This window comes from Lacrimispora sp., from assembly GCF_046972725.1.
Classification (GTDB): domain Bacteria; phylum Bacillota; class Clostridia; order Lachnospirales; family Lachnospiraceae; genus Lacrimispora.
Map to the genome: position 1 here is coordinate 1 of NZ_JBKVXF010000004.1, position 115,343 is coordinate 115,343.

General features: G+C 40.9%; 91 protein-coding genes, 3 pseudogenes and 1 other annotated feature (1 of these 95 running past the window's edge). Of the genes and pseudogenes, 80 read left to right on the forward strand and 14 right to left on the reverse strand.

Annotated features, from left to right (window positions below; genetic code table 11):
- The first annotated feature begins 169 nt into the window (after nucleotides 1-169).
- Nucleotides 170-673 (forward strand): low molecular weight protein-tyrosine-phosphatase, encoded by a 504-nt coding sequence (locus ACLTWA_RS14080; RefSeq protein WP_412328542.1) that lies wholly within the window; start codon nucleotides 170-172, stop codon nucleotides 671-673.
- A gap of 9 nt (nucleotides 674-682) precedes the next feature.
- Here the strand turns inward: ACLTWA_RS14080 and ACLTWA_RS14085 are convergent, their stop codons facing one another.
- The gene (locus tag ACLTWA_RS14085; protein WP_412328543.1) at nucleotides 683-1,810 is read right to left on the reverse strand and encodes an HD-GYP domain-containing protein; all 1,128 of its coding nucleotides are present in this window, start codon (nucleotides 1,808-1,810) and stop codon (nucleotides 683-685) included.
- A gap of 460 nt (nucleotides 1,811-2,270) precedes the next feature.
- Here ACLTWA_RS14085 and spoIIID point away from each other — a divergent pair, with 460 nt between their 5' ends.
- The 12 genes and pseudogenes from spoIIID to ACLTWA_RS14145 all read left to right on the forward strand — a co-directional run.
- A complete protein-coding gene (gene spoIIID / locus ACLTWA_RS14090; RefSeq protein WP_412328544.1) occupies nucleotides 2,271-2,546 on the forward strand; it encodes a sporulation transcriptional regulator SpoIIID in 276 nt (91 codons plus the stop codon).
- A gap of 520 nt (nucleotides 2,547-3,066) precedes the next feature.
- Nucleotides 3,067-4,515, forward strand: a complete 1,449-nt coding sequence (locus tag ACLTWA_RS14095; protein WP_412328545.1) for an aminotransferase class I/II-fold pyridoxal phosphate-dependent enzyme — start codon at nucleotides 3,067-3,069, stop codon at nucleotides 4,513-4,515.
- Nucleotides 4,516-4,545: 30 nt separating this feature from the next.
- Nucleotides 4,546-5,403, forward strand: a complete 858-nt coding sequence (speE, locus tag ACLTWA_RS14100; RefSeq protein ID WP_412328546.1) for a polyamine aminopropyltransferase — start codon at nucleotides 4,546-4,548, stop codon at nucleotides 5,401-5,403.
- Nucleotides 5,400-6,674, forward strand: a complete 1,275-nt coding sequence (locus ACLTWA_RS14105) for a saccharopine dehydrogenase family protein (RefSeq protein WP_412328547.1) — start codon at nucleotides 5,400-5,402, stop codon at nucleotides 6,672-6,674. The genes speE and ACLTWA_RS14105 overlap by 4 nt, the downstream gene beginning before the upstream one ends.
- 3 nt (nucleotides 6,675-6,677) lie before the next feature.
- Nucleotides 6,678-7,799: a carboxynorspermidine decarboxylase gene (gene nspC, locus ACLTWA_RS14110; protein WP_412328548.1), complete on the forward strand. Its 1,122-nt coding sequence runs from the start codon at nucleotides 6,678-6,680 to the stop codon at nucleotides 7,797-7,799.
- Between the two features lie 24 nt (nucleotides 7,800-7,823).
- Nucleotides 7,824-8,981, forward strand: a complete 1,158-nt coding sequence (gene aguA / locus ACLTWA_RS14115; RefSeq protein WP_412328820.1) for an agmatine deiminase — start codon at nucleotides 7,824-7,826, stop codon at nucleotides 8,979-8,981.
- Nucleotides 8,926-9,807 carry an N-carbamoylputrescine amidase gene (aguB, locus tag ACLTWA_RS14120; RefSeq protein ID WP_412328549.1) on the forward strand — a complete coding sequence of 294 codons (882 nt, stop codon included), beginning with the start codon at nucleotides 8,926-8,928 and terminating at the stop codon, nucleotides 9,805-9,807. Before aguA ends, aguB begins: the two co-directional genes overlap by 56 nt.
- An 86-nt stretch (nucleotides 9,808-9,893) precedes the next feature.
- A complete protein-coding gene (locus tag ACLTWA_RS14125; protein ID WP_412328550.1) occupies nucleotides 9,894-10,754 on the forward strand; it encodes a GyrI-like domain-containing protein in 861 nt (286 codons plus the stop codon).
- Nucleotides 10,755-10,819: 65 nt separating this feature from the next.
- Entirely contained in the window at nucleotides 10,820-11,251 is a 432-nt protein-coding gene (locus ACLTWA_RS14130) for a protease complex subunit PrcB family protein (RefSeq protein ID WP_412328551.1), read from the forward strand.
- Between the two features lie 133 nt (nucleotides 11,252-11,384).
- A complete protein-coding gene (gene cysE / locus ACLTWA_RS14135) occupies nucleotides 11,385-12,059 on the forward strand; it encodes a serine O-acetyltransferase (protein WP_412328552.1) in 675 nt (224 codons plus the stop codon).
- Nucleotides 12,060-12,151: 92 nt separating this feature from the next.
- Nucleotides 12,152-13,723 carry a DUF3794 and LysM peptidoglycan-binding domain-containing protein gene (locus ACLTWA_RS14140; protein WP_412328553.1) on the forward strand — a complete coding sequence of 524 codons (1,572 nt, stop codon included), beginning with the start codon at nucleotides 12,152-12,154 and terminating at the stop codon, nucleotides 13,721-13,723.
- A gap of 284 nt (nucleotides 13,724-14,007) precedes the next feature.
- Nucleotides 14,008-14,238: pseudogene (locus tag ACLTWA_RS14145) on the forward strand (GIY-YIG nuclease family protein); the annotation flags it as partial.
- 21 nt (nucleotides 14,239-14,259) lie between these two features.
- Here the strand turns inward: ACLTWA_RS14145 and trhA are convergent.
- On the reverse strand, nucleotides 14,260-14,907 hold the full coding sequence (gene trhA / locus ACLTWA_RS14150) for a PAQR family membrane homeostasis protein TrhA (protein ID WP_412328554.1): 648 nt from the start codon (nucleotides 14,905-14,907) through the stop codon (nucleotides 14,260-14,262).
- A gap of 216 nt (nucleotides 14,908-15,123) precedes the next feature.
- On the opposite strand from trhA, the gene ACLTWA_RS14155 reads away from it, so the two are divergent.
- The 12 genes from ACLTWA_RS14155 to ACLTWA_RS14210 all read left to right on the forward strand — a co-directional run bounded on the left by ACLTWA_RS14155 (nucleotide 15,124) and on the right by ACLTWA_RS14210 (nucleotide 29,775).
- Complete coding sequence (locus ACLTWA_RS14155) at nucleotides 15,124-15,813, forward strand: RluA family pseudouridine synthase (protein WP_412328555.1); 690 nt, start codon at nucleotides 15,124-15,126, stop codon at nucleotides 15,811-15,813.
- Between the two features lie 114 nt (nucleotides 15,814-15,927).
- Nucleotides 15,928-17,034 carry an AI-2E family transporter gene (locus ACLTWA_RS14160; RefSeq protein WP_412328556.1) on the forward strand — a complete coding sequence of 369 codons (1,107 nt, stop codon included), beginning with the start codon at nucleotides 15,928-15,930 and terminating at the stop codon, nucleotides 17,032-17,034.
- 5 nt (nucleotides 17,035-17,039) lie between these two features.
- Complete coding sequence (locus tag ACLTWA_RS14165; protein ID WP_412328557.1) at nucleotides 17,040-17,627, forward strand: HD domain-containing protein; 588 nt, start codon at nucleotides 17,040-17,042, stop codon at nucleotides 17,625-17,627.
- The gene (locus ACLTWA_RS14170; RefSeq protein WP_412328558.1) at nucleotides 17,602-18,687 is read left to right on the forward strand and encodes a M20 metallopeptidase family protein; all 1,086 of its coding nucleotides are present in this window, start codon (nucleotides 17,602-17,604) and stop codon (nucleotides 18,685-18,687) included. The genes ACLTWA_RS14165 and ACLTWA_RS14170 overlap by 26 nt, the downstream gene beginning before the upstream one ends.
- A 375-nt stretch (nucleotides 18,688-19,062) precedes the next feature.
- Nucleotides 19,063-20,496 carry a proline--tRNA ligase gene (proS, locus tag ACLTWA_RS14175; protein ID WP_412328559.1) on the forward strand — a complete coding sequence of 478 codons (1,434 nt, stop codon included), beginning with the start codon at nucleotides 19,063-19,065 and terminating at the stop codon, nucleotides 20,494-20,496.
- Between the two features lie 34 nt (nucleotides 20,497-20,530).
- The gene (locus ACLTWA_RS14180) at nucleotides 20,531-21,733 is read left to right on the forward strand and encodes a CCA tRNA nucleotidyltransferase (RefSeq protein ID WP_412328560.1); all 1,203 of its coding nucleotides are present in this window, start codon (nucleotides 20,531-20,533) and stop codon (nucleotides 21,731-21,733) included.
- A 106-nt stretch (nucleotides 21,734-21,839) separates the two neighbouring features.
- Nucleotides 21,840-22,817: a spore coat protein CotS gene (locus tag ACLTWA_RS14185; protein WP_412328561.1), complete on the forward strand. Its 978-nt coding sequence runs from the start codon at nucleotides 21,840-21,842 to the stop codon at nucleotides 22,815-22,817.
- Nucleotides 22,818-22,894: 77 nt separating this feature from the next.
- Nucleotides 22,895-24,631, forward strand: a complete 1,737-nt coding sequence (locus tag ACLTWA_RS14190; RefSeq protein WP_412328562.1) for a phospho-sugar mutase — start codon at nucleotides 22,895-22,897, stop codon at nucleotides 24,629-24,631.
- A 269-nt stretch (nucleotides 24,632-24,900) separates the two neighbouring features.
- The gene (locus ACLTWA_RS14195; RefSeq protein WP_412328563.1) at nucleotides 24,901-26,247 is read left to right on the forward strand and encodes an extracellular solute-binding protein; all 1,347 of its coding nucleotides are present in this window, start codon (nucleotides 24,901-24,903) and stop codon (nucleotides 26,245-26,247) included.
- 95 nt (nucleotides 26,248-26,342) lie between these two features.
- Nucleotides 26,343-27,218, forward strand: coding sequence for a carbohydrate ABC transporter permease (locus ACLTWA_RS14200; protein WP_412328564.1), 876 nt, complete (start codon nucleotides 26,343-26,345; stop codon nucleotides 27,216-27,218).
- A 15-nt stretch (nucleotides 27,219-27,233) separates the two neighbouring features.
- Nucleotides 27,234-28,064, forward strand: coding sequence for a carbohydrate ABC transporter permease (locus ACLTWA_RS14205; protein WP_412328565.1), 831 nt, complete (start codon nucleotides 27,234-27,236; stop codon nucleotides 28,062-28,064).
- The gene (locus ACLTWA_RS14210) at nucleotides 28,033-29,775 is read left to right on the forward strand and encodes a glycoside hydrolase family 43 protein (protein ID WP_412328566.1); all 1,743 of its coding nucleotides are present in this window, start codon (nucleotides 28,033-28,035) and stop codon (nucleotides 29,773-29,775) included. Before ACLTWA_RS14205 ends, ACLTWA_RS14210 begins: the two co-directional genes overlap by 32 nt.
- A gap of 28 nt (nucleotides 29,776-29,803) precedes the next feature.
- On the opposite strand, the gene ACLTWA_RS14215 is transcribed toward ACLTWA_RS14210, so the two are convergent.
- Together ACLTWA_RS14215 and ACLTWA_RS14220 are read right to left on the reverse strand one after the other, a co-directional pair.
- Complete coding sequence (locus tag ACLTWA_RS14215; RefSeq protein ID WP_412328567.1) at nucleotides 29,804-31,447, reverse strand: response regulator transcription factor; 1,644 nt, start codon at nucleotides 31,445-31,447, stop codon at nucleotides 29,804-29,806.
- Nucleotides 31,437-33,251 (reverse strand): sensor histidine kinase, encoded by a 1,815-nt coding sequence (locus ACLTWA_RS14220; RefSeq protein ID WP_412328568.1) that lies wholly within the window; start codon nucleotides 33,249-33,251, stop codon nucleotides 31,437-31,439. The genes ACLTWA_RS14215 and ACLTWA_RS14220 overlap by 11 nt, the downstream gene beginning before the upstream one ends.
- Nucleotides 33,252-33,470: 219 nt before the next feature.
- On the opposite strand from ACLTWA_RS14220, the gene ACLTWA_RS14225 reads away from it, so the two are divergent.
- A complete protein-coding gene (locus tag ACLTWA_RS14225; protein WP_412328569.1) occupies nucleotides 33,471-35,198 on the forward strand; it encodes an RICIN domain-containing protein in 1,728 nt (575 codons plus the stop codon).
- A gap of 270 nt (nucleotides 35,199-35,468) precedes the next feature.
- Here the strand turns inward: ACLTWA_RS14225 and ACLTWA_RS14230 are convergent, their stop codons facing one another.
- Complete coding sequence (locus ACLTWA_RS14230; RefSeq protein WP_412328570.1) at nucleotides 35,469-36,323, reverse strand: putative ABC transporter permease; 855 nt, start codon at nucleotides 36,321-36,323, stop codon at nucleotides 35,469-35,471.
- Between the two features lie 323 nt (nucleotides 36,324-36,646).
- Here ACLTWA_RS14230 and ACLTWA_RS14235 point away from each other — a divergent pair, with 323 nt between their 5' ends.
- The 31 genes from ACLTWA_RS14235 to ACLTWA_RS14385 all read left to right on the forward strand — a co-directional run bounded on the left by ACLTWA_RS14235 (nucleotide 36,647) and on the right by ACLTWA_RS14385 (nucleotide 64,756).
- The gene (locus ACLTWA_RS14235; RefSeq protein ID WP_412328571.1) at nucleotides 36,647-38,203 is read left to right on the forward strand and encodes an ABC-F family ATP-binding cassette domain-containing protein; all 1,557 of its coding nucleotides are present in this window, start codon (nucleotides 36,647-36,649) and stop codon (nucleotides 38,201-38,203) included.
- A gap of 423 nt (nucleotides 38,204-38,626) precedes the next feature.
- A complete protein-coding gene (locus ACLTWA_RS14240) occupies nucleotides 38,627-39,628 on the forward strand; it encodes a rod shape-determining protein (RefSeq protein ID WP_412328572.1) in 1,002 nt (333 codons plus the stop codon).
- Between the two features lie 111 nt (nucleotides 39,629-39,739).
- Nucleotides 39,740-41,962 (forward strand): ATP-dependent RecD-like DNA helicase, encoded by a 2,223-nt coding sequence (locus tag ACLTWA_RS14245; protein ID WP_412328573.1) that lies wholly within the window; start codon nucleotides 39,740-39,742, stop codon nucleotides 41,960-41,962.
- A 70-nt stretch (nucleotides 41,963-42,032) separates the two neighbouring features.
- On the forward strand, nucleotides 42,033-42,743 hold the full coding sequence (locus ACLTWA_RS14250; protein ID WP_412328574.1) for a ComF family protein: 711 nt from the start codon (nucleotides 42,033-42,035) through the stop codon (nucleotides 42,741-42,743).
- 42 nt (nucleotides 42,744-42,785) lie between these two features.
- Nucleotides 42,786-43,277, forward strand: a complete 492-nt coding sequence (locus ACLTWA_RS14255; protein WP_412328575.1) for an N-acetyltransferase family protein — start codon at nucleotides 42,786-42,788, stop codon at nucleotides 43,275-43,277.
- A 25-nt stretch (nucleotides 43,278-43,302) separates the two neighbouring features.
- Nucleotides 43,303-44,484 (forward strand): MerR family transcriptional regulator, encoded by a 1,182-nt coding sequence (locus ACLTWA_RS14260; RefSeq protein ID WP_412328821.1) that lies wholly within the window; start codon nucleotides 43,303-43,305, stop codon nucleotides 44,482-44,484.
- A gap of 82 nt (nucleotides 44,485-44,566) precedes the next feature.
- Nucleotides 44,567-45,457: a glucose-1-phosphate thymidylyltransferase RfbA gene (rfbA, locus tag ACLTWA_RS14265; RefSeq protein WP_412328576.1), complete on the forward strand. Its 891-nt coding sequence runs from the start codon at nucleotides 44,567-44,569 to the stop codon at nucleotides 45,455-45,457.
- A 23-nt stretch (nucleotides 45,458-45,480) separates the two neighbouring features.
- Complete coding sequence (gene rfbB / locus ACLTWA_RS14270; RefSeq protein ID WP_412328577.1) at nucleotides 45,481-46,503, forward strand: dTDP-glucose 4,6-dehydratase; 1,023 nt, start codon at nucleotides 45,481-45,483, stop codon at nucleotides 46,501-46,503.
- 25 nt (nucleotides 46,504-46,528) lie between these two features.
- A complete protein-coding gene (gene rfbD / locus ACLTWA_RS14275) occupies nucleotides 46,529-47,374 on the forward strand; it encodes a dTDP-4-dehydrorhamnose reductase (RefSeq protein WP_412328578.1) in 846 nt (281 codons plus the stop codon).
- 228 nt (nucleotides 47,375-47,602) lie between these two features.
- Nucleotides 47,603-47,752, forward strand: a complete 150-nt coding sequence (rpmG, locus tag ACLTWA_RS14280; RefSeq protein ID WP_013271142.1) for a 50S ribosomal protein L33 — start codon at nucleotides 47,603-47,605, stop codon at nucleotides 47,750-47,752.
- Between the two features lie 24 nt (nucleotides 47,753-47,776).
- Entirely contained in the window at nucleotides 47,777-47,980 is a 204-nt protein-coding gene (gene secE / locus ACLTWA_RS14285) for a preprotein translocase subunit SecE (RefSeq protein WP_412328579.1), read from the forward strand.
- Between the two features lie 23 nt (nucleotides 47,981-48,003).
- On the forward strand, nucleotides 48,004-48,519 hold the full coding sequence (nusG, locus tag ACLTWA_RS14290) for a transcription termination/antitermination protein NusG (protein WP_412328580.1): 516 nt from the start codon (nucleotides 48,004-48,006) through the stop codon (nucleotides 48,517-48,519).
- Nucleotides 48,520-48,603: 84 nt separating this feature from the next.
- Nucleotides 48,604-49,029, forward strand: a complete 426-nt coding sequence (gene rplK, locus ACLTWA_RS14295) for a 50S ribosomal protein L11 (RefSeq protein WP_394524791.1) — start codon at nucleotides 48,604-48,606, stop codon at nucleotides 49,027-49,029.
- Between the two features lie 143 nt (nucleotides 49,030-49,172).
- On the forward strand, nucleotides 49,173-49,868 hold the full coding sequence (gene rplA, locus ACLTWA_RS14300; protein ID WP_412328581.1) for a 50S ribosomal protein L1: 696 nt from the start codon (nucleotides 49,173-49,175) through the stop codon (nucleotides 49,866-49,868).
- A 40-nt stretch (nucleotides 49,869-49,908) separates the two neighbouring features.
- Nucleotides 49,909-50,051, forward strand: a sequence feature (ribosomal protein L10 leader region).
- 59 nt (nucleotides 50,052-50,110) lie between these two features.
- Nucleotides 50,111-50,605 carry a 50S ribosomal protein L10 gene (gene rplJ / locus ACLTWA_RS14305; RefSeq protein ID WP_412328582.1) on the forward strand — a complete coding sequence of 165 codons (495 nt, stop codon included), beginning with the start codon at nucleotides 50,111-50,113 and terminating at the stop codon, nucleotides 50,603-50,605.
- Between the two features lie 124 nt (nucleotides 50,606-50,729).
- A complete protein-coding gene (rplL, locus tag ACLTWA_RS14310) occupies nucleotides 50,730-51,101 on the forward strand; it encodes a 50S ribosomal protein L7/L12 (protein ID WP_026893227.1) in 372 nt (123 codons plus the stop codon).
- Nucleotides 51,102-51,341: 240 nt separating this feature from the next.
- On the forward strand, nucleotides 51,342-51,545 hold the full coding sequence (locus tag ACLTWA_RS14315; RefSeq protein WP_158377501.1) for a cold-shock protein: 204 nt from the start codon (nucleotides 51,342-51,344) through the stop codon (nucleotides 51,543-51,545).
- Nucleotides 51,546-51,824: 279 nt separating this feature from the next.
- Nucleotides 51,825-52,379 (forward strand): polysaccharide deacetylase family protein, encoded by a 555-nt coding sequence (locus ACLTWA_RS14320; protein ID WP_412328583.1) that lies wholly within the window; start codon nucleotides 51,825-51,827, stop codon nucleotides 52,377-52,379.
- Nucleotides 52,380-52,736: 357 nt separating this feature from the next.
- Complete coding sequence (locus ACLTWA_RS14325; RefSeq protein ID WP_412328584.1) at nucleotides 52,737-53,021, forward strand: hypothetical protein; 285 nt, start codon at nucleotides 52,737-52,739, stop codon at nucleotides 53,019-53,021.
- A gap of 262 nt (nucleotides 53,022-53,283) precedes the next feature.
- On the forward strand, nucleotides 53,284-54,144 hold the full coding sequence (locus ACLTWA_RS14330) for a ParA family protein (RefSeq protein ID WP_412328585.1): 861 nt from the start codon (nucleotides 53,284-53,286) through the stop codon (nucleotides 54,142-54,144).
- Between the two features lie 12 nt (nucleotides 54,145-54,156).
- Nucleotides 54,157-55,563, forward strand: coding sequence for a hypothetical protein (locus ACLTWA_RS14335; RefSeq protein ID WP_412328586.1), 1,407 nt, complete (start codon nucleotides 54,157-54,159; stop codon nucleotides 55,561-55,563).
- A gap of 59 nt (nucleotides 55,564-55,622) precedes the next feature.
- Nucleotides 55,623-55,916: an AbrB/MazE/SpoVT family DNA-binding domain-containing protein gene (locus ACLTWA_RS14340; RefSeq protein ID WP_412328587.1), complete on the forward strand. Its 294-nt coding sequence runs from the start codon at nucleotides 55,623-55,625 to the stop codon at nucleotides 55,914-55,916.
- 251 nt (nucleotides 55,917-56,167) lie between these two features.
- The gene (locus tag ACLTWA_RS14345) at nucleotides 56,168-56,467 is read left to right on the forward strand and encodes a hypothetical protein (RefSeq protein WP_412328588.1); all 300 of its coding nucleotides are present in this window, start codon (nucleotides 56,168-56,170) and stop codon (nucleotides 56,465-56,467) included.
- A 437-nt stretch (nucleotides 56,468-56,904) separates the two neighbouring features.
- Nucleotides 56,905-57,366, forward strand: coding sequence for an XF1762 family protein (locus ACLTWA_RS14350; RefSeq protein WP_412328589.1), 462 nt, complete (start codon nucleotides 56,905-56,907; stop codon nucleotides 57,364-57,366).
- Between the two features lie 32 nt (nucleotides 57,367-57,398).
- Entirely contained in the window at nucleotides 57,399-57,722 is a 324-nt protein-coding gene (locus ACLTWA_RS14355) for a hypothetical protein (RefSeq protein ID WP_412328590.1), read from the forward strand.
- A gap of 145 nt (nucleotides 57,723-57,867) precedes the next feature.
- Nucleotides 57,868-58,068, forward strand: coding sequence for a hypothetical protein (locus tag ACLTWA_RS14360; protein ID WP_412328591.1), 201 nt, complete (start codon nucleotides 57,868-57,870; stop codon nucleotides 58,066-58,068).
- A gap of 269 nt (nucleotides 58,069-58,337) precedes the next feature.
- On the forward strand, nucleotides 58,338-58,493 hold the full coding sequence (locus ACLTWA_RS14365) for a ribbon-helix-helix protein, CopG family (RefSeq protein WP_412328592.1): 156 nt from the start codon (nucleotides 58,338-58,340) through the stop codon (nucleotides 58,491-58,493).
- 155 nt (nucleotides 58,494-58,648) lie between these two features.
- Nucleotides 58,649-59,242: a restriction endonuclease gene (locus tag ACLTWA_RS14370; protein WP_412328593.1), complete on the forward strand. Its 594-nt coding sequence runs from the start codon at nucleotides 58,649-58,651 to the stop codon at nucleotides 59,240-59,242.
- Between the two features lie 89 nt (nucleotides 59,243-59,331).
- Nucleotides 59,332-60,453: a DUF4317 domain-containing protein gene (locus ACLTWA_RS14375; protein ID WP_412328594.1), complete on the forward strand. Its 1,122-nt coding sequence runs from the start codon at nucleotides 59,332-59,334 to the stop codon at nucleotides 60,451-60,453.
- Between the two features lie 43 nt (nucleotides 60,454-60,496).
- Nucleotides 60,497-61,960, forward strand: coding sequence for a helix-turn-helix domain-containing protein (locus ACLTWA_RS14380; protein WP_412328595.1), 1,464 nt, complete (start codon nucleotides 60,497-60,499; stop codon nucleotides 61,958-61,960).
- A gap of 294 nt (nucleotides 61,961-62,254) precedes the next feature.
- Entirely contained in the window at nucleotides 62,255-64,756 is a 2,502-nt protein-coding gene (locus ACLTWA_RS14385) for an SIR2 family protein (protein WP_412328596.1), read from the forward strand.
- A 553-nt stretch (nucleotides 64,757-65,309) separates the two neighbouring features.
- Here the strand turns inward: ACLTWA_RS14385 and tnpC are convergent.
- The 9 genes and pseudogenes from tnpC to ACLTWA_RS14430 form a co-directional block, all read right to left on the reverse strand.
- On the reverse strand, nucleotides 65,310-66,659 hold the full coding sequence (gene tnpC, locus ACLTWA_RS14390; protein ID WP_412328597.1) for an IS66 family transposase: 1,350 nt from the start codon (nucleotides 66,657-66,659) through the stop codon (nucleotides 65,310-65,312).
- Between the two features lie 72 nt (nucleotides 66,660-66,731).
- Nucleotides 66,732-66,905 (reverse strand): hypothetical protein, encoded by a 174-nt coding sequence (locus tag ACLTWA_RS14395; RefSeq protein ID WP_412328598.1) that lies wholly within the window; start codon nucleotides 66,903-66,905, stop codon nucleotides 66,732-66,734.
- Nucleotides 66,906-66,999: 94 nt separating this feature from the next.
- Nucleotides 67,000-67,353: pseudogene (gene tnpB, locus ACLTWA_RS14400) on the reverse strand (IS66 family insertion sequence element accessory protein TnpB).
- On the reverse strand, nucleotides 67,347-67,712 hold the full coding sequence (gene tnpA, locus ACLTWA_RS14405; RefSeq protein WP_412327642.1) for an IS66 family insertion sequence element accessory protein TnpA: 366 nt from the start codon (nucleotides 67,710-67,712) through the stop codon (nucleotides 67,347-67,349). Before tnpA ends, tnpB begins: the two are co-directional and overlap by 7 nt.
- 304 nt (nucleotides 67,713-68,016) lie before the next feature.
- The gene (locus ACLTWA_RS14410) at nucleotides 68,017-69,468 is read right to left on the reverse strand and encodes a hypothetical protein (protein ID WP_412328599.1); all 1,452 of its coding nucleotides are present in this window, start codon (nucleotides 69,466-69,468) and stop codon (nucleotides 68,017-68,019) included.
- Nucleotides 69,469-70,605: 1,137 nt separating this feature from the next.
- Nucleotides 70,606-71,760, reverse strand: coding sequence for a hypothetical protein (locus ACLTWA_RS14415; protein ID WP_412328600.1), 1,155 nt, complete (start codon nucleotides 71,758-71,760; stop codon nucleotides 70,606-70,608).
- A 19-nt stretch (nucleotides 71,761-71,779) separates the two neighbouring features.
- A complete protein-coding gene (locus tag ACLTWA_RS14420; protein ID WP_412328601.1) occupies nucleotides 71,780-72,814 on the reverse strand; it encodes a hypothetical protein in 1,035 nt (344 codons plus the stop codon).
- A 197-nt stretch (nucleotides 72,815-73,011) separates the two neighbouring features.
- A protein-coding gene (locus ACLTWA_RS14425; RefSeq protein WP_412326607.1) for an IS3 family transposase occupies nucleotides 73,012-74,135 on the reverse strand; the annotation gives its coding sequence in 2 pieces (ribosomal slippage) (nucleotides 73,012-73,877 and nucleotides 73,877-74,135; 1,125 coding nt in all).
- Between the two features lie 131 nt (nucleotides 74,136-74,266).
- A complete protein-coding gene (locus ACLTWA_RS14430; protein ID WP_412328602.1) occupies nucleotides 74,267-75,046 on the reverse strand; it encodes a hypothetical protein in 780 nt (259 codons plus the stop codon).
- Between the two features lie 148 nt (nucleotides 75,047-75,194).
- On the opposite strand from ACLTWA_RS14430, the gene ACLTWA_RS14435 reads away from it, so the two are divergent.
- From ACLTWA_RS14435 to ACLTWA_RS14545, 23 genes and pseudogenes are all read left to right on the forward strand, one after another.
- Nucleotides 75,195-76,283, forward strand: a complete 1,089-nt coding sequence (locus ACLTWA_RS14435; protein WP_412328603.1) for a hypothetical protein — start codon at nucleotides 75,195-75,197, stop codon at nucleotides 76,281-76,283.
- Nucleotides 76,270-76,857, forward strand: a complete 588-nt coding sequence (locus ACLTWA_RS14440; RefSeq protein ID WP_412328604.1) for a hypothetical protein — start codon at nucleotides 76,270-76,272, stop codon at nucleotides 76,855-76,857. The genes ACLTWA_RS14435 and ACLTWA_RS14440 overlap by 14 nt, the downstream gene beginning before the upstream one ends.
- 9 nt (nucleotides 76,858-76,866) lie before the next feature.
- Nucleotides 76,867-77,223: a hypothetical protein gene (locus ACLTWA_RS14445; protein ID WP_412328605.1), complete on the forward strand. Its 357-nt coding sequence runs from the start codon at nucleotides 76,867-76,869 to the stop codon at nucleotides 77,221-77,223.
- 251 nt (nucleotides 77,224-77,474) lie between these two features.
- The gene (locus tag ACLTWA_RS14450) at nucleotides 77,475-78,953 is read left to right on the forward strand and encodes a recombinase family protein (RefSeq protein WP_412328606.1); all 1,479 of its coding nucleotides are present in this window, start codon (nucleotides 77,475-77,477) and stop codon (nucleotides 78,951-78,953) included.
- 2 nt (nucleotides 78,954-78,955) lie between these two features.
- Nucleotides 78,956-79,750, forward strand: coding sequence for a hypothetical protein (locus ACLTWA_RS14455; RefSeq protein WP_412328607.1), 795 nt, complete (start codon nucleotides 78,956-78,958; stop codon nucleotides 79,748-79,750).
- 1,288 nt (nucleotides 79,751-81,038) lie between these two features.
- Nucleotides 81,039-81,461, forward strand: a complete 423-nt coding sequence (locus tag ACLTWA_RS14460) for a helix-turn-helix domain-containing protein (RefSeq protein WP_412328608.1) — start codon at nucleotides 81,039-81,041, stop codon at nucleotides 81,459-81,461.
- Between the two features lie 11 nt (nucleotides 81,462-81,472).
- Nucleotides 81,473-82,345 (forward strand): Fic/DOC family protein, encoded by an 873-nt coding sequence (locus ACLTWA_RS14465; protein ID WP_412328609.1) that lies wholly within the window; start codon nucleotides 81,473-81,475, stop codon nucleotides 82,343-82,345.
- A gap of 122 nt (nucleotides 82,346-82,467) precedes the next feature.
- Nucleotides 82,468-82,665: pseudogene (locus ACLTWA_RS14470) on the forward strand (peptidoglycan N-acetylglucosamine deacetylase); the annotation flags it as partial.
- 1 nt (nucleotide 82,666) lies between these two features.
- Nucleotides 82,667-82,909 carry a hypothetical protein gene (locus ACLTWA_RS14475; protein WP_412328610.1) on the forward strand — a complete coding sequence of 81 codons (243 nt, stop codon included), beginning with the start codon at nucleotides 82,667-82,669 and terminating at the stop codon, nucleotides 82,907-82,909.
- Nucleotides 82,910-83,116: 207 nt separating this feature from the next.
- The gene (locus ACLTWA_RS14480) at nucleotides 83,117-84,433 is read left to right on the forward strand and encodes a replication-associated recombination protein A (protein WP_412328611.1); all 1,317 of its coding nucleotides are present in this window, start codon (nucleotides 83,117-83,119) and stop codon (nucleotides 84,431-84,433) included.
- A 165-nt stretch (nucleotides 84,434-84,598) separates the two neighbouring features.
- Nucleotides 84,599-86,179: a transcription termination factor Rho gene (gene rho, locus ACLTWA_RS14485; RefSeq protein WP_412328612.1), complete on the forward strand. Its 1,581-nt coding sequence runs from the start codon at nucleotides 84,599-84,601 to the stop codon at nucleotides 86,177-86,179.
- 135 nt (nucleotides 86,180-86,314) lie between these two features.
- Entirely contained in the window at nucleotides 86,315-86,521 is a 207-nt protein-coding gene (rpmE, locus tag ACLTWA_RS14490; protein ID WP_394524814.1) for a 50S ribosomal protein L31, read from the forward strand.
- A 108-nt stretch (nucleotides 86,522-86,629) separates the two neighbouring features.
- Entirely contained in the window at nucleotides 86,630-87,574 is a 945-nt protein-coding gene (locus ACLTWA_RS14495; RefSeq protein WP_412328613.1) for a DUF1385 domain-containing protein, read from the forward strand.
- Nucleotides 87,571-88,434, forward strand: a complete 864-nt coding sequence (gene prmC, locus ACLTWA_RS14500) for a peptide chain release factor N(5)-glutamine methyltransferase (protein WP_412328614.1) — start codon at nucleotides 87,571-87,573, stop codon at nucleotides 88,432-88,434. Before ACLTWA_RS14495 ends, prmC begins: the two co-directional genes overlap by 4 nt.
- Nucleotides 88,435-88,475: 41 nt before the next feature.
- The gene (gene prfA, locus ACLTWA_RS14505; RefSeq protein WP_412328615.1) at nucleotides 88,476-89,549 is read left to right on the forward strand and encodes a peptide chain release factor 1; all 1,074 of its coding nucleotides are present in this window, start codon (nucleotides 88,476-88,478) and stop codon (nucleotides 89,547-89,549) included.
- A gap of 1,383 nt (nucleotides 89,550-90,932) precedes the next feature.
- The gene (locus ACLTWA_RS14510) at nucleotides 90,933-91,922 is read left to right on the forward strand and encodes a hypothetical protein (RefSeq protein ID WP_412328616.1); all 990 of its coding nucleotides are present in this window, start codon (nucleotides 90,933-90,935) and stop codon (nucleotides 91,920-91,922) included.
- Nucleotides 91,897-94,155: a DUF6273 domain-containing protein gene (locus ACLTWA_RS14515; protein ID WP_412328617.1), complete on the forward strand. Its 2,259-nt coding sequence runs from the start codon at nucleotides 91,897-91,899 to the stop codon at nucleotides 94,153-94,155. The genes ACLTWA_RS14510 and ACLTWA_RS14515 overlap by 26 nt, the downstream gene beginning before the upstream one ends.
- Before the next feature lie 203 nt (nucleotides 94,156-94,358).
- Nucleotides 94,359-102,230 carry an InlB B-repeat-containing protein gene (locus ACLTWA_RS14520; RefSeq protein ID WP_412328618.1) on the forward strand — a complete coding sequence of 2,624 codons (7,872 nt, stop codon included), beginning with the start codon at nucleotides 94,359-94,361 and terminating at the stop codon, nucleotides 102,228-102,230.
- An 8-nt stretch (nucleotides 102,231-102,238) separates the two neighbouring features.
- A complete protein-coding gene (locus ACLTWA_RS14525; RefSeq protein ID WP_412328619.1) occupies nucleotides 102,239-106,411 on the forward strand; it encodes a hypothetical protein in 4,173 nt (1,390 codons plus the stop codon).
- 69 nt (nucleotides 106,412-106,480) lie between these two features.
- Nucleotides 106,481-106,924 carry a single-stranded DNA-binding protein gene (locus ACLTWA_RS14530; protein WP_412328620.1) on the forward strand — a complete coding sequence of 148 codons (444 nt, stop codon included), beginning with the start codon at nucleotides 106,481-106,483 and terminating at the stop codon, nucleotides 106,922-106,924.
- An 11-nt stretch (nucleotides 106,925-106,935) separates the two neighbouring features.
- Complete coding sequence (locus ACLTWA_RS14535; protein WP_412328621.1) at nucleotides 106,936-107,127, forward strand: hypothetical protein; 192 nt, start codon at nucleotides 106,936-106,938, stop codon at nucleotides 107,125-107,127.
- Nucleotides 107,128-107,549: 422 nt separating this feature from the next.
- The gene (locus ACLTWA_RS14540; RefSeq protein ID WP_412328622.1) at nucleotides 107,550-108,278 is read left to right on the forward strand and encodes a hypothetical protein; all 729 of its coding nucleotides are present in this window, start codon (nucleotides 107,550-107,552) and stop codon (nucleotides 108,276-108,278) included.
- 93 nt (nucleotides 108,279-108,371) lie between these two features.
- Nucleotides 108,372-115,343 carry the start of a SpaA isopeptide-forming pilin-related protein gene (locus ACLTWA_RS14545; protein WP_412328623.1) on the forward strand. The gene runs 7,107 nt beyond the window's last position, so the window shows 6,972 of its 14,079 coding nt (coding positions 1-6,972); the start codon lies at nucleotides 108,372-108,374; its stop codon lies beyond the right edge, outside the window.

The following is a 115,343-nucleotide window of genomic DNA, read 5'->3' on the forward strand; positions in this document are numbered from 1 at the left end:
AAGAGGAAAGAACGGATGAAGATATATAACAATGTGTGGTTTTGAGGGTATATGCAAAGATGTTTTGCATAAGGTAGGAATTTTGCGTAGATCCAGCGATGGGTTTGCGCTTTTTTATTATATATTTGATAATTTTTATTAGGTAATTAAGAGGAAAGGACTGGATTAGATGAAGTTTGAGTATAAACCAATCGGTATTTTAATGGTTTGTCATGGCAATATATGCAGGTCTCCGATGGCAGAGTTTGTTCTAAAGGATCTCATTGAAAAGAAATGTTTAACGGAACGGTTTTATGTTGCCTCGGCTGCCACCAGTACGGAAGAAATCGGAAATCCGGTACATCATGGAACGAGAAAAAGGCTGAAAGAAGCGGGAATTTCTTGTGAAGGGAAATATGCAGTTCAGCTGAATAGAAGTGATTATTGCAACTATGATTATCTGATTGGCATGGAACAGCGGAATATTGTCAATATGATGCGGATTCTGGGGGGAGACCCGGAGGAGAAGGTAAGACGGCTTTTGGATTTTGGGGCCAACCCCAGGGATATTGCAGACCCATGGTATACCGGGGATTTTGATACTACCTATAATGATGTTCTGGAAGGGTGCAAAGCTTTGCTGGATCATATTTTAGAGCAGAAAAAAGGACTTTTTCCGTATCGTGTGGATTAAGTCCTTTCATTATATATCGGTATCGTCAATAATGGTAATGTTCAGTGCTTCATGAGATAAGTCTACGTCTTTGCCGGCAATGGCAGACGGGGTCAGGAAACGGATGACAGGGCGTAATGTAAATCCTGGGGTATTTTCTTTGACCACGGCGGTACTTCCATCACTTAGTTGAACAATGGTACCTATGGGATATGCAGATACACACTGAAGGAATGCAGCCAGAAGATCCGGATCGAAATGAGAACTGGAACAGCTGGTGAGATAATCAAATATTCTTCTTGGAGGCCAGGCTTTTCGGTATGGCCTGGTGGAGCTTAAAGCATCATATACATCGGCGATGGATAGAATACGTGCATATAGCGGAATCTTTTTTCCGGCGAGGCCGAATGGATATCCGCTTCCGTCGAATTTTTCATGATGAGCCTGGATTCCATGCAGAATCACCTGGGAGAACATGTTGGTTTTTCTTAATTTCTCATAGGACAGGCTGGGATGCTGCTTCATGATCTCATATTCTTCATCATTTAAAGGGCCGGATTTGTTGGTGATTTCCAGGGAGATATCTGTTTTACCGATATCATGAAGGAGGCCGCATAGAGCCAGGTCGTTTAACTCCGTAAGGGAAAGGCCCAGGAATTTCCCCAGCAGTACGCTTAAAATACCTACATACAGGCTATGTGAGTAGGTATAATTGTCGTAGTCCCTGATGTCAATCATCTGAAAGAGGTATTCATCCATATTAAGAATATTCATAACGACTGACTTGGAAACCGCTGCAAGTTCATCATAGGTTTGCATGCTGGACTGTATGGTCACTTTTTTCAGGTTTTGGTCAAAGGCATGTCGGATGCTTGTCAGCATTTTGGCTTTTAATTCAGGTTCTACTAGGTCTACGGGTTCAATGCCTTCTGTAAGCGCTGTATGAATATAAGCCCCTTGAACTCCAATTGTTTTCAGGCGGTTGATGATGTGTTCGCTTAGTTGGTAACCGGATACTGCAAATGGAAGCATTGGATTTGTTCCCGGGATGTTTCGGGCTAATACCATGCCCTCTGTCAATTTCTCAATAGGAAGATAAATCAATTCTTTCACCTCAACAGACGATATGGCTGTCTCTTCTTTATGTATTAAGTACATTCCTTCTTTTCTGTAAAGTTGGGAATATGTAACATTATGTCTTATTAAATTATAGTTGGAATTAATGAATGCGTCAATGAAATTTTACATGACAGCAAGTCAGAATCCGGAATGGAAAGACAGGTATTCTGTAATTGAAAATGATTGTTTTCAAAGCAGGGGGAAATGCTGTGTTGTATGATGATTCCGATTGGTTTTATAAAAAGAAGGTGGTTTTTCTTATGGGCAGGTCAATACATCTGCCCTGGAATTTATTACAGGAAAGCATAATCTTGACAGTGAACGGGAGTAGGATAGGGCGGGCTGTGGGCCAGATGGAGGCATAAAGGGAACGGATAGGGCCAATAAATCCTTTGCCATACTAAAAGATATGATTGGATTTGAAAATAGAAAGGAACCCATTCATACTTGCGGCAAAACCTGCATAAGTATGTAAAAACGTCCTAGCAGGGGGATTTTCTTGAAGGAATATATTGAGGAACGCGCGGTTGCGATTGCCAACTACATCATAGACTATCATGCGACCGTGAGGCAGACAGCGAAGAAATTTGGAATTTCAAAATCTACGGTACATAAGGATGTAACGGACCGCTTAGAGCACATCAATCCGTCCCTGGCAGCCCGGGCCAGGGTGATCCTGGACATTAACAAGTCCGAGCGCCACATCAGGGGCGGCCTTGCCACCAAAGAGAAATATCAGCATCGTTTGCAGATGTGCAGCAACAAAAACCAGTAAGCAAATGGGTGGAGGAACAGCCGCTGTCTGAAGAATGGTAGACGTTCTCAGGCGGGGGCTGTTTTCGTTTCTGAAATGAAGATTTTACAAAAAAACGGTTGACATGAATCTGCAAAATATGTTATTCTTTACCCCAGTATGAAGAGACATTATCGCTTTCATGCAAATATTGACCACTTCTTTATGAAGTTAAGCCCAGACGGACAGGCGGGTCGGCTGCCGAACGTGGGAAACCACATTATTGATTGAGTTAGAAGCTCAAATTTTATAAGTTGATTACTTTATAATCAGTGCAAATGCACATCATCTTGTGAAACGATCAATAATAGCAGGGACAACATATTTGCTATGTAGACTCGAAAACGATAATTGTCATGAAGGATTGAAGGGTTTTGTACCCCATTCCGTTAGGATTCATGAAATTTTCAGGCAGGTGATGTACGGTCACCTGCCTTTTTGGTGTCATCAAACGCCCGCCAGGCGCTGCCCAAGAATGTGACGAAGGAGAGGAAATTGCCGTATGAACAAAGAAGATCAGAAAAGAGCGCCAATCTACGAAGCGCTTGAAGCATTCCGGAAAAAAAGGGTGGTCCCTTTTGATGTGCCTGGGCATAAAAGGGGAAGAGGCAACCCGGAGCTGGCCCAGCTTTTAGGAGAAAAATGTGTAGGGCTTGATGTGAATTCCATGAAGCCTCTTGATAATTTATGTCATCCCGTATCGGTCATTCGGGATGCAGAGGAGCTGGCAGCCGAAGCCTTTGGTGCAGCTGATGCTTTCTTGATGGTGGGAGGGACCACTTCTGCGGTTCAAAGCATGATTTTATCGGCCTGCAAAGCCGGAGATAAGATCATTCTTCCCAGAAATGTGCATAAAAGTGCCATCAACGCTCTGGTTTTATGCGGAGCAGTTCCGGTTTATGTAAATCCTGAAGTGAACAGTATGCTGGGCATTTCCCTGGGAATGGAAATCAGACAGGTGGAGAAAGCCATCAGGGAAAATCCGGATGCAGTGGCGGTATTCGTAAACAATCCTACCTATTACGGCATCTGCTCGGATATCCGTTCCATCGTTAAGCTGGCCCATTCCCACGGGATGATGGTTCTGGCTGATGAAGCCCATGGCACCCACCTTTATTTTGGAAAGGGGCTTCCGGTTTCCGCAATGGCGGCGGGCGCAGATATGGCAGCGGTATCCATGCACAAATCAGGGGGAAGTTTGACTCAGAGTTCCATGCTCCTCTTAAATAAGGGTGTGAACGGAGATTATGTGCGCCAGATCATAAATCTGACTCAGACCACCAGTGCGTCCTACCTTCTATTATCAAGCCTTGATATCTCCAGAAGGAATCTGGCCCTTCGGGGGGAAGAGTCCTTTTTAAAGGTAATGGAGATGGCGGAGTATGCCAGGGGGGAGATCAATTCCATCGGCGGATATTATGCCTATGGAAGAGATTTAATCAACGGAACCAGCATCTTTGATTATGATGTGACCAAACTTTCCGTCTATACCCTGGGAATCGGTCTTGCAGGCATTGAGGTCTATGACCTTCTCCGGGATGAATATGATATTCAGATCGAATTCGGAGATATCTGCAACATTCTGGCCTATATTTCCATCGGAGACCGGATACAGGATATTGAACGCTTGGTAGGTGCTCTTGCCGATATTGAGAGGCTCTATAAAAAAGACCGCTCAGGTATGCTTTCGGGGGAATACATAGCGCCGAAGGTGGTCATATCTCCTCAGAAGGCATTTTACTCCAACAAGGTTTCGGTCTCTGTAAAAGAATCCGCAGGGGAAATCAGCGGGGAATTTGTCATGTGTTATCCGCCGGGAATCCCTATTCTGGCACCGGGTGAGATGATCACAGAGGAAATTGTGGAATACATCATATATGCAAAAGAAAAAGGATGCTCCATGCAGGGAACAGAGGACCCGGCAGTGGAACACTTAATGGTATTAAAATAAAAATTCCAGGCAGAGAGGAGAGTGGGAGAGATGGAGATTTGGTTTTCAGAACTGCACACTTCCAATGTGAAGCTTTCCGTTCGGATAGACAAACAGCTTTTTTCCGGCGAAAGCGAGTATCAGAGAATCGATGTATTTGAGTCCCAGGAGTTCGGAAAATTCGTAGCCCTGGATGGAGATATCGTATTTTCGGAAAAAGATGAATTTATTTATGATGAGATGGTTACCCATGTCCCCATGGCAGTTCATCCCTGTGTCAAAAATGTGCTGATCATCGGCGGTGGAGACGGCGGCGTCGCCAAGGAACTTTTACAGTACCCTTCCATCGAATCCATCGATGTGGTGGAGACGGATAAGCTTTTTGTGGATGTGTGCAGAGACATCTTCCCGGAAGTGGCCTGCGGACTGGACGATGAACGGGTCAGGGTCTTTTATGATGACGGGCTCCGGTTTTTAAGGAACAAAAAGGAAGAGTATGATTTGATCATCAATGATTCTACGGACCCCTTCGGCCATACGGAGGGACTTTTTACCAAGGAGTTTTACGGCAGCTGCTATAAGGCGCTGAAGGGTGACGGGATCATGGTCTACCAGCATGGAAGTCCTTTTTATGATGAGGATGAGATGGCCTGCCGGAGCATGCACCGGAAGGTGTACCGTTCCTTTCCCATCAGCAGGGTCTATCAGGCCCATATTCCCACCTGTCCGTCGGGCTACTGGCTCTTTGGCTTTGCATCAAAAAAATATCATCCCATCAATGACTTTAAACCGGATAACTGGAAAAAGTTAAATATAGAAACCTGGTACTATACGGCCAATCTTCATACAGGTGCATTTATGCTGCCGAAATACGTAGAAGATTTATTGGAAGAGGAGGAAAAAGAATGAGCAGATTACTGGTGATCGGATGCGGAGGCGTTGCCTCTGTGGCAATTCAGAAATGCTGTCAGAACAGCGGGGTATTTACAGAACTTTGTATCGCAAGCCGGACAAAGGAAAAATGTGATGCTTTGAAAAACAAGCTGGAAGGAAAGACAAATACCAAAATTGAAACAGCGAAAGTTGACGCGGACAACGTGGATGAGCTGGTTGACTTAATGAATGCCTATCAGCCGGCAGCCGTATTAAATGTGGCTCTTCCTTATCAGGATTTGACCATTATGGAGGCATGTTTAAAAGCTGGGGTTGATTACATCGATACGGCCAATTACGAGCCTGAGAATACAGATGATCCGGAGTGGAGGGCCATCTATGAGAAACGCTGCAGGGACCTTGGGTTTACCGCATATTTTGATTACTCCTGGCAGTGGGATTATAAGAAGCGCTTTGAAGAAGCAGGGCTTACGGCACTTCTTGGGACAGGATTCGATCCAGGGGTAACCAGCGTATTTACTGCTTACGCCTTAAAGCATTACTTTGATGAAATCCATACCATTGACATTTTGGACTGCAATGGAGGCGACCACGGTTATCCATTTGCCACCAATTTTAATCCGGAAATTAATTTAAGGGAAGTGTCTGCCAACGGTTCCTATTGGGAAGACGGCCGCTGGGTGGAAACAAAGCCTATGGAATTCAAGTCAACATACAATTTCCCGGAAGTTGGGGAAAAGGATATGTACCTGCTTCACCATGAGGAAATCGAATCTCTGGCAAAGAATATACCAGGTGTTAAGCGGATTCGTTTCTTTATGACCTTTGGACAGAGCTATTTGACCCATATGAAGTGCCTGGAGAATGTTGGCATGCTCTCAACCTCCCCGGTTTCCTTTCAAGGGCAGGAAATCGTGCCGATTCAGTTTTTGAAAGCGCTTCTGCCGGACCCTGCTTCCTTAGGCCCCAGAACGGTTGGAAAGACCAACATCGGATGTATCTTTACCGGAATAAAGGATGGAAAGGAAAAGACCATTTACATTTATAATGTATGTGATCATCAGGAGTGCTATAAAGAAGTGGAATCTCAGGCCATTTCTTATACCACAGGAGTACCGGCAATGATCGGTTCCATGATGGTGGTTACCGGGCAGTGGAAGAAACCGGGCGTATTTAACGTAGAGGAGTTCGATCCTGATCCATATATGGACGCACTGAACCAATGGGGTCTTCCGTGGGTGGTCTGTGAAAATCCGGAAACAGTTACTGTCTGGAGACAGGAATAAGCGATGAGAATAGAAGATTTAAAGACCCCATGCTATGTCATTGATGAGGGAAAGCTGGAAGAGAATTTAAAGATTTTAAAGCAGGTGAAGGATAATACCGGATGCAGTATTTTGCTGGCTCAGAAGGCGTTTTCCTGTTATGCGGAATATCCCCTGATCGGCAGATACATTGACGGTACTACCGCCAGCGGACTTTATGAGGCAAGGCTTGGGAAAGAGGAGATGGGGCTTGAAAACCATGTATTTGCCCCGGCCTACAGGGAAGACGATGTGAAAGAGCTGGTAAAGATCTGTGATCATATGGTATTTAATTCCTTCTCCCAGCTGGAAAAATACAAAGACTTTCTGCAGGGGATAGAAGTTGGAATCCGGATCAATCCGGAATGCTCCACTCAGGAGGATCACGCCATCTATGATCCCTGTGCGCCCGGGTCCAGACTGGGAGTGACTGCAGAGCATTTTAAGGAGGAGTGGCTGCCGTATTTATCCGGGCTCCATTTCCACACCTTGTGTGAGCAGAACTCCGATGATTTAAAAAAGACCCTTGATGCGGTAGAGGAAAAATTCGGGGCCTATTTAAAAGAGCTTTCCTGGTTGAACATGGGAGGCGGTCATCATATCACCAGACCGGATTATGATATAGGGCTTTTGGAATCCTGTATCAGACATATACAGGAGACCTATGATCTTCATGTTTATCTGGAGCCTGGGGAAGCGGTTGCTCTGAATGCAGGCTATCTGGTGACAGAGGTCATGGATGTGGTGGAAAATGGGATTCATACCTTAATCCTTGATGCGTCTGCCGCCTGCCATATGCCGGATGTGCTGGAAATGCCTTACCGGCCGCCTTTAAAAGACAGCGGAGAACCGGGGGAGAAGCCTTATACCTACCGGCTTTCTTCCTGCACCTGTCTGGCAGGTGATGTAATCGGAGATTATTCCTTTGACCGGGAAATAAAGCCGGGAGATAAATTGTATTTTATGGATATGGCCATTTATTCCATGGTGAAGAACAATACCTTTAACGGGATGCCTCTTCCGTCCATTGCCGTTATGGATAAGAATGGAGACTGCCGTTTGGTAAAGGAGTTTGGCTACGAGGATTTTAAACACAGGTTATCTTAAAATATCTGCAAAGAGGAATGAATGATGAAACGACTGACAAGCCTACCGGCGATAGACGGATTTTATATGCCCGGGGAATTTGAGCCTCACAGGGGCTGTATCATGATATGGCCCAGACGGCCCGGCTCCTGGCCTTTTGATGCCAGAGAAGCCAGAAAGGCATTTGCACAGATTGCAGAAGCCATTGCAGACAGTGAGCAGGTGGTGATGCTGGCCGGGGAGGATGTTATGGACTCCGCCCGCCGAATGCTTTCTGACCGGATTCAAGTGGTGCAGATGGAGTCTGATGATGCATGGGCAAGAGATGTGGGCCCTACCTTTGTCGTGAATGAGCACGGGCATGTGCGGGGCATTGACTGGCAGTTTAATGCCTGGGGGGGTCTGGTAGACGGACTGTATACGGACTGGGCAAGGGATGACCTTGTTGCAGGAACATTTCTGGAACAGTTTGGATATCCGGCTTACGATGCCAGGCATTTTGTACTGGAGGGAGGGGCCATTCATTCCGATGGGGAAGGAACCCTTCTTGTGACCGAAAGGTGCCTGTTAAGTGCCGGCCGGAATCCGTCTCTTGGCCGTATGGAGATTGAGGAGCAGTTAAAGAATTATCTTGGTGCAGAGAAAATTATCTGGCTGCCATATGGGATATACCAGGATGAGACCAATGAGCACGTGGACAATGTCTGTGCGTTTGTCCGTCCGGGTGAGGTTGTCTTAGCCTGGACCGATGATAAGAATGATCCCCAGTATGAGATGTCCCTGGCAGATCTTACACTTCTGGAGCAGGAGACGGATGCAAAGGGAAGACATTTTACCATTCATAAGCTGCCCATTCCTAAAGTTCCGGTCTGCATCAGAGAAGAGGAGCTTTCCGGTTTCGTCTTTGAACCGGGAGAGGATCAGAGAGAAGCCGGGGAGCGGCTGGCAGCAAGTTATGTGAATTTTTATATTTCAAACGGAGGGGTGATCGTGCCTCAGTTTGGAGATGAGCATGACAAAGCAGCTGTAAGGATTTTAGGAGAATGTTTTCCGGAGCGGAAGATTTATCCCATTTATGCGAGAGATATTATTGTGGGTGGAGGCAACATTCACTGCATCACCCAGCAGATTCCGAAAGGAGAAGCACATGAGAAAGGTAACAGTGGCAGCGGTCCAGATGAAATGCTGCCGGAATGTCAATGAGAATATTGCAAACGCAGAGAGGTTCCTAAGGCAGGCAGCGGGAGAAGGGGCAAATGTAATTCTGCTTCCGGAGCTGTTTGAGCGCCCTTATTTCTGCCAGGAAAGACGGTATGAGTATTATGACTATGCAGAGACAGTAGAAGAAAACCATGCGGTCAGGCATTTTGCACCCATTGCCAGAGAACTTTCGGTTGTTCTTCCCATCAGCTTTTACGAACGGTCAGGCAATACCATGTTTAATTCTGTAGCTGTTTTAGATGCTGATGGAACGAATCTGGGAATTTACCGGAAAACCCATATTCCTGATGATCATTATTATCAGGAGAAGTTTTATTTTACTCCCGGAGATACGGGATTCAAGGTCTTTGAAACTGCATACGGCAAGGTTGGGGTAGGCATCTGCTGGGACCAGTGGTTTCCGGAGACAGCAAGGGCTCTGGCTTTAATGGGGGCAGAGGTGATCTTGTATCCTACGGCTATCGGAAGTGAACCGATTCTGGAATGTGACAGCATGGAGCACTGGAGGAGATGTATGCAGGGGCATGCAGCCTCCAACATTGTCCCTGTTGCGGCTGCAAACCGGATCGGTGAGGAAGTGGTAATGCCCTGTGCGGAAAATGGAAACCAGAGCTCATCCCTCCGGTTCTATGGTTCTTCTTTTCTTACGGACAGCACCGGTGCTCTTGTAAAATCGATGGGAAGAGATGAAGAAGGTATTATTTTGGAAACCTTTGATTTTGATGAGATTTTAAAAGAGCGAAGAAACTGGGGGTTATTCAGGGACCGCAGGCCGGAGAAGTACGGAGTAATTACCGGGAAATCATGAACTGACTTATTTGTGCAGAGATAGTTGCGAGGTTAGAAGCAGTATCTACTATACTTGGCTTATCACATGAGCAGGGGGAGAAACTTTTGGATTGTCTTTCTAAAATGAACGAAGCGCTTCAGTATATTGAAGAAAATCTGACAGGGAACATTCAGTTGGAAGAGGCGGCGAAAAGGGCAGTGTGCTCCAGCTTTAATTTTCAGCGGATGTTTTCTTATATGGCAGATGTATCTCTTGCCGATTACATTCGGAGACGCCGCCTGACTTTGGCGGCTATGGAGCTTTTGACGACCGATGCAAAGGTTATAGACGTGGCGCTGAAGTTTGGTTATGAGTCTCCGGTTTCTTTTGCAAGGGCATTTTACGCTATGCACGGAATGAATCCCAGCGAAGTAAAAAAGCCTGGAGCAAAGATAAAGGCTTACTCCCGCATCTCATTTGAAATAACCATTAAAGGAGTAGATGCAATGAACTATTATGTAAAAGAGTTGAAGCCGTTTCGTCTGATTGGCTATAAGGAGCGGCTGTCCATGGTGGACGGAAAGAATTTTGAACGGATACCAAAGATATGGGATGAGGTTTGTGATGATGGCAGATATGAAAAACTTTTAAACCTTAATGACAACAAAGAGCTTTACTGCCTTGGCGTATGTGCAAACGGCTCCAATCATGAATTTGATTATTATATTGCCACCGGGTCTGAAAGCCCTCTTTTGGAAGGAATGTCAGAGCTTATAGTACCTGCCGCTGCCTACGTGATTTTTGAATGCGTGGGAAAGCTGCCGGAGGGACAGCAGAAGGTTTGGAAACGTATATTTACCGAATGGTTTCCCCAGTCCGGGTATGAGCTGACGGGCGGTCCTCAGATTGAATGGTATTCTGACGATGATCCTTCTTTGGAATCATATAGGAGCCAGATCTGGATTCCGGTCATGAAAAAAGCATAATGTTTTCATAAAAAAGGCACATTCCCCATATAGATTGTAATAATCAATCAGTTGGGGAATGTGCCATGAAAAAACTGTTTAGCAGAAAGCGGCTGGTTTTCTTCGGATTAGCTCTGTTGGGATTAGTTGTATTTACCTTAAGCGGATGCCTTGGAAAAGGAGGCAGCAAAGATAAAGTGCGGGATATGGATTTTAATGTGGTGGCAGAGACAGACATACCGCAGGAACTGAAAGATATCATTGTGCAGAAACAGCAGTCGCCTTTTAAGCTGACCTTCAGTGATGACCAGAATCTTTACATAGTGGTTGGATACGGACAGCAGTCTACGGGCGGATACAGTATTTCCGTCAATGACTTATATCTGACCGATAATTCCATCGTTCTGAAAACAGAACTGATCGGGCCGGAAAAAGGAGAGGTCACAGGCTCGGAAGCTTCCTATCCGCTTATCGTCATTAAGACGGAAATGTCAGAACTTCCAGTTGTGTTCCAGTAACAGGAGATAATAAAACAGCCGCTCTGTATATTGCCTGCAGAGCGGCTATTTTTAAATTCCTCTTTTTTCTTGTGCTGTCATATGATATACTACCTAAAACAGAAGTCAACAGGAGGAAAAGAGGAAAGGTCAAATGATATTAAAGGACATATGGCTTGATGTAAAAGCAGTAAAAGCGCGTGATCCGGCAGCGAGAAACTCCCTGGAAGTGCTTCTTTTGTACCAGGGAGTCCATGCATTGATCTGGCATCGCTTTGCACATTGGTTTTATAAGCACCGGTTATTTTTCATTGCCAGACTCATTTCCCAGCTGGCAAGATTTTTTACTTTGATTGAGATTCATCCCGGTGCAACGCTGGGGCATGGAATCTTGATCGATCACGGCTGTGGAGTGGTGATTGGAGAAACTGCCGTAGTGGGCGACAACTGTACCATTTATCAGGGGGTCACCTTGGGCGGTGTAGGGCTTAATAAGGGTAAGCGCCATCCTACCCTTGGAAGCAATGTGACCGTTGGAGCCGGAGCAAAGATTTTGGGCTCCTTTGAAGTGGGAGATAACTGCACCATTGCTGCCAATGCAGTGCTCTTAAAGCAGCTGGACAACAATGTGACAGCCGTGGGAATTCCTGCCCGTCCGGTTAAGATCGATGGGATCCCCATTCCCAAAGTAGATAAAAATGAGGTTGCCATGGAAAATTTCTGCAAGATGGAAGCCCGGATCAAGGAAATGGAAAAAACCATCGAAGACCTTCAAAAGGAGCTTTTGGCATATAAAAATGACGGTGCAAAAGAGAGTGCCGGAGAATAGAAGTATAGGAAAACTACAAAAAAAGTATATTGAAACATGCACCTGCATAAACTTTCTTAAAGGAATAAAGAAGGTAAGGCAGGTGCTATTTTATGTTGGAGCTGTTGAAGAAAAACATACATATGAATCGTTGGAAAGGAAATGCCACATCTCAGGTAACACTTGATGATGACTTTATTGTACCGGACAGCATGGATGATGTGGATCAGATTATTTTAAGTTCCGGCGAAGTTACTATTGATTCTGTGAAAAACCAGGCGGAGCGGGTAGTGGTGCGGGGAAAACTTGATTTTACCATTCTCTATCGGGGCGCAGAAGGCGGGCTTTGGACCCTTTCCGGAAACATCAATTTTGAAGAACCTATTAATGTGCCGGGGTTAGAAGAACATGATTATGTCCAGCTGATGTGGGAGCTTGAGGATCTGAATGCAGGAGTCATCAATTCCAGAAAGTTAAGTGTCAAGGCGCTTGTTACGCTTCAGGTGAAGGTGGAGACTGCCTATGACGTAGACGCTGCCGTGGAAGTGGACACTGGACTTGGAACCACGGATTCTCCTCAGGTTGAAATCCTTCGCCGTAATGTGGACGTGGCTTCCATTGCGCTTCGCCATAAGGATACGTTCCGTATCAAGGAAAATCTGGCTCTTTCGGGTAATAAGCCCAACATCGACCATATTTTATGGACTGAGATGAAGCTGAGGGGGGTTACCACAAGGCCATTGGATAATAAGATGATGCTGGATGGCGAACTGATGGTTTTTGTAATCTATCAGGGAGAAGGAGAAGGTGCCCCCATTCAGTGGATCGAAGAGAGCATCCCGTTTAACGGAGAGTTAGATGTATCGGATGTGACCGATGATATGGTTCCGTCTGTTACGGTGCATCTGATCCATAAAGACATTGAAGCAAAGCCGGATGCCGACGGAGAGATGCGGGAAATGGATATGGATGCCGTTCTGGAACTGGATATGAAGCTCTATAAGGAAGATAACATGGAGCTGTTAAGCGATTTATATTCCACCAACCGGGAACTGACCTTGCAGACCGGGGAGGCGTGTTTTGATAAGATTCTGACAAAGAATATGAGCAAATGCAAAATCGTGGAAAAGGTAACGCTTCAAAATGCAGACCGGATTCTACAGATTTGCCATAGCGAGGGAACGGTTAAAATCGATGATACAGAGGTCAGGGAAGACGGACTTCATGTGGAAGGTGTTTTAGAGGTACGAATGCTTTACTTAACCTCTGATGATGCCCAGCCCATTCAGTCAGCAGTGGAAGATATTCCGTTCCACTATCTTATCGAGGCTCCGGGAATCAATGCGGATACCATCTGCCAGTTAAATCCTGGTCTGGAGCAGTTAAGTGCAGTTATGATGGGAGGCGGAGTGGTAGAAGTAAAAGCTACCATATCCCTTGATTTGCTGGCGCTGCAGCCAATCTGTGAACAGATCATCATCAGTGCGGCAGATGCTCCCATGGATTTAAATAACTTACAGAAGCTGCCCGGAATCGTTGGCTACATTGTTCAGCCGGGAGATTCTCTTTGGAAAATTGCCAAAAAATTCCACACCACCATTGACACCATTATGACAGCCAATGGCTTAACGGAAAAATCAGTAAAACCAGGTGACCGCCTGATTTTAGTAAAAGAATTGTCATAAAATGGGATGCCAGGCAGATATTATTTGTTCTGTCTGGCATACCTGCGCTTAAAGATGAATGATATTAAGAAAAAAGGGCAATATAAAGATTGCTATTCACATATCGGTTTGTCCTGTTATATAATATACTATAGCTCAGCTATGGTATTCTACAATCGATGGCGCCAAAACGCATCCAGCTGGTGCTTAAGATAGATAACAGGTTATCCTGGGCGGTAGTGACGTGATTGCAAGGCGTTATTACCGTTTACATAGTAGCATGGATTGAAACTGCGGAGAAAAAGATGAATTATACTTATATATTACAGTGTGCGGATCATACGCTCTACTGTGGATGGACAAACCATCTGGAAAAACGTTTAAAAGCTCATAACGATGGAAAAGGAGCAAAGTATACAAAGGCACGGCGGCCTGTCCTTTTGGTCTATTATGAAGAATTTCCAACAAAGGAAGAGGCTATGCGCAGAGAGGCCGCCATAAAAAAGCTATCCAGAAAGGACAAGCTTAAGCTTCTTGGGGGAGAAAATGATCTCTCGTTATGCAATAAAGCAGTACATCAGCATATAGTGGCAGAAGCTTCCGCCCATGACAAAGAGGTGGAAGAGTTCGTGGTTGCCGAAATTTTTTAGTTTTGGGCTGAATAGGGGCAGCTTTAAGGCATAGATGATACCGCCTGTAGTATATATGATTCCTCCTGCCAAAAGCCAGCCAAAGCCAGCAGCAGGAAGTGCCTGAATGATCTTGCTGAAGGCCAGAACACAAATCCACCCCATAGCAATGTAGATACAGGAAGAAAACCATCTGGGGCACATGACAAACCATGCTTTTATGAGGATTCCCAAAACAGCGACTCCCCACACAAGAGCAAGTAAACTCCAGCCGGTCTGGTCCCCGAGAACGATCATGCAAATGGGCGTGTAGGTACCGGCTATCAGAATAAAGATCATCATGTGGTCGATCTTCTTTAAAAGTTTATTGATGTTGGGTGAAATATCCAATGTATGGTAAATGGTGCTGGCAGCGTACAAAAGGACCATGCTGGTAATAAATATGGCCAGGGCGGTCATATGAAGTGCTCCGGCAGAAGAGGATTTTATTAAGAGAGGTACGGCAGCGATCAATGCCAGGATCATTGCAATAAAGTGGGTAAGTGCACTGATGGGATCTTTGATTTTTGTGTTCATAAACGGGCTCCTCCTTGACAGTTGATAATAATATGTTATGTAGTATTAAATACTATGTATCCTATATTTATATACTATACACGCTCAAATAAAAATTTGCAATATATTTTTTGAAATTCAAAGGATATAAAATGGTGTTTGCCACAGCCGGTTTCATCCCATATAATTAGCGTAATAAAGGGATAGGTATACAAGAGAAAGAGGAATAAGAAAATCATGAACATAAACATATTATATGAAGATGAAGAAATACTGGTAGCAGAAAAACCGGTGGGAATGGAATCCCAGTCTGCCAAATCCTTTGAGCCGGATATGGTCAGTGAAATCAAGAAACATATCAACAGCAAATCCCCAAAATCCGGGGAGCCATATGTGGGAGTTATCCACAGGCTGGATAAACCGGTCGGTGGAATTATGGTTTATGCAAAAACAAAAAACTCCGCAGAGTCTTTAAGTAAGCAGGTTTCCGGGCATCAGATGAATAAGATCTACTATGCCGTAGTATGTGGAAAACCTGTGGAAAACTTTGGGACCTACGTGGATTATTTGTGGAAGGACAGCAAAAATAATTATTCCAAAATTGTGGAAAAGGGGATAAAAGGTGCAAAACCCGCAGAACTTGATTTCCGGATCGTGGATAAGGTGCAGCAGGATGGAGAGGAATACTCTTTGCTGGAAATTAAGCTGAAAACCGGACGCCATCATCAGATACGGGTCCAGATGGCCGGACATGGAACGCCCTTGTGGGGAGATCAAAAGTATAACCCCTGTTTTCAACAAAAAAAGCAGCGGGTAAATGTTGCGTTGTTTGCCTCCGGTCTTTCCTTTGTCCATCCGGTCACAAAAAAGAAGATGACCTTTACAGTAAAACCAAAAGGGCAGATGTTTGAACTTTTTTCTATATAAAATGGTAAAGTAAAGAAGGAATTTTTTGTTAAATGGGAACCTGCATACTTTTTATCCGGAACGCTCATAATAGGGAATGTACAAAAGAAGTACAAAACAGAAACAGGTGAGTCCATGGAGAAACCGAGCAGGAAACTGAAGAAAACATTATTGATTTTGGGAGTTACGGGGGCAGTATACTTGAGTTTTCGATATCTGCTGCCCCTGGTGATTCCCTTTTTGATTGCATACGTATTTGCTTTGTCTCTCCGCCCGTCAGCCCTTTGGATCGAAAGAAAGACCCGTTTCACGGTGAAGAAAAAGGTGATTTCTGTTCCTCTGGCTGTGATCGGCGGTGTAGAAATTATTCTTTTGATGGTTGTATTTGGAATCGCATTGTATTTCGGCGGACGAAAGCTGACCATGGAAGCCACACTGCTGTTCCAGAACCTGCCCCGGATCATGAGGGATTTAGAAAACTGGCTGATGGAAAACTGCACCTTTGCGGAAGAGTTTTTAAAGCTGCCTGACGGGTATATGCTTAAGGTGGTTAAAGAGATCCTTTCCGGAGGAGAAGCAGCGATTAAGAGCAGGGCCATGTCATTTTTAATGCTGAATTCCATGAGTATCATCAAATGGCTGGTACAGGTGACCGTTCTGACCGTTATTTTATTTATTGCTACTATATTAACTCTTCAGGAAATGGATGACATCCGTACCAGACGTGACAATTCCATGTTTTGTTATGAATATGCCATGCTTGGGAACCGGCTGATGACAGTAGGAAGTGCCTGGTTAAAAACCCAGGGAACCATTATGCTGTTTACCATGGGAATATGTTCGGCCGGACTGTTTTTTATGGGCAATCCCTATTTTATATTGCTGGGGATAGGAATCGGACTACTCGATGCACTTCCGATCTTTGGAACAGGAACGGTTCTGATTCCATGGGCGATTGCGGCGATGGTCAATAAAAACTGGGTCTACGGCATTGGTCTGATTATTATCTATATCATCTGCTACTTTTTGAGAGAAATAATGGAAGCAAAAATTATGGGAGGTAAGGTAGGACTTACTCCTTTAGAAACACTTGTTTCCATGTTCGTAGGTCTCCAGCTTTTTGGGCTTTTGGGATTTATCCTGGGTCCTATCGGCTTATTGATAATAGAAGATATTGTGGAGCTGTACGGTGGAACGTGCTATAATGGAAAAAAGGATACCCAAAAGGAAGAAAGGGGATAAGCACGTTGAATCCAAAAGAGTTAATTGAATTTTTAAAGATATTAGAAAAATTAAAATGCAATACCCGGCACAACTGGACGACAAGCAAAAGACAGGAAAGCGTGGCAGAACACAGCTGGAGACTGGCGGTTCTGGCCATGCTCATGGAGCCGGATTTTTCTGATCTGGATATGAACAAAGTGATACGTATGTGTCTCATTCATGACTGGGGCGAGGCGGTGACCGGAGATATTCCGGCTTTTGTAAAGACGGATAACGATGAAGCGGTAGAAGAGGAAGCAATCCGTTCTCTTTTAGAGAGGCTGCCGCAGTCTCTGAAAGCGCCGCTCTCGTCCCTGTTTGAAGAGATGTCTCTGTTACAGTCAAAAGAGGCCAGGCTTGTAAAGTCTTTGGACAAGATCGAAACTCTCATTCAGCATAACGAAGCAGGTACAGATACCTGGCTTCCTCTGGAATACGAATTAAACATGACCTATGGGAATGAGATATGCGAAAGCTTTCCTCAGACAAAGAAATTAAGGGATCAGGTGCGGGAAGACAGCAGACAGTTAATCATGGAGGAAAAAGGTGGAAACAGAACTTCGTACATATGAACAGATCCGGCAGCTGCGGAGCCGGCTCCATCAGAATCCGGAACAGTCAGGGTTTGAAACAAAGACGATGGAGATCTTAAAGGAATTTCTTAAGGCCAATACTTCTCTTAAAATCGTAGAACGAAAAGGCTGGTTTTATGCGGTGCATGAAGAAGCGGAGGCCGGAAAGAGGGTGGCTTTCCGGGCGGATATGGACGCGATTTTTGGAGAAGACGGAAAGCTGTTTCATGGCTGCGGACACGATGGGCACAGCGCAGTGCTGGCCGGACTTTGTCTGGAACTTGAGGGAAAGCGGCTTGGAAAACAGGTGTATTTTATCTTTCAGCCGGCGGAAGAGACCGGACAGGGAGGAGAAATGTGCAGCAGCCTTTTGACGGAAAAAAAGATTGATGAAGTCTATGCATTTCATAATCTTCCCGGCTACCCTCTGGGAACTGTGGTTCTTAAAAAAGGAACCTTTGCCTGTGCCTCAAAGGGAGTAGTTCTTACTTTTAAAGGAAGGCAGAGCCACGCCGCATATCCGGAGCAGGGAATAAATCCTGCATGGATTCTTGGGGAACTGATTGTAAAGATCCCGGAGTTACTGGCTTCTCCTGATTTTTCCGGTATGGTTCTGGCAACCATCATTGAGGTAAAGGCGGGAGACCAGTCCTTTGGCGTTTCCCCGGGAGACGGGAGGATTTCTCTTACCCTCCGGGCGGAAAAGCTGGAAGATTTAAACCGGTTTGAGGCTTCCCTTATATCTTTTGCAAAGAAAAGAGCTTCGGAGCAGTCTGTCGGGTTATCGGTATCTTTTACAGACGAATTCCCGGATACAGTCAATAAATCGGAGGTGATGGAACGGTGCAAAACCTGTCTTAGGGATCAGAATGTTCCATTCCTGGAGATATCCGGGCCCCTTCGCTGGTCTGAGGATTTTGGCTGGTATCTAAAGAAAGCAGACGGAATGTTCTTCGGCGTGGGAGCTGGAGAAGGTTGTCCGGGACTTCACACCAGAGATTATGAATTCCCCGATGAAGTGATAAGGACAGCTCTGGCTGCTATGAAAGCATTTCTGTAAAGAAAAGCCAGGCCCTCCTCTTGACAAACATTTGTAAATAACGTAAAATCAACCATACAATCTTTCCGTCAACAGAAAGAAGCAAGACGTTGAAGAGGACTAATAAGTGATGATGTATTCCAGAGAGAAGGCCCTATGCTGGAAGGCCTTTATACCCCTCATGACCCAACCTCCCTCGGAGTCCCGCAGCAAACTGCGGCGCAGATCCTGCGTTACCGGATTAAAAAGTGAGCCGTGGATATCCATTGGCTAAATTGGGTGGCACCGCCGAGCTGTTCGGTCCCTTTTCGGAGGGGACGGATGGCTCTTCTTTATGTTATCGGCGTCAGAGTCTGATAAGTGAGACTCTTATTATATGAAAAAAGGAGAATTGTCATGGCAAAGGACAAGAAATTAGTAGAAGCAATCACATCCATGGAGGTGGACTTCGCCCAGTGGTATACGGATGTAGTAAAAAAGGCAGAATTGATTGATTATTCCAGCGTTAAGGGCTGTATGGTCATCAAACCGGCAGGCTATGCCATCTGGGAAAATATTCAGAGTGAGCTGGACAGAAGATTTAAGGAAACAGGCGTTGAAAATGTGTATATGCCCATGTTCATTCCCGAAAGTCTTCTGGAGAGAGAAAAGGATCATGTAGAAGGGTTTGCACCGGAAGTTGCCTGGGTAACTCATGGAGGACTGGAACCGCTTCAGGAGCGGCTTTGCGTAAGACCTACTTCCGAGACCTTGTTCTGCGATTTCTATTCTAAGGAGATCCAGTCCTATCGTGACTTGCCTAAGCTATATAACCAGTGGTGTTCTGTGGTGCGCTGGGAAAAGACAACAAGACCATTTTTACGTTCCAGAGAATTCTTATGGCAGGAAGGCCATACTGCTCATGCCACCGCAGAGGAAGCCCAGGCGAGAACCGAGCAGATGCTCAATCTGTATGCAGATTTCTGTGAAGAAGTCCTTGCAATGCCTGTAATCAGAGGCAAGAAGACGGATAAGGAAAAATTTGCAGGTGCAGAGGCAACCTACACCATTGAGGCTCTGATGCATGACGGAAAAGCACTTCAGTCAGGAACCAGCCATAACTTTGGTGATGGATTTGCAAAGGCATTTGAAATCCAGTATTCTGATAAGGAGAATAAACTCCAGTATGTTCATCAGACCTCCTGGGGAATGACCACAAGATTAATTGGCGCCATTATTATGGTCCATGGAGATGATAACGGTCTGGTGCTTCCTCCAAGGATCGCGCCTACCCAGGTCATCATCGTTCCGGTCCAGCAGCAGAAGGAGGGGGTTCTTGAGAAAGCCTTTGAGCTTAAGACCGTTCTCTCCAATTTCCGGGTGAAGGTTGATGATAGTGACAAGAGCCCGGGCTGGAAGTTCAGTGAATCCGAGATGAGAGGAATTCCGGTCCGTGTGGAGATTGGACCGAGAGACCTTGCGGAGAATCAGGCAGTTTTAGTTCGCCGTGATACCCATGAAAAAATTACGGTTTCTTTAGACATACTGGCTGAAAAGGTGGAGCAGCTTCTTTCCGATATTCAGAAAGATATGTTTGAAAGAGCCAGATTACACCGGGATGAACATACCTATGAGGCAGTGGATATGGACACCTTTATAAAGACCGTGGAAGAAAAGCCGGGCTTTGTAAAGGCCATGTGGTGCGGCTGCCAGGAGTGTGAGGATAAGATCAAGGAGTTGACGGGAGCGACTTCCCGCTGTATGCCATTTAAACAGGAAAAGCTGGCAGATACCTGTATCTGCTGCGGAAAGCCTGCAGCAAAGATGGTCTACTGGGGCAGAGCTTATTAAAGATCAGACAGAACAGTCAAAAGGAGAAACAGTGATGAAGATACAGGTTCCGGAAGCAGCAGGAAGAATCATAGAACAACTCAATACTCATGGATTTGAAGCGTATGTGGTGGGCGGTTGTGTGAGGGACAGTCTGCTTTTCCGGACACCGGAGGACTGGGATATCACGACCTCTGCAAAGCCGGAGCAGGTAAAGGAAATTTTCTCCCGGACGGTGGATACGGGAATCCAGCATGGTACGGTTACTGTGCTTATGGATGGAGGAACTTATGAAGTGACGACCTACCGCATCGACGGGGAATACGAAGATGGGCGCCATCCAAAATCCGTAGAATTTACGGGGAATCTGACAGAAGATTTAAAACGCCGGGATTTTACCATCAATGCCATGGCCTACAGTGACAGAGAAGGGCTTGTGGATGCCTTTCATGGAAGGCAGGATCTGGAAGAGAAAATCATCCGCTGCGTGGGCAATGCAAAAGACCGGTTCATGGAAGATGCCCTGCGGATTCTCCGTGCCATCCGGTTCTCTGCCCAGCTTGGCTTTGAGATTGAAGAGGAGACAAAAATGGCCATTAGAGGCATTGCTCCCAACATGGCGAAAGTCAGCAAAGAGCGGATACAGGTGGAGCTTAATAAGCTTCTTCTTTCCGATCATCCCCAACGAATAAGGGCGGTGTATGATAACGGCATTGCTCCCTATATCTCAGAACATTTTCATGCAGCCGGCAGGAGAATGGGAGAGACCGGCACGTTAAAACTTCTTCCGGCACAAAAGCACATGCGCTGGTCCGGTTTTTTACGGTATGAAAAGCCGGAAGAGGCTGTTTTGATCCTTCGTGATTTAAAGATGGATAATGAGACCATCAGCCATGTAAAGACGCTTGTGACCCTGTGGAAACAGGAGATACCTGCAGATAAACCGGTGATCCGAAAGGTTATGAGCGGACTTTCCCCTGAACTTTTTAAAGATCTTTTATGTTTTAAAAAGGTATTCTGCCGGGAGTCCTGTCAGGAGACGCTAAAGCAGGTGGAGCGGTATGCGGAAGAAATCATAAAAGACGGAGACTGCATCCGGTTAAAGGATATGGCAGTATCCGGCCGGGAGCTGATAGAGGCAGGCAGAAAGCCGGGTCCTGGGATCGGGGCAGTTCTAGATGTTTTATTTGAAGAGGTTTTAAAAAATCCGGAGTGCAATAAAAGAGAGTATCTGATGAATCTGGCTGAAAAGTTATAAAAAGCGGGCCTTTGGCCCCTATAACTTTCAACCAGATTTTGCATATTTTTTCCTGCCCTTTCATACCCTAGAAGTAGCTGATGAGCTAAGAGTTGGAGGGGTGGTTGTGAACGAGAAATACACAGAGGTGCTTTCGCAGTATGAGCTTGAAGTTCTTAATGTAAAGCGCGGCCGGGGCGCCTGGTTGTGTGAGACAAATCAGGGTCTGAAACTGCTTCGGGAATATAAAGGAACTTTAAAGCGCCTGGAATTTGAAGATCAGGTATTTTCACAGATGGAAGAAGCCGGCCATATAAACGTGGATCGTTATGTCAGAAATAAAGAAGGAGAACTCCTCTCTGTCGCTGAGGACGGAATCCGTTGGATCGTAAAGAACTGGTATGCGGACAGGGAATGTAATTTAAAGGACAGCAAAGAGGTTCTCTGCGCCATTGAACGGATTGCTTATTTACATAAGATTCTCCGGGGCGTTGAATTTAAGGAGGAATGGAATTTAGGCTCTATTCTGGTGCAGCAGCCGGCAGAAGAGATGGAACGACACAACAAGGAACTGGTGCGCGCCCGTTCATTTATCCGCAATAAAAGAAAAAAATCTGAATTTGAACTCTGTGTAATGGGTAATTATGATACATTTTATGAACAGGCTATGGAGGCCTGTAAGGGAATGTCCAGCTTTTTAGAGACTCGTGAAAGCAAGGAAGAGTATCTCTGTCATGGAGATTTAAACCAGCACCATATTCTCATGTGCTCTCATGATGTGGCGATTGTGGAATTCAACCGTATGCATAAGGGCATGCAGATGGAGGATTTATATCATTTTATGCGTAAAGCCATGGAAAAGCATGATTGGAACTTAAAGCTTGGCATGGCAATGCTTGAAACCTATTCCAAGGTAATCTCTCTTTCGGATGCAGACAGAACCTGCCTTTACTATCTGTTTTTATATCCGGAGAAGTACTGGAAGCAGATTAATTTTTATTATAATGCCAATAAAGCATGGATTCCTTCCCGAAACATTGAAAAATTAAAGGATTTAGAGATCCAGGAGTCCGTCCGAAACACCTTTCTATCGAGAATAAAATAATGGAAATGCGCTTTTCTTTTGTTCTGTTTTGCTTTATAATAGCCATAACAGAAATGGAGAGAAAGGAGTAATTGGGGATGAAAGATTACAGGAGCATTTATGATGAATGGCTTTTGAATCCATATTTTGATGAAGAGACAAAGAAGGAACTTCGGGGGATTGCAGAGGATGACCAGGAAATAAAAGAGCGTTTTTATAAGGACCTGGAGTTTGGGACCGCCGGTTTAAGAGGCATCATCGGAGCCGGCATCAACCGGATGAATATCTATGTAGTAAGAAGAGCCACACAAGGGCTTGCAAATTATATTATAAAACAGGGCGGCGCTATGAAAGGCGTGGCCATTGCATATGACTCCAGGCACATGTCTCCGGAGTTCGCAGAGGAAGCTGCACTGACATTAGCTGCCAATGGCATCAAGGCATATAAATTCGAATCTCTGCGACCGACACCGGAGCTTTCTTTTGCCGTTAGGGAATTAGGCTGTATTGCAGGAATCAACATAACGGCCAGCCATAATCCTCCGGAATATAACGGATATAAAGTATACTGGGAGGATGGCGCCCAGTTTACCCCTCCTCATGACAAGGGAGTGACAAAGGAAGTTTTGGATATCACCGATCTTTCTGCAGTAAAGACCATGACCAGAGAAGAGGCACTGGCAGCAGGCAGGTATGAGATCATCGGAGCCGAGGTGGACGATAAATACATCGCCCATGTGAAGGCCCAGGTGGTGAACCAGGAAGCCATTGACCGCATGCAGGATGATATCAGGGTTGTCTATACACCTCTTCATGGTACGGGCAATCTTCCCGTAAGAAGAGCGCTTAAGGAAATCGGTTTTACTCATGTTTATGTAGTCCCGGAGCAGGAACTGCCGGATGGAGACTTTCCAACGGTCAGTTACCCCAATCCGGAAGCGGAAGAAGCCTTTGCCTTGGGCCTTGCTCTTGCAAAGGAACAGAATGCAGATCTGGTTCTGGCAACAGACCCGGATGCAGACCGCCTTGGAGTCTATGTAAAGGATGATAAATCCGGAGAATATATCCCCTTAACCGGTAATATGTCCGGCTCTCTTTTGTGCGAATACGTACTAAGCCAGAAAAAGGAGCGGGGAGCCATTCCGGCAGATGGACAGGTTATTAAGTCCATCGTAACCACCAATCTTGTGGATGCGGTAGCAAAGTCCTATGGTGCCGAACTGATTGAGGTGCTTACAGGATTTAAGTATATCGGCCAGCAGATTTTAAAGGAAGAGACTACCGGATACGGAACCTATCTCTTTGGTCTGGAAGAAAGCTACGGCTGTCTCATTGGAACTTATGCCCGTGATAAAGATGCCGTTTCGGCTTCCGTTGCATTATGTGAAGCCGCTGCTTATTATAAGACCAAAGGCATGACCTTATGGGATGCCATGATCGCCATGTATGAGAAATACGGTTATTATAAAGATGCAGTCATATCCATCGGGTTAAAAGGAATCGAAGGTCAGGCAAAGATCAAAGCGGTGATGGAAACCATGAGAAATCATACGCCAAAGACTGTTGGCGCATACCAGGTTCTTTCTGCCAGAGATTATAAGCTTGATATCATAAAAGATATGGTCACCGGAGAAACGAAACCTACAGGGCTTCCGCAGTCTGATGTGCTTTATTACGATTTATCTGACGATGCCTGGCTGTGCGTAAGACCGTCAGGAACAGAACCAAAGATTAAATTTTACTATGGCATCAAGGGTTCTTCTCTGGAGGAAGCAGATGAAATATCTGCTAAGCTGGGAGAGGCTGTGAAGGCTATGGTGGATCAGATATTATAGTATTAAAAATAGGGGCTGTCGTACGAATTAGTGCGACAGCCCCTTTGTCATGCAAAAGGTGAAAGTAATCATCTGCAGAAATTCGTTTTGCTCTCATAATTGCTAGTCTCCGTAATGGAGTAAAATCCAATCTTAAATTATTCATTTTCCAAAGAAGTAAAAAAAACATAAAAAATGTAAGTCTTATTCTATTTGAAACAATGAGATGGCAGGTTACAATAAGACTATGAGCAAATTGCTGTTAATAGCTTAATAAAGGAGAGAAAAAAATGAAAAAAAATTTGCTAAAAGTACTAAGTACATTGTTAGCAACAACCTTAGTCCTGGGGGCATTGGGCGGATGCGGAGGCAAAGCGGCAAGTAATGAAAATACAAGTGTGAATAAACAAGAGAAAAATGCAGCATCAACAGGTGTGAAAGAAGATGGAAAGCAAGTGACAATTACACTTTGGTCACAATTTTCAGATCCGAATTCCACAGATGGGAACTACGCAGCATTCTATCATGCACTAGAATCAATTAAAACGGATATGCCAGACATAAATGTTGTTCACGAAGGAACAGAGTCAGAATCTTATAAGGTAAAATTAAAAACGGCGATGGCAGGTAACGAGTTACCGGATGTATTCTTTAACTGGGGATCAGGAACGATGAAGCCCTTTGTAGATGCAGGATTAGTACTTTCTCTTGACGAGTATATGACAGACGACATCAAGAGCAGAATTCTTGGGGGAACACTTGATAACTTTACTTTTGATGGAAAAGTATATGGTTATCCGTACAGTGTAGCAGTTGCTTCTTTATATATCAATACGGAACTGTTTGAGCAGAATCATGTGAAAGTACCAGAAACCTACGATGAATTTCTTAACGCAGTCGATGCATTCAAGTCAGCAGGGGTCACACCAATCTCACTTGGTGAAAAGGATTTATGGCCGGGGCTTATGATATTTGGTATTCATGCAATTCGCATGGCAGGTGCAGATGCATTTAATGCAGCATTGACGGGAGAAGCATCCTATGATACTCCAGAGCTTGTAAAAGCAGCCAAACTTGTACAGGAATTGTCTGTGCGCGGTGGATTTGGCGAAAGTGCATTGGGAACTTCAGAGGATGATGCAGTTGCAGCATTCAAGCAGGGGAAGGCAGCTATGATGTTTATGGGAAGCTGGCTGAACGGAGATTGCGAAGCAGAAGATGCAGCAGTGAAAGGGAAAATCGATGTTATCAAATTTCCTGTCATTGAAGGCGGAAAGGGAAATTCGGAAGAATTCCATGGAGGTTCTGGTGAGACCTTTCTGGTGAGCAGTAATACAGAGCACCCAGTAGAGGCAGCAGCAGTCGCACAGTATATTTGTGAGAAGATGTCTAAGGATCAATATTTAGCAGGTTCCGGTATGCCAGCATGGGAGGCTGATATGGGAGAGGCAGCAGTAAACCGCTTATCTTCAGAGATCGCAAATCTTACAAAGGATGCAACGGGATATGTATACTGGCTAGATTCCGTAACTGGGGGATCCAAAGCAGATACTTTAATGGATGAAATTTCTAAATTAATTGCTAATACAGAAACGCCAGAGGAATTTTGTAAAAATTTACAGAAAATGAATGAGTAATTGTATAAACATAGGCTTAAGGGATGCATCAACGGAATGGTTGGTGCATCACAACCTGGCTATCATCAATTCAACTGGTAATAGGAGAAAATTTTATGGATAGAATATTAAAAAATAAAAAAGCGTATTGTATATTCGTAATACCGGCATTTTTGATTTATTTTATTATGGCATTTGTTCCTATCATCATATCTGGTTATTATAGTACGTTGAATTGGGATGGAATAGGAGAAAAGGTATTTGTAGGAATTCAGAATTACATGAAAATGATACAAGAACCGAATTTTTTGATTTCGGTTCTAAATTCTCTGATCTTGGCAGTTGCATCTGTGGTAGGACAGCTGATTCCGGCTTTGTTTTTTGCAATTGTTCTTTCAAGAAATTTAAAAGGAGAGGGCATCTACAAAACAATTTTCTTTATTCCGGTATTGCTGTCTACCGTAGTAATCGGACAGTTGTTCCTGAAAATATATAATGCAGATTATGGTGCTTTAAATGCGCTTTTACAGATGTTTGGAATCCAGCCACAAGACTGGCTTGGTAATACCAAAATTTCGCTTATAGCAGCATTTTTCCCAATTATATGGCAATATATTGGTTATCATATGCTGATTTTATATACGGGAATCAAGGGAGTCCCCTCAGATATCTATGAAGCGGCACAAATTGATGGAGCCAATGAGCAGCAAATCGCATTTAGAATTACAATACCTCTTATTTTGAATACCATAAAAGTAAGTGTAACATTTGCAGTTATCGGTTCCTTGAAATTATTTGACTTGATTTGGGTATTAACAAAAGGGGGACCGCTTCATTCGACGGAAGTACCAAGCACATTGATGTATACAACAATATTTACAAGAATGGAATATGGGAGTGGCTGTGCAATAGCAATCTTTATTGTGCTTGAGTGTTTCTTGTTCTACTTCTTGATCGAGAAGTTCTTTTCAGCCGTTAATATTTCATACTAAATGAAGGGGGAGCCGATGAAAAAGATTAAAAAATATAAATGCATTTTACATATATTTTTAATTGCATTTGCAATGATACAGCTATATCCGTTAGTCTTTCTATTTTTCTTTTCGTTAAAAGATAACAAAGAAATCTATGGTGGAAATATTATGGGATTTCCGGAAAAATACCATTGGTCAAACTATGCAAACGCTTTATTTCATGCAAATGTGGGCCGGTATCTTTTAAACAGTATTTTTGTAACTGTTATTGTAATCATTGTCTCTGGCATACTTGCATGTATGGTATCCTATGCGATTGCACGTATGACATTAAAAATTAACTATTTTATCAAAACCTTTTTCTCTCTTGGTCTGATGATTCCGCTTCATGCTGTGCTGCTTCCAGTATTCATCATGCTGAAAAAGTTAAAGATGCTCGATTCTTATCAGGCATTGATTGTTCCATACATCGCTTTTGCGATGCCAATGGCAATTTTCTTTATGATCGGATTTTTTCAAACGATTCCAAAGGAAATGGAAGAATCGGCTTATCTCGATGGATGTGGAATCTATCAAACATTTTTCAGGATAATGCTGCCGCTTGTTAAGCCTGCAATTTCAACAATATCAATCTTTACATTTCTTTCTACATGGAATGAAATGATGTTTGCAATTACGTTCACCAATTCTGATAAATATCGTACGCTGACTGTTGGTATTATGCAAATGGTTGGAAAGTATACGACTGATTGGGGAACAATGGGGGCTGGACTTGTTATTGCAACGGCACCGACTATAGTCTTTTATCTGATTTTTAGCAAGCAGATACAGAGTGGAATGGTATCTGGTGCTGTTAAAGGTTAAAGGTTATGATCTGGCAGAGAAGCGGATTGGGAACATCCGCTTTGGCTTTAAGAAAAGGGGGATACATAGAATGAAGATTAAAAATCCGATTTTAAAAGGATTTAATCCGGACCCAAGCATCATACGGGTAGAAGACACTTACTATATTGCAACCTCCACCTTTGAGTGGTGGCCGGGGGTTCAGATTCATAAATCAAATAATCTGATACAATGGGAGCTGATTACGCACCCACTAAATGAGAAGCGTCTTTTAGATATGACTGGTAATCCGGATTCAGGGGGAATCTGGGCACCGGATCTGTCATGGAATAATGGAAAGTTCTATCTTGTCTACACGGATGTGAAGGTGACTGACGGTTCGTTTAAGGATTGTACCAATTATCTGATTACCGCTGAGGATATTATGGGGCCTTGGAGTGATCCGATTGTACTGAATACGGCAGGATTTGATGCTTCCTTATTCCATGATACCGATGGAAAAAAATATCTGGTCAACCAGTATTGGGATCCGAGGAGCTTTCATCATCCGTTCTATGGGATAATGTGTACGGAGTATTCGGAAGAAAAGCAGGCTTTGGTTGGAAAGCCATGGGTAATCTACCGGGGAACTGTAGAAAAATTTACAGAAGGACCGCATTTGTACAAAATAAATGGCTTTTATTATCTTTTCGTGGCACAGGGAGGTACGGTATACGCACATCAGGAACGTGTTGCCCGGGCAGTTTCCCTGAAGGGAGAGGAGTTTGAGACACAGCCAGGAGAAGCCTTTTTAACGACAGTCAATGCACCATTGCATCCGATCCAGAAGGCGGGGCACGGTTCACTTGTTTGTACACCGGAAGGAGAATGGTATTTTGCACATCTGATGGGGCGGCCGATACATCACAGCTATGAATCTTTGGTAGACCCGAGAGGCTGGTGTCCGTTAGGCCGGGAGACAGCAATTCAGAAAGTTATTTGGGATGATGGCGGCTGGCCGCACATTGTAGGAGGCCAGAATGGACTCGTTGAAGTAGATCCACCAAAAAATGTAGTAGAACCGGAAGAATTACAGAATGTGCAACAAAAGGATAATTTTGATGATCCGGTGTTGAATATTAATTTTCAAAATCTAAGGATACCATTACAAGAAGATGTCGTATCATTAAAAGACAGGCCCGGACATCTGCGGCTGTATGGGCATCAGTCACTGGCCTCTGCCTTTAAGCAGGCACATATTGCAAGGAGATGGCAGGATTTTTACTTTGACGCAGAGGTGAAAATGGCATACGAACCATGCAGCATCCAGCAGTTTGCAGGGCTGACCTGTTACTACAATACACAGAACTGGTCGTGTATTCAAATGACATGGAATGAACAGTACGGACGAGTGATAGATGTCGTCTGTACTGATCTTGGCAAGACCATAAGTGTCTTTCAGGAGCACCCGATACCAGTTAAAGACGATATAGAATATGTATATTTCAAGGTAGAAGTCCGTGAGATTTCCTATCAGTATTTCTATTCATTTGATGGAAATAACTGGAATGCAGTTCCATATCAGTTTGATTCAACTAAATTGTCGGATGAGTACATTAAGGCAGTATATGATGCCGCGTTTACAGGAGCGTTTGTGGGTATGATGAGCGTAGATGGACTGGGAACCAAGCTTCCGGCAGATTTTGATTATTTCAGTTATACGGCGCTAGACTTTTCAACTGATAAAATTTGATATTCTTATAATTAAAAAAGTTCTCTTTTTATATCCCCTTTTTATAATCTCGCACTGATTTACCAGTGTACTTCTTAAAACAACTGCTAAAGTAGTAGGCATCTGGTATGCCTACTGCTTCTGCTATCTGATAAACCTTTAAGTCTGTCTGGTCAATAAGCTGCAATGCATGTTCCATTCGCAGACGGTTTAAATATTTAGAAAAGGTAAATCCCAATTCCTGTTTAAAAACACGGCTTAAGTAGCTGGTATTCATATAAAATTTTTCTGCAATACTGTTTAGGGAAAGCTCCGGGTTTGCCATTTCCTTCTGGACATACTGCAAGACCTCCCAGAGAATCGTCTTACACTTGTTGGATCGATAGGTCGTAATTGCAGCTGACAGCTTATTTAGGTATACGCAGGTTCGATGACAGAGGTTTTCACTTATTGTCTCCGACAGAATCGACTGGAAAGAATCTTTTTCATGTTCAAATAGGTTATGGACTGGTATGCCTGCCTCATTTACTGCATTTATACCGGCAGATAACAAAGTAAGTGAGAGTAGACGCGTATGATCAATGTCTGCCAGGCCTGCATTTGTATCATAATAAAGACTGTGCAGCAAGTCATTCAGCTGATCATTAAGCCCTGCCTTTATGAAGAATTTCACATCATCTACATAGTCTGGCAGGAATGAGATAGTGGTAGTGACCACAGGACCCGTTGATTTGTAGACAGCAGCGGAATGACTGAGTGCGTAATGATTGAATTTTAAATCCTCAAGGCTTTCCTGGCAGGAGCGTGTCATTTGATGAATGTCATTGTAAGCATTCCCGATGCCAAAATATAAGTCAAGCCCTGACAACTGATGGATCGTCTGCTGAAGTTGTTCACAGATTGTATTGAGGATGACTTTTTCCGAATAAGAAAATAAAATCATGTGATGGTTATGATTAACTGTAACCTCTATATCTGAATAAGCCGATAAAAAGTTCTTTAAAAATTCCAGATATTTCATATCCTGTACAAGATGTTCTTCTTCTGTATAATCAAGCAAAGTGGAGGAGAGGATTTCGATTCGTGCAATCTGAATAAAGTTCGGAATGGGCCTTGGATAATAGTAGTAGGAGAGCTGTTTTTTTGAAACCGAGTTGCTGTTGTCCAAAAGCTCTAATAAAAATTTATCACGCAAAATGGAATGATTTTCTTTAAGGATACTTTTGAGGGAATCGAACTCGAGCAATTGGTCGCGTTCTTCCTGAATTTGCTTTTGCAGTTCTTCAAGGACAATTATTAAGTCGTTGTGGTTGATCGGCTTTAATAAAAAGTTTGAAATACCGATACGGATGCTTTTTTGCGCGTAATTGAATTCCCGGTAGGCAGTCAGAATGACAATTTTTATATAGGGAGATTTCTTTAGAACAAGCTTACTGAGTTCAAGTCCGTCCATATAAGGCATCTGGATGTCAGTAAATAAAATATCCGGAATATCCTCCTCGATTAATTCAAGCGCTTCCAGCGCAGAAGAGGCTTCGCCAATGATTTGTATTGGCATGCTTATTTGGTTCATGATGTCAATCAGATGTTTGCGGGCAAGCTTTTCATCCTCTACAACCATAATTTTTAGTGTATTAATATTTTTGTTAGAAGCTGAATCGTTTAAATTATTTGTCACATTGTTATGATTCATTCTCTGTTAAATCCTCCGTTGCACTCAGTGGTAGTGAAAATATAATTTCTGTTCCCTGATTGGGGGCGCTGATAATTTTGTAAACAGTATCACTTTCATAAAAAATCTGCAGACGTTCTACGGTCTTTCTCAGACCAAAGCTTTTTTTGTTGTTATCGATATTGGATTTGAGAACAGATTGAAGTTTTGTTTCATTCATACCGATGCCATCATCAAAAATGTGGAGCATCAGGTGCTCCGCTTTAATATATGCTCTTATCCTTATAATTCCATAGCCGCCAGTCGGCAGTATCCCATGGTAAAGAGAATTTTCTACAAGCGGCTGTATGACAAGCTTGGGAATCTGTAGTGATAGTGCATTCTCTTCAACCTCATAGATATCCTCAAAGATATCTTGAAAACGCATCTTCTGAAGCTTTAAATAATTCTGGACAATATGAATCTCGGTCTTGAGCGGAATAAACTCGCTTCCCTTACTGAGACTTTCCCGGTAATATTCAGAAAGCGAAATAATGAGGTCATATGCCGTATTATTTTGATTTGATTTTATCAGATAGGCAATGCCATTTAAGCTGTTGTATAAAAAATGCGGTTTGATTTGTTCTTGCATGATATTCAGCTCAAATTTGCGTAGTAGCTTTTGTTCTTTGATTTTGGCTTCAAGCAGAGAATGTATCTGAGAGATCATTTCGTTATAGGATTGTTGGAGGCTTCCGATTTCATCATTATATTTTGTAAGATGGACAGGTTTTAATTTCCCCTGTTCGGTACGCTTCATTGCAAGGTTGAGATTGTAAACAGGTTTTGTAATAAAGTGTTTTGTTGTAAATGCAATCAAAAGAAAAGCGATCATGCAGGACAACATGGTAAAGAAAAAAATAAGCAGGAATGGTATGTATTCTTTGAAGTAGCTTGTATAGCGTGTTGCGCTGAAATAGTACCAGTCGAGGGAAGCGTTGTAGTGTTTAAGTATCAGATATCGTTTTCCGTCAAGCAAAAGTGACTGGTAAGCTGGTATCTCACCAGGCAAAGCCGTAGAAAAGTGTGAGCGCAGTATGTCATCAGAAAAATTCAGAATCATATAATTCGATGACATGACACAGATATCAGAGTAATTTTCTTTTGTGCTTTTGGAAAATGTGAAGAGAGAGGATAACGGGATATTAATAATCATATAACCGACTGGTTTTGCACTTTCCGTATTATTAATAAGGCGTATCATTGACAGATATCGTTCTCCGTCTGAAAAATCAAGGCAATTATCGGCATTAACTGTATAGAGAGGAGAACCATGCAGAGACTTTACCTTTTCATACCAGTTCGTTTCACACGGATAAGTCATATTCATCTTCGGGAGATTATAGCGGGCGGCAGCTTCATAATGTCCGTTTTCGCTAATGAAGAAGATAGAAGTCGCAAGCGGCATGGACTCGAGTGCAAGATAAAGTGTGGTGCGCAGCTGCTTGTTCATAAGGGCACTATAATCCGTTTGGCTGCCTTCACTCGTATAGTTCTGTATAACGGAATTTCCCATTGTATATCCGGATATCTTAGATATCGAATGTAAGGAGGTATCTACATTCTGGTAAATAGCATCCAGATTCTGCATTGCAAGAGCAGTAATTGTGTTTTGGGCTGTGTAGTTATAAAAAATATGAAGAATAATAATATTACAGAGCATAAAAAAACTAATGATAAAAATATAGAGAATATTGAACTTGGAAGCAAGATTGCGATTGCCGAATGAATCCTTAAAATGTCTGATATAAAGGTCTGGTTTTCGTAATAAAGATTTTTTCTTCATAGACATGTCCTCCGCACTTCTGAAGAAATTGAAGTTATCTCATTAATAATATACATCTTAAATCCAGCCAATACAAGAATTTTTGATATTTTTACTTATAGTTTATTAGGAGAAAGTGTTTTAAAGTAAAAAAAACATAAAAAGTGTGCATGATTTTTCATTTGTTTTGTGATAAAGATAAATTATGATAGAAGCAGAAAATAAAAGGAGGATGAGAAAATGAAAAAGCAAAGAAATAAGTTATTGAAACATCTATGGAGCTTTTTGCTGGTTTTTGCAATGGTTATGTCTGTGGGAAATGCAAATATTTATGCAGAAACATCTTCGGGAACCAAAGCAACGGATAAGTATTACAATGTGAATCAGGGCTATGGGGATGAACCCTGGATTGTATGCAGACCGGATAACAATTATCCAGGCAGAAATCAGTGTCTTTCACCAAGACTTGTAGAGGGGGCTGACGGTGCGCTATACTGTACTTTTGAATGGGGGGAAAGAGGTGCATCCGGCGAATACGTATTTCCAATCTATAAAAGTATAAATAAAGGAAGGACTTGGGAAAAGATCAGCGAGATCAATAACGATGACAGCATTCATCCGGATCTGTGGCTCAATGCACAGACAGGAGAGGCCGAAACAGAAAATGCCGACGGTGCAAAGCTATATCAGTGGCAGTTGCATAACTGCCCCCAGCTTTTCGTGTTACCTGAGAAAATGGGAGATATCCCGAGGGGAGCACTAATCTGTGCTGGTAATGCCGTAACCATTGAAAAGGATGCAGCAAAGGTATCGGATGCAGGAGACGGTGGATTATGGAAAACCTCACTTGATATGTATTACAGTGTGGACGGAGGCGTTACCTGGTCCTATCTTAGTACAATTGCTGAGGGGGGAAGGAATATTATGGGATATGACCCGATTTGGGAGCCATTCCTTCTGTGGCATGAGAATCAGCTCATATGTTATTTTTCAGATGAAAGGGTATATAATTATAGAAATAATCAGAAGCTTGTCCACTGTACGACGACGGATGGCATTCACTGGAGTGAAACCGTTGATGATGTTGCATTTGCCGGAAATAATAAACGTCCGGGTATGCCAATAGTGACAAAGCTTGAAAATGGAAAGTGGATGATGGTTTACGAAGGGGTTGGCATAAGCCGTCCATTTACTTCCTTCTTCAAGATTTCTGACGACCCGCTGAAGTGGAATCCAAGTGAAACAGGAGAGGTGCTCTGGCGGAGTGGCAGTCCATATGTTACTACACTTTCCGATGGAACAATTGCAGCAGGCACCAGTGCAACCGGTGATATTTTATTAAATACCAAAAAAGATGGAACAGGTACCTGGGTTCCGCGTCATACAGGTGCCCCTGCTGGATATAACCGATGTTTTGTACAGCTTTCCAGCGGCGAACTTCTTGTAGTCGGAAGTACAGCTGCGTTTGGAAATGGACAGAAGGATTCCTATGTTTATGTAAAATCATTGGATATAAATACAGATTTAAAGGTTGATGAGCTGGAAGAAATGACATTTATACAAAATGAGACAGATGGTAAAGTAGCAGGTGTTTGGCAGAGTTCTCTGAACGCAGGTGCAAATGTAGTCTTATGGGATAATACAAATGCAGCAGACCAGTTATGGCTCCTGAACCGGCAGACTGACGGAACCTATTATATCAAAAATGGGAATTCAGGGAAGTTTATGACACAGCAGATAAATGAGGAGGGAAGCAATTTAATTCAGGAGGACTTTGATAAAAGTAATTCGATGCAGAGTTGGAGTATAGAGGAAGATGACGGTAAATTTCTTATTAAAAATAATGCTACAAATATGTATATCAGCCGAAATCCCAATTCAGATGAGGTAAAACTTATTCTGACGGGAACGTTATCGGGAGATAACTCAAAGTGGATATTTACCAATAGTGTGGGTTTGGCAAATTAATTTATACAAAAATGAGGTCGGTAGTTTATATGTTACTCCAGCATCCTAAAGCTTATGGAGAAAATAGGTTTGCAGGGCTGGCATACCATCAAAGTTTTCCACCCTTTTTAAAGGGGCTGTCGCACTAAGTAATTAGTGCCCAGCTCCTTTTTCATGCTCAGTGCATTTATCAACTGAAACTGCCACTTAATATCGACTACATAATCCCAGATAATGATTCGGTGCGTCTGCTAAGTCAAATTGTAGAGGAGATGGATATTTCGGATTTATTCAGGATTTTTTATGCTTTCTAGAATATTCCTTCAATTCCTTTAGCGCATCTCCAAAAACCCGGGAAGAAGCGGTAGGATTCCGGCGAAGGATTCCTTTTCGGTAAAAGCCTAAGTATTTGCTTAGCTTCTCCTTGTTCTCTGTCAGTGACTGCAGCCGCTCCATAAGTGCGGATTCTTTTAAAGCGCTGGTGGTTTCCGCTTTTAAGTTGGTGATCTTAACCAGAGTCTCGGTCTTAAACTCGGATACTTTTTGTGTGGTCTCTGCTTTTAGCAGAGCCATCTGTACCTGAACCTCTTCCAGCTCCGCTTTGATCTTTGTCATGGATTCCAGTATCCGTCCAAGGTCCAGGGCCTCTTTTACGGAACGGATGGTGTCGATGATGAAGATGACTGAAATGATCAGGACCAGTGTGATGCAGGCAGTACTGTTTAATGGAAGAACCAGCCACTCCATAGGGCGGTGGACCACTTCAGTCAGAAGAATGGTTAAAAGCCCCCATGCAAGGGAGGTTCCAAGACATACATATCCGTTGATATTAAAAGGGTTATTGGAATAATCCCAGTATTTCATTTTAAACAGCCGTTCCATGACATAGCCTGTGACATATTCCAACACAGAAGCTCCTGCCATACCGAACAGAAACACCAAAAGCAGATTGCCTTTAACCGGAAGGGAGAGCCACAGCATGGCAATGGCCCCGCTTCCGTACAGAGGAAGAAGGGGGAGTCTTAAAAATCCACGGTTTACAAAGTGAAGGCTTCTTACGGAAACATAGGTTGATTCAATTATCCAGCCAATAAAACAATAGATGAAAAAAAACAGCAGCCATTGATACCAAGTGTAAACGTACATAAGCGAAACCTCTTTCTTTCATAATTCATCTTGGATTTATCATATACGGTTTTGTCCTAATTTGCAACTCAAAAAGACTGCGAAAACAGAAAGACCGAAAGGAACCGTGGTTCATACTTTCTATAGAGTTATTCCCCCCGAAAGAAACAATCAAACCATCTGACTCCAAATAAAAAAATGCTTTGCAGAAAATAGCTTTTTACTTGCCTTAATTGCTTCTGTCATGTAGAATTATGATGTTTCATGGAATTACAGGTGCAGGGCGGTTAAAGCCGCGGTGCGCAAGATAATTGATTGCAGTTACCAAGAATAAGGAGTTTTTTATGAGCATATTAAACGTAGAGCATCTGACCCATGGATTTGGTGACAGGGCTATTTTTCAGGATGTTTCCTTCCGCCTCTTAAAGGGAGAACACATTGGTTTGATTGGAGCCAATGGGGAAGGCAAATCAACATTTATGAATATTATAACCGGAAAGCTGCAGCCGGACGAAGGAAAGGTGGAATGGGCGAAAAGTGTGCGGGTTGGCTATCTGGACCAGCATACGGTTTTAGAAAAAGGGATGACCATCCGGGAGGTGCTTAAAAATGCTTTTGCCTTTTTATTCCAGATGGAAGAGCAGATGAATGAAATCTGTGACAAGATGGGAGATGCAGACGAGGAAACTATGACGTCCATGATGGAGGAGCTTGGAACCATTCAGGATCTTTTGATGGCACATGACTTTTACGTCATTGATTCCAAGGTGGAAGAAGTGGCAAGAGCTTTAGGGCTGACAGATATGGGACTGGATAAGGATGTGACAGAATTAAGCGGCGGCCAGAGAACCAAGGTGCTTCTTGGTAAGCTTTTGTTAGAAAAGCCGGATATCCTTCTTCTTGACGAGCCGACCAACTACCTGGATGTGGTGCATATTGAATGGCTGAAACGCTATCTTCAGGAATATGAGAATGCATTTATCCTGATTTCCCATGATATTCCGTTTTTAAACAGCGTGGTCAATATCATTTACCATATGGAAAACCAGAATCTGGACCGGTATGTGGGAGATTATGAAAAGTTCCAGGAGGTATATGCGGTCAAACGCTCCCAGCTGGAAGCTGCTTATAAGCGCCAGCAGCAGGAGATTGCAGAACTGGAGGATTTTGTGGCCCGCAACAAAGCCCGGGTATCTACCCGGAATATGGCCATGTCCAGACAGAAGAAGCTGGATAAGATGGAAGTCATCGAGCTGGCAAAGGATAAGCCGAAGCCGGAATTTCATTTCGTGGAGGCCAGGACAGCCGGAAAGATGATCTTTGAAACAAAGGATATGGTGATCGGTTATGAGGAACCTTTGTCAAGGCCGTTGAATTTAAACATGGAGCGGGGAGAAAAAGTGGTTTTAGTAGGTGCAAACGGCATCGGAAAGACGACTCTGTTAAAAAGCATACTGGGACTTGTTCCGTCTATAAGCGGGAGTGTGGAATTGGGAGATTACCTGTCCATCGGTTATTTTGAACAGGAGATGGCGCCCGGCAACACGACCACCTGTATTGAAGAAATATGGAAAGAGTTCCCTTCCTACACGCAGTACCAGGTCCGTTCGGCTCTGGCAAAATGCGGTCTGACCACCAAGCACATCGAAAGCCAGGTCCGTGTTCTCAGCGGCGGGGAACAGGCAAAGGTGAGATTATGTAAACTTCAAAACAGGGAAACCAATGTACTTTTACTGGATGAGCCGACCAACCATCTGGATGTGGAAGCGAAAGAAGAGTTAAAAAGAGCCTTAAAAGAATATAAGGGCAGTATTCTTTTGATCTGTCACGAACCGGATTTTTACGAAGGGCTGGCAACCAGAGTCATAGACTGCAGGGATTGGGCGTTGAGACTGTCCTGATAAATAGAAAAAACATAAAAACAGAGCCCGGGAACCATTATGGTGGACCGGACTCTTCTTTTTACACGTTCAATTAGAAATGTAAGTATATATGTTCATTTCGTTATTTTAGGGGGGCCGGACGGTTTTACCCGTCCGGTATGAGTATGAAAAAGCTTTGTGATTTCAAGTAAGTTACTTGAAACAAAAGGCCCGTCATCCTTTCGGATAACGTATTATCAGTATACTAATAAATTGTGACAAAAATGTGTACGGCAGATTAAAAAATAATAAAGATAATAAAAATAAAAAAACCCCTTTAAAAACATAGGGTTATTGTATATAATAGGATAGAAACTGCGACCTAATTTGCGAATTAAACATAAATTTGACGATAAAAGAAGCTTTGGGAACAGGATACAGCAATCAGGAGGAAGAATGATTATGATGTCCAATGATATAGGAATTGACTTGGGTACAGCCAGCATACTGGTATATATTAAAGGCAAGGGAGTGGTGCTAAAAGAACCATCTGTCGTTGCCATTGACCGTGATACGAATAAAATCAAAGCCATTGGTGAAGAGGCAAGACTTATGATCGGAAGAACTCCGGGAAATATTGTTGCAGTCAGACCTTTGCGTCAGGGCGTCATCTCCGATTACACTGTCACAGAAAAAATGCTGAAGTATTTTATTAATAAAGCGGTAGGGAAAAAGACATTAAGAAAGCCAAGAATCAGTGTCTGTATCCCAAGCGGTGCCACAGAAGTAGAAAAAAAGGCGGTTGAGGATGCGACTTACCAGGCAGGGGCAAGGGAAGTAACGATCATTGAAGAACCGGTTGCGGCTGCAATCGGAGCCGGAATTGATATTTCAAAAGCCTGCGGGAACATGATCGTTGACATCGGCGGCGGAACTTCCGATATTGCGGTAATTTCTCTTGGAGGAACCGTAGTGAGCACCTCCATTAAGGTAGCCGGAGATGATTTCGATGAAGCACTTGTCCGTTATATGCGTAAAAAGCACAACCTTTTAATTGGAGAAAGGACTGCGGAAGAAATCAAGATCAACATTGGTGCAGCATACCGCAGGCCGGAAGTTCTGACTATGGAAGTCCGCGGACGGAATCTGGTTACCGGTCTTCCAAAGACGATTGTAGTTACTTCTGACGAGACTCTTGACGCATTAAAAGAACCGGCCATGCAGATCGTGGATGCCGTTCATAACGTGTTGGAGCGTACTCCACCGGAACTGGCAGCCGATATTTTTGACCGTGGAATCGTACTTACAGGTGGCGGTGCCCTCTTAAGCGGTCTTGATGCCCTGATCGAAGAAAAGACAGGCATTACGACGATGATCGCCGAAGACCCTCTTACGGCAGTAGCGATTGGGACCGGTAAGTTCATCGAGTTTACTCATGGCGGAGATAGTAAAAGAGAATTTTAATAATTATGTAGGAACAGTCCATCTGACTGCTTGAAAGACGGCCCTGCCGGTATCTTAAGATTCCGGCAGGGATTGTTTTGGAGCAGTCTGTCTGTATTTGTGGGAGGAACCATGGCAACAGTCTGCGGATTTGTAGAAAGAATTAAATACAGGAACGAAGACAACGGCTATACGGTCTTAAGCCTTGTGAATGAAGGGGAAGAGTACACCCTTGTTGGAAATTTTCATTACATAAGCGAGGGCGAACGGATCGAGGCTGTGGGAGCCATGACCGAGCATCCGGTTTACGGGGAACAGATGACGGTGGAAAGCTACGAGATCAAGGCACCGGAGGATACAGCGGCCATGGAACGTTATCTTGGGTCCGGGGCCATCAAAGGGGTCGGCGCAGCTCTTGCTTCCAGGATTGTCCGGCGTTTTAAGGCCGATACCTTCCGGATTATGGAAGAGGAGCCGGAACGGCTTTCCGAAGTAAAGGGAGTCAGCGAGAAGATGGCCATGTCCATCTCCCAGCAGATAGAACAGAAAAAAGAGATGCGGCAGGCCATGATGTTTCTGCAGGAGTATGGAATATCCATGAATCTGGCGGTTAAGATCTATCAGGAATACGGTCCCAGGCTTTACGGTGTGATCAAGGAAAATCCTTACCAGATGGCCGATGATATTCCCGGTGTGGGATTTAAGATGGCCGATGAGATTGCCAGAAAAGTGGGGATTTTCACGGATTCTGATTTCCGGATCAAATGTGGGGTTTTGTATACCCTTTTACAGGCGACAGGAAATGGACATACCTATCTGCCGGAAGAAGATCTGCTTTGCCAGTCTTCAGAGCTGTTAAAGGTGGACCGCCAGTTTATTGAAAAGCATCTGATGGACATGCAGCTGGATAAACGTCTTGTCATTCGGGAAACCGAAGGAAAGCGTGTGGTCTATGCGTCCCAGTATTATTATATGGAACTGAACACAGCGAAGATGCTCCATGATCTGAATATCCGGGGGAGCATGCCGGAGGAAGAGATCCGCAGCAAACTGTTAAAGATCCAGAAAGAGGAGCAGATCGAGCTGGATGAAAAGCAGGTAAAAGCTGTGGTAGAGGCGGTGAACAGCGGACTTCTCATCGTTACGGGAGGGCCTGGTACCGGAAAGACAACTACCATTAATACCATTATCCGCTTTTTTGAGAGCGAGGAGATGGAGATATTGCTGGCAGCTCCTACAGGCAGAGCGGCAAAGCGTATGACAGAAGCCACCGGTTATGAGGCAAGGACCATTCACCGCCTGCTGGAACTGACCGGAGTTCCTGACGAACGGTCTGCTGCCATGCATTTTGAAAGAAATGAAGAGAATCCGCTGGATGCGGATGCAGTCATTATCGACGAGACTTCCATGGTAGACATTCATTTGATGCAGTCACTTTTAAAAGCCATTAATCCAGGCACCAGATTGATTCTGGTGGGGGATGTAAACCAGCTTCCCAGTGTGGGGCCCGGTAACGTCCTTCGTGATATGATCGAGTCTCAGTGCTTTAACGTGGTTATGCTGACTAAGATTTTCCGTCAGGCGACCCAGAGTGATATTGTGGTCAATGCCCATAAGATCAATGGAGGAGAATTGATTCCCCTCGGCAAAAAGAGCAATGACTTCCTATTTATTAAGAGGGAAGATCCCAACGCCATTATCAATGCCATGATCACGCTGATCCACGACAAGCTTCCCGGCTATGTTCATGCAGACCCCTATGACATACAGGTTTTGACCCCTATGAGAAAGGGTGCCATTGGAGTGGAGCGGCTGAATGCCATCTTGCAGGAATACTTAAATCCGCCGTCGGAGGAGAAACTCCAGAAGGAAACCTCCGGAGTCATATACCGGGTGGGGGATAAGGTCATGCAGATCAGGAATAACTACAATATCGAGTGGGAGGTCCGCAACAGTTACGGAATACCCATAGACAAGGGCACTGGCATTTATAATGGAGATATTGGAGTTATCCGGGAAATCAACAACTTTGCAGAACTGGTCACCGTGGAGTTTGACGAAGGCCGTCTGGTGGAGTACAGCTTTAAGCAGCTGGAGGAGCTGGAGCTTGCCTATGCCATTACCATCCACAAATCCCAGGGAAGTGAATATCCGGCGGTTGTCATTCCCGTATATTCAGGCCCCCGGATGCTCATGACCAGGAATCTGATTTACACTGCGGTCACAAGGGCAAGATCCTGTGTCTGTCTGGTGGGAGCTCCTGAGGTCTTTCAGGAAATGGTAAATAACGAAACAGAACAGCGCAGATATTCCGGCTTAAAAGACAGGATCTGTGAGATCAACCAGCTTTCATAAATATTCTACAGGCGGGAAGTCCTCTTCCTGCCTGTCTGACCATTCTTACATTCAAGGAGAATCCTTTCTGATGAATCTTTCCTTTTTCATAGATTTACTCTTTCCCAGACGCTGCCCCGTTTGTGACGGCATCGTCATGCCAAAGGGCAGGCTGATCTGCCAGGAGTGTATTCGTAAATTATCGGTGGTAAAAGGGCCGGTCTGTAAAAAGTGCGGCAAAGAAGTCATGGCACCAGAGATCGAATACTGCTTTGACTGTGTAAAGCATAAGCGGACCTTTGAATATGGGCTTGCTCTTTTTAACTATGGGGAAACGGCAAGAAAATCCATGGCAAAAATCAAATATAAGAACAAAAGGGAATACCTGGATTTTTACGGAGAAGCGGTGGCCGTCCGTTACGAAGGTCTGATTCGCAGAATGGATGCCCAGGTATTGGTTCCTGTGCCTGTGCATCCAACAAGGAAAAAAGAACGTGGGTTTAATCAGGCGGAGCTTTTAGCCTGCCGGATCGGGGAATATCTCTCCATTCCGGTTTCCTCCGGGCTTCTTGTCCGTAATAAGAAAACCATGCCCCAAAAGGGCTTAGACCCGTCAGGGAGACTAAAAAATCTGGAGCAGGCATTTGCAGCAGGCGAAGTGCCGGAAGGTGTGGAAGGAGTAATACTGGTGGACGATATTTATACCACCGGGAGCACTGTGGAAGCCTGTACCAGAGTCTTAAAAAAGGCCGGGATAAAGAGAATTTATTTCCTTACAATTTTCATTGGACGAGGCCAATAGAATGATGTATGATAAGATTAATTACACCCAGGAGGAATGCATATGATTATCAGAACCGCAGAAGAAAAAGATATGCCCCAATTACTTGATATCTATAATTATGAGGTAGAACATGGATTTGCTACCTTTGATCTGACCCCTAAAAGTATGGAAGAACGGATGGTGTGGTTTCGTGAGCATAACGTGGAGAACCACCCGTTGATCGTAGCAGAAGCAGACGGTAAAGCCGTAGGTTATGCAAGCCTTTCTTCCTACCGCCCCAAGGAAGCCTATAAGACCACTGTGGAGCTGTCCGTCTATGTGGACAGGGAGTACCGCCGCAAAGGCATTGCCGGAAAACTGACATCCCGCATTATAGAGATTGCAAGGGAACGGGACGATATACATACCGTTATATCTGTGATCACAGGAGGAAATGAAGCCAGCTGCCTTCTCCATGAGCATCTGGGGTTTGTACACTGTGGGACGATGAAAGAAATGGGCATGAAATTTGGTAAAATGCTTGATATTGTCAATTACCAGTTGATGGTATAGAAAGGAAGGAATTGTTATGAGCCAGATGGGCGGGTTTTATACCTCAGGCCAGTTCGCCAAAAAAGCCAATGTTTCCATTCGGACTGTCCGGTATTATGACAAGCAGGGGCTGTTAAAGCCAGCAGGGATGAGCGAAGGCGGATACCGCCTGTATACAGATTCCGATTTTGCCAAGCTCCAGAAGATTCTTTCTTTAAAATATCTGGGCTTTTCTTTGGATGAAATCCGTTCCATTACCATTAATGACGATGACAATGATTATGTAGAAGCGTCCCTCCGTCTTCAGCTGAATTTGATCCGCAAGCGGATCGAGCATTTAAAGCTGGTGGAGCAGACCCTGACAGAGACTTCCAGACTTGTTACGGACAACCAGGCCGTAGACTGGAATAAGATCCTTCATCTGATTCATATTACCAACATGGAAAAGTCCCTTGTGGAGCAGTATAAGGATGCGGCCAATATAAACATCCGAATTGGATTACATAAAAAATATACCAAAAATCCTTTGGGCTGGTTCCAATGGCTCTACGGTTTGATGGAGCCTCTCAATGGGAAAAACATTCTGGAGCTTGGCTGCGGCAACGGAGAGCTTTGGCTTGCCAATCAAAAAAGGATTCCCCGGAATGCCCATATCTGCCTTTCTGATGTATCCAAAGGCATGATCCGGGACGTGGAGGAGAATTTGAAAAATATTCCCGGTGATTTTTCCTTTGAGGTATTTGACTGCCGCCAGATTCCCAAGCCGCAAGACAGCTATGACCTTGTGATTGCCAACCATGTTCTGTTTTATGTATCCAATCTTGATGCGGCTTTCAGTCAGGTGGAACAGGTCTTAAAGCCGGGTGGGGTATTTTGCTGCAGTACCTACGGCCGCGACCATATGAAGGAGATCAGCCAGCTGGTTAAGGAATTTGATTCCAGGATCGCATTATCGGAAGTGAATCTCTATGATGTTTTTGGACTTGATCATGGAGAGGAGCTTTTAAAGTGCCGTTTTCGCCTGGTGGAAAAGAAAGAATATGACGATCATCTGGAAGTCAGTGATGCCGGAGCACTGATGGAATACATTTTATCCTGTCATGGCAATCAACAGGAGTACTTAAGCGACCGCTATGAGGAGTTCCGTGAATTTCTGGAGAAAAAGATGGAAAAGAAGGGATATATCCATATTACAAAGCAGGCAGGTGCATTTCGTTGCATAAAATAAAGAAATATTGGAAAAACACTTGACCGTGACCTTACGTCACCCTGTATGATGGTATCATGAATTGATATGGAGGAATAGCAAAATGAAGGGAATTATTCTTGCCGGAGGCTCCGGCACAAGACTTTACCCGCTTACCATGGTAACTTCAAAACAGTTACTGCCGATTTATGACAAACCAATGATTTATTATCCCCTGTCCGTACTTATGAATGCAGGCATACGGGATATTCTTATCATCTCCACACCCGATGATACTCCAAGATTTGAAGCACTTTTAGGAAATGGTGTCCAGTTTGGAATTCAGCTATCTTACGCGGTGCAGCCGTCCCCGGACGGTCTGGCTCAGGCATTTATTATCGGAGAGGAATTCATCGGTGACGACAGCGTTGCCATGATCCTTGGTGATAATATTTTCGCAGGCCATGGACTGAACAAGCGCCTGTTGAATGCTGCCAACAAAAAGGACGGAGCGACTGTATTCGGCTATTACGTAGATGATCCGGAACGCTTTGGCATCGTGGAATTTGATTCTGACGGCAAAGCGGTTTCGATTGAAGAAAAGCCCGAAAATCCAAAAAGCAATTACTGTGTGACAGGTCTTTATTTCTATGATAATAAGGTCGTGGAATATGCGAAGAATTTAAAACCGTCGGCCAGAGGAGAACTGGAGATCACGGATTTAAACCGTATTTACTTAGAAGAAGGAAAGCTTGATGTGGAACTTTTGGGCCAGGGCTTTACATGGCTTGATACAGGAACCCATGAGTCCCTTGTGGATGCCACCAACTTTGTCCGCACCATGGAGACCCATCAGCATAGAAAAATTGCCTGCTTAGAGGAGATCGCATATTTAAATCACTGGATCACAAAAGATCAGCTTATGAAGAGCATTGAGCCTTTAAAGAAGAACCAGTACGGACAGTATCTGATGGATGTCCTTGCCGGTAAATACATTGACAAACTGCACGGTTAATTCATATCAGGAGGAACACAACCATGAAAATTATCGTTACCGGAGGCGCCGGATTCATCGGCGGAAATTTTGTACACCATATGGTAAATAAATACCCGGAGTATCAGATCATCAATCTGGATCTTTTGACTTATGCGGGAAACCTTGAGACACTAAAGCCTGTAGAGGATAAGCCAAACTATAAATTCGTAAAAGGTGACATTGCAGACAGAACCTTTATTTTTGATTTATTTGAAAAGGAAAAGCCGGATATGGTAGTAAACTTTGCGGCAGAAAGCCACGTAGACCGTTCCATTACCGACCCGGAATCCTTTGTAAGAACCAATGTTATGGGAACGACAACGCTGCTTGATGCCTGCCGGACCTATGGTATTAAGCGGTATCATCAGGTTTCTACCGATGAGGTTTACGGAGACCTTCCTTTAGACCGCCCGGACTTATTCTTTACCGAAGAGACCCCTCTTCATACTTCAAGCCCCTATTCCTCTTCGAAAGCAAGCGCAGACCTTTTTGTCCTGGCTTATCAGAGAACGTTTGGGCTCCCTGTGACCATTTCCAGATGTTCCAATAACTATGGTCCTTATCATTTTCCAGAGAAGCTGATTCCGTTGATCATCAGCCGTGCGCTGGCAGATGAGGAATTGCCTGTGTACGGAACCGGGGAGAATGTAAGAGACTGGCTTCATGTTTCCGATCACTGTGAGGCCATTGATTTAATCATTCACAAAGGAAAAGAAGGAGAAGTCTATAATGTAGGCGGGCACAATGAGCGCACCAATTTAGAGGTTGTGAAGACAATTTTAAAAGCGCTTAATAAGCCGGAAAGTTTAATCAAATACGTGACAGACCGTCCGGGCCATGACAGACGTTACGCCATTGATCCGGCAAAGCTTGAGAACGAACTTGGCTGGAAGCCGAAATATAACTTTGAAACCGGAATCCGCCAGACCATTCAGTGGTATCTGGATAATGAAGACTGGTGGAAGCATATTATAAACGGAGAGTATCAGAACTATTTTGACAGCATGTACGGAAAACGCTTATAAATTTCATCTGTAAAGTGAGGCAGCTATGAAAGTATTTGTTACTGGCGTAAAGGGCCAGCTTGGATTCGATATAATGAACGAACTGAAGAAACGGGGACATGAAGCCATCGGTGTGGACATTGAAGAAATGGACATTACGGATGAGGAAAGTGTGAACCGTGTCATCAAAGCAGCAGCGCCTGATGCCGTGATTCACTGCGCCGCTTATACGGCTGTTGATGCGGCAGAAGACAATGAAGAACTGTGCCGGAAGGTCAATGCTGCCGGCACCGGATACATTGCAAGGGTATGCCGGGAGCTGGATATCAAGCTGATGTACATCAGCACAGATTACGTATTTAACGGTCAGGGAACAAGACCCTGGGAACCGGATGATAAAAGGGAACCGCTGAATGTTTACGGTCAGACCAAATACGAGGGAGAACTGGCCATCGAAGAGATCCTGGAAAAGTATTTTATCGTACGCATTGCATGGGTATTCGGTGTGAACGGCAAAAACTTTATTAAAACCATGCTGAACCTTGGCAAGACCCGCGATAAGCTTACGGTAGTTGCCGACCAGATCGGTTCTCCTACCTATACGTATGATCTTGCGCGCCTTCTTGTGGATATGATCGAGACCGAGAAATACGGCCGCTACCATGCAACCAACGAGGGATTGTGCAGCTGGTATGAGTTTGCTTGCGAAATCTTTAAGCAGGCAGGAATGAATGTTACGGTTGAGCCTGTAAGCTCCGATCAGTTTCCGGTCAAGGCAAAACGGCCCATGAACAGCCGCATGAGCAAGGATAAGCTTGATGAAAACGGCTTTGTCCGCCTGCCCTCCTGGCAGGATGCACTGGCAAGATATCTGACAAAGATCGAGTACTAGAATATTCACGGGAAACTTTTTACTTGCTTTTTAAAGTTTCCCGTGTTATAATGTCAAACGTTATAATTTCACGGTTTTTCTAAAAAAAGATTGACGAATCCTGCCCCATATGTTATAGTGATTGGGCGAATGGAAGAGCTTAGGTCTTTTTTTTATGCTCAAAAATGTTTACAGCGGAAAAAAAGGGACTGAAACACAACAACGAAAATTTAAGTGGAGGTGGAAGTCGTGCGCACAAAAATCACACTGGCATGTACTGAATGCAAACAGCGTAATTACAACATGACCAAGGATAAGAAGACTCATCCGGACAGAATGGAAACCAAAAAGTATTGCAGATTCTGTAAGAGCCATACAATGCACAAGGAAACAAAGTAATCAGCTTGTAAAGGATGTGAAATTATGGGAGATACAGTGAACAACGAGGGTACTCAGAAGAAGAACTTTTTTAAAGGTCTGAAAGCTGAGTTTTACAAAATCGTTTGGCCTGACAAAGATACCGTAACGAAACAGACGATCGCTGTTGTATCAGCATCGATTGCTTTAGGACTGATTATTGCGATTATTGATCTGATCATCAAGTTTGGTCTCAGTTTTATCTTATAATTCGTAAGGGTTAAGGTGAGTTTATGTCAGAAGCACATTGGTATGTAGTCCATACCTATTCAGGTTATGAGAACAAAGTAAAAGTCGATATTGAGAAAACAATCGAAAACAGAAACTTGCAGGATCAGATTCTGGAAGTATCGGTTCCGCTTGAAGCTGTCATTGAAATTAAGAATGGCGTTGAAAAAAAGGCCGATAAAAAAATGTTTCCCGGCTACGTACTGATTCACATGGTCATGAATGATGACACATGGTATGTGGTACGTAATACCCGAGGAGTGACAGGCTTTGTAGGTCCTGGATCAAAACCGGTTCCTCTGACAGAAGAAGAGATGGAGAAACTTGGGTTCAAGAACGAAGAGTTCATTGTTGGCTTTGAAGTGGGAGATACCGTTGTGGTAACTTCCGGTGCATGGAAAGATACTGTTGGTGCCATCAAGTCCATCAACGAAGGTAAGAAGACCATCACCATTAACGTTGAGATGTTCGGCCGGGAGACTCCGGTGGAATTAAACTTCAGCGAGATAAAGAAGATGTAACAAGTAAAAGCGGCTTATACAGGTGTATAGGCTCGTGGGAGGGAAATCCCCGACAATACCACATTATTTAGGAGGTGCCTAATTATGGCAAAGAAAGTAACAGGATATATCAAATTGCAGATTCCAGCAGGGAAGGCTACACCAGCTCCTCCTGTAGGTCCGGCTCTTGGACAGCATGGTGTAAACATTGTACAGTTTACAAAGGAATTCAACGCGAGAACAGCTGATCAGGGTGATTTAATCATTCCGGTTGTTATCACTGTTTATGCTGACAGAAGCTTCAGCTTCATAACCAAGACTCCGCCAGCTGCTGTATTGTTAAAGAAAGCTTGTAAGCTTAAATCCGGATCTGCAACTCCGAATAAGACAAAAGTAGCTACGATTTCCAAAGCCGAATTACAGAAGATTGCTGAACTTAAGATGCCAGATTTAAATGCTGCATCTGTTGAGACAGCTATGAGCATGATCGCTGGTACCGCAAGAAGTATGGGTATCACCGTTGAGGAATAATTTTCTTGGCAAAGTCAGGCGCAGTGCCGGATGAGTTTGGAAAATCATCTTTTGGGCAAACAGAACTGCCTTTTTTGCAGTCGGCGAAGTTTTAAAACGTGGGAGGGAAAATCCCCGACAATACCACTAGGAGGTTATTTAGAATGAAAAGAGGAAAAAGATACGCAGAGGCAGCTAAGACAGTAGATCGTACTGTTCTCTACGATGCACCAGTAGCAATCTCTTTGGTTAAGAAGAATGCAAGTGCTAAATTTAATGAGACCATTGAAGCTCATATCAGAACCGGTTGTGACGGACGTCACGCAGACCAGCAGATCCGTGGTGCCGTTGTACTTCCGCACGGTACAGGAAAAACTGTTCGCATCTTAGTTTTCGCCAAGGGACCTAAAGCTGACGAAGCTACGGCCGCAGGTGCAGACTTTGTTGGAGCTGAGGAACTGATTCCGAAGATCCAGAACGAAGGCTGGCTGGATTTTGATGTAGTTGTTGCTACTCCAGACATGATGGGTGTTGTTGGTCGTTTGGGCCGTGTCCTGGGACCGAAGGGCTTAATGCCAAACCCAAAAGCTGGTACCGTTACGATGGATGTAACCAAAGCAATCAACGATATCAAAGCTGGTAAGGTTGAGTACAGACTTGATAAAACAAATATTATCCACGTGCCAGTTGGAAAAGCTTCTTTCACAGAAGAACAGTTAGCGGACAACTTCCAGACGCTTGTTGATGCGATCATTAAAGCAAAACCAAGTTCTCTTAAGGGTGCTTACTTAAAGAGCGTAACCCTGGCATCCACTATGGGTCCTGGTGTAAAGCTTAATGTAGCAAAGTTAATGAACTAATTTTGCTTTGTGGTTGACATCGATTATAAATAATGATATACTAATTCAGTATTGACTGCCGAAGACAGCAGGTGCCGCAAGGCATAAGGTGTAAACGCCTGCCGAGGAACATACAAAAATCATTTTATTAAATGAATTGTAGACCTCTCTGTCCGTGTGGCGGAGAGGTTTTTCTTTGCGGTTTATACGAGCGGGCCCTGCGGACAACCGTATGGCTTAGACTAAACAGGAGGTAAACCATAATGGCAAAAGTTGAATTAAAACAGCCAATCGTAAGCGAGATCAAGGAATTACTGGATGGCGCTGAGACCGCAGTCGTTGTTGACTACCGTGGAATCACCGTTGCTCAGGATACAGAGCTTCGTAAGAAATTAAGAGAGGCTGGAGTTTCTTACAAAGTTTATAAGAACACCATGATCCGTTTTGCAGCTCAGGGAACTGTTTTTGAAGCACTGGGCCCAAATCTGGAAGGACCTACAGCAATTGCTGTATCTAAGACAGATGCAACAGCTCCTGCAAGAATTCTTGCTGAGTTCGCTAAGACAGCTCCCGCATTAGAGCTTAAGGGCGGTGTTGTTGAAGGCATTTATTATGATGCAAAGGGTATGGAGAAAATCGCAAGCATTCCTTCCAGAGAGATCCTTCTTGGAAAGTTACTTGGAAGCATTCAGTCTCCTATCACCAATTTTGCCCGTGTTCTCAAGCAGATCGCAGATGGACAGGGTGCAGAAGCATAATTTTCTTAATGAAAGCAAGCGAAGCATTGCTTACATTTAGAAAATTAGCTGTTCGATGAGCTAATAGCGAATCGGACTTCCTTTAAAAAGAAAACAAACATATCAAATACGGAGGTATATTATAATGGCAAAGTTAACAACAGCTGAATTTATCGAAGCTATCAAAGAATTATCTGTATTAGAATTAAACGAATTAGTAAAGGCATGTGAAGAAGAATTTGGTGTATCTGCAGCAGCAGGCGTAGTAGTTGCAGCAGCAGGCGGCGCAGCAGAAGCTGAAGAGAAGACTGAGTTCGACGTAGAATTAACAGAAGTTGGTCCTAACAAGGTTAAAGTTATCAAAGTTGTACGTGAAGCTACCGGCTTAGGCTTAAAGGAAGCAAAAGACGTAGTTGATGGTGCTCCTAAAGTATTAAAGGCTGGTGCATCTAAGGAAGAAGCAGAGCAGATCAAGACTTCTTTAGAAGCAGAAGGCGCAAAAGTTACTTTAAAATAATTAGGTTCCAGGCATATGAAAAACAGAGTTTTAAGCTCTGTTTTTCATATGATAAAATGCCAGAATGGTCTTGACAATTTTGCAAATTCGGGTTAGAATGAACATGTATTATCGAATGGAGTTATGATTTCACATATTTTTGTAAGTCATTATTTTCGGATGATGATTTACAAAAATATGTGATTTTTTGTTTCAGACGATATAACAATTAATTTTTTATATTTATAGGAGGTACACGTTATGAACAACGGTACAGTAAAATGGTTTAATGGTGCTAAGGGTTATGGTTTCATCGTGAATGACGCTACAGGTGAGGAAGTATTTGTTCATTTCTCCGGTATTGTTTCTGATGGTTACAAGACTTTAGAAGAAGGTCAGAAAGTAACTTACGAAACAACAGAAGGAAACCGTGGTCTGCAGGCAGTTAACGTTTGCATGGCTTAATTCAAAGCTTCCAATTAAACTAAGCTTTAAGGGTTGTTCCCCATCTTGATGGCGGAACAGCCCTTTTTTGTGGTATAGGAAAGTTCGTCCTATACCATAAAAAAACTCCGGGAGGATCGCGCTGCGGTGGTGGTGGGATTCTTTCGCGTACATGAAATACGGGCTGTTAGCAGAACCAAGTGACTGAAACGGGCTGGCAGGTAATGCCATAAGCAGATTTCGGTTTTATTTTCCTGTCTTACCCCATAGATTTAATAATAATGGCAGAGAGCTGGGGTTATGAAAATGAGATGGAAAGTGGTCTGTTTTTTGGCCGTTTTAATACTGGATGTTCTATGTGTAAAGGCAATGTATGATTCTTATTCAGAGACAAAGAATACTTTATTTCTGCCGGCGGATGCGGGAGCAGAAGCAAGAGATGAAGTCAGGGAGCAGTTCTCCGGGAGTAAGCAGATTGCACTTACCTTTGATGATGGGCCGCACTCTGTTTATACACAACGGCTTCTGGATGGACTGCGCAAAAGAGGTGTCCATGCCACATTTTTTCTTCTGGGAGAAAATATTGAGGGGAAAGAAGCAATTGTAAAGCAGATGCAGGCGGATGGCCATTTGATTGGCAGTCATGGGTACAGTCATGTGCAGATGAGCAAAGAATCTATAAAAACTGCATGTGAGCAAATTGAAGAAAGTAATCTGATAATAGAAAAAATTACAGGCATAAAGCCTCAGTATCTGCGGCCGCCATACGGAGCATGGAATGAAGAACTGGAGTGCACTACCAACATGTCTGTAGTGTTATGGGATGTGGATTCGTTGCATACAGATGGAAAATGAATAAAGAGTGAGAGAGACCTAAAAAAGTGTTAGGTCTCTTTTTTTGAGTCCTAACACTTGGGGGATAAAAAACACAGCATCTAACGGGCGTTGGCAACACCTGGAATTCGAATTTGGCAAATTCGATTTAGCTCCTTAATCAGAACTTGAATAGTCATATAATGGCTCTCCTCTTTATTCCAGAGATGATGTGCATATAGGAATTATAAAGATATGTATGAGAAAAGACAATAGGGAACATTCCAGAAATTATATAAAATTTGTTTCAAGGAGTTGTATTTAAAAATAAAAAATACAGATATCTAGGATTTCCTATTTCCGAATCATTTGTAGAAAAAAATGTATTGGAGAAATGATATGGCAAGGAGAGAGAAAAAAGGACGGCCAACATCAATCAGGCTTTTTCCTGAAACTGAAAGATATTTAATGAGATGCCCTGGAAGGAGTCTGACTGATAAATTTGAGTATCTAGTCACTTTTTGCATGAAGAGGGAGGAAATGCTTGCTAAGGTAGAAGAAGACTACCAAAAGCGTTTTGAAGCGTTTGAAGAGGAACTTAAGAGAAAGGAAAAGCTATTATATAAACTTCAGGAAACGATAAAGGATCTTATTGCTGAAATTGAGAAAGAGAAGGGGAGATGAAATTGATGATCAAGGGGGCCAAGACAATAGAGCAGTATAAGTTGATTAAGTATATTCAAGAGCAGTTTATCTGGGAAACGATTAGGTGTGAACTAATTAATAGAAATACGGTAAAGGTAGTAGACTCAAATGGTGACAGTATAAGCTTTAGTTACTTAGATGATAAAATTAGTAGTTCTTAGTATTAAAAAATCAATTATTTAAGGAATAAATTTTAACCTATATTAGTTTCGTAAATTACATATACCAGGAGGATAAGAACATGGCAATTATCGGTAGCATTAACAGTAATAAGGGTGGAGTTGGCAAAACCACAACAACCGTAGTATTAGGCGAGCTTTTGGCTTCTTTAGGTAAGAAGACTCTGATTGTTGATCAGGACCCTCAGGGAAATACTTCTATGCAGTTCCATTTATTTCAAAAGGATAGTCCGGAGGTGGAGAACGGTATTCTCTTCCCTGAAAGTGATGATTATCATATTGCAGAGCTGTATCGATTTAGGTATCGCCAAGGAGAAGAGGTAAAAGCTCTAATAAGAAAAACCTATATTGAAAACCTTTATATACTGCCTAGTAGCCACAGGCATAAACTAACTCAGGATCTGGTGGTCAGTAATACAGGTAATAATAATACGATCTTAAAACGAGCATTAGCCACAGTGTCAGGAGAGTTTGATTATATATTAATTGATAATGCACCAGCAAATAATATCTTGACAGTAAACAGTATTTTTGCAGCAGACTTTATTATTATTCCAATCAAGTGTGAGCAGTACTCCTTTGAGGGATTACAGGAAACTTTAAAAAGTATTATCTATATAAAGGAAGAGCACGACTTGGAGACTCCTCAATTTCTGGGAGCGTTTATTACTCAGGCCAATGTTATTACAAATGCATTTAAGGAAACTAGTAAGACATTCTCAAAAAATATGAATAATATGTTTTTTGATACTGCTATCCGTCAGGATACCAAAATCAATGATATCGAAAGAGAATTTAAACCATTATTGACTTACCCAAATTCAAGAGCGTTGGGTGATTATTGTAATTTATTGTTAGAGATGGGAATTTTAGATACTCAATCTGAAAAAATTTTAAGAGAAAATATGAAGGAAGCAATGTAAGGAGGTTATTATATGCCAGTGCAAAAGTTTAAAGGACTTAGCTTTAGAGGAAGTGATGTAGCCAAGATACAGGAGGTGGTTACAGTATCTGATGAGAGAGGTAAAGCGAATACTGAAAATGATTTACAGGAGATAGTTGGAAAATTAAATGAGAAAAAGAGCAACGTCCCTTTTAATTTTAAAATTATCCCAAGGAAAAAAATTATATTTAATGAAAAGAATGATTACACTCAGGTTGATATAGAAAAACTTGCTGAGGGAATTTTGCATTTTGGATTAATACATAATCTGGAAGGTTACTATGACGAAGATAAAGACTTGTATGTTATTGAGTCCGGAGAGCGAAGAACAAGGGCGATTGATTACTTACTAGATAAATTTAAAAATTATGATAATACAGAGTCACAGGAGTATAAAGATTTTCTAGATAATGTAAAAGGCTTTGAGGCCGGATATCCTATTAATATAAAAAAGAATAAATATGCTGATAATGCTGATTTATCTGAATTGGATAAGATTGACAGTGAAATCAGGCTTATGGATGCTAATGAGGAGGTTCGGCCTAACAATCCACAGGACAAGTATAAGCGTGTAGCGAGGCGAGCTGAGTTAATTGAGAGACGTAATGCACTGCTTCCTTATAAAGACCGTGTAAACGTAAATAAAGAAGTAGGAGCAATGTTAGGAATGACTGAACGTCAGGTCCAAAAGTATAAGGGGATTGATTCTCTTATACCGGAACTAAAGGAGGAATTTTTAAGTAATAATATTACACTGGCGGAAGGGGCTAATTACTCTTCTCTTACGGAAGAAGAGCAACGAAATATATTGAAACTTATACAGGAGGGAAAGAAGGTATCTTTACAAGATATCAAAAAATTAAAGAAAGAAAAAGAAGCTGCTCAAACAGAACTAATCCATAAGGAAACTGAAATTAGTAAATTAAAAGAGGAGAGTGAGAAGCTACAGGAAAAGCATAAAAAAGAGCTGGAAAATATTAAGCAGGAACTTGATAAGGAGAAAGAAAAGATAAAGAGGCAAATTGAAGAAGAAATCCGTAGCAATAATCCTGATCGTGTTAGGGTAAAAGAACTAGAAGGAAAGCTTAAGGAAAAAGATGTTGCTCAACAAGATATAGATAAAAAATTAGATGAAAGTAATAAATTGCTGAAGCAAAAGCAAGATCAGATTGGAAAGTTAGAAACTGAATTAGAGAGTTTAAAAAACAAACCAGTACAGGATCTGGAGCGAATACGTCTTGAAGTAAAATTAACCTCTTCTTTGGAACAAACTGTCAATGCCACAAAAGAATTAAAAACTGCGCTCACCGCTTATAAGAAAGAAGGAAGCGGGGGCATTGATTATAGAGCAGATATAAACAAGATTATTAATGAACTGAATATTTTGGTTAAAGAGTAGATACGCCGGGTAATGGCTCTATTCATGGGCCATTACTCAGAAAGGAGAGTGCCAAATTTATGGATTCTAGTATTGTAAGAAAAATAGATAGACACGGTAGAATAGTATTGCCAAAAGATGTACGTATACATATGGGTGTAGAAGATGAGTCTCTCGTGGAAATTGTTCTTATCGAAGATGGTATTATAATAAAAAATTTTAAACCTGAGTCAGATTTATTAAAAGATATTAACGTATTGGATAGAACCCTTGAAGACTATATGAATGAACATGATGATGAGAAATCCAAGAGAGTGAGAGAACTTTTAGGCCAGGCCATGTTGTTACTAAAAAATATTATCTCAGATAATTAGCAATAAAACTTTAAGCCTAGTCTAAAGCCGTGGTTTAAAGAACTCCGGACAAGACCCATCTGGTTGAAAACCAGATGATCAATGTACGGCCGTGTATTGTAATCGGAATCAGCGAACATGTTGAAGTTAATAGAATCACAGTTAATCCTATAGAAATGTAACATGCCGCCGAGTAATAGATAGGAAAATGCAGTTGCATTATATGATTTGAGGACTGTAACAGGGGGGGCTTATTATTTATGGAGGCATAAATGAAACGAGAAAAAATAGTAAATGAGATAGCTATAGTTAGAAAACAGACAGAAGAAGTGTGCTTTCTAAAAGATGAACTTTTTGATAAAATTCAGGATGCTTTTTGCCTTATGGATGTGCCTTATGCTGGCATTAATGCAGATAATCTTTATGATGCGCTTAGTTGTTATATAGATTATGGTGAGGGAGATATTGATGATATAGCCTTAGCCATTAGTAAACTAAACCCGAATTTAGCGGAGGAAACTGAGCTCAAGATTTCCTCCACATTAATCAGTGCTTTGCGATTGAATTATTAAGTAACACAATCAATGCTTCGGTTTTTTCTCGATTCAGTGTATCAAGAATTACCGTTGAGCCTTTTACATATAAGTCAGCGAAGCGGTAATATTCGCGGACAGATAACAAAAAGGCTGCTGCAATATACTTGGCTGTTTTTGGCGAGTCGCAAGGGCAATCGCACAAAAATCGCGTATTAGAATGGTTTGTATATATTTTTTTAATATTAAACATTTTTCCTACCTCTTTTCATTGTTAATTATCACCATGGTTTCCAGCATGATATCACACAAAAAAAGAGATGTAAATAGTGAAAAAGCAAGTTTATGACAAATGTATACAAAAAAAGCTTCAATTATATATTATGTATTTTGATATACAAAATGCACAAAGAATAGATGCCGAAAGTCTGTGTAAGTATTCGTGAAAGTGCACAATAAAATAAGGAGATGGGAAGATGTTGGAACTGGTTCCGGTGAGTTTGAAAGAAGCAAATGCCTTTGTAGAGCAGTGCCACAGGCACCATAAACCAGTTGTGGGCCATAAATTTTCTGTTGCGGCGGCAGATATGGAAAAAGAAGATGGTTCACAAATTGTAGGCGTTGCCATAGTTGGCCGTCCGGTAAGCCGGTATCTTGACGATGGGTGGACCTTGGAAGTAAACCGCCTTTGTACTGATGGAACACATAATGCTTGTAGTTTTCTCTATGCCGCCGCATGGAGAGCAGCCCGGAACAGGGGGTATAAGAGGTTGGTTACATATATTCTTGATACGGAGACAGGGGCAAGTTTAACGGCGGCAGGTTGGAAATGCATCGGGGAAGCTGGTGGCAAGCGTTGGACTGGGATACGAAAACCGGAAGTTGACTTATACCCAGCGCAGATGAAATTAAGGTTCGAAGTAAGCTTGCAAAATTAGAAATTTCCCGGAATACAGGGGAAAGGAGATATATGCAAAAGTATGAAATTTCAAACTGGGGAAATGAGTACAGTAATCAAAAATATCCGTTACATATTGATAGAGTTGAATTTATTGATTTTCCTTCGGAAAAATGGCCAAATGGAGCAATTCAAATATCATGCATAACAGATGATGGTCATTGGGTGTCTGGTCTTCTTAAGTGTCATATTTCCAAAAAGGGAAGATATGCGGTCTGGGGCAAACACAGAATCTATGAAGGGTATCGTGGAGGTGTTGAACTGATAGGTGTCCCATATGGGGCGCAAGAAGGACTAAAATCACTTGCCGATATGTACGGATCTATAATCACGTAAACTGAAATTTAAAAGAATTATTGTTCCTTGAAAATTCAATATTAGTCAGTAGAAATTATTTTTATTATTCTCAAAATTTAAGCATTGACAGTACGGCAATGCCGTATCATTATAAATACATAATAAAAGAGCGGAGGAAATAAAAATGAAAAGATATGGCAAGGAATACATAATTGATGGTGTGTTGATGGAAATTATTTCAGCATACATGGACAATGAATTAAAAGAACAGGTCCACATTGAATTGGCACCATGCGAACCAGAGGAATTTTTGTCACGGTATATTGAATTGGATCCTGGATTCGAAGAACTGCTGAAAGGAAGATTTAAAATTTCCTTTAATTGATGTTAAATCTATTCGGGAAAAGACTATACTAAGTCAATCCGAATTCTTCGAAAAGTACAATATACCAGTTGGTACTATTCGAGATTGGGAGTAGGAAGGAAGGCAGTGCCCCGATTATGTAATTGAGTTATTAAATTTCGAAGTTGAATACTATTAAAAAAACAAAACTACTGGCTAATATTATGTCGGTAGTTTTTTGTTGCATTAAATCTGGTAAACGAAGATAAAAAAACTTTATGATGTGATACACAGGGAAAGGAGCGTACTAAATGGCAAGACCAAAGAAAGCAGAAGGTGAGAAATACATAAGGCAGGATATAAGCATGGACCCGGAGCAGTTTAAGAAGTTGTTGGATCATTGTCAGAAGGAAGAACGCTCCATTTCCTGGGTGATTCGTAAGGCGTTGAAAGCGTATTTGCAATAGAGTTTCTTCTATAACAATGCGTAACGCTACACAACAAAACGAAGATTGTCCAAGCTCAGAGGTTCTTCCGGGCGAGCCAGAGTTGCTGGTGAGCATAAGATTCAAGGACAGCTTTATTTTGAATAAACAATTAGATAGAATGGAGGTTAATTTGTTTGACCAAAAGGCGTTATTGCAGTAGAGATAAAAAACAAAATTTGAAAGAATTTATATTACAAGTACTTGCTTTAGAAGGATTTTTTATGTTTTATCAGATTTATCTTATAGATGGAAAATATACAATTTTACTTTCGATGTTAATTTTTATTACCATAATTATTTTTATTATTCTTCTTCTGAGTGGATTTCTTATTAAATGGAAAAAGAAACAGTTTTATTTATACAGCGACATAAAAAAAATTGACCATCTTTCCGGAATAGAGTTTGAAGAATATTTAGCTGCTCACTTTAGAAAGAACGGCTATAAAGTTTTCACAACACCTAAAACTAATGATTATGGCGCAGATCTGATTATAAAAAAGAATGGAGAAAAGGTGGTAGTTCAAGCTAAACGCTATAAAGGAAGAATATCAAACAGTGCGGTGCAGGAGGTCATGGGAGCCATTGGCTACTATAATGCAGATCGAGGAATGGTTATAACGAATTCGTTCTTTACAGCCAATGCAACAGAACTTGGTAAAAAATGCAACGTAGAATTGTGGGATAGAAATACACTTATACATAAATTTAAAATCACAGAGAGTAGGTAATGTCGTCGTTATACCTAAATATTGTATGTTGGCACAGCAAACTTAATTTACGATAAGAGTCAGATACAACTTATACAAAGGAGAAAGAAATGAAAAGAAAAGAAGTTAGTGAAATTAAAAAAACTTTTAACCCTACTAATTGTTGCATTAGTCGAATTTGCAGCTGCTATGTAGATTCTGAAAAAAACAAGAGAACAGAGCTTAAAGAAGCTTTTCTGTCCCTTCCGGAAGAAGAGACTTTTAAATATTTCAACATTTTTAAAAGTGCCTTATCTGGCTCTATCGGTAAAAATATGGTGAATATGAAATTTCCACTTTTTACGGAAGAAGAGGGTGGAACCCAGAATTTCTTATTGAAACTTCGGGATAGCCAGTTAAAGGATGACGCACTTATCGAAGCTTTTTACGACAAGGTAATCGGAAGCTACGATTACGGAGAGAATTATTACATCATCCTCATTCACTGTGCTTATGATATTCCCGCAAAATCCTTAGATGGCTTGGAGATGTATGATGCTTCTGATTTTGTATTCGAATTCATTCAGTGCACCATATGTCCTGTAAAATTATCAAAAGCAGGGCTTTGCTATAATTCAGAATTAAATACAATTGAAAACAGATGTAGGGACTGGCTTGTTGAAGCTCCGGATACCGGCTTTGTTTTTCCTGCATTTACTAATCGTAATACAGACATTCATGGTCTACTTTATTATACCAAGAACCCGGAGCAAATACCGGAGCGGTTGATTGATGAGTTATTAGGCTGCAAGATTCCAATGTCTGCCAAGAATCAAAAAGAAACCTTTCAACTGATAGTAAAGGAAACTCTGGGAGAAAATTGCAATTTTGAAATAGTGAAAAAAATTCATGATAGCATAAATGAAATGTTAGAAGAGACTAAGGATGAATCAGTACCCTTTACCCTGGATAAGTACCAGATGAAAAAACTATTGGAGAAAAACGGTGCCAGTCAGGAAAATCTTAAAGATTTTGATCAGCGATTCCAGGAAAGTCAGGTAGATGAGTTTCCTGTTTTTATGGCCTCCAATGTGGCCAATACAAATAGTTTTGAAATTAAGACATCGGACGTAAGCATAAAGGTTGCTCCAGACAAGTCTTATTTGGTAAGGAAGCAGTTTGTAAATGGCCAGTCTTGCATTGTGATTGAGGCTAGTGGACATGTTGAAATTAATGGTATTGCAGTGATATAAATAAGCTTAGAAGGCATTTTGGATAACGGAAGTAGGTGAGAAAATGGCTGAGATACAAGATATTTTAAAGATAGAGGGTGTAGGTGCTAAAGGTGGAGGAATACTGCCTAAATATGTGATGTTAGATCCTGATCTAACTTTGGAAGCAAAATGCATTTATACCTATTTTGCTAGTCTTGCTGGCAATGGAACAACCGTTTTTCCTAGCCGGGATACAATAGTAAAATATCTTGGGATCAATAAGGACACATATTATAAGCACATTAAAATGCTTATCGAGCAAAACTATGTTGTCACAAAACAGGAGAACTCTTCAAATGGCTTTAAGAAAAATGTTTATACTCTTGTTTCAAATCCTAAAAAGTTTGAATCCTCATCTTCATCGCTTACAAATGGTGATGCTACTTTTAGTAGAATACGGTTTGGCGGATTAAAGTCAGCGGGATATGGTTGGATGCCATACATGGTTATGACGGATCAAAGATTAAATATTAAAGCAAAAGGTATATACGCTTATTTTTGTGTATGGACAGGAAGTGGAAATAGTGCATTCCCAAGTAAAGACAACATATTGAAGGACCTTGGTATTAGTCATAATACATATCAACGTTATTATAAGCAGCTCATTGACTACAATTATGTTACAGTCATTCAGAGGCGTGATAGTGGCCGTATGGCTGTAAATGATTATTATTTAAATGATAATCCTAATGTAGATAGTTTACCGAATACCAAAATTTCGGACACGGGAAATGTTGGACCGGATACCAAAATTTCGGACACGGAAATATCACCGAGTACCAAAATTTCGGACACGCTAGATATTGAGGAAAGAAACATTATGGCACAACATATAGAAATTACACCACCGGATACCAAAATTTCGGACACGGGAAGTGGAGCACCGGATACCAAAATTTCGGATACCGAGATTTCGGACATTAACATAAACAGTAATTTAACCATAAACAAAATAATATCATCCTCATCCTCTAATGTTGTTTATGAAATGAACATAGATGAATTGGCAAAGCTAATTAAGACAGTTCATCTGGAAGACCTTTTTGAAGAGGAGGAGGAGAGAAACAAATATTCAGAGATCTATGAAATATTTATTACCACACTGCATGATTTATGCTATATTAGTCATATGCAATATAGTGGGTTAAGTATAAGCAATGTACAAATCATGGATAAATTGAGAACTGTCATTGGTAAGCAGTATTTTTATGATTTTTGCAAAAGAGTTATTAGCGATTATTATTATGCCAAAACAACCAGGGAGATAAAAAGCGTTATCCAGTATATGAGATCGTGTATTTATAATGTCATGCTTTTGGGTGATGGATTAAAGATTGAAACGGACATAAACCGTAAAGAACGTGATATTAGAGGTCTGAGCCATCAAGAAAAGAAAAATGCTTTTCAAAGCTTTCCTCAAAGAGATTTTGATTATGATTCGTTGGTACTTGCTGAAATAAATAAGGGATTTAACTCTGCCAAGTAAACCCCTTATGTAATAAAAAGCTGGACATTATAGTTATTTTGTCCAGAAAGTATCCACTTATAATTTTATACTATTTTTGATAAAATGCAATAGATTTTTTATTAATATAAATTTTTAATTAGAAGAGGTATAGTATTATGGCAAATTCTCACTGAATGTGATAAGATGGAATTGTATATATTTTAAAGTAAGAAAGTATCGTATTTTTAATAAAATAATATTGCATCACATTTGGTAATATACTTTTTAGATATGAGTAGTGGTAATCCCATAAAAAGTGTAGAAGGGGGACGTATGATTGAAAATAGGCGAATAAGAATTTATGATTTTTCAATAGCTGAAGACAAGGAGGTTTGGATTTCAAAATTAAATTCCTTGATGAATATAGGAAATCTAGTTCCAGTAATAGGAGCAGGTTTTACAAAAGAGTTGAGGACCCATAATGGAGTGGTGCCTTCCGTGGATGAATTAAAAAGAGAAATGGTATCTATTATGAGTAGTATTGAAAAAAGTGATGAATCAGAGTTTAAGGAAATACCTTTACCTAATTTGGCTGATGAATTATGGGATTATTTAGACGCTGAGGAAAATTACAAATATAAAGAAAGATTTAGAGACTACATTGATATAAATTTTACTAAGGTATTTGATATCGATCAATCAAGGCGCCATTTTTTAAATTCTCGTTGGAAAACAATTTTTACATTAAATTATGATGATGCAATTGAGAACACACTTGATATTGATGTGGTAGTACCTTATGATAAGTATTCAGTACGGAATGATAAAAATAGTGTTATAAAATTGCATGGTGATGCTAAACGTTATGTTACTACCGGAGATTCAAAATATTGTGTTTTGGGAAAACGACAATATGTTAATTTAATAAAAAGTAGCGATAATAAAGATATACTTAACGTAATGGAAAGTGCATTCTTTTCTAAAAGTATATTATTCATTGGGTGTAGCCTTGATGATGAATTAGATATTCTATATTCGGCAGGAACCCAATTGGAAGTAAAAGCTAAAAGGAATGATCAACACCATATTATATATGTGCTATTTGATGAGCAAAAAGATATAAACACGATAAAATTTAAAGAATATGGAATAACAGATATTATAAAAGTAGATGACAATTCAATTATAGAATTATATGAGTCTATACACTTAATTAGCAAAGAAAACGAGGTTCTTCGTAAAAAAGATTTACTTGGTGAGTTTACAGATATTAGACTTGAATACTTAGACGAACGAAATGATAAAAATCTTGATTATTTATTTTATAACGATAGAGTAGATATTAATAACGGTGTAATTAAATATCCGGGTTTTTTTATCGAACGTCATTGCGGAGAAGAAATAACAAAAAATATATTAGAAAATAAATATACATTAAATATAGTTTCTGGAACTAATTTTAGTGGAAAAACATATGTGTTATTACAAATACTGAAAGCAATTGAAAACAATAAGGTTTATTACTTTCCATCATCTATAGAGTTGGGTGATAATGTAATTATGAGTTTACCAGAGAGAAAAAATGTCATTTATTTAATAGATGATAAAGTAATTGATTTTGAGCAATATAGAGATAGAATAATACCATTATTAGATGTCTTTAAAGAAAATAATATTAAATTAGTATTGGCCGTGAATAAAAGCGATATGGATTTTTATAAATACTATAAAGACAATAAGGATATACCTAATAAAAACGTAAAGTTTTATGAACTTCAAAATAAGTTTAATGAAAAAGAACGATGTTTATTTAATAATAAAATTGGTAATATTAGTTTAGCGCCCTACAAGGAAAATGATACTATATTAGACTATTTATTCCGAGTTGACGATAATACTTTGAAGAATAAACGAAAATCAATTTTACCTAAGGTAAATTTTTTACGTAATGAATGTGAAAAGGAAGTTCGAGCACTTATTATCCTGGCTACTAAAGGTGCCATAAGTTCACAAGTGTCTGTGGATCTAGGAATTGATGACGTTTTATATGATTTAGCTACTGAATTTTCTATATCGATACAGAAGGACTATCTCTCAGAACTTGAAAAAGTTGAGAATAAACATTCTGGTTTTAAATTCATACTAAATTCAAATTACTGGGCAGTAAAGTGCCTTGCTGGTTTTGCAAATAATACTTATAATCATAAAACAATTGTAAAGTCATATTGTAACATAATAAATACATATTCTAATTCCGAAAATTTACAAGTAAGAAATCGGTTAAAAGAATATTACATGTTAGATAAAATTCAATTGCTTTTCTCAAACCATGACACCAAAGGAACAGTTAGGCTTCCATATTTAATTTATGAAGGGCTTCATTCTACTCTAAATTATAATTTTCAATTTCTTCATCAAGAAGCAAAGTGTGAACTGCGTATGGCAAAAAGAGAAAAAACTTGCGAAAAAGTTAGAGAGATTCTTGAATTATCATATAGAAATATTGTTAGAGCACTAGGTTTAGCTGAAGAGGTTAATTCATACAAAATAGAATATACAATAGCTCATATGAAGGTAACAAAGGCGTTAATTCTAATAAATTATATACTTACAGGAGAAATTGAACAGTTTTATGATACCGTTGATGCTTGTTACGATGCATTTGTTATAGGTGAAAGTTTATGCCCACAATTAGAAAAAGAAGAATTAAAGGATGTAAAAAGTTTTATAGAAAATAATTGGGGGGAGAAGCTAAATGAGAGAAAAGATATTGAGAATAAATTTAATGAATTGTATACAAGATACATGAGAAGACCCAGTTGGAGAATTGGGTGAAGGGAGAATCAAATATAGCTAGGAATAAGTGTTGCAGGGGAACTCTTTAAAATGCAATGAATTAAATACACCTCCGTTTAGTTCTATAATCCAGAATGACAAAGAAAACTGATAAGAGGAACTGAGTTCTGTTCGTGGAGGGAAGGTTCAAGTCGGAGTTAGGAGGAGAGAAAACGGAACTGAGTTCTGTTCATGAAACCAGAGGATTTGATCTAAACCAAGAATAGAGGGAACGGAACTGAGTTCCGTTCATAGAACTAAAGTAATCTTGCCAAAACCGGAAAGAGAGATAACTGAACTAAGTTCCATCCTACTCGAATATCCATAATCTTTACGGTAAATGCGCTCAACTTCCTGAGTGGAAGGCGAGAAATCAGAGAAAAAAGTTCTAGTACAAAACAGGCAGTATTGTGAATAAAGACTTAGGGCGAAAAGAATGCCTCCGGAATGCATGGAGACATCCTTTCCGCCCTAAGTGATTCTCTGCTTTTCTTCGTAAGCGCTACATAAAATAGCGTATTGCTTTTTCCGATTTTTCATTTCAATGAAAAAATTATACATTACCATTTTCCAAGCTACAGGATTGCTTCATTGCTTCTGACCATGGCATCAGTTCTTCTAAGATACTATCGGGCTCATTTGTGTAGTCCAGCATCTTGGCCATTACTGTTTCCAGGTAAAGACGGATGTTCAATCCATTCGCTTTTGCTGTTTCTGCAAGTGTATATACTACAGCACTTGCTCTGGCACCTTTTACCGTGTCATGAAACAGGAAGTTCTTTCTTCCCATGACATATGATTTTACTGCTCGTTCCGCTGCATTATTACTAATAGAGCATCTTCCATCCTGAAGATAGTTCTCCATATAAGGGCGTTGGTTTTTGGCATAGGTAATAGCCTTGGCAAGCTTTGATCCGCCAAGGGCATTCATTCCATCAATCCATTTCCAGAATGCGTCAAGAACTGGTCGTTCTCTCTCAAGACGCTGCTTCCGGCGTTCTTCTGGTTCTAAATCTTTCAGAGTTTTTTCAATCTGAAAGAGCTGTTCGCAGTAAGCATACCCGATATATGCTGGTGAGGCTTTGGCACTTGCTCCCTTTACCTTAGGGATTGCTTCGAACATATATCTTCGAAGATGCGCCCAGCATCCGCACCTGATGATATCCGTCAATCGGTTGTATCCGCTGAATCCATCCGTATGAACGAAGCCATGGAAGTCCGCAAGGAACTTTGCTGCATGATAACCGCCTCTTGATGGCTGATATTCATAGATCACAATCCGGTGTTCCTCAAAAGCACCGCTGGTATACAGCCATATATAAGACTTTGATTCCGGAGTCTTATCGTCTTCATGAAGTACCTGACAGGTAGTTTCATCTGCATGTATGACGGACTGCTTAAGAAGATACTCATGAAGCTTGTTATAAACAGGTTCAAGATATACCTGGGCACAGGTATTGAACCAGCTGGCCATCGTACCCCGGTTCAGCTTGACACCAAGCTGTTCCCAGTCTTTTTCCTGACGATAGAATGGCTGACAGTTGATGCATTTCTGGTACATGATAAAAGCAACCGCAGAAGCAGAGGCTCTGCTATGACTGATCAGTGGCGCTGGAACCGGAGCTTTCTCGATCGTTGCTTCCCCATCATCACGACATACCGGACAGGCATAGCTGTGTTGTACATACTGAACACGCTCGACTTTGGCTTGCGTAATTCGGATCTCTTCACGAACCACCTTGGAACCGATATCCTCCATTTTAGTATTACAGTAAGGACAGTTAAGTGCATCACCTTTCAGCTCAATATCAATCGTTGTAACGGGAACATACCTGGCCAGTTCTTCATGGGTTGCACGAGATTTCTTCTTCTCGTGAGAAGCTACGCTGATTGTTTCAGGCACCTGGACTGGTTCGTCAATTAAAAGCGGATCAAACAGACTAAGCTGTCCATCAATACATGGAACATTCGCTGATTACTCACTGGAAATACCGAAAATCTTTCGTTTTAATTCATTGATTGTTTCCGTGAGGTTTGCAATGGTCTGATTCAGTTGTTCCATCTGACGATCTTTCGATTCAAGCTGTTTGAGCAGATGATTGATGAGTTCATTCGTATTAAGATCTTCCGCTTTCCCAGATGTTTCCATGACCATGCACCTCCTAAAATGATGTAATAATTATACTACAAAACGAGTTATAATACCAGCAAATAGGCCAGCTTGCATTCATTTCATCAGATACCTAGAAGGGCTTTTTTATAGTTGATTTGATTGCCTTTGGCTGGCTGATGGACAGGCCTTCCATAAGCCAGCGGAATTCCTGTCTTGTAAGGTTCTGGACATCACAAGAATTACGTGGCCACTGGAAACGGCCGGCATCTAATCGTTTGTAAAGAAGTACAAAACCATCTTTATCAAAGTGCAGTGCCTTCAGCCTGTCACATCTTTTTCAACAGAAGAGAAACAGCGAATTGCTGTAAGGATCCAACTCGAAGGAATCCCGGACAATCGCCATGAGACCATCAATGCTGCGCCTCATATCCGTGTAGCCACAGACCAGGTAAATCTTGGCCACGCCGGAGAGATCACCTAACACAGCTGCTGCAACGCAGAAAGCGTTGCTCTGATCATGGCGGCATCTGCACCATGACTGATTGCCATAACGATACCATGAAATTCAAGACGGATTGCGATGGAATCCGGCGGATTGTTAGGAGTGACTATTTTTGTTTCAGACAATTCATTGTAGTGAACTGGTACAACTTCCTGCTTCGCTACAACCTTTGGAACTGATGCCGGTACAGCAGATGCCTTCCTACGCAGTCTTTTGATGTTGTAATAAAAAGAGCTGGTAGATATGCCATTCTGATGACACCATGCATAATCAGATAAGCCGCTAACGCGGCATTTCTGGATGCAGTCCAGCCAGTATTGATCTTTTTGAGCTTTTGTCATTGATTAAATCCTCCAAGAAATAGTTGGAGTAAAATGATGCAAAAGTTTGATATAAATAGCAGTGAAATGCTACAACCTTTACCGTTCAAGATCAGAACCTAGAGTGATTTACTCCAACTATCCTAATCTTACAGCAAGGAAGAGAAAATGACACTACGGTAGATTATGTAGCGCTTACTTTTCTTCACACCGAAGGAGCGTCAATGCCTTGACACTATCTACAACATAGATATAAGACAAGCGAGGATATGAACCTAGAAAAACGGCCTATAATTAAATAAAAAATGTGGTTCTCATTAATAAATTAGATATAAGGCGTAAAATCTCTTTGTTTACTGATTGAGGCGGCTTCACCAGCAATTTTTTCATTTTCATCTTTCTCTATTTTGCTGATCCACTTTCCTCTTAGCTCTAAGATATTAAAAATTGATTTAAAAGTATTTTTTATATTTTGGTCATCATAAAAAATCATACCTTTAAATATATTAGTTAAATATTCCTTCGATAATTTTTTATATAGCTCTTCTTGAAATATTGTATTATTGCTATACTTATTTTTCTTTTTTTCTAATGCTAGTCGTTTATAATATAATTGATCTGTTACTCGGGAAATTTCTATACAATACCCTATTTCTTTTAAAATATAATTTAATCGGTCTAAAATGGAAGCAATATTTGAATTTGAAGCATTTATGAAATTTATTGATAAATCATTTCTATCAAATTTAAATTTATTACTAGTTAAACACTTACAACCGATATTTTGCATAAACCATTCTAAGCTCACTTCAAAATATAAACCATCTTGAAAATTTATATTTTTGATTTCAAATGTTATATTATTACCATTTAATTTTATTATTTTTATATCAGGATCAATATTGCGTTTTTGAAAATCAACTAAATGTTTTTGTATAAAAGTCGGTTCTAAAACATAGCTTAATGTATCCTCAGAGAGCATACCATTGTTTTTGGAAATCTTCTCCCAGACATCATAGTTCTTTTCTTTTATCCATTTACCAACAATCTTGTTACAGGTTAGTCTATACCTTTTGCTTTTTTTGAAAAAAGCAGCAGCATCATTCCATAGAGTTTTATGCTTAGACTTTAATTCGTTGTACTTAATTTCTATTTCTTTTAAATCGCCTCCATTGCTAATATAATTAGTTTTTATGTAATTTAAATTATATAGTGAATTTTCAATATTTGAATATAAATCAAAGGGTAGAACTACATCTATAGATTTAAATTTATTTTCTGCGTCTCTAACAAAATTCAGCTCGGGTAATTCTATTTGTTCAAATTCAATAATTCTTTTTTCTTTCATCATTTTTTTGTCGATATCTTTTTTGTGCCTTACTAGTTCTTTAATATTTTCAATGCCATTAAAATGTTTGATACAATCTGATCCTACATGTAATTCGTTTCCATTAGTGTTATTTTTAATATAGAATACCCACCTGTTTAGGTGATTGCAAAGTTGGCATCTTACATCTCCTGTTGCTTCATCATTACAGCCAATTCCAGACCACTCTTCCTTTATGTTGTCAATTAACATTTTTTTGTTATTTAAGATAACTACCTTGGCCTTTTCATCAAATATGGTATTATTCAAATCTTTATCGGATACTTTTTTAAACTGTTGTAATGCAGAAAATAAATTACCATAGATATCTAGATTTTTTGCTGTATCGCTATTTTTAATTAAGATAACTTCATCCTGCCGGATTAATAATTTTGAGATTGATTTTTCCAAGAAAATACCTCCTATCCACATATCGAACGAGTGTTTGCATTTATTATACTACATCCTTATAAAAATGTCACTATATCTATAAAGCAAAAACTAATAATAGAATCATATGTGTTTTAGTATAGATGGAATTAAATTTTGTGAAGGGGAATAAGGGAATAACTGAGTTTTGCTCGTGGAGTTAAGGTTCTGTTCGAATAGCAGGGTTTAGATCAGGGCTAAGAGAAGAGATAGCGGAACTGAGTTCCGTTCATAAGGAGTGAGGCTTTGGTGAAAGCTGGGAAGAGAGTTAACAGAATTGAGTTCGATTCGTGAGGAGTAAGGCTTTGATTGAATCCAGGAAGAGAGTAAGCGGAACTGAGTTTTGTTCATAAGGAGTGAGGCTCTGGTGGAAGTTGGAAAGAGAGGTAACGGAACCGAGTTCCGTTCATGAGAAGTAGGAATCTGATTGAATCTAGGAAGAGAGGAAGCGAAACTGAGTTCCGTTTGTGGAGTTTGCTGTATATCCATAATAATGACGGTAGGAGACTGGAGAGAAAAAATTTGTCATAAAAAGCAGCCGGTGGTATGGTAAAAAAGTTCGGATCAAAAGAATGTCTTCGAAAAACATGGATACATTTTTTCGCCTTGGTAATTCTTTGGCATTAGTATAGCATCATGGATATGTAGGTAAGACGGCCAACTAAGCATGGAGAAAACCGTTCGTAACAATCCGATGAAGTGGCTATCAGATAGTTATAAACAATTTCCCCCACCTTCTAAGAGCGGCAGCCTTCCCCACATATCCACAATGCCTACGACGAAAAAAGCAAGGGGATTTCGCCCCCGCTACGCTTTTACGACAAGGGTCGTCCCACCCTTGACTCCCCCCAAAAATTTTTGCAAAAATACGTGCAAACTTTATGGCAGGAATATGATCCAGATGGGTAAAGGAAGCTGAAGAGCAGAATTGAGTTCCGTTCGTGGGGTTAACGTTCAAGTCGGAGCCTGGAAGAAACACAGTGGAACTGAGTTCTGTTCAGGGGATATGGTCATTTTTTTACACTTACAAGAAGATATTGAAGTTTATATTTTACTTAGAAGCATGTAAATAGGTTATTGGTTATTTTTAAGCAGTTTAACGGTTCTTTTGTTGCTCTATTATTTTGTATAAAAGTAATCCATTATAATTGAGCACAACCTTATATAATAATCACTTCCCACATTTCCAGATTTTATTAGAGCAAAATAATCATCAACCTGATTTATCTCTGCATTATATGATTCTTTACTAATTTCTTGTGTTGTATAACTATTACTGTAATGAAAAATTTTTAAATATCGCTCTTCTTTATTAATTACCTTGAAATAGAATACTATTCCATATTGGTCACACGTCCTTAGTCCATTCTTATCAAATTTATATCCTTTACGATATATATTTCTATTTAAACTTATATCATAAAATTGGTTGCATTTATAGCTTTTGCAAACATAAAAGCCACTACTGGATCTAAAAGCAAAATACATCCTATCTGATACTATCTTGATTCCCTTATTTCCAATAAAAAATTGGAGATTAAAAGTTTTTTCTTTTAAATTAATATTAGTATTAATGTCTTTTATATCAATTGAATTTTTAAGGTTTTTAATACTTTCTAAGCTTACCATCTTATTAAGTGTATAATCATCTTCCTTAATTGTTATATTGCTTAATCTAAACTGTCTATCATCATTTATGTTATCGTAGTTAAGAGCATACTTATATACAATTGCAGCATATTCAGTAAAATAAAATCTGTTACTCTTTTCTTTTTCATTATAAGTCTTTTGAATTAATCCATACTGAATCAGACTAAATATAGTTATAGTATTCTCTCTTTCAGTAATTTCTTTACCTATATTTTCTTTTATATATCTTAGCTCTGATGCTGTGCAGTAATATATAGTTTTAAAGATTTTTTCATAAATATCTATATCTATATTACTCTTAACCCTTGCATTACATAACATTGCAAAATGTATAATTTTATCTTCTTCATCAAGCTGATTTAACTTTGAAAGTAAATTCGAAAAGAAAACATGACTATCTAAATCATTTCCAAATAATATTCTTTTATCAAATGCAGCTTCAACATTATTTGTTAATTTTCCACCATATGTTATAAATTTAGCTAATTTAGTAAGCATAATTTTGTCATAAAGAGATTTTGTGGTTTTGGCCATTTTATACACACTACTTATTATTTCAATACTGCCATTTTCGAAAATAGTATCTAATATATCTCCTATTCCTAAAACTGTTTCTTCTGCCATATTATCCTCCTTATATTTTTTATACCATTATTTCATCAAGTTTTATCTGATTATTATTTGAAATAATAAAATCTTGTAGTCCATTTACTAACTGTTCTGATTTTATAATACTGTCTTTATTAAGCAATGATTTTATATCTGAACGAAATATGTATTTCATAATACCATTATCCAGACTATTTGATAATGTACTATTAAAATCTCGTATATCAAACATTCCGGAAAAGTGTCCAGCTAATAATTTGAAATACCAGTTACATTCATTCATCATATCATAATCAAAGTCCATTATAGACCTTACATACAGATTTGAATTATTACTTGCTAAATACCCATACAGCTCATTTATATCCCTATTCAGGTCAAAATAAATGATTGGTGAGAACCTATACTTTTCTTCGTTCCAACCAATGTTTTTATAATGTGTAGATGACTTAATCTGTAATCTTGCCATCTGTTCGTATTCTGTATATGGTATTCTGGCTTGTAATATCTTCTCATTATGTTTCTTATTACACCAAATGATATCTTTATTTACATGATTTGGTTCATTCACAAACAGATTAGGCTTATAGCTTACAATACCATGTTCTGTTACCATAACAATTCTTGAATGAGATGGCGAAAATGGTGTGTATTCATCGTAAGCAATATCATATACTGTATTTATATCCTCTTTAAAACAAGCATAATTAATACACTTTATATTGATGGTGGTTTTTCTCTTACAATTGTCAATGATAATGCATTCACATATGTTTCCAATCATCAACATTATTTTTCTTAAATATTTTGATACCAATCGTCTAGCGTTATCTCCTAAATTGTTATAGGCCTTATGGGCACTTTCTTGTATCTTTTTATCGGATAGGTCCCCCATTGTACATACAATTAATTTAACCCACTTATGTTCATCTTTATCTAAATTTAACCCAAAGTTATTTAAACGAATTTGATAATCGTCTAAATATCTCAAAAGTTGTTCTCTATAGATTTGGACTTCTAATACCTTTTTTTTTTCTGGTAATAGAATACTGCTGGCTTCAACCATCATAATATCACCACTTTCTTTTTTTATAATAATTTTATTATACATCAAATAAGGATTGCCTTAAAGACAAAAAATGTAAGTCTTTTGGCCTGGATAATTATAAGAATGAGGTTAAGTCTCATGGATATATGGACATGACTGCTAACAAAGTATGGAGAGAACTGTTTAAAACTATCTCATACTGGATTGTCAACACTTTTTTAGACAACTTTTTTAAGGTTAGTAAGTCGATACTCTTTGGGGGTCAAATAACCAAGTGAGGAATGAATCCTATGGTTATTAAACCAGTTTACATAATCAGCCAATTCGTACTGTAACTGCTCTAGCGTCTCATATTCCTGACCTTTCACAAATTCGGTCTTAATGATTTTAAATGTAGCCTCTGCTACCGCATTGTCATAAGGACACCCTTTCATGCTCAGAGAGCGGCGAATGTGAAATGTTTCAAGCGTTTCATCCAGAGTTTTATTTTTAAACTCATTCCCACGGTCGGTGTGGAAAATCTGTATTTTTTCCAGATTTACATTGACTCTGGAAAAAGCTTTACTAACCAGCTTGGCATCTTTGTTCTTGCCAGCACTGTAACCAATGATTTCCCGGTTGAACAGATCAACAAGCACACAGATGTAATTCCAGCTGTTTCCTACCCGTACATAGGTCAAATCGCTGACTACAACGTTATATTGCGGCTGATCGGAGAAATCCCGGTTTACTATGTTTTGCACTTTGGATTCATTGCATTTATCCACATGTGGTTTGTATTGTGCTACGGTATAGGAGGATACAAGCCCCTCTTGCTTCATGATTCTCCCAATGCGCCTACGGGAAACCCTGAGGTCTTTTTTGGAAAGCTCCACTTTGATTTTCCGAGTACCATAATTATTCCGGCTCTGCCGGAATATCTCACGGATTTCAGCTGCCAGACTATCTTCTGGTTGTTTCTGCGTTGCTTCATAATAATAGGAACTTCTAGGGTTGTTTAGGACTTTACACATTGCTGATACAGAGTATTTGTGAGCATTTGCCTTAATCACATTTACTTTCGTCCTAAAATCAGCGCTGCTTGTTTTAAAATGTCGTTCTCCATCTCCAATTGTTTATTTCGTTTACGCAGTTCAATTAATTCTTGCTGTTCTGTGGAACGGTTATCTTTCTCGTGGAAAGAACCAGAGGTGGCAGACTGCTTGAGCCATTTATCCAGCAATGAGGTGGCAATATCGTATTCACGACAGATATCACATTTTCTTTTTCCATTATGATACAGCTGAACTAACTGCTGTTTAAATTCATCCGTATAAGAACGGGGCTTTCTTTTTTCGGTCATGATCATTACTCCTTTTCTAGCTTCTATTTTACATGACCTTAAAATATCTGTCCAATTTATTGTAGCCTATCCATTACTGAATAAAAAGAGCATATAGTTAATATATGCTCAAATGAAGGATGCTTTAACAATTAAAGTGTATAGATTGCCTTTTTAGAATTACAGTCAGTTACATAAATTCCAGATTTGTTCTTCCAATTTCCAGCTAAAACAATAATTTGATTGGCCGGACATTTATAAAAGAATTTTTCAAGCTTTTTAAATAATTTGTCATTGTAAAATTTCAAGCCTACAGTATATTGATTCGGTAGAGTAGAAGAGAGAGGATACTTGAAATAAATTGTTTTTTTTAGAGGATCATAGTGATGATATGTGCATTCTACCAGATGATAGCCAAGAATACCTTTTGTGTAAAAAAAGTTTGATTTATCATCACATAACATTATCTTTCGCTTAATACCGCCAAAATCTCCATTTATCATAAGGCTTTTACAAATTTGATACAAATCAGAGATTGAAACTGGCTTGGAATGAGTAATGGTGGTGGTAGGTGGTGTGCCAGGAGCAGGTAAACCTAAGGTGGGTGAATTGATTACTGGAGTATTAGAAGAAGTTCTAGGTGGTTCTGTTAATAAATTATTAATAATTTTGTTGAAATTAAATCCATGAGAGTCATAGTCTCGACTAGTCTTTTCTAATGTTATTTTTTTACACCAACCAGTATGCTTAAGGGTGTTAGATACTAAACCAAAATACGGTTCTTTGTGAATGGAATTAGCAGCTTTTAGATTTACTTTAGCTTTACAATCGGGATTCCAACAATAAAAAGGTGTATCTTTATTTTTCGCAGTACAATCTTTGGCATAAATTTTAATGGTTCTGGCAGCGTTTATATAGGCAAAGCTTCCCATATGCAAATCTCCTTACTGTAATGGTATATGTTGCCATTTTAAGACATTGTTTAAATAAATTCAATGATAACAGGAACTTGTAATAAAAAATTGGATATTCAAATGGAAATAGCTTTATAAAAAATATGGAGAAAAAGAGATAAGAAAGATGAAAAATAAACTTAAGAAGGGTCTTGTAGTTATATCCATTGTAGCCCCCCTGGTCTTGGTGTGCGCTGGCATGGCACAAGCAGGAGAGAAAGAAATAGAAGTAAAAAAAGAATATAGAACCTCCATAAAAGAAGAGGATGGAAAAACACAGTTTAAAGAAATTTATGAAAAGGATGGGCTAAAATATCGTCTAAAATCTGTCAGAATAGACAATGTAGAAGAAATTTTTCCAGGCGAGGTAATCACTTATGACTCTAATCCTTTTGTGGGAGACCCCAAAAAATATGAACCTAAAAAAAGCGTTGAACGAAAGGGGAAAAAATATACCTTAAAGAAAAGTGAAATTAAAGAAATTACTACGGAGGAAACGACGAAATATTCTGAAGCTTCAATATTATATAAAGGAGTAGAGTACATAGACTCTTTGCCTGAAGATGCAGAGGTCAACGTTGTTAATGAAGACTTAGAACAAAAGTTAAAGGTTAGGCTTCCAGCAGTCAATTATAAAGATGAAGGAACGTACTGGGATTATAATTTTACATTTCCTGTGACAGTTACCGGCTACGATGCCGATTCATACATGTTAGGGGAAACTGAAATTTCCAGTGATTCTCCTTTAATAGATCATGCAGGGCAGTTATTGGCTTACTTAAATTTGCCAGCTGAGTATTATGAAGTGATGAGCATTGAGTGGTCTGGAGAACCCGTATTAAAAGATGGTGAAATGATACGCAACGCAACAGCTCATGGACGTAAGCTTGTAAAGGATGTTAGAGGGACTTATGGGGGTGACGTCACCTATCCGTCCGTAAAAGCAAATGTCTATCATGGAGATTACATTGAATCAGAAGCAGAAAATCAAACGGATCAGGTTATCTATAAAAAGAATGCAACTGCAACCTATGAACTTGGTGGTATGAAATTTTGGGACTTTTTGAAGTGGCTGCTATCAAATCCAATTATACTGGCAATTCTACTGCTTTTACTGTTAATTGCAACTATTTTAATAATTATCGCTAAAAGGAGTATAAAACGTAAGAAAAACAAAAAGCCAAAAATCGAGGAGGAAGAGGATGAGGAAATTTAAAAAGGAGAGCCAGACCGTTGCAGTAGCTGGCTGTCTGGGCCGTATTGGAACTACGACCCAAGCAATTCAGATTGTAAAATATTTAAGCTTAATGGGGTATAGATGCTGTTATGTAGAAATGAATCGTAGTGGATATATTGACGGTGTAAAAGAGCTTTATAACAATGTGAAAGAGGATCGTAAGGTAAAGAGAATTACATATGAACATGTTGATATGTTTAGGAGGGAAAACATTGCAGAAATAGGCAAGCTGGATTATGAATTTCTGGTTAAGGATTATGGATCTGTCCTAGATCAATCATTTGAAAAGATATCTTTTCTGGAGCAGAATTTTCGAATATTCTGTGGAGGCATCAAACCAGGTGAAATAAATTGTGTATATGATGTGCTTTCAAACTCAAATTATCGTGCTACGGGGTATATTTTTAGTTTCGTACCAAATGTAGATAGGGAAGCTATAAAGGAGATGATGGATGAAAAAAAAGATTTTACATTTTTTTGTGATTATGTTCCAGACGCTTATTTATACTCATCGACATCCAATCAAATTTATCGTACGTTATTAAATCTATAGGAGAAAAAAATGGCTAAATTTAATAATACATTAATGAAAAAGGTAAAAGAAGATCAGGCTGCATATGAGGAGCAAGAAGAGTTAAGAAAAAAACATAAGATAAAAAATAAAAATGTAGTGATTGTTGAAAAGTCAAATAGCCTAAAGTTTGTAATTAGTACCTTAAAAGGACTTATAATTGTTTTCATCTTAATCGTGATTGCGTTTCTTTTATTTGTAGCTCTAACGGCGTTATGCTATCCGGAACCAAGGCATGGATTACAAACCGTCTATGTAAAAGGCATTGAGGAATTAAGAACTTACCTTCCCAATATGGAAGGGGTATTCAATAAATTAATTGAATTATTGAAGTTTGGCTTGTCCTGATGGATTAATTTAAAATACAAATCATATATTAAAGCAAATTATAATTGTCTACTGAGGTGAAAGTGTATTTTATGAGAGTAGAAAATGTGTATCCTGAGTATAAAAACGCCCACGAACGATCAAAAACCGTACAAGAGGTATATACAGAGCTTCAGATAATTTTCTATAATAATTCTGAGAAACGAAAAGGTAGTTCTCGATCAAATAAGGAACAGATAATAAATTTTAGGAAAGGAAATTAATTTTATAATATGGACGCAATTTATGCCCGACAGTCTATAGATAAAAAAGACAGTCTTTCCATTGAAACACAAATAAATTTTGCAAAAAGTATAGCCATTGGTGAACCTAAACTATACATAGACAGAGGAATATCTGGGAAAGATTTGGTACACAGACCAGAATTACAAAATTTACTTAGTGATATCAAAAAGGGAGCTATTACAAGAGTTTTAGTGTATAAACTTGATCGTTTTACCAGATCATTGATGGATTTTGCTAATACCTGGGAGTATATGAGTAAGTATAAAGTGGAGTTTATTTCAGTAACAGAAAACTTTGATACTTCTACTCCCATAGGAAAAGCAATGATATTTATTATGGCTATTTTTGCCCAGATGGAGCGAGAACAAATTTCAAAGAGAGTATCAGATAATTATTATGATAGAGTAGAGTTGGGACGTTGGCCGGGTGGCCCGGCTCCTTATGGTTTTAGCAATACGACGATAGTGCAAGATGGCAAAAAGGTATCCTCTTTAAAATTAGAGGATACCATGAATGTTTTGGATGAGATAATGAAAGTGTACGCTTATCCTACAACAAGCTTGGGTGATGTTAGTCGATTACTTAATAAGGAGAAATGTCCAGGACCAAATAGTAAAAATTGGACTGCTTGTTCCCTTAGTAGAGTGTTGCGAAACCCGGCTAGTGTTAAGTGTGATCATGCGGTATATACCTATTTTAAAAAGTTGGGCGTAAATATTTTAAATCCGATTGATGAATTTAATGGAGAGCATGGTGGTGTTTTGGTGGGAAAAAATGGGGCCAGAACTAAGGGAACATTAAATCCCAAAGAAGCCACTTTTGCAATTGGCAACTGGCCGGGATATATCGATTCAGAACTTTGGCTGCAATGTCAACAAAAGCTTGATAAAAATCAACAATTTACTTCCAATAATAGCCCTCGTAATAGTTGGCTTACTGGACTAATAAAATGTGGAGATTGTGGCCGTGCAGTAATGGTAAGAAAATACGACAGGAAATCAGATAGTGAGACTGTTCGGTTCCTACGATGCAGAGGTAAGGATTTTTTAGACTGCAATATTAATATTGAGATCACAATAGAAGAAATTGAGGAGGCAGTACAGAAAGAAATAGAATCGTTGTTTGAAAAATGCAATTCAACGCCTATTGAATCAGCACATAGTACAAATGAAATAGAAATCGAGCTGATCAGAGTGGCAGAGGCAATATCAAATCTTATGCAAGTACTAAAATCAGAATCAATAAGCAGCCTAACCATAGAATACATCAACAAAGAATTAGAAGAACTGACAAATAAAAAAAATGAATTGGAAGATCAAAAGAAAAAGGTGATACAAGAATTAGTAGTTCCTCAAAAAATAATCTTCAATGAACTGAACTTTGATGATAGGAGAGCTGTGGCATTCTCATACATTGAGACAGTGGTTATCTATGATGATTATATAAAAATAGTTTGGAAAAAGTGATTATGGAAAATATGGAAAAGAAAAACAGAGGCGGAAGACAGCCTACTCCTTACCCGGATAACTGGAAACATGTTTATGATGAGTGGCAATCAGGAGAGTTTTCAGTAGCTGAAGCGTGCCTGATTTTAAATCTACCCAAAGGAACTTTTTATAATATGGCTAAAAGATATGAAAGTCAAAATGGGATTGTCGGTGTTCGTCACTCAAATGCTAGAAAAAAAGTATATAAGGGTCAAGAAAGAGTATCACCTATCACAGGGAAATATAAGGACCTATCTCGTAAATATAGTGACTATATTGAACGTAACATATTACCATGTATTGATTATCGCAAATTACATGACTCTTATCATTCTGTGAATATGGAGTATGCAAAAGGTATATTAAATCTTTTATATCAAGCAATGATAAAAATATATGGAAATAATATATTTACAGATTTAAAAAATCAATCTGGTAATGCTTCTGAATCTATTTTAATACCAGGGGGTGCAGCTGGGGCTAAAGAATTGTGTATTGCTTTAATAGTAGTTGATCTAAAAGGGACCGTTACAAATGTTGAGTTTTTAACTGAGTTTGGCAGCTGCTTACAAAATTGTGGTGAAGATATGCCCACCGAAGAGAGCCACAAATTAAAGGAGGTAGTCCGAAGGTACACTCCTTTAATTGTTGGATACCCTGTTGAGTTTCTTAAAGAAAATCTGATAATAAATACGCTACCAGAAAGACTAAAGGAACTCTTATTAAATTTTAGAGGAAGTAAAGTAAGATTATTGTGTGAACGAAACAGCAATTAATATATATAATACTAAGCATTACTATCTTCATTAAATATAAATTTTTTTATGTACTCTGGTATCTTATTTAGTAAAGGCATAAAGAAAATAAATGTATATGCAATTTTAATAAAAAATAGGATTATACTTAATAGATCATTTAATTCTTTTTCAGGTACCAATAAAAAATTATATAATGCAAAGCGTATGTCTGAAACAGTAAAATCAGTAGGGTTTTGATAAGATATAATTAATGTTATTACTGCGTAAAATCCCAGCAATGATAAAAAGCATGTATATATAAATTTTAATAAATCTTTAGTCATTATTTTTAAAGCCAGCATTAATATAAACATATGAAAAAAAAGAATTATTAATGCAATTATAAATCCATATGTTGGCATGATATTAATAAAATCAATACAAAATATTAAAACAATTAATGTAAGAAAAAAAATAAATAATGCTGCTAAAATAATTCCAGGAACAGAATTATAACTTATAAAATGATAAATTAAATAAATTAATGATATAATAAATGAGAGAATAAGTATTACTAAATTCGTATAAGATGGCATTACATCAAGATTTAACAAGTAAATTTCTGTATTCAAATATTGGACAAATAGAAGTAATAAGAAAATATACAAATTATATAAAGATAATTTATATTTCAATTTCCCTATTTCAAATAGTATTATTAAACTGGTGAAAAAGTAAAATGACGAAAATATTATTAGATTAGACATAAATTATTCCTTTTTTTATTTAAATCTTAAAATATTATAAATGTTTTTCAATTAAATGTAAACGGTTCTCAAAAAATCTACCTTTTGATAGATTTCGATTACCCTGTATTTAATCTGTAAAATATAGTCTCAAAAGGTAGATGAAATCATTTTGATAATACTATTAAAATAAAATTGAGTTTTGATAGTATAAGTGTTGAATATATAAAAAAACTATGAGTCCAGAAGAAATGGAACTTTTGATAGAATCTTTTTATGATAGTAATAATAACAGGTTTAGTTCAACAGGAAAAATTGAATTTTCTGATGGTAGAAAAGCACCACTTGAGATTAAACACATAATCTATAGTGCTTCGCAAATTGGATATGTTGATATCTTTTATATAATTTGCAACCTTACGCTTTGAATTTTTTAAATAAAAATTTGAAAGCTGGAAAAATTGTAATAAGTAGCAGTTCTTTTAAATATATTTTTAAATAAGTTATACTTGAAAGGAAATAATAGTTGAAAAATAACGCAAAACGTAGTATAATGCTAATAGAGGTAAGGAGGTGTCATTATGGTAAATTTTAAATTAAAGAGTTTATTAGATGAGAGAGGATTTACACAAGTGGAATTGTCTCGTAAAACTGGTATACGGCAACCTACTATATCTGCAATCTGCAATAATGCTATTAAAGAATTGCCTTTAAGTGTATTGGAAAAAATTTGTGATTTTATTAATTGCGAGCCTGGCGATTTAATTGAAATTGTATCAGCAGATAATCTTGATAAGAGAAGGGATTTGATAAGTAAAGAATATTGTGTGCCAACAACGACCAGAGAAGAACGTGAAAAAATGGTTAATAACGCATTAGCGCTGTCTACTTTAGATGCTCCTGAACCAACAAGATTTACCAAGCAGTTAGCTGAACAGTTTGTAGAAGGTAACATATCTGAGGAAGATATGCTGCAGACAGTCATTGAGAAATACCAAATGTAGGGAGAAGCAATATGAGAGATCCATATTTGTATGATGATGTTCCCGTCTTAAAGAATAAACTAAATATTAAAGATGCAGACAAGCTGGAAGCTGCTGAAGCTGATATTACATTTATTAAACTCTTAAGTATTGATAAATTGAATCAGGGACAAAATTTGGACTTTAATTATGTAAAGGCTATTCATAAACATATCTTTGAAGATATTTATCCATTTGCAGGAGAGCCCAGAACGATACAAATTTATAAAGCAGAGCCTGTTTTAGGAGGAGACACTATAAGGTATTCGTATCCTTCTGAAATAGAAAAAAATGCTAAGTCTGTATTAGATCATATGGCTGAAATTAAATGGAAGGAACTCATTCTGGAGGATCGCTCTAGAGAGTTTTCAAAAAATATAGCAGCTTTATGGCAAGTTCATGCATTTAGAGAAGGTAATACACGAACGACTATGACGTTTGCCTGCCATTTTGCAGATCGGTATGGCTTCCCATTGGACAAGCAACTTTTCAAAGAAAATTCCTCTTATGTAAGAAATGCTTTAGTAAAGGCTTCTGATGGGGAGTATTCAGATTTAAAATACTTAAATAAAATAATGCAAGACTCTATGAATCTGGCAGAAGAAAGTTTTATTGTTGATCAAATTAAATCCGCTGGTTTCCGTCCGACCAATATATTAGTAAAGAAAATGAAGGAATTGAATCAAGTTTTTCAAAAACGACATACGGTCAAGGAGATTAAAGGATACTACAAAAATATAAACAACTTTAATAAGGAAAAAGGAGAGTTAATAAAATCTGTTGCCCAGGAGTTTATTGATCAAGAAATTCAAACCAAAAAGATGAATTACATGAAACAGATTCATGATAATGTAATCGAACGCTGACATATAAAATAGGTATTGAAATACCAAAAGTTGGATGTTATAATAGGACTAGCTTTTTTCATATGTTTTTCACACTTTTTTAATGATTCTACTCATTCGAGGTTTATTTTCCATTTATATGCAATGTTGACCCTCTGGACTGGAAAAGCCAGAACACAAAAAGGGTGGTGCGCCACATTGTAAAACATGCAGAACCAGGTGACATAATACTTCTTCATGATGTATACTCCACATCGGTTGAAGCAGCCCTTGAAGTAATTGATACTCTGACAAAACAAGGGTTTACGTTTGTTACGGTTGATGAATTGCTGGTAGACTGATATGTGCTTTTTTAAAAGAGAAAAGGAAAGAGAAAAGGCGGCGATAACATCGGTTACGCTGCTTTTTCTTTTTCCTTATTTTCAGGTGAAATGCCAGAGACAATCCGTACAGGCAGTCTGGCGAATTAAGGTCTATCGAAATATTGTTTTTCTGGTAGAATGCATTTGTTTGACTCTTATGAAAGGATATGAGTTTCATATTACAGGAAAAGGTGCATGGAAAAAGGATTATCGAAAGAATTGATTCTTTATGGCAGGAGTAAGCAGTAACTATTCTTGACAAACAGAGGAATACTGCCCATAATGGTTATAGTGTGGGTATTATGAATGGTTTCAGGAAAAATGTGTAAATTAAAATTTTTATGCATTTATATCAGCCGCTTCCCATGCAGATAAGGAAAGATACATTTTGTCAGAGCATCAGTCTGTCACGATATATAGGAGAAGAACAATGGATTTATTTGATTACATGAGGGAGAATACGATGGAGAAGGAAGCCCCTCTTGCCTCCAGGCTTCGTCCTTCTACGCTTGAAGAGGTGGTAGGCCAGCAGCATATTATTGGAAAGGATAAACTGCTGTACCGGGCGATTAAAGCGGATAAGCTGGGATCTGTAATTTTTTACGGTCCTCCCGGAACGGGAAAAACCACGTTGGCAAGAGTCATTGCCAATACGACCAGTGCAGATTTTAAGCAGTTGAATGCAACGGTAGCCGGGAAAAAAGATATGGAGGAAATCGTTAAAGAAGCAAAGGATGCCCTTGGTATGTATGGGAAAAAGACGATTTTATTCGTTGATGAGATCCACCGCTTCAATAAAGGACAACAGGATTATCTTCTTCCTTTTGTGGAAGATGGAACGTTAATACTGATTGGCGCTACTACGGAAAATCCATATTTTGAAGTAAACGGAGCTCTTTTATCAAGATCCAGGGTATTTGAACTTAAATCTTTGGAAAAAGACGACATCAAGGAACTGATTCGCCGTGCGGTATATGACAGGGACAAAGGGATGGGTTCCTATCATGGGGAAATTGATGATGAAGCACTGGAATTTCTTGCCGATGTATCCAATGGAGATGCAAGGGCAGCCTTAAATGCGGTGGAACTGGGAATCATGACCACGGAAAGAGGCCCGGACGGGAAAATCCATATTGATCTTGATGTGGCGCAGGAATGCATACAAAAAAGGGTTGTCCGTTATGATAAGACCGGGGATAATCATTATGATACCATATCTGCTTTCATAAAGAGCATGAGAGGATCAGACCCGGACGCTGCAGTTTACTATCTGGCAAGAATGCTGTACGCAGGGGAAGATTTGATGTTCATTGCCAGAAGGATCATGATCTGTGCGGCAGAGGATGTGGGGAATGCAGATCCCCAGGCTTTGGTGGTAGCGGTGGCAGCCGCTCAGGCAGCAGAACGGATCGGACTTCCGGAAGCCCAGATAATTCTGGCGGAAGCGGTCACTTATGTGGCCTCAGCTCCAAAAAGCAATGCGGCCTGTCTTGCCGTTTTTGAAGCGCTCCAGGCAGTAAAGGATCAAAAGACCATGCCTGTTCCGGTGCATCTGCAGGATGCCCATTATAAAGGGGCAGCAAAATTAGGACACGGGCAGGGATATCTTTATGCCCATGATTATCCGAACCACTATGTAAAACAGCAGTATCTGCCTGATGGCATGGAAGGAACCGAGTTTTACCGTCCTACGGAAAATGGCTATGAAAAGAAAATAAAGGAGCACTTAAGCTTTCTGAAAAAATAACTTTCCTTTTCATCTGTTAAGGTATATAATAAGCGTATCGTACGACCTGATTTAGCTTGATTTGGGCCGGAAGTACACTTCCGGTCATCTGTTTGCGATATTCTATCGTGAATCATTCCCAAGATTGCGAAACAAAAGTTATAAGGAATCATGAAGGAGAATAGTATGCGTGAAAAATTACAGACACTGCCGTTAGCGGAATTGAAGGAGCTTGCCAAAGCCAAAGGAATCAAAGGCTGCAGTTCCATGCGAAAAGCCGAAATTATAGATTTACTTTGTGAAAAGGAAGCGGAAAATCCTCTGATTTCTGTTTCAGACGAGAATGCACCAGTGGAAAAGAAGGAGGAAGCAAGGGAGGTTTCAAAAGCTCCCGTTCAGTCATCTGCCGCAGGTCAGAATCAGATTGTGGACCAGCAGGGGCTTTCTTCCGGAAACAGTCAGAGAAAGACCGTTGTTCGTTCCTATCGTCCTGAGACACAGCAGAGGGCTGCAGGTTATCGCCCGGCTCCTGTAAACAATGGCGAGACTCCGGTCAGGAATGAAACACGAATGGATAATGTCCCGGAAGAGCAGAAACCAGATTTTCAGCCCAGTCCTGAGCTGCAGGAACTGGACAGCGGAATTGAGGCACATGGCATTTTAGAGGTGATGCCGGACGGTTTTGGGTTTATCCGGTGTGAAAATTATCTGCCAGGGGAAAATGATGTTTATGTGGCACCTTCTCAGATCCGGCGATTTAATATGAAGACTGGAGATATTATTCATGGCAGCCGCAGAGTGAAGACTGCCACGGAGAAGTTTGCTGCCTTGCTTTATGTAAAGAATATTAACGGCTATCCTGCGAGTGTGGCAGAACGCCGTCCGAATTTTGAAAATATGACTCCCATATTTCCCGATAAAAGACTTCATATGGAGACTTCAGGAGGGAAAAATATTACAGCCATGCGGGTTCTGGATCTTTTGTCCCCCATTGGAAAAGGCCAGAGAGGTATGATCGTATCTCCTCCCAAGGCAGGTAAGACCACGTTATTAAAGCAGGTGGCAAAAGCCATTACTGTAAATCATCCGGAGATTCATCTTATGATCCTTTTGATTGATGAGCGTCCGGAGGAGGTTACGGATATTAAGGAATCCATTGTAGGAGATAATGTAGAGGTCCTTTATTCTACTTTTGATGAGCTTCCCGAACGTCATAAAAGAGTATCGGAGATGGTCGTGGAGCGCGCAAAGCGGCTTGTAGAGCATGGACGCGACGTTGTGATTCTCTTAGACAGCATTACCCGGCTGGCAAGGGCTTATAACTTAACGGTAGCACCCAGCGGCCGGACCTTATCCGGTGGTCTGGACCCGGCAGCTCTTCATATGCCAAAACGGTTCTTTGGAGCGGCAAGGAATATGCGGGAAGGCGGAAGTCTTACGGTTCTTGCGACTGCGCTTGTGGATACCGGAAGCCGTATGGATGACGTTATTTATGAGGAATTTAAGGGAACCGGCAATATGGAACTGGTTCTTGACCGGAAGCTATCGGAAAAGAGGATATTCCCTGCCATTGATATTCTGAAATCGGGTACCAGAAGAGATGATCTTTTGCTCACAAGGGAAGAGGCCGAGGCGGTTGATATCATTCGCAAAGCGACCAATACGCTGAAGCCGGAAGATGCGGTAGAAAAGGTCCTTGATTTATTTGCAAAGACAAAGACAAACCGTGAATTCGTGGAAACCTCCAAGAAAATGAGGTTTTTCTAGGAAATTCGGGGTTTTATAGAAATAAATGCTTGCATTAAAAATTTTTCTATGATATACTATACAAGCTGTTTATTAGACAAAGTCGGTTTTTAGGACCGCGATTTAATAGAAATCAAAGTATGCGAGGTGAAAATCATGAAAGAGGGAATCCATCCAAATTACTATCAGGCAAACGTTGTTTGCAACTGCGGTAATGAATTCGTAACTGGTTCTACAAAGGAAGATATCCACGTAGAAGTTTGTTCTAAATGCCATTCATTCTACACCGGTCAGCAGAAAGCTGCTTCCGCTCGTGGACGTATTGATAAATTCAATCGTAAATATGGCGTTAAGGCTGAATAAGTTTGGAGCAAAGAAAAGGTTGAGTTTAGTGGAAACACTTTAGCTCAACCTTTTTTGAAATTTGAAAAAACAAAAGGCTTCCAATTTGAATAGAGAGGTGGTTGGCGTATGAAGTATTCAGGAATCGGCGGACAGGCCGTAATTGAAGGCGTTATGATGAAAAACGGGGATGAGTATGCCACAGCAGTCCGTAAGCCGGACGGAGCCATTGAAGTAAAAAAAGATTCTTATGTCAGCATGGGGGAAAAAGTGAAATTTTTCTCACTTCCTTTTATCCGGGGGGTGTTCAGTTTTGCCGACTCCATGATTCTTGGAATGAGAGCCTTGACATTTTCTGCAAGCTTCTTTGAAGATGATGAGGAAGATTCAGAACCCACCAGATTTGAAAGACTGTTGGACCGGATGTTTGGAGAAAAGATGGAAAAGGCTCTGATGAGTATTGTGATGGTCTTTTCCGTGGTGATGGCAATCTGCATATTTATGGTATTTCCCATGTTTCTTGCAGGAATATTTAAACGTTTTATCCAGTCTCATACGGTGATGGCCGTGTTGGAAGGTGTTATAAGGATCGGTATTTTTGTGGCTTACATCAAGCTGGTATCCCGTATGGAAGACATTAGAAGAACCTTTATGTATCATGGTGCGGAACACAAATGCATCAATTGTCTGGAACATGGGCTGGAGCTTACGGTGGAGAATGTGAGAAGCAGTTCCAAGGAGCATAAACGGTGCGGAACCAGCTTTCTTCTTATTGTTATGCTCATCAGCATTCTGTTTTTCATGGTGGTACAGGTGGATACACTTCCGCTGCGGATTCTCAGCAGAATCGTACTCATACCGGTCATTGCAGGGGTTTCCTATGAGTTTTTGCGTCTTGCTGGACGCAGTGATTCAAAGCTTGTGGACTTGTTAAGCCGCCCTGGTATGTGGATGCAGGAGCTTACGACCAAGGAGCCGGATGATACCATGATAGAAGTGGGGATTGCCTCGGTGGAAGCTGTGTTTGACTGGCATGCATTTTTGGATAAGAATTTTCCGGAGAGGCAGTCATGAGTCTGACGATGCAGGTTTTACTGGAAGAGGGGACAGAATTGTTATTAAAAGCAGGTGTAGCAGAAGCGTCTCTGGATGCGAAGTACCTGCTTTTTGAAGCGTTTGAAACGGATATGACCCACTTTCTGCTGGACAGAAACCAAAAGCTGTCTCAGGAGGAGGATGCTCCCGGAATCTTAAAGTACAGATCTATGATTGAAAAGCGTTCCCGGAGAATTCCTCTTCAGCAGATCATCGGAAGCTGTGAATTTATGGGAATGGAATTTTATGTGAATGAACACGTATTAATTCCCAGACAGGATACGGAAACACTGGTGGAGTCGGTTCTTAAGGATTACAAGGGGAGGAACCCCAGAATTCTTGATATGTGTACAGGAAGCGGCTGCATCGCCATAAGCCTTGCCGGAATTGGCGGGTTTGATTGCGTAACTGCGGTGGATGTTTCAAAAGAAGCATTAAAGGTCGCAGAAAAAAATGCAGAAAATCTGTTAGGCCGGGATAGAATTACTTTTGTGGAGAGTGATTTGTTTTCGTCTTTGGAGGAACAGAAAACGTTTGATGTGATTGTATCCAATCCTCCCTATATCCCAACTAAGGTAATTGAGGGACTGCAGCCGGAGGTACGTGATTTTGAACCGGTGCTGGCTCTTGATGGAAAAGAAGATGGGTTGTATTTTTACCGGAGACTGGTAAGTGAAGGCCGCAGGTATATAAATGCAGGAGGAGCAGTATATTTTGAAATCGGATACGATCAGGCAGAGGCGGTTAGTGATCTGTTAAAAGATGCCGGTTTTGCTGAGATACGGATAATAAAGGATGCAGCAGGGCTTAACCGGGTCGTGCATGCCGTATTTAAATAAGTTAGGGCAAAGCCCGTTTTGTAAGGTTCAGGAGGTTATCTATGTTTGACAGGTTAGATGATATTTTAATTCACTATGAAGAATTGATGCAGGAGCTTAATAATCCGTCTGTTGCAGAGGATCAGAACCGTTTCCGAAAGCTGATGAAGGAACAGGCAGATCTGGCGGATCTGGTTGAGGCTTATACCCAGTATAAGAAGGCGAAGCAGGCAGTCGAGGACAGTCTGGCTCTTCTTGAGGAGGAAAGTGACGAGGAAATGCGGGAAATGGCAAAGGAAGAATTATCGGATGCCAAAAAAAGGATCGAAGAGCTGGAGCAGGAGCTTAAGATTTTGCTTTTGCCAAAAGACCCGAATGATGATAAGAACATCATTTTAGAAATCCGTGCCGGTGCGGGCGGCGATGAGGCAGCTCTGTTTGCTTCCCAGCTTTACCGTATGTATGTCAATTATGCGGAGAGCCAGCGCTGGAAAGTAGAGCTGATCAGTGTGAATGAAAACGGTATCGGCGGTTTTAAAGAAGTTGTAGCCATGATCACAGGAAAAGGCGCATATTCTAAAATGAAATACGAAAGCGGAGTCCACCGCGTTCAGCGTGTTCCGGAGACAGAGAGCGGCGGAAGAATCCATACCTCTACAGCTACAGTAGCAGTAATGCCGGAGGCAGAGGAATTTGATGTTGTTATTGAAGATAAAGATGTAAGAATCGATGTAATGCGTGCGTCAGGAAACGGCGGACAGTGTGTAAATACCACTGACTCAGCGGTTCGTTTGACTCATAATCCTACCGGAATTGTGATTTACAGCCAGACTGAAAAATCACAGCTTCAAAACAAAGAAAAGGCATTCCGCCTGCTTCGTTCCAAGCTTTATGATCTGGAATTAGAGAAGAGGCAAAATTCAGAAGCGGAAGAAAGAAGAAGCCAGATTGGTACCGGAGACCGTTCGGAAAAGATCCGTACCTATAATTTCCCTCAGGGACGTGTGACGGATCACAGAATTAAACTGACCCTGTATAAGATCGATGCAATTATGAACGGGGATATTTACGAACTTCTGGATTCTCTGATTGCTGCAGACCAGGCGGAAAAGCTTGCAAGATTGAATGAAAATTAACAGAAATATAAAATGTTTGTAAGTATGTGAACCAGATTTATTTGGGAAAAATGCCTGTATTTTTGTTGCCTTACGAACAATTTACGACGGTTTTAACCAAAGTTTTCTGTATAAGGCAAAAAAATGCATGTACTTGTAATATTTCAAATGTTTGTTATAATATACTTAATAGAGGCAATCGCCACAGGGTGGTTGACCGTTTGAAATTTTAAGAAACCTTCCCGACCGGCCAAAGTACAGGGGAGGTTTTTTGCTTTATTGACATATCATAACAATGAATGTCAGCAGCGCTAAGATGAACATGCCAAAAGACATCAAGTCCTTAAAGTCTAAATTCTTCATAAGCAACCCCTCCATTCTATGTAGAATAGAGATCAACTACCCCGTACACGATTGCCTGCAGATATTATCTGCTAATATAATTATATGCAGACAATGTTCAGAATACAAGTGATTTATAAATTGTAACAAAATAGTAAGAGATGAAAGGGTAAGGTTTTATGTAAACTAAATCAGGAAATTGCATAAGGTAGTTTTTTGTGTACGTGCGGAGGGGAGAGGGGGAATTAGGTCTGGTTCGTATTTTACGTGAATCAAATGAAGGTATGGATAGAACGGAAGGGGCACGGAGGTGTATTTTTACACTGGCATGGTTTTCTGTAGATAGAATTTATGGAAATATGATTTTATGTGGGGAATTGATATATGGGTGATGATATAAATGATGTTTTTGAATTTAGTTTTTAAAAGGTGATTGATTATTTTTGAAGAATGGTTTATACTTAATACAAATCTATAAATCAAATTTAGTGCTAAAATGTTTTCTTTATTCATTCTTATTGATCTTTGTAGTAATTCTTTGGTTTCCTGATTCATTTATTATTATTTATATGTTTTTTGTTGGTTTATCTGAAATAGAGGTTTAGTTTATTGTTTGTTTTTGGTATTTGGACTTATTTTTATATGAATTTTCTATATCTGAGTCAGTTTTGTCTAGTGTTTTTTCTTATTTTTAAATCCATTAGTTATTATATCATTGCATTTTTTAAATTTCGTACTTGGAAGGATTAATTCTAAGAGGAACTTTCTGACCGAATTATATTTTATTAAGAAAGTCTTTTTTTGATGTGTTTCTTTTAAACGGTTTCTGTGATTGAAGAAGCTATGATACAACAAATATATAGTTAAAAGGTATTAATTATTAAATCGATCAGTTCTGAGATTTGTTTATGTTAAAAAGATTCAATGCTTCATGTAATTCACAAATTATAAATACGGTTATACTCTATGTGTTCACTTTTTTTATTCTCTAAGATTTCTCTAACTCCAATATTCCCTTATTTATGTACGATGTAAAAACAAATATGCAAAAGAGGTGATTTATTGCTTCCAGAAAAGAAGATTCTAGTTTTAGTTTCTGCAATTTTAATTATTTTAAATACAAATTTTTACTTAGACGAGGCTTGGGCGTCCGATTTTTTTGATGTAACACAAGAGCATCAGGAAAAAGAGGTGACTATAAAAACGCCGGTTTTAGCGGCTGAAGCAAAAGAATATTTACCAAATAAAGAATATACGGATCAAAACGGAAAGGAGTATTGGCTAAAATCCTGGAGAATGGAGCCATATCAGATCCCGGAACATAAGGAATGGGCAGAGCGGACTGTTCATTATGAAAAGGTAGAATGGGAGGGGCAGATTCCAAAGCAGGTTCCGGTAATGATAATGGATGAGGTGACAGGGGAAAAGCTAAAAAAGAAATGTCCCATGATTAAAATAAAACAGGAGGAAGATTGCTGGATTCCGGATTTTTCATTTACTGCAGTATTTCATTCTTATGAAGCGGACTATTACCAAATAGGAGAGAAAAGGATTCCATTTAACAGTAGAAAACCGGAATTAAAAGAGTGCAGTCAGGAACTTTTAAAGGAAATAGGTGTAGAAGCAGAAAATTATAGAATAACGGATGCGGTCTGGAATGGAGATTCCTATGTTGATGAGACCGGCAACCTATGCAGAGATGCATTGGTTACGGGAGAAAAGAAAGTTTTTGATTGTTATGTAACTTACGGAGGCGATGTGATATTTCCCAAGAGTCAGGGGTATCAATGTGTTGCTGTATATAAAGGATTTCAGTCAGTGACTGATGGGTGGCTGCAGGCTCATGAACATCAAATGGATTTGGGTCAATCAGATGATCATGAAAGTAAAAAAGGCGGGAGCTGGATAATTTTTCATAAAAGTGTTGTTGTAACATTATCGCTTTTGTTCGTTGGGTGCGTTATTGGATTGCTATTCTATATAATACGAAGGTTCAGGCAGAGAATACAGAGAAAGGAAAGAGAATATGAAGAAAGCCAGAGACAAGAATAGAAAAATCAGGCCGTTTCTTATTACATTGTTAATAATGTGTTTTTCCATACTAACAGATGTTAATGCTACAGAAATCCAGCAAAGTAAAGGCTGGAAAAGTGAAGGAGGGAGTTGGTTTTTTTATAACGATTATGGTGGTGTTGCCACAGGTTGGCAGTTTATTGATGAAAAATGGTATTTTCTAAATCCGGGTTCAGGCGCAGCGGAGGGACTGATGTTGACCGGCTGGCAGTGGATTGATGGACGCTGCTATTATCTGGCAGAGCAGACGGGGGAAAAGTATTTGAAAGGAGCAATGTATGTGAATGATATGACCCCGGACGGATATGCGGTAGGTAATACTGGAGCCTGGACTGTAGGAAAAAAGATTATGGAAATTTCGGGGAAGGGAATACAAACGAGAGGAATAAAAAATGTTTCACCGGTTGGAAAAACGGCTAATTCGCGTGAATCAGGAGGCGGGGCAGGGGGTGGAAAACATAGTTATAGTGGCAGAAATGATTTTGGGAATAAAAATAAAGGAAAAGAAGATTTCAGACCACAGCCATCAAAGCCAACACAAGAAGAAACCGGTAAAAACAATAATGAAAATTCAGGCATTCCAAATAATCAATGTAATTATAGGATGAGATATATGGATATAGCGGATAAATCAACCCTGCAAATTATGACTGGAACTGGAAATAAGGGAGAAACGGTTCAACTGACTTTGCCCCATATTGACGGCTATAAAATCTGTAAAGGACAGAAAGAAACCTTCACACTGGTTACAGATCAAATTACTATAACCATCTATTATGAAAAAGAAACGCCAGCTTCTCCATCAGAAGCTAAAAACGTTGAATGGAATCTGAAGTTTATAGAAGAGGGAAAGCCAGACAAAGAGATATTAAAAGGGCAAAAGGGGAAGACCGGGGAGGGGAAGAAGCTGACTATTGATTTTCCGGAAACAATCATAGGAACGGATCAATATTATTATCATTCCCTGGTTCCGAGTCCCTGGAACGTTTTGGTAAATGGAAATGGAATACAAAAATATTATATTGAATATCGAAAAGGCGAGCATCTGCCGGATATGCCTGATCCAGATGCGGAAGCAAAAGAAAAATTAAATCATTGGCTGGAAATTGCAAAAAAAGCGGATCGATCCATTACAGGAGAGGAGCCGGAAGATCAGCAGCTCATTACTGAAAGTCAGAAGGAAGGAGATGAAAGACTCCTTAACCTGGTTTCCATGGCAGATGGAGCCGGCCGGAAAGAGGTATATGTAATTGCAAAGGGATATCTCCCCAATGCTTCCGTTATCGGCCAAAGGTTTCCCACAGTAAAAAACATATCGGAGCTATCCATGGAGCGGTTAATCATTGCTGGTGATACCTATACCGTATTAAGGGTTGGATTTGAGAAGACGTATGAGGAGAGCACGTGCAGCCATGATTATGAAATGATAGATGAAGTGGCTGCCACATGTACGGAAAATGGCCATTTGACCATCCGTTGTAAAAGGTGTGGAAAGGAGGAAACCGTCATAGTACCGGCGAAAGGCCATACGGATGCAGATCATGACGGTATCTGCGATGTTTGTCAGGAACCGGCGGATGAATTACCGGATGCAGTCCATTACGTAATCGGGGATATACAGGTCAGGACCATTGGTAACAAGCTGTATGTATTCCGCTGCATCGATGATGATTATGAGGATGCCATGGAAAACAGTCAAAAGCTGGCCTTATTCTTATGTGACAGCATCATAAGATCAGATATCAATGGAGTATCAAAAAAAATTCAGTTTGGAGACAGCAATAATTATAAGTATTCCAAAGTAAGGGAATGGCTTCTTGATAATGCAAATGATGATTTTGTCCATGAGACATACATTGGAATTACAAATTCGTATTTAGGTGCTACAACGATAGGAGCTTATGAGCAGTTTTCCGAGGGTGATTTGGTTGGTGAAAGCAGTGGTTTTCAGCAATTGCAGGACCGGGTATTTATTCTTTCGGTTGATGAGGCCATAAAGTACAAAGATTATTTATGGAAATTTCATGGAAGTGAGGAGAACAATCCGGAGTCGCAGATTTCTGCTTACTCTAAAGGATATTACCTGAGAACACCTCAGACAAATGGAAAAGGAATCTATGCGGTCAGCCTGGTGGATGGAAATATCCGTCCCGTGGAGATATCAGATACCAGTATGGGAATCCGGCCGGCAATGGCTGTTCCTCAAGGGTGAGTAGGAAAGATAAAAAAGGTTAGAACGACAAGGGAGGAATAATTGAAAGATGTATATGATTTTTGGATTTGCGCTATTTAGTTTCATTGCCCTCCTTCTTGGCTGCGTGATTGTGATTAGTCCAAACGAGAAGAAACGTGAGGATGAGGAACAAATGCACTGGATTAAGGATTACCAGGAAAATTAATGTAGGAGAAAGGGACATGAAAAAACGAACTCAAAGAATGATAAGTAAAGTGCTTGTGGCTGTAATCATGGCGACAACCATAGGAACTTCCCCGCCGCCAGTTTTGGCATCGCTGGTAAATGAAAAGATGCTTGAGGCTATGAAGGATCTGGCTTCCCCGTCGGAGGCAACCGCATTAGAAACTGTGGCAACCCCATCAGAGGCAGAAAAACCAGATGGAAAAGCCTCACCCTCAGAGGCTGTGAAAAAATTTGTGAAATTAGAACCGGATGAAGTGCCGGAATATTACTCCCAGGTATCTGCTTTGGGGAAAAAGTTCTGGAAGTTTAAGGACCGGAATGGAACCATACAGTATCGGGATTATGGTTACATACAGGGAGATACGGAATTCCCCCTCTGGTATGAGGCTGACAGCCAGGGAAAGGCATCAGAGAATTCTATCAATGAAGATGAGGAGTACTATGAGCTGGCTCCTTATCTTTATAAAAGTGCAGCACCCACAAAGGCCAGTTGGTCGGATCTGTCATGGAAGCTTTTAAACGATTCAGAGAGTATCTTCTTATTTAATAGAGAGGAAAGTGAATCATTTAAGAATTGGGATTCCAGTACCTATGATATATGGTCCGTAAATGGGTTGTTGGAATCAGAGGAAGAAATCGAGGAAGAAATCCAGAATACGGATTTAGGATATTTCTTTTATGGCCAGATTGCTAATGAACGGGATTCAGAAAACGAGTGGTATTATGCCGATTCTAAAGGAACTGTTTGGAGCATGTCGAACATGCTTAAGGCAAGCCTGTTAGCCTCAAGTGATTCGTATACCTGGTATATGGATGCGCCTGGAGATATTTGGAGTACAATAGGAAATAAAGTTAAATTCAGTGGAAAAAAAGTTATAGGTGGTTTATACGATAGGAGGGTGATTACTGATTTCCAAAAAGAAAAAGGCTTAGATTTTCATTCAAAATTTGTAGGCTGGTCTAACATAAGAAGTCATGATAATTCGATATGGTATAATAATACATTTGGCTTTATGACTGGAGATCCTGCAAAAACAAGTAGCTATACGAATGGTGGCACATTGTTCTCAAAGAGTTATGAAATAGATCCTGATAGATATTACATTAAGAATTACTATGGAATTTGGTGTCCGGAAAATGCTGACATGTATATATTTGCCTCTGACAATACAAATATGCATGAAGCTAATCATTACTTCGATATACAAAATGTATCATATGATACCACCTGTATAATCGTAAAAAGAAATGAGTCCTTTGATGTTTCTTTAGCCCCTAAGCCGTCTAAAGAAGGCTGGACGTTTGAGGGGTGGGATTATTATGGAAATGCTGGAAATATATTGAAGGATGGAGATACGCTTTATTGCGGAAGCAGCGGAAAAGTGAAATGGATATTTCCAGTATTTACTCCAAGAATAAATACAGTAACCTTCTTGGATAACGACGGCAATCTATTAAAAGAGGAGCAAGTGCAATCCGGTAACTCAGCTACGGCCCCAATACCTCCGGAGATTCCTGGTAAGATATTTAATGGCTGGGATACAGCCTATAATTATGTAAGAAGTGATATCACTGTAAAAGCACAGTATAAAGATACAGTAACATTAACGATAGTTGGAAACGGAGGCACTGTTTATGGCCAGGATACATACGTAACAGAATTACCGATTAATACATATTTAAGTGATGTTTTAACAGAGGCAGGTAAAAATGCAGTTAGGGAAGGATACAACACGCATACCGTTCATTGGTATTACTTAAATGAAGATGGGACAAAGAGCACCTATTTTCCCACCAGCATAAAGGAAAATATTACTGCTTACGTTGATTGGCAGATAAATAAGTACACAGTCACATTTGAGGATATATATTCAGAGCCTAAAGTTACTAAAAAAATAACTGTTGAGCATGGGACTTTATTTAAGGATCTGGATTTTCCAACTTTTGTGCCATGGAAATCGTCTTCTTCCTATGGAGCAGTATATGAGTTCGGTGGGTTTGTAAGTAACAAATCAAATGATAATTATGTAGATCCAGATACTCCCATAGTAGGGAATACTACGTTTTATGTCAAATGGAAACCTATTATAGCAAAAGTAAATTGGCATAGCTGTATGCCAGATGGAGATGTGGTAACACAATCGGAATTTACAGTTGTAAATTACTTGTCTTATGCAAAGTTGGGCAGTCCGGACTTGAAAAGAACTGGATACAGAAATGTATCAACGACTTATTGGTACAGTGAGCCAGGCGGTAAAGGAGAAATACTTTCCAACGATTTGTTGTTAAGGGAAAGAAATTTAGACTTATATGCCTACTGGAAACCTCTGGACTATACGATTTATTGTTACAGAAATTTGAATTCAAGTGATACTACAAGAACCATCATAAATCACACCTATGACTTAAATGATGCAGAATTACCAACGCAGGAGCCGCCAAGCGGAAAGGTCTTCATAGGGTATAGTACATCTAGAAATGGAACAGACATCTATAAAAGTATTCATGAGCTTCCATATAATTCTTCCAGTATATACGTATATGCTCAGTATGCAAATGAGAAAAGTAAAATAACCTTTAAAGACTGGGATGGCACTGTAATCAGTGAACAAGAGGTTGGATACCATGAGCCAATTTTATATCCGGAAGATCCAGTTAGAGAAGATTATAAATTTACTGGTTGGGATAGGCAGCTGGGAGAGGTAAGTAATTTAACTGGAGATACCGTAGTGAAGGCTCAATACAAGCTGGCATTTTACAACCTGACGTTAGATATGCAGAGTGGGACTTTGGATGGGAAGACAAGTGTTACGTTAAAGGTAGAACCTGGATCATCAATAGATAGCATATTATCTGATAGTGAAACCAGAGCAATTCGTAAGGGACATGTATTTGATGGCTGGTATAACAGCACAAGCACATATTCTGGAGTGAAGTATCCAGATTCAGAAAATATCATGCCAGAGAAAGATTTAACAATATACGCCAGGTGGATAAGAGAAGCTTATTTTGTAACTTTTAAAGATTGGGATGGCACGGTATTAAAAGAACAGGAGGTCCCGGTAAACGGAGGAACCGTAACAGCCCCACCAATGCCTGAAAGAGACGAATATGAGTTTATGGGGTGGGATAGAAACTTTGACAAAGTAACATCAGACTTGGTGATTAATGCTAAATATACTGCTTTAAAAGATTTAAGTGACGGATTTAGTGTTTATTTCAATCAATATGGATATAATGGCGCCCAAGTGAAGTATGAGACTGCTTTAGGAACTGAATTTGACACGTACAGTAAGTTGGCTTATGTGCATAGAACAGAAAACGGTAGAATAATTAATAACTCACCGATGTATGATTTAGACACAACCTATTATAATTCAAAAAACTACAGGAGAATAATAGAATTTCCAAGGGAAGAAAACGATGCAAATAATTATTTTTTAGGCTGGACGACTCACGGTTTAAGTGATAGGTATACGGAATACCAAAGTAAAGGTAAATACGCTAATGGTGTGCAATGGCGTTGTAGCGATTACCAGAGTACTCAGAATATTCAATTAGAATCTGAGAGAACAAATGTACTTCCGGGATTTCCGTTGTATAACGCTAAAGATAAGGCTTCAGTTCAAGAGTTAATAGGGAACGACTACCCACTTAAGAATAATTTGTCAATTAATAATGGTACAGGTTCAATAAGGATCACAGGCATTTATTTACCAAAGAATAAAGGCAGCTTAGTATTGGTAAATGGTATGAAAAACAGTTACAGCACGTTTTATGAAGACTATAACTGGGACCATATCAAAACTGGAGAAGACAACACTACCACTTTATTTCAAGAAAATACACCGTTTCTAGAATCCATAGTGGTAGAAGATTTTGGAGAAAAAATAAATATTTTTCCACTTAGTGAAGAATATTATGACCACTATTATTATGAGTTTCTAAGTGCTGAAAAAAGTCACTATCTTATGAGAGAAATGAACTTTAGTCCTATACCGGCAGATTGGTATGACACACATATCCTACTTGGTTATTTTGAAAAACCAAACGGTATGGGTAAGCCATTACTGGGAAATTACACGTTCAACAAGGTAGATGACAGATATTATGCCTATTGGGTGGATAAAGATGCCACCGTCGATGTGGTATACAAGGATGCGAATGGAAATGTCATAGGTAATGAGACCATAGGTGCTGGGGATAAATGTAGCAGTGTACCAGCAGGGCCGACAAAGCCAGGTTACATTTTTATCGGTTGGGAACCAGTAGATACCGAAAACAGTTCTTCACCAGATAAGACCATAAAAGACACTACCTATATTCCCAAGTATGAAAAAGCTCCGGTAACAAGTTATAAATTGGTATTAAAAGGTAATGGTGGAACCATAGATGATAAGGACAGTCAAGAAAATGATGTAGAAGAACATTCAAATATTGATGATGTTCTTTCGGAAATGTCTGAAAAAATCAAAAAGGAATATCATACCTTTGCAGGCTGGTATACAGCCCCTTCCGGGGGAAGCAAATATCCGGAAAGCGGAAACCTGATGCCGGATACAGATCTGACGGTATATGCGCAGTGGAAAAGAAGCACCAGTGCGGTGACGTTTAAGGATTGGAATGGAGCCACCTTAGATAGCCAGGAGGTTGCAATCGGGGAAGCTGCAGTACCGCCAGAGGCACCGGAAAGAGTTGGATATACCTTTGCTGGCTGGGACAAGCCATACACCAATATTCAAGATCACACCACCATAACTGCCCGGTACACCGCAAACAGCTACAAACTGACCTTAGACGGCAATGGCGGAACGGTGGACGGAAGTGCTTTGAAAGAGTTGAATTATGATTTTGAAGATTCCTTCGATCAGGCGCTTAGTGATGGAAAAGAAAAAGCAAGCCGGAAGTATTATACCTTTGCAGGCTGGTATACGACTTCTGATGAAGGAAGCAAATATCTGGAAAGCGGAAATAAGATGCCGGATAAAAACTTGACGGTATATGCGCATTGGGTGAGAGGTTCCAGTGAAGTGATTTTTAAAGATTGGACTGGAACTGTTATAGAAAAGCAGGAGGTCGCCATAGGAGCTGATGCAGCACCGCCGGAGGCACCGGAAAGAGCGGGATATACATTTGCAGGCTGGCACAAGCCGTACACCAACATTCAGGATCACATCATCATAACTGCCCGGTATACCATTAACAGCTATAAGCTGACCTTAGACGGCAATGGCGGAACTCTGGAAGGAAAGGAAACCAAGGTACAGACGTTTGATTTTGGAAATTCTGTTGATCAGGCTCTTACCGATGGAAAAAAGGAAGCAGCCAGAAGATTTTATACCTTTACCGGCTGGTTCACAAGTACTTCTGAAGGAAGCAAATATCCGGAAAGCGGAAACCTGATGCCGGATACGGACTTGACGGTATTCGCTCAATGGAAAAGAAGTTCCAGTGAGGTTATTTTCAAAGATTGGGATGGAACTGTTTTAGAAACACAGGAGATTGCCATAGGAGCCGATGCAACGCCCCCAGAGGTACCGGATCGGCCAGGATATACATTTGCTGGCTGGGACAAGCCATACACCGACATACAAGACCATAGAAACATAACCGCTCAGTATACCATTAACGGATATAAGCTGACCTTAGACGGCAATGGCGGAACCATTGACGGAAATGTGAGGAAAGACCAGGTACTATCCTTTAACCAGTCCTTTGATCAGGTACTTAAGGATGGAAGAGATTTAATCAGCCGTCCAGGGTACAGCTTTGATGGATGGTATACCAGCGCAACGGGAGGAAGCAGTTATTTATACAGCGGGAACTTCATGCCGGCAATCAATGTGACCGTATTTGCTCACTGGACTCCCAATACATATAAGATTACCTTTGACCCGGATCATGTAAGGTGGGCCGGAGGGGTAACAACCGAGGAACATACCTTTGATACCAGACTTGGAGCCCTTCCTGCACCAGAAATTTATGGTTGGAAATTTGCCGGCTGGTGGACAGAGAAAAACGGTACAGGAACGGAAGTTACCAATGATTTCATGATAGAACCAAAGGATGCCGTTTATTACGGAAGTTGGGAGCCGGAAACGTATCAGATCCCCTTTATCTCCAAAGTGGAGCAGCCGGAAGGAGAGTCGGTACAGACATTTACCGTAGGGCTTAGATATGACCAGCCATTTGGAAAACTGCCGGTACCGGAAGAGAACGGATATACCTTCACTGGCTGGTACGATGAGGGCAATCAGAGAGTGGATTCCCAGACCATATTTGATGCTGATACAGAAGCAGAGGGATCTGCCTATCATGCGGGCTGGAAAGCCAATACCTATAAGTACCATTTTTCTTATAATGATGCCGACGGTAAGCCGGTAATCAGAGAAATTGAAGCGACCTATGGTACCCAGTATGGAACTCTTCCGACCCCGGAAAAGCCGGGATATACCTTTATCGGCTGGTTTAAGGAAAATGGGGAAGAAGTGACAGCCGAAAGCTGGGTGGTGCCGGGAGAGACGGAGTTCAAGGCCAGATGGAGAGCCAACCAGTACACGATCCAGTTTGAACGGAACTTGTCAGAGTCAGAGGTGATAGAAAATCCCAAAGATAAGACCGTAACTTATGGCTTCCCAATCGGAGAGCTGCCTGTTTTAAAGGAAAGTGGTTATCTCTTCCTGGGCTGGTATACGGAGCCTTCCGGAGGAACCCGGATAAAAGAGACTACGTTTGCTGCGTTGGGAGATCAGACCTATTATGCACATTGGGTAACGGACTGGATCGATCACGGAGACGGAACTTACCGAAGACCAGGAGCAGATGGAAAATGGAATACACCGGATGATGAGGTGTGGTGGAAAGGACCGGATGGAATCTCAGGAACCCAAGATGATAAGGTGATTCAAGTCATTCCAGGAGGCGGGTATTACGTAGATAACGGTGATGGAACAAACACTCGTCCAGGAAACGGAGGAAGCTGGAAGCCGGGAGAGACGGAACACTGGTGGAATGGGCCGGATGGCATTCCAGGAACGAAAGATGATCATAAAAAAGATGGGAATGGAAGTACCGATCCGGAGCCAACGAAGCCGGAACCATCAAAGCCAACAGAGCCGGAACCATCAAAGCCAACGGAACCGGAACCATCAAAGCCGACGGAACCGGAACCATCAAAGCCGACGAAGCCGGAACCATCAAAGCCAACGGAGCCGGAACCATCAAAGCCGACGAAGCCGGAACCATCAAAGCCAACGGAGCCAGAGCCATTAAAGCCAGAACCATCAAAGGAATCAAACAATGATCGTGAGGATAGCAAGGAGATCATAAATCCTTCAGTGCAGCCCTCCATTGATACGGCGTTAAAGCCAAACGTTCCAGACAATGGTGGAACCTTTAAAGTAAACCCGGAGGATCCCCTGGATGTGACTTATACAAACCCGGACGGGACTCCGGCAAGCAATGAGTGGATTGGAGACGGAACGGATTATTATCATGTCAATGAGGACAGCAAGCTTGATTATGACTGGTTTTTAGAGGAAGACGGAACCTGGTACATGCTGAATAATAAACCCGGAGAGAAGTTTGGTGCAGCGCTTAGAAACTGGTATGGAGAATCCATGGACAGGAAACAGTATTTCTTTGATCCCGGCACTACAAAGATGCTTACCGGCTGGCAGCGCATTGATGATAAATGGTATTTCTTTACACCGAGAAATGAGGGCCAGACCTATTTTGGCAGCAATCGTACCAAATGGAAGTATGATCCATTAAGGCCGGGAAAACCATATGGTTCCATGTATCAAAATGAATATACCCCTGACGGATACTGGGTAGATGAACATGGGGTCAGTGTAAATAAAAAGTAGGAGGAAAAATGAGAAAAAAACTGATGAAAGGGACGGCATACGCATTGTGTGCCGCCCTGACAATGACATCGTTGCCGACCTTAGAGGTGTTTGCAAACAATGATCTATTGGCGGCCGAACCGGTGCTTGCCCATATGGGAACTCCCTCTCAGGCCGAACGGGAGAAGGAGCCAGAAAAGGAATCTGCGAAAGAGCCGGAAAAGGAATCTGTGAGAGAGTCGGAAACAATCGTTGATGAATTAGAACCGGAACTTTCAAAAGTACCGGAAGTACCTGAGAAGGCAACTTCTTCCCAGGCAGACAAGCCCCCTGCAGATATGGTAGTGCAGCCCTCTCTTTTATCCGTTAAAAGGGTTGGATTAGCAGCTGCCAGTTCCCTTGGTGATATCTGGGACACCTGGTCAGGGAAAACAAGCTTTGAATTTTTAAGCGGAAGTCAGGGAGAGGGAACCGAGGAAAAGCCTTATCTAATTAAGAACCGGGAACAGCTCATGGGCCTTTCCGAGCTTACCGCCATGGGAATGCTGGTACCGGAAGCAGAAGGAGCCAAATATGCCGGTGATTATTCCGGATGCTACTTTGCCCTGGGAGCAGACATTGACCTTCAGGGAGTGAACTGGATTCCCATTGGTTTTTACCGGGATTCTTCCGAAAATGCCGGGGAAGTACCAAATCCCTTTTGCGGATACTTTGATGGAAATGGAAAGACCATCAGGAACTTAAAACTAAATTCCTTTGCCGGTTATGACAACGTTGGCTTATTTGGAGCCGTAACCGATGCTCAGATTCATGACCTGACCATAATCCCGGACGGTACGATTAAGGGAAATGACCGGACCGGTGTGGTAGTTGGATATGCAAAAAACAGTGAGATCCGCAACATAACCGTAAAGAACGCCAACTTAAGCTCCACCGGTATTTCCGGTGGCATTGCCGGTGAGATCAGTAATTCAGTCATTGAAAATGCGGATTGCGAAAAGGTTATGATTGATGCGAAAGACGGAAGTGAAGTTATTTACGTCGGCGGAATCGCCGGGATTGCTTCTGATTCCAATATTGTAGATTCCAAAGTAGCCACTGGAGATGGAACGACTGCAAGAATCCAGGGAACCGGTTATGTTGGCGGGATCGTCGGGTATCAGAATGCGTCCAATATCTTTAATACCTATGTAAGCGGAACCATTGGAGGCTATCACTCCATGGCCATTGGTGGCGTTACCGGTAGGTATGCGGCCGGAAAGTTAAAAGTGGCCCGTTTTGCCGGAACCATTGGAAACTCCCAGCTTGGTTCCCTGGCAAGGGAAGGGACCTTTATCGGCACGAGACAAGGGGCTGCCACAAATTTCAACTATATCGAAGATGTAGCGTATTTATTTGCTGATACGGAAAGCAAAATCAGTGCCAACGTGTGCGGATCAGAGATCGAGGATGACAATGATTATACGTATGATGCTCATATTGGTTACTGGCATACCGGAGATCTTTATTACACCCTGGTGCAGGGCGGAGCGAAAAAGACCATATCCGATCGGTATTTTTATGAAGAACTGGAAACGGGTATCTTAACGGTGCTTGATGAAGAAACCGGAGAATATACGTTAGACCACTTTGCTCCGGATTCCGTGGGACGGCCCGTAAGGGGATATTTGATCAATGTCAATCAGATCGATACCGTAGCAAACGGCCAGAACTTTTATGACATTGCTTCATTGGAAGTAAGAGGAAGTTCCCAGTATTCCAAACCGATTGACAAAGAACATCGGGGAGCCGTAGCTGCAGGAACGTCTGTAATGGTAACAACAGCAGCAAAAAATACTGATACAGAAAAGTATCAGATGGAGGGAACCCCGTACTTTATTAATGGAAAAGGGAAAAAGGTCAGTTCCACCTATTCTGACAGCAGCCACACCTATGGCTTTAAAATGCCGGAGGAAAATGTCTCTGTGTCGGCGGTCTATAAAAAGGTGGCCGTATCCATGAACGTCGATCCGGAGACCTATACCTTTGCGGTAACTCAGACAAGAACCGGGAACAGAAAAAATCCGGTGAAGATCACAGAAATAAAGAATAAGGAAGGGAAACTGATTGCCCGGTATATCAATGGCGTATTGGAGCAGGGAACGGAAGTTCAGCCGGTAACTATCAAAGCCGTCATTGATGCCAATAATGACGTGGCAGATAACAAGGTAAAATGGAGCATTGATGATCCACAGTTAATTTCCCTGGCAAAGAATCAGGATGAGGAAACGGATGGCTATACGGAACAATCCGCCAGCATTTCCGTCAATCTTTCTGCTTCCTTCTTTCAAACGATTATAGAAGAAGCAGAAAAGAAACAGGCGGATGAGAATTACCAGTACAAGATCCCCAATACGATTTATGGGGCCGGACATCAAAATGGCGGAGTTGCCGTTTTGACCGCACAGACAAGGCCGTCCACTTCCTTTGAAGGAAAGCCCTGTACGGCCAACAGCCGGATCAATGTTACTTTCCAGATCATTGACAATACCTTAGTCGCAACAGAAGGAGCCATGCTTGATAAACAGGCTCTTACCTATACGGTCACAAGGACTCTTACGGGAGACCGGAAGGCACCAAGCGAGACCATAACAGTAACGGCTCCGCAGTCCTTAACGGCAACATTTACGCCTGATTTCTTCTCCAAAGAGGAAGTGACCTGGACAAGTTCGGACACATCTGTAATCTTGGTATCCCAGGACAGCCAAGCATACCGGGATGCGTCTGTATCCGCTTTAAAGGATGCGGCCTGGATTCGCAACATCATGGCAACCGATCATGGAATCCGCAGCAACGATCCCTATGCGAAAGTTTCAGGAAGCGGAAGCCGGGAAGCAGTGATCACTGTCAATGGAAAAGACAAGCTGGGAAATAAAGCTTCCGCAAATTGCCAGGTGACCGTAAACTTTGTGACCAATGACCAAACCAAAGTAGTCCCAGAAGGAATTACCCTGGATAAGGAAGAGTTATCCTATTCCCTGGGCTATCAGTTGGCCGGGGATATCAGTTCTCAGATAAAAGGGAAAAAGGGCTTTGTCGGAAAGAAACTGTCCGCAACGGTTCTTCCGGATCTTGATGAATCTCCGGAACATAAACCATATGACCGGACCGTGGTATGGTCCTCCTCTGATCCTGAAGTCATATCGGTTGATAATCAGGGAAATGTAGCCCCGGTTGACGGTGCTTCCTGGATCAAAGAAGCAATGAAAAAAGCACCGTACCGGGCAGAAAAAAAGGTGGAGATCACAGCTACCACAAAGGATGGCAAAAAAGCGGCCATCTGTATGGTGAAGTTATCTTTCCAGGCCGAATGCCTGGAAGCAGATCGAAACAGTGAAACCTTTGACCTGGTACTCACCAAAACAGGAAGAAGAACCAATCCAACTTACACCTGGAGCGGGCTGGAAGCAAAGAAGTTTTCCGCTTCTGTTTATCCGGAAAGCAGTGAGAAAAACGCAATTCAGTGGAGGTCCTCTGATCCTGAAATCCTTTCTGTAGATTCAGACGGGAATGTAAGACCCGTTGTAATTAATGAGAAACAGGAAGTCACTGCTGGCTGGATCAGTCAGGCAATCAGTAAATCTCCATACACAGGAAGCATTACAGCTATGATCTATGCGGAAAACAGCAATGGAACGCTGTCTGATCCGGTAAATGTAACAATGAATGTAAAGGTAATCGACAATACCACTTCCGGGAGCGGGTCTTCCGGAGGCGGCGGAGGGAGCCGGTCCGTAGGAGTGACCAGCAAAGGAAAAAGCCAGGGGCCGGCAGCTCCTTCCGGGGCAGTAACAGGAACCTGGACCCAAATGGGAAATGGGAAATGGATCTTTGCATCGGATCGTACCTATACCGATGAATGGGCTTATATCAGTAATCCATATGCAACGGGAGAGCAGGAAAAGGCTTCCTGGTTCCGGTTTGATAAGGAAGGGTTTATGGTAACCGGCTGGTACACAGATCCAAAAGATGGAAATATTTATTATTTAAAAGCTGTCTCTGACGGAACCCAGGGCCGGATGCTTACGGGCTGGCAGATTGTAGAGGGAGTCTGGTACTATTTTAATCCGGTTTCAGATGGAACAAGAGGAAGGTTACTGACAAATACTACAACACCAGATGGGTATGTAGTAAATGGCAATGGTCAGAGAGTTATTTCATAAGGTAAATGTAAAGAACTACTTCAATATATCTATAAAAAGATCTCCTCTGCTCGGTTGAGTAGGGGAGAAATGGAGGAAGATACGAATAAAGTAATTTTAATGGGGAGATTGACAAGGAATCCTGATGTGAGATATTCCCAAGGGGAAAGATCCATAGCAGTTGCAAGGTATAATCTTGCGGTTGACCGAAGGGGACGTAGAAGTCAGGACAGTAATGAACAGACGGCGGATTTCATCAACTGCGTTGCGTTTGATAAGGCAGGAGAATTTGCGGAGAAGTATTTTCGTCAGGGTATGAGAGTACTGATCTCAGGGAGAATACAGACTGGAAGTTATACGAATAAAGATGGTGTAAAAGTTTATACAACAGATGTCATTGTGGAAGAACAGAAATTTGCGGACAGCAAAAATGCTTCCACTAATAATACAAGACCAGATCCATCAAATGTAGATGGGGACGGATTTATGAATATACCGGAAGGTGTTGATGATCCAGGACTTCCATTTAATTAGTAGGAGTAAAAATGAAATTAACGATTAGAGAAAAAAACAAAGATATACCGGTGTATGTAATGTCGGGAAATGAAAAAAGATATGGAATTCTGGTAGGGACTGGCAATCATATGGTATGTGTACTGCTTAATACAGGAGAATACATAGATGTACCAGACAGTGAAGTAAAGAGAGTATTAAAAAAGAAATTTGCCGTTAGTTAGAGATAAAAACAAAAACTAACGTTAGTTAATAAATAAACTCGAACATTGATAATCGAATATGATTAACCGGTAAATAGTTCAAAGCCCTGTTTGAATTAGTAATAAAGTTTGTAAAATCAACCAAAATGTGGTATTATATGAAATAGGCAGTCAATCTGCCGGGTGGTTGTTTTTAACACGTATGAGGGATATATGATAATTATTACTTTACAGTTTTAATCATTACGGTCTTTGCATACGCGAATAACAAAGACAAATAAAAAAATAACCATCCCGCCAACCAAGCTTTGGGTGATTATTTATAAATCAAACAAATAAATTGGAAGCCATTCTGTGCAGATGACTCCCCTTTTGTATCTATACAATAACACGAGATTGATTAATTGTCAAATATCATATAGGCTTTAAGGGAGGACGAGAGTATGAAAAAGAAATTATTAGGAGCAATATTATCTACGTTACTTACTGTAACCATGGCAACACCAGCATTTGCGGAAATTATCTGGACGCAAGATAAGCTTCCGGCAGGATATACAACCAATGAGTGGGAGAACAAGGACTTTTTCTTAAATGCAGGGACAGCTATAAAAAGAGATAGTTACACGTATTATGTTAAAGATTTACATGGAAACTTTATGAAGAATGCAAGTTTTGCAGGAGGGATTTCTACTAATGCAGATGGGGTAATAATTCTAGCTAATGGTCATATAGCGTCTTATGGTTCAAAACAGGGACAATTAGAATATGCAAACTCTCTACCATATGAGGCATTGGCTTGGCATCAAGATAGCTTAAAGCCAAATAATGAAAATGGAGTAAGCAATTACTGGTATGGTGATAGTGCTGGAGCTTATTCAATAAGCAGATGGCAATGGCTTATGGTATCTCCAGATGGAAAGAAAGATGGTTTAAAGTATGCCTACTGCTTTAATGAGTACGGTTATCTTTACACTAGCACCATTACACCGGATGGCTACATGGTCAATGAGCTGGGGCAGCTTATGATTGATGGTAAGGTAATGACAAGGAAATATAATGACGTTACACCATGGTATGGTTTTGTTGATTTTCCAATAGGAGCATTAGGCTACGACTATGATTCTAGTGAAAGAGCAGCACAACTTTGGGGAACCCCTAATCCATTTTTTTAAAAACAATTTAATAAATTATTAATCTTTAAAAAGAGACTATCGGTTATTTCATAATCGGTGGTCTTTTTTTGTTACAAAATAGAGGATAAAAAAATGAAGAAACTGTTGCAAAAGATGGAGTTAAAGAGAAAAACTGCTGGTGTAATGGCTGTAATACTGGCAACTATGGCATTCCTGCCATACGTTCGATCAAATATGGTATCCTTTGCAGACTATGCACAACTAATCGAAGCGGTATCATTGCCTTCTTGGGATGCTGCTAGATACGAAGCAGATAACTTTAACAACTATAAGCCTACGGGATTAATGTATGAAAATAAGGTATTTCATCTTGGAAAACCAGTTAGTGAGGGGAATTTCCCGGCTGGAGCAAAACAATATTTGGTGGAGAATAAACAACACAGTAAGGGGGAGTATAAGGAGTTTGATAAGACCTTTCTTTATTGTGTACAAGGTCATGAGAGAAATACCATGATTCATTTGGGAAGCCAGGCTTTTTTTGATAATTACTGGTCACCAAATAATTTACCACCCCTATTCCCTAAAAAAATAGGTGATGAAAAAAGAGAGAAGTTTAACTTTCTTATGAACGTGTACGGCAGTTACATGGGTAAAAATGACAGCATAGAAGCTTGTAATGATGCCAATGCAGGAACGGCTAAATATATTGTTGCTTCTGTTATTAACTGGCTTGCTGCTGATGATTGTGCTTTTACTGGTACAGATTTTAAATCGGATTTAGACATATTCAAAAACAGCGCTAATTATAAGGCGGTGGTAAAACAAATGAACCCCAATGCAGTAGGAGATCGTTCTGTTTACAATCAGCTGTCTAGTACTCAAATACCAGAGGAATATAAAGCCAAAGGATGTAGGAACTGGGCAGAATGGATGTTTGGGCAGGTATGGGATGCTGCCACTATAACGAGAATGTTAGATGTGGATGCAGAAGAAACCATCTATCATGCCAAAATTGACCATGCCACCGATACTTACACTATAACCGTCCCTTATCCTAATGAAGCGGTAAAAGATTATTATCAAAGGTTTTCTGCAAAAGACCTTTATGGAGATTGGACATACAATGGTCCTACAGATGCGGGTCTTGTGTTTTCTTCTCAGTCAGGAGAAGTTCCTAGTGATGGAGCTGCAATCGGAATTCTTTACTGGTCAACTGCACAGCAAGGACTGGAACTGGCAAAAGATATCGGGTCCGCTCAGCTCGCAACTTTTAAATTCTACACACAAGATCCTGGAGATCCACGAGGAAGAGTTTATGCCTTTGATCGATCACAGACCTACTTCGTAGCGAAGCTTGATAAAGATTTAGAGGTACATGTCCGTCCCGGAACTCCACCAAACGGTGTAAAACGCTATAAACATACGGAAGCCTTTGGAGCCAATTATAACGTATCCCTATCGGACTTTGATTCTGAGACAGGCAAACCTCTGGCTGGTTCCCATTGGGACGTTTTAGAAAAGTTTGATGATTCTCAGCTTGATGATACAGATCTGGACCTTAATGATCCAGGAAGTTACTCCTCAAACCTTGGTTCCTTAACAGGAGCATCCTGGGAAGAGGATGAGGGAAGTGATGAGGATCGGATTTCTACAAATTACAGCGGAGATACTGGACTGAATGATTCCGAATCTAATCAATTTAATCAGGGGAATTCCTCTGGCTCTCAGTTTAAACGCTGGAGTGATCCTGACCAGGATGCCTGTTCTGCAGATGAACATATCACCAATGAAAACGGGGAACTTCACTACGTAGACTCCCTGGGGAAAATTGTAAATAAGAAGGCTCATTCCGATGCCAGAAGTTATAAGTATGAAAAAGGCTACTGTTCCGGCCATCCAGCTCCCGTCATTGAGTACGAAGAAGTTCCAGAGCCGGAGTATGACGAAGAAACCGGAGAGCAGACCAATGAGGATGCGATTGAAGCAGTAAAAGAGCGCAACCAGGAACTTCATGATACCAAATGGGCCGAGTGGCTAGCCGGAGTACAGGAGTGTGAGCGGTTAGTAGAAAAGGGTGGTTTCTTTCATGCCATTGACCCAACCGGAAAGACGCAAAAGGAATCCTTAGAAAAGGACCGGGATCAATTCTATAAGGATTTCATCTCCTTAACCTATGAATATTCCGCCAAAGAAACTACTCCTGCCCCAGGTTATGCCCTTCATGGGAACCATCCGGATGATATTCCGGTGGAATGGAGAACCGTAACATCAAGTGAGTATAAAAGCTATCAGTCTTCCGGCATGGATCACTCAAAAAGTGCAGAAGACGGACCGGACATGGAAACAGATTCTATAGCTCCTGACCCATCTATGGAACAGCACAAAGTTCCAATATCCAGACAGCAGCTTCTTATGGGATTTGGTGCATTGGATCAAGTAACTTTACTTGATCAGAACGAAGTTATCATTTCCAATGACACCCCTGAAGAGGAATTACCAGTAGAACATGGTACAGAGGTTCCACCGGAAGCAAGTGACGAGACACCATCGGAAACAGAAGCGGAAAGTCAGCCGGAAGCAGAGGAGGAAACACAGAAGGAAACTGAAGCAGAAGCATTGGCAGAATCCGAAGCAGAAATACCAGCAGAGACAGAAGCGGAGACTCCAAAAGAAACCAAAGCCGAAACACGGGAAGAAACCGAGGCCAAAACACTGGAAGAAACCAAAGCCGAAATACCGGAAGAATCTAAGGTTGAAACAACACCAGAAACAGTAAGTGAACATCCAACAGAAACCATTCCGGAAACACAGGTTCTGGAGATTCCAGAGCCTGTAAAAAAGAAAAAGGCAACCCCATCCCAGATAGATGCCATTAACGGAGGAATCACCTTTACCGGCTTTTTGGAAGGAGTCAAAAATAGCACTCAGTTTGTGACAAGCAAGGCCAAAGCCCTTTTCCGTTTATTGGATGATGAGGAGGAAAAAGGAGGGGGATCTTCCCTTTCTTCTCTTCCAGAATCTACGGAAACAAGCCGGATTTCTCCCTTAGATCCCACCATTCTGGACTGGACCTTTATCGTTTATGATCACCGGGTGGAAGGGGATATCCATATCAATAAGAAAGATAGGAACCTAAAAGCCGGGGAATCAGAAAATTATGATGCTTACGGTGATGCCCAGGGAGACGGAAGTTTAGAAGGAGCTGTTTACGGACTCTTCGCAGCCACCGATATCCCTCATCCGGACGGACATTCCGGTATCGTCTTTCAAAAGGGAGATCTGGTTTCTGTAGCATCTACAGACCGGAACGGAAAGGCAAGTTTTCTAACCATTACCCAGGCACCGGGACACACCTTTAATTATCAGACCGGAACCATTGAGAAAACACCAGGAGGCTTTGCGGATCGTGCTCCTGTCAATCTTTACACATCCATGGATAAGGCCATTGGAAAAGAAGCAGATATGGAACGGTTTGAGGGTCATACGTCCGATGGGGACCACATTTCCCTGACGGACAGCCGAAGTGAAACCGCTTCCGGATATCAAAAATTATCTTCCAACCAGGGACGGGACGGAACCGGAGAGAGCAGCCATGCTTACCCTATAGAAAACAATGAAGCATTAAACGGAAACGCCTGGATCGGCCGGCCGCTTATTGTAAACGGGGACGGGACCCAGTACTACATCAAGGAGCTGACCCGCCCGGAAGGGTATGAGCTTTCCGTGTACGGAAAGGATGCCGCCTTAAGCAACCGGGAAGCCTTTGAATCCGGAGGGAACCCGTCGGCAGAAGGAACGGTTTCAGCCGGGAGCCTGGAAGTGGACAAATTAAAAAAGAGCAATACATTTACAGTAAACAGCAGTGGAACCATCAACGGGTACCAGATCTATGCCCAGGGCAATCCAGAGGGAGCCACCTTCTATGTGACCAGAAGCCAGGTGGTGGAAGATCCAAAGGGAACCCATACGGAGTATGTTTCCAGAGAAGAAACGACCTTAGTAGAAGAAGCCGGAGCGAAAGTCATTATAAATGGTTCCAGCGTGGAAGCGAAAGCCGGGGATACGGTAACACTTCCCAATGGGGAAAGCGCCGTAGTAAACCAGGTTTCTGATCCGGAGTATGATTATACTTCTGTCCGTCCGGACAATGCCCTTCGCTATACCATTCCTACCTTTGAGGATAAGAAGAACACAGAGGATCTAATGGAAGATGCCAATGCAGCACTGAAAAAGGCTTCCTTTAAAGAACCGGATGAGGGTGCCCCATGGATATTGATTTCCCTGGAAGGAGAAACCTTTGAAGAACAGGCAAAGAGCCTGTATGAAGGAATGGAAAAAGCAGGGCTTTCTGTTTTTAACTGCTTGCGAGTGCAGGATATTACTGATGGAAAAGCGGTGGTCCGCTATTCCTACCGGGTAGGAGCTTCTGTATCCTCCGGTATTTACGACGAAGTAAATAAACATATTTATATAAAGAAATCTCTGGACTATAAGATCAATGGAAGTGAAGTCCCTGGCTATATCTATGTTCCTTATACTCTGGATCAGCTGGCTGATTACAAAGAAAATGGAAACGGATTCCTAACCTTTGCCAAGGTAAGGGCCGGAGAACTATCAAAGAAACAGGCAGTATTCCCGGAGGATCTATCGGCAATCACGATCACGGAAAGCCCGGAACGCACTTACTGGGTATACAGCCAGGGAGAACCGATCCGGAATAATGATGGCAGTATCAAGAAAATCATGGTGGAGGAAGAGAGACAGGTAGCTCCCGGATATGAGTTAAAGGATATCGATACACCTGTGACAGCTACATATGACGGAACGGGATATACCATAGAAGCCTCCGGAAGTGAGGGAACGGAGACCACGCAGTACCGGATCAAGTATAACAAGGAGCTGATGGAAGGGACCTATACCTCTCCCCAGGACTACGCAGCGTATTATGGAAATATTTCTGTCACACCAAAGATGGCCAGTGCAGGAAGCTACATAGAATCAGTGACGCTCCGGTATGACCGGACCCGGATCGATTCTGACGGTGGGACCAGGCAGACCCCGGTTCCCTTACTGGGACGGCCCATTATGCAGAAGGTAAAGATTACAAAGGATATTTCTATAACAGCGGATGGAACCTATGCAAACAATACCTATGCAAATACAGGCATTGAAGATCATTACACCAAACAAGGAGGTGGAACAGAAAATAACGCAAAGAATTTAAAGAACTTCCGGTTCAAAGCTTACCTAAAGTCCAACTTAGAACGGCTTTACCGGGCCGAAGATGGAAGTATTGTATGGCAGGACCGGAATGGAAATCCAGTGGATATCAAAGCCTACCGAAGGGCGTTTCCGGAAAAGGTGCAAAAGGTCTATACAAATGTCGACCATCAGACAGATCCCCTTTTAAAGGATTCCAATAAAGCAGCCATTGCAAACACGGAGCTTTATGGTTTTTCAAACGGCCTGATCCATGAAGAACAGAATAACGGTTATACGGCAGTCCTGGAAAAAACTACCCAAACCATCAAAGATAATGAGGGAAAGGAAATATCCGTCAGCCGTTACAACTATGAAAAGTTCTTTGATGCCATAAAAGTGGCCAATGAAGATCAGTGGGACCGGACAGACAATAAAAGCACGTCCTTCAAACCGTTTGCCTGGATAAAAAAACTTTTGTTTGGAACCGATGGAGAGGAAAGACAGTTTCCTGCAATCCATAACAATGCAGACATAAAAAACAATAGTAACACCTCTCCCAAAGCGGAAAACAATTCCCAGCGTTCGGATCATGTCCGCCAGTTTGCCATCACCTGGTATCTGGATGACGAGGTGGCGAAGCTGGTAAAGGAAAGTCCTTCCGGAGAAACGGAGAGTGCTGCAGGAAGTGAAGCGTATTCGGATGAGATTTATGATAAGGCATTGTCCGAAGCCATTAAAAAAGCAGAGAATTATTTAAAACCCTTCTTTAGCTATGACCTTGATGAGATCTACGCCATTGCCTGGGACAGCGAGGCAGAAGGCGGAAAAGACAAAGATACAACCACCCTAAGCGCCGTTCAGGAGGATGCAGAGGCCGGGTATTGTTACGGAGTATCAGAATATCTACCATACGGAACCTATGTGGTCGTAGAACAGCAGCCCTTTGACAAGGATTTAGGGGATCTTTTCAATAAGCATTACAAAACAGATGCCCCAAAAGAAATAGAACTTCCAGCCGTCTACGAGGGCGGAAAATCCGGATCAGACAAAACACCGGAGGAGTTGGCTGGTTATTACTGTTATAATGCAGCGGATACCGTTTCCAAGCTTTCTTCCAAATACCACATCCGATTTAATGAGGAATGGCCGGGAGAGCGTGGAGAGGACAAGCGAACGCATGTGATCCGGGCGCACAGCCGGTTAGGAGATTATGAGATTTTTCCTTATGGTCTGGACCTTCAGGCAATTTCCGGTTCCGCTCCTGGTGATCCTTCGGGAAAAGGACATTTTACCATCACGCAGGAGAAAAACGATCCGATGAAAGATTACTACAATACCATGATTGATCCTGCAGAAGAAGGAGGAAATCCGAATAACCATTACCTGGCTGATGATGGCAATGCCGGAAAGGCAGCCCCTAACGGTACCACCTATGAAACTGATGGAGTAGAAAAAATATACCACTATGGTTCCATATCGGAAGATAAACAGAGCTATGATCAGGTAGCATTTCCAGGAATAACAGGAGAAGTTTATAAGGATCATGTGACCGCCATGGAAGGGATGCAGACCGCTTATGATGGGAAATATGCCTCTATGCTGGTGCCCTGGTCAGTCACAGAACCAGCCAACGAACAGACGGATGCAGTTCAGAACCAAGATGGTACTTCAAGTTATAAAGGGTATGGTTATCGGAAATTTACAAATACCTTCTATACAAGCCGGTTGAGAATCGAAAAGCTGGATTCCGAGACTGGAGAAAATATCTTACATGACGGTGCCTTGTTTGCCCTGTATGCCGCTTCCAGAGAGGACGGAGAGACGACAGACGGTCTGGTAAAGTTCTATGAGACAGACACCCGGATCAAAGGTTCCAAGGAGTTTTTAACAGCCATGGGAGCA

Bases quoted from the DNA above. Each gene is read 5' to 3' on its own strand.
- ACLTWA_RS14080 (WP_412328542.1), top strand. From the start codon at position 170: ATGAAGTTTGAGTATAAACCAATCGGTATTTTAATGGTTTGTCATGGC.
- ACLTWA_RS14085 (WP_412328543.1), bottom strand. From the start codon at position 1,810: ATGTACTTAATACATAAAGAAGAGACAGCCATATCGTCTGTTGAGGTG.
- ACLTWA_RS14095 (WP_412328545.1), top strand. From the start codon at position 3,067: ATGAACAAAGAAGATCAGAAAAGAGCGCCAATCTACGAAGCGCTTGAA.
- speE (WP_412328546.1), top strand. From the start codon at position 4,546: ATGGAGATTTGGTTTTCAGAACTGCACACTTCCAATGTGAAGCTTTCC.
- ACLTWA_RS14105 (WP_412328547.1), top strand. From the start codon at position 5,400: ATGAGCAGATTACTGGTGATCGGATGCGGAGGCGTTGCCTCTGTGGCA.
- nspC (WP_412328548.1), top strand. From the start codon at position 6,678: ATGAGAATAGAAGATTTAAAGACCCCATGCTATGTCATTGATGAGGGA.
- aguA (WP_412328820.1), top strand. From the start codon at position 7,824: ATGAAACGACTGACAAGCCTACCGGCGATAGACGGATTTTATATGCCC.
- aguB (WP_412328549.1), top strand. From the start codon at position 8,926: ATGAGAAAGGTAACAGTGGCAGCGGTCCAGATGAAATGCTGCCGGAAT.
- ACLTWA_RS14130 (WP_412328551.1), top strand. From the start codon at position 10,820: ATGAAAAAACTGTTTAGCAGAAAGCGGCTGGTTTTCTTCGGATTAGCT.
- cysE (WP_412328552.1), top strand. From the start codon at position 11,385: ATGATATTAAAGGACATATGGCTTGATGTAAAAGCAGTAAAAGCGCGT.
- ACLTWA_RS14140 (WP_412328553.1), top strand. From the start codon at position 12,152: ATGTTGGAGCTGTTGAAGAAAAACATACATATGAATCGTTGGAAAGGA.
- trhA (WP_412328554.1), bottom strand. From the start codon at position 14,907: ATGAACACAAAAATCAAAGATCCCATCAGTGCACTTACCCACTTTATT.
- ACLTWA_RS14155 (WP_412328555.1), top strand. From the start codon at position 15,124: ATGAACATAAACATATTATATGAAGATGAAGAAATACTGGTAGCAGAA.
- ACLTWA_RS14160 (WP_412328556.1), top strand. From the start codon at position 15,928: ATGGAGAAACCGAGCAGGAAACTGAAGAAAACATTATTGATTTTGGGA.
- proS (WP_412328559.1), top strand. From the start codon at position 19,063: ATGGCAAAGGACAAGAAATTAGTAGAAGCAATCACATCCATGGAGGTG.
- ACLTWA_RS14180 (WP_412328560.1), top strand. From the start codon at position 20,531: ATGAAGATACAGGTTCCGGAAGCAGCAGGAAGAATCATAGAACAACTC.
- ACLTWA_RS14190 (WP_412328562.1), top strand. From the start codon at position 22,895: ATGAAAGATTACAGGAGCATTTATGATGAATGGCTTTTGAATCCATAT.
- ACLTWA_RS14195 (WP_412328563.1), top strand. From the start codon at position 24,901: ATGAAAAAAAATTTGCTAAAAGTACTAAGTACATTGTTAGCAACAACC.
- ACLTWA_RS14200 (WP_412328564.1), top strand. From the start codon at position 26,343: ATGGATAGAATATTAAAAAATAAAAAAGCGTATTGTATATTCGTAATA.
- ACLTWA_RS14205 (WP_412328565.1), top strand. From the start codon at position 27,234: ATGAAAAAGATTAAAAAATATAAATGCATTTTACATATATTTTTAATT.
- ACLTWA_RS14215 (WP_412328567.1), bottom strand. From the start codon at position 31,447: ATGAATCATAACAATGTGACAAATAATTTAAACGATTCAGCTTCTAAC.
- ACLTWA_RS14220 (WP_412328568.1), bottom strand. From the start codon at position 33,251: ATGAAGAAAAAATCTTTATTACGAAAACCAGACCTTTATATCAGACAT.
- ACLTWA_RS14225 (WP_412328569.1), top strand. From the start codon at position 33,471: ATGAAAAAGCAAAGAAATAAGTTATTGAAACATCTATGGAGCTTTTTG.
- ACLTWA_RS14230 (WP_412328570.1), bottom strand. From the start codon at position 36,323: ATGTACGTTTACACTTGGTATCAATGGCTGCTGTTTTTTTTCATCTAT.
- ACLTWA_RS14235 (WP_412328571.1), top strand. From the start codon at position 36,647: ATGAGCATATTAAACGTAGAGCATCTGACCCATGGATTTGGTGACAGG.
- ACLTWA_RS14240 (WP_412328572.1), top strand. From the start codon at position 38,627: ATGATGTCCAATGATATAGGAATTGACTTGGGTACAGCCAGCATACTG.
- ACLTWA_RS14245 (WP_412328573.1), top strand. From the start codon at position 39,740: ATGGCAACAGTCTGCGGATTTGTAGAAAGAATTAAATACAGGAACGAA.
- ACLTWA_RS14250 (WP_412328574.1), top strand. From the start codon at position 42,033: ATGAATCTTTCCTTTTTCATAGATTTACTCTTTCCCAGACGCTGCCCC.
- ACLTWA_RS14255 (WP_412328575.1), top strand. From the start codon at position 42,786: ATGATTATCAGAACCGCAGAAGAAAAAGATATGCCCCAATTACTTGAT.
- ACLTWA_RS14260 (WP_412328821.1), top strand. From the start codon at position 43,303: ATGGGCGGGTTTTATACCTCAGGCCAGTTCGCCAAAAAAGCCAATGTT.
- rfbA (WP_412328576.1), top strand. From the start codon at position 44,567: ATGAAGGGAATTATTCTTGCCGGAGGCTCCGGCACAAGACTTTACCCG.
- rfbB (WP_412328577.1), top strand. From the start codon at position 45,481: ATGAAAATTATCGTTACCGGAGGCGCCGGATTCATCGGCGGAAATTTT.
- rfbD (WP_412328578.1), top strand. From the start codon at position 46,529: ATGAAAGTATTTGTTACTGGCGTAAAGGGCCAGCTTGGATTCGATATA.
- secE (WP_412328579.1), top strand. From the start codon at position 47,777: ATGGGAGATACAGTGAACAACGAGGGTACTCAGAAGAAGAACTTTTTT.
- nusG (WP_412328580.1), top strand. From the start codon at position 48,004: ATGTCAGAAGCACATTGGTATGTAGTCCATACCTATTCAGGTTATGAG.
- rplK (WP_394524791.1), top strand. From the start codon at position 48,604: ATGGCAAAGAAAGTAACAGGATATATCAAATTGCAGATTCCAGCAGGG.
- rplA (WP_412328581.1), top strand. From the start codon at position 49,173: ATGAAAAGAGGAAAAAGATACGCAGAGGCAGCTAAGACAGTAGATCGT.
- rplJ (WP_412328582.1), top strand. From the start codon at position 50,111: ATGGCAAAAGTTGAATTAAAACAGCCAATCGTAAGCGAGATCAAGGAA.
- rplL (WP_026893227.1), top strand. From the start codon at position 50,730: ATGGCAAAGTTAACAACAGCTGAATTTATCGAAGCTATCAAAGAATTA.
- ACLTWA_RS14315 (WP_158377501.1), top strand. From the start codon at position 51,342: ATGAACAACGGTACAGTAAAATGGTTTAATGGTGCTAAGGGTTATGGT.
- ACLTWA_RS14320 (WP_412328583.1), top strand. From the start codon at position 51,825: ATGAAAATGAGATGGAAAGTGGTCTGTTTTTTGGCCGTTTTAATACTG.
- ACLTWA_RS14325 (WP_412328584.1), top strand. From the start codon at position 52,737: ATGGCAAGGAGAGAGAAAAAAGGACGGCCAACATCAATCAGGCTTTTT.
- ACLTWA_RS14330 (WP_412328585.1), top strand. From the start codon at position 53,284: ATGGCAATTATCGGTAGCATTAACAGTAATAAGGGTGGAGTTGGCAAA.
- ACLTWA_RS14335 (WP_412328586.1), top strand. From the start codon at position 54,157: ATGCCAGTGCAAAAGTTTAAAGGACTTAGCTTTAGAGGAAGTGATGTA.
- ACLTWA_RS14340 (WP_412328587.1), top strand. From the start codon at position 55,623: ATGGATTCTAGTATTGTAAGAAAAATAGATAGACACGGTAGAATAGTA.
- ACLTWA_RS14345 (WP_412328588.1), top strand. From the start codon at position 56,168: ATGAAACGAGAAAAAATAGTAAATGAGATAGCTATAGTTAGAAAACAG.
- ACLTWA_RS14350 (WP_412328589.1), top strand. From the start codon at position 56,905: ATGTTGGAACTGGTTCCGGTGAGTTTGAAAGAAGCAAATGCCTTTGTA.
- ACLTWA_RS14355 (WP_412328590.1), top strand. From the start codon at position 57,399: ATGCAAAAGTATGAAATTTCAAACTGGGGAAATGAGTACAGTAATCAA.
- ACLTWA_RS14360 (WP_412328591.1), top strand. From the start codon at position 57,868: ATGAAAAGATATGGCAAGGAATACATAATTGATGGTGTGTTGATGGAA.
- ACLTWA_RS14365 (WP_412328592.1), top strand. From the start codon at position 58,338: ATGGCAAGACCAAAGAAAGCAGAAGGTGAGAAATACATAAGGCAGGAT.
- ACLTWA_RS14375 (WP_412328594.1), top strand. From the start codon at position 59,332: ATGAAAAGAAAAGAAGTTAGTGAAATTAAAAAAACTTTTAACCCTACT.
- ACLTWA_RS14380 (WP_412328595.1), top strand. From the start codon at position 60,497: ATGGCTGAGATACAAGATATTTTAAAGATAGAGGGTGTAGGTGCTAAA.
- ACLTWA_RS14385 (WP_412328596.1), top strand. From the start codon at position 62,255: ATGATTGAAAATAGGCGAATAAGAATTTATGATTTTTCAATAGCTGAA.
- ACLTWA_RS14395 (WP_412328598.1), bottom strand. From the start codon at position 66,905: ATGGAAACATCTGGGAAAGCGGAAGATCTTAATACGAATGAACTCATC.
- tnpA (WP_412327642.1), bottom strand. From the start codon at position 67,712: ATGACAAAAGCTCAAAAAGATCAATACTGGCTGGACTGCATCCAGAAA.
- ACLTWA_RS14415 (WP_412328600.1), bottom strand. From the start codon at position 71,760: ATGGCAGAAGAAACAGTTTTAGGAATAGGAGATATATTAGATACTATT.
- ACLTWA_RS14420 (WP_412328601.1), bottom strand. From the start codon at position 72,814: ATGATGGTTGAAGCCAGCAGTATTCTATTACCAGAAAAAAAAAAGGTA.
- ACLTWA_RS14430 (WP_412328602.1), bottom strand. From the start codon at position 75,046: ATGGGAAGCTTTGCCTATATAAACGCTGCCAGAACCATTAAAATTTAT.
- ACLTWA_RS14435 (WP_412328603.1), top strand. From the start codon at position 75,195: ATGAAAAATAAACTTAAGAAGGGTCTTGTAGTTATATCCATTGTAGCC.
- ACLTWA_RS14440 (WP_412328604.1), top strand. From the start codon at position 76,270: ATGAGGAAATTTAAAAAGGAGAGCCAGACCGTTGCAGTAGCTGGCTGT.
- ACLTWA_RS14445 (WP_412328605.1), top strand. From the start codon at position 76,867: ATGGCTAAATTTAATAATACATTAATGAAAAAGGTAAAAGAAGATCAG.
- ACLTWA_RS14450 (WP_412328606.1), top strand. From the start codon at position 77,475: ATGGACGCAATTTATGCCCGACAGTCTATAGATAAAAAAGACAGTCTT.
- ACLTWA_RS14455 (WP_412328607.1), top strand. From the start codon at position 78,956: ATGGAAAATATGGAAAAGAAAAACAGAGGCGGAAGACAGCCTACTCCT.
- ACLTWA_RS14460 (WP_412328608.1), top strand. From the start codon at position 81,039: ATGGTAAATTTTAAATTAAAGAGTTTATTAGATGAGAGAGGATTTACA.
- ACLTWA_RS14465 (WP_412328609.1), top strand. From the start codon at position 81,473: ATGAGAGATCCATATTTGTATGATGATGTTCCCGTCTTAAAGAATAAA.
- ACLTWA_RS14475 (WP_412328610.1), top strand. From the start codon at position 82,667: ATGTGCTTTTTTAAAAGAGAAAAGGAAAGAGAAAAGGCGGCGATAACA.
- ACLTWA_RS14480 (WP_412328611.1), top strand. From the start codon at position 83,117: ATGGATTTATTTGATTACATGAGGGAGAATACGATGGAGAAGGAAGCC.
- rho (WP_412328612.1), top strand. From the start codon at position 84,599: ATGCGTGAAAAATTACAGACACTGCCGTTAGCGGAATTGAAGGAGCTT.
- rpmE (WP_394524814.1), top strand. From the start codon at position 86,315: ATGAAAGAGGGAATCCATCCAAATTACTATCAGGCAAACGTTGTTTGC.
- ACLTWA_RS14495 (WP_412328613.1), top strand. From the start codon at position 86,630: ATGAAGTATTCAGGAATCGGCGGACAGGCCGTAATTGAAGGCGTTATG.
- prmC (WP_412328614.1), top strand. From the start codon at position 87,571: ATGAGTCTGACGATGCAGGTTTTACTGGAAGAGGGGACAGAATTGTTA.
- prfA (WP_412328615.1), top strand. From the start codon at position 88,476: ATGTTTGACAGGTTAGATGATATTTTAATTCACTATGAAGAATTGATG.
- ACLTWA_RS14515 (WP_412328617.1), top strand. From the start codon at position 91,897: ATGAAGAAAGCCAGAGACAAGAATAGAAAAATCAGGCCGTTTCTTATT.
- ACLTWA_RS14520 (WP_412328618.1), top strand. From the start codon at position 94,359: ATGAAAAAACGAACTCAAAGAATGATAAGTAAAGTGCTTGTGGCTGTA.
- ACLTWA_RS14525 (WP_412328619.1), top strand. From the start codon at position 102,239: ATGAGAAAAAAACTGATGAAAGGGACGGCATACGCATTGTGTGCCGCC.
- ACLTWA_RS14530 (WP_412328620.1), top strand. From the start codon at position 106,481: ATGGAGGAAGATACGAATAAAGTAATTTTAATGGGGAGATTGACAAGG.
- ACLTWA_RS14535 (WP_412328621.1), top strand. From the start codon at position 106,936: ATGAAATTAACGATTAGAGAAAAAAACAAAGATATACCGGTGTATGTA.
- ACLTWA_RS14540 (WP_412328622.1), top strand. From the start codon at position 107,550: ATGAAAAAGAAATTATTAGGAGCAATATTATCTACGTTACTTACTGTA.